Source organism: Nocardia rhizosphaerae (assembly GCF_042650365.1).
GTDB lineage: Bacteria > Actinomycetota > Actinomycetes > Mycobacteriales > Mycobacteriaceae > Nocardia > Nocardia rhizosphaerae.
Map to the genome: position 1 here is coordinate 720,465 of NZ_JBHSBA010000015.1, position 113,729 is coordinate 834,193.

Annotated in this window: 102 protein-coding genes and 1 pseudogene (1 of these 103 only partly in view); 51 read left to right on the forward strand and 52 right to left on the reverse strand. The window is 70.2% G+C overall.

Annotated elements, in window-relative coordinates; all coding sequences use genetic code 11:
- The 4 genes in view from ACFOW8_RS25560 to ACFOW8_RS25575 are tightly spaced (at most 12 nt apart) and all read left to right on the forward strand, a layout consistent with a single transcriptional unit that may run on beyond the window.
- Positions 1 to 155, forward strand: the 3' end of a protein-coding gene (locus ACFOW8_RS25560) for a ribulose bisphosphate carboxylase small subunit (protein WP_378554042.1). 268 nt of this gene lie to the left of the window's left edge; the window shows 155 of its 423 coding nt (coding positions 269-423); its start codon lies beyond the left edge, outside the window; its stop codon occupies positions 153 to 155.
- A complete protein-coding gene (locus ACFOW8_RS25565) occupies positions 145 to 1,158 on the forward strand; it encodes an AAA family ATPase (protein WP_378554043.1) in 1,014 nt (337 codons plus the stop codon). The genes ACFOW8_RS25560 and ACFOW8_RS25565 overlap by 11 nt, the downstream gene beginning before the upstream one ends.
- Complete coding sequence (locus ACFOW8_RS25570; protein ID WP_378554044.1) at positions 1,143 to 2,231, forward strand: class 1 fructose-bisphosphatase; 1,089 nt, start codon at positions 1,143 to 1,145, stop codon at positions 2,229 to 2,231. The genes ACFOW8_RS25565 and ACFOW8_RS25570 overlap by 16 nt, the downstream gene beginning before the upstream one ends.
- A 12-nt stretch (positions 2,232 to 2,243) precedes the next feature.
- Positions 2,244 to 3,122, forward strand: a complete 879-nt coding sequence (locus ACFOW8_RS25575) for a phosphoribulokinase (RefSeq protein ID WP_378554045.1) — start codon at positions 2,244 to 2,246, stop codon at positions 3,120 to 3,122.
- On the opposite strand, the gene ACFOW8_RS25580 is transcribed toward ACFOW8_RS25575, so the two are convergent.
- On the reverse strand, positions 3,123 to 3,479 hold the full coding sequence (locus tag ACFOW8_RS25580; RefSeq protein WP_378554047.1) for a PLDc N-terminal domain-containing protein: 357 nt from the start codon (positions 3,477 to 3,479) through the stop codon (positions 3,123 to 3,125).
- Between the two features lie 109 nt (positions 3,480 to 3,588).
- On the reverse strand, positions 3,589 to 4,824 hold the full coding sequence (dinB, locus tag ACFOW8_RS25585) for a DNA polymerase IV (RefSeq protein ID WP_378554048.1): 1,236 nt from the start codon (positions 4,822 to 4,824) through the stop codon (positions 3,589 to 3,591).
- Between the two features lie 77 nt (positions 4,825 to 4,901).
- Here dinB and ACFOW8_RS25590 point away from each other — a divergent pair, with 77 nt between their 5' ends.
- The 8 genes from ACFOW8_RS25590 to ACFOW8_RS25625 all read left to right on the forward strand — a co-directional run bounded on the left by ACFOW8_RS25590 (position 4,902) and on the right by ACFOW8_RS25625 (position 11,122).
- Positions 4,902 to 5,303 carry a BlaI/MecI/CopY family transcriptional regulator gene (locus ACFOW8_RS25590; RefSeq protein ID WP_378554049.1) on the forward strand — a complete coding sequence of 134 codons (402 nt, stop codon included), beginning with the start codon at positions 4,902 to 4,904 and terminating at the stop codon, positions 5,301 to 5,303.
- Between the two features lie 67 nt (positions 5,304 to 5,370).
- On the forward strand, positions 5,371 to 6,483 hold the full coding sequence (locus tag ACFOW8_RS25595) for a winged helix DNA-binding domain-containing protein (protein WP_378554050.1): 1,113 nt from the start codon (positions 5,371 to 5,373) through the stop codon (positions 6,481 to 6,483).
- Between the two features lie 31 nt (positions 6,484 to 6,514).
- Entirely contained in the window at positions 6,515 to 7,594 is a 1,080-nt protein-coding gene (locus ACFOW8_RS25600) for an NAD(P)H-dependent amine dehydrogenase family protein (RefSeq protein WP_378554051.1), read from the forward strand.
- Complete coding sequence (locus tag ACFOW8_RS25605) at positions 7,591 to 8,070, forward strand: carboxymuconolactone decarboxylase family protein (RefSeq protein ID WP_378554052.1); 480 nt, start codon at positions 7,591 to 7,593, stop codon at positions 8,068 to 8,070. Before ACFOW8_RS25600 ends, ACFOW8_RS25605 begins: the two co-directional genes overlap by 4 nt.
- A gap of 19 nt (positions 8,071 to 8,089) precedes the next feature.
- Entirely contained in the window at positions 8,090 to 8,503 is a 414-nt protein-coding gene (locus tag ACFOW8_RS25610; protein WP_378554053.1) for an NUDIX hydrolase, read from the forward strand.
- Positions 8,500 to 8,988, forward strand: coding sequence for a hypothetical protein (locus ACFOW8_RS25615; protein WP_378554054.1), 489 nt, complete (start codon positions 8,500 to 8,502; stop codon positions 8,986 to 8,988). The genes ACFOW8_RS25610 and ACFOW8_RS25615 overlap by 4 nt, the downstream gene beginning before the upstream one ends.
- Before the next feature lie 247 nt (positions 8,989 to 9,235).
- A complete protein-coding gene (locus tag ACFOW8_RS25620; protein ID WP_378554055.1) occupies positions 9,236 to 9,703 on the forward strand; it encodes a MarR family winged helix-turn-helix transcriptional regulator in 468 nt (155 codons plus the stop codon).
- A 378-nt stretch (positions 9,704 to 10,081) separates the two neighbouring features.
- The gene (locus ACFOW8_RS25625) at positions 10,082 to 11,122 is read left to right on the forward strand and encodes a fused (3R)-hydroxyacyl-ACP dehydratase subunits HadA/HadB (protein WP_378554057.1); all 1,041 of its coding nucleotides are present in this window, start codon (positions 10,082 to 10,084) and stop codon (positions 11,120 to 11,122) included.
- Here ACFOW8_RS25625 and ACFOW8_RS25630 read toward each other — a convergent pair.
- Both ACFOW8_RS25630 and ACFOW8_RS25635 read right to left on the reverse strand, forming a co-directional pair.
- Entirely contained in the window at positions 11,119 to 13,320 is a 2,202-nt protein-coding gene (locus ACFOW8_RS25630; protein WP_378554058.1) for a molybdopterin oxidoreductase family protein, read from the reverse strand. The two genes, ACFOW8_RS25625 and ACFOW8_RS25630, sit on opposite strands and share 4 nt — an antisense overlap.
- Positions 13,321 to 13,411: 91 nt before the next feature.
- Positions 13,412 to 29,554, reverse strand: a complete 16,143-nt coding sequence (locus ACFOW8_RS25635) for an amino acid adenylation domain-containing protein (RefSeq protein ID WP_378554059.1) — start codon at positions 29,552 to 29,554, stop codon at positions 13,412 to 13,414.
- 268 nt (positions 29,555 to 29,822) lie between these two features.
- Between ACFOW8_RS25635 and ACFOW8_RS25640 the strand changes: the two genes are divergently transcribed.
- Entirely contained in the window at positions 29,823 to 31,058 is a 1,236-nt protein-coding gene (locus ACFOW8_RS25640; RefSeq protein ID WP_378554060.1) for a PucR family transcriptional regulator, read from the forward strand.
- A gap of 178 nt (positions 31,059 to 31,236) precedes the next feature.
- Positions 31,237 to 31,689: a hypothetical protein gene (locus ACFOW8_RS25645; protein ID WP_378554061.1), complete on the forward strand. Its 453-nt coding sequence runs from the start codon at positions 31,237 to 31,239 to the stop codon at positions 31,687 to 31,689.
- Positions 31,690 to 31,785: 96 nt separating this feature from the next.
- Here ACFOW8_RS25645 and ACFOW8_RS25650 read toward each other — a convergent pair whose 3' ends face one another.
- A complete protein-coding gene (locus ACFOW8_RS25650) occupies positions 31,786 to 32,397 on the reverse strand; it encodes a TetR/AcrR family transcriptional regulator (protein ID WP_378554062.1) in 612 nt (203 codons plus the stop codon).
- Between the two features lie 82 nt (positions 32,398 to 32,479).
- On the opposite strand from ACFOW8_RS25650, the gene ACFOW8_RS25655 reads away from it, so the two are divergent.
- The 3 genes from ACFOW8_RS25655 to ACFOW8_RS25665 all read left to right on the forward strand — a co-directional run bounded on the left by ACFOW8_RS25655 (position 32,480) and on the right by ACFOW8_RS25665 (position 33,970).
- On the forward strand, positions 32,480 to 32,716 hold the full coding sequence (locus ACFOW8_RS25655; RefSeq protein ID WP_378554063.1) for a DUF1272 domain-containing protein: 237 nt from the start codon (positions 32,480 to 32,482) through the stop codon (positions 32,714 to 32,716).
- A 65-nt stretch (positions 32,717 to 32,781) separates the two neighbouring features.
- Positions 32,782 to 33,522, forward strand: a complete 741-nt coding sequence (locus ACFOW8_RS25660) for an alpha/beta fold hydrolase (RefSeq protein ID WP_378554065.1) — start codon at positions 32,782 to 32,784, stop codon at positions 33,520 to 33,522.
- A 91-nt stretch (positions 33,523 to 33,613) separates the two neighbouring features.
- Positions 33,614 to 33,970 carry a hypothetical protein gene (locus ACFOW8_RS25665; RefSeq protein ID WP_378554067.1) on the forward strand — a complete coding sequence of 119 codons (357 nt, stop codon included), beginning with the start codon at positions 33,614 to 33,616 and terminating at the stop codon, positions 33,968 to 33,970.
- 446 nt (positions 33,971 to 34,416) lie between these two features.
- On the opposite strand, the gene ACFOW8_RS25670 is transcribed toward ACFOW8_RS25665, so the two are convergent.
- A complete protein-coding gene (locus tag ACFOW8_RS25670; protein ID WP_378554068.1) occupies positions 34,417 to 35,793 on the reverse strand; it encodes an FAD-binding oxidoreductase in 1,377 nt (458 codons plus the stop codon).
- Positions 35,794 to 35,830: 37 nt separating this feature from the next.
- Positions 35,831 to 36,193: a hypothetical protein gene (locus ACFOW8_RS25675; RefSeq protein WP_378554069.1), complete on the reverse strand. Its 363-nt coding sequence runs from the start codon at positions 36,191 to 36,193 to the stop codon at positions 35,831 to 35,833.
- 144 nt (positions 36,194 to 36,337) lie between these two features.
- On the opposite strand from ACFOW8_RS25675, the gene ACFOW8_RS25680 reads away from it, so the two are divergent.
- The gene (locus ACFOW8_RS25680) at positions 36,338 to 39,220 is read left to right on the forward strand and encodes an ATP-binding protein (RefSeq protein ID WP_378554070.1); all 2,883 of its coding nucleotides are present in this window, start codon (positions 36,338 to 36,340) and stop codon (positions 39,218 to 39,220) included.
- Positions 39,221 to 39,230: 10 nt separating this feature from the next.
- Here the strand turns inward: ACFOW8_RS25680 and ACFOW8_RS25685 are convergent, their stop codons facing one another.
- Complete coding sequence (locus ACFOW8_RS25685) at positions 39,231 to 39,500, reverse strand: DUF4242 domain-containing protein (RefSeq protein WP_378554071.1); 270 nt, start codon at positions 39,498 to 39,500, stop codon at positions 39,231 to 39,233.
- A gap of 137 nt (positions 39,501 to 39,637) precedes the next feature.
- Between ACFOW8_RS25685 and ACFOW8_RS25690 the strand changes: the two genes are divergently transcribed.
- Positions 39,638 to 40,159 (forward strand): OsmC family protein, encoded by a 522-nt coding sequence (locus ACFOW8_RS25690; protein ID WP_378554072.1) that lies wholly within the window; start codon positions 39,638 to 39,640, stop codon positions 40,157 to 40,159.
- A gap of 158 nt (positions 40,160 to 40,317) precedes the next feature.
- Here ACFOW8_RS25690 and ACFOW8_RS25695 read toward each other — a convergent pair whose 3' ends face one another.
- The 5 genes from ACFOW8_RS25695 to ACFOW8_RS25715 form a co-directional block, all read right to left on the reverse strand.
- Complete coding sequence (locus tag ACFOW8_RS25695; protein ID WP_378554074.1) at positions 40,318 to 42,702, reverse strand: ATP-binding cassette domain-containing protein; 2,385 nt, start codon at positions 42,700 to 42,702, stop codon at positions 40,318 to 40,320.
- A 54-nt stretch (positions 42,703 to 42,756) separates the two neighbouring features.
- On the reverse strand, positions 42,757 to 43,167 hold the full coding sequence (locus tag ACFOW8_RS25700) for a VOC family protein (RefSeq protein WP_378554075.1): 411 nt from the start codon (positions 43,165 to 43,167) through the stop codon (positions 42,757 to 42,759).
- Positions 43,168 to 43,177: 10 nt separating this feature from the next.
- Positions 43,178 to 43,624, reverse strand: coding sequence for a helix-turn-helix transcriptional regulator (locus tag ACFOW8_RS25705; RefSeq protein WP_378554076.1), 447 nt, complete (start codon positions 43,622 to 43,624; stop codon positions 43,178 to 43,180).
- A 55-nt stretch (positions 43,625 to 43,679) separates the two neighbouring features.
- Complete coding sequence (locus tag ACFOW8_RS25710) at positions 43,680 to 44,465, reverse strand: N-acetylmuramoyl-L-alanine amidase-like domain-containing protein (RefSeq protein WP_378554077.1); 786 nt, start codon at positions 44,463 to 44,465, stop codon at positions 43,680 to 43,682.
- 391 nt (positions 44,466 to 44,856) lie between these two features.
- Entirely contained in the window at positions 44,857 to 45,570 is a 714-nt protein-coding gene (locus tag ACFOW8_RS25715; protein WP_378554079.1) for a DsbA family oxidoreductase, read from the reverse strand.
- 137 nt (positions 45,571 to 45,707) lie between these two features.
- On the opposite strand from ACFOW8_RS25715, the gene ACFOW8_RS25720 reads away from it, so the two are divergent.
- The 3 genes from ACFOW8_RS25720 (at position 45,708) to ACFOW8_RS25730 (ending at position 48,639) form a co-directional block, all read left to right on the forward strand.
- Positions 45,708 to 46,463, forward strand: coding sequence for a histidine phosphatase family protein (locus tag ACFOW8_RS25720; RefSeq protein WP_378554080.1), 756 nt, complete (start codon positions 45,708 to 45,710; stop codon positions 46,461 to 46,463).
- Between the two features lie 95 nt (positions 46,464 to 46,558).
- Entirely contained in the window at positions 46,559 to 46,810 is a 252-nt protein-coding gene (locus ACFOW8_RS25725; protein WP_378554081.1) for a hypothetical protein, read from the forward strand.
- The gene (locus tag ACFOW8_RS25730) at positions 46,792 to 48,639 is read left to right on the forward strand and encodes a Na+/H+ antiporter (RefSeq protein ID WP_449289780.1); all 1,848 of its coding nucleotides are present in this window, start codon (positions 46,792 to 46,794) and stop codon (positions 48,637 to 48,639) included. Before ACFOW8_RS25725 ends, ACFOW8_RS25730 begins: the two co-directional genes overlap by 19 nt.
- Here the strand turns inward: ACFOW8_RS25730 and ACFOW8_RS25735 are convergent.
- Entirely contained in the window at positions 48,615 to 49,181 is a 567-nt protein-coding gene (locus ACFOW8_RS25735; protein WP_378554083.1) for a TetR/AcrR family transcriptional regulator, read from the reverse strand. The two genes, ACFOW8_RS25730 and ACFOW8_RS25735, sit on opposite strands and share 25 nt — an antisense overlap.
- Before the next feature lie 214 nt (positions 49,182 to 49,395).
- Between ACFOW8_RS25735 and ACFOW8_RS25740 the strand changes: the two genes are divergently transcribed.
- Both ACFOW8_RS25740 and ACFOW8_RS25745 read left to right on the forward strand, forming a co-directional pair.
- Positions 49,396 to 50,004 (forward strand): TetR family transcriptional regulator, encoded by a 609-nt coding sequence (locus ACFOW8_RS25740; RefSeq protein WP_378554084.1) that lies wholly within the window; start codon positions 49,396 to 49,398, stop codon positions 50,002 to 50,004.
- A gap of 10 nt (positions 50,005 to 50,014) precedes the next feature.
- A complete protein-coding gene (locus ACFOW8_RS25745) occupies positions 50,015 to 50,671 on the forward strand; it encodes an enoyl-CoA hydratase-related protein (protein ID WP_378554085.1) in 657 nt (218 codons plus the stop codon).
- Between the two features lie 3 nt (positions 50,672 to 50,674).
- Here ACFOW8_RS25745 and ACFOW8_RS25750 read toward each other — a convergent pair whose 3' ends face one another.
- From ACFOW8_RS25750 to mshC, 5 genes are all read right to left on the reverse strand, one after another.
- Positions 50,675 to 51,517 carry an Abi-alpha family protein gene (locus ACFOW8_RS25750; protein ID WP_378554086.1) on the reverse strand — a complete coding sequence of 281 codons (843 nt, stop codon included), beginning with the start codon at positions 51,515 to 51,517 and terminating at the stop codon, positions 50,675 to 50,677.
- 2 nt (positions 51,518 to 51,519) lie between these two features.
- Entirely contained in the window at positions 51,520 to 52,938 is a 1,419-nt protein-coding gene (locus ACFOW8_RS25755; protein WP_378554087.1) for a hypothetical protein, read from the reverse strand.
- A gap of 117 nt (positions 52,939 to 53,055) precedes the next feature.
- Positions 53,056 to 53,841 (reverse strand): universal stress protein, encoded by a 786-nt coding sequence (locus ACFOW8_RS25760; protein WP_378554088.1) that lies wholly within the window; start codon positions 53,839 to 53,841, stop codon positions 53,056 to 53,058.
- Between the two features lie 142 nt (positions 53,842 to 53,983).
- Positions 53,984 to 56,425: a heavy metal translocating P-type ATPase gene (locus ACFOW8_RS25765; protein WP_378554089.1), complete on the reverse strand. Its 2,442-nt coding sequence runs from the start codon at positions 56,423 to 56,425 to the stop codon at positions 53,984 to 53,986.
- Positions 56,426 to 56,538: 113 nt separating this feature from the next.
- Positions 56,539 to 57,777: a cysteine--1-D-myo-inosityl 2-amino-2-deoxy-alpha-D-glucopyranoside ligase gene (mshC, locus tag ACFOW8_RS25770; protein ID WP_378554090.1), complete on the reverse strand. Its 1,239-nt coding sequence runs from the start codon at positions 57,775 to 57,777 to the stop codon at positions 56,539 to 56,541.
- Positions 57,778 to 58,031: 254 nt separating this feature from the next.
- Here mshC and ACFOW8_RS25775 point away from each other — a divergent pair, with 254 nt between their 5' ends.
- Together ACFOW8_RS25775 and ACFOW8_RS25780 are read left to right on the forward strand one after the other, a co-directional pair.
- Complete coding sequence (locus ACFOW8_RS25775) at positions 58,032 to 58,454, forward strand: helix-turn-helix domain-containing protein (RefSeq protein WP_378554091.1); 423 nt, start codon at positions 58,032 to 58,034, stop codon at positions 58,452 to 58,454.
- Complete coding sequence (locus tag ACFOW8_RS25780) at positions 58,451 to 59,299, forward strand: alpha/beta fold hydrolase (RefSeq protein ID WP_378554093.1); 849 nt, start codon at positions 58,451 to 58,453, stop codon at positions 59,297 to 59,299. Before ACFOW8_RS25775 ends, ACFOW8_RS25780 begins: the two co-directional genes overlap by 4 nt.
- A 45-nt stretch (positions 59,300 to 59,344) precedes the next feature.
- On the opposite strand, the gene ACFOW8_RS25785 is transcribed toward ACFOW8_RS25780, so the two are convergent.
- The 5 genes from ACFOW8_RS25785 to ACFOW8_RS25805 form a co-directional block, all read right to left on the reverse strand.
- Positions 59,345 to 59,611, reverse strand: a complete 267-nt coding sequence (locus tag ACFOW8_RS25785; protein WP_378554094.1) for a hypothetical protein — start codon at positions 59,609 to 59,611, stop codon at positions 59,345 to 59,347.
- 141 nt (positions 59,612 to 59,752) lie between these two features.
- Positions 59,753 to 60,550, reverse strand: coding sequence for an SCO1664 family protein (locus tag ACFOW8_RS25790; protein ID WP_378554095.1), 798 nt, complete (start codon positions 60,548 to 60,550; stop codon positions 59,753 to 59,755).
- Between the two features lie 4 nt (positions 60,551 to 60,554).
- Positions 60,555 to 61,142, reverse strand: coding sequence for a DUF3090 domain-containing protein (locus ACFOW8_RS25795; RefSeq protein WP_378554096.1), 588 nt, complete (start codon positions 61,140 to 61,142; stop codon positions 60,555 to 60,557).
- 50 nt (positions 61,143 to 61,192) lie between these two features.
- On the reverse strand, positions 61,193 to 61,897 hold the full coding sequence (locus tag ACFOW8_RS25800; RefSeq protein WP_378554097.1) for a histidine phosphatase family protein: 705 nt from the start codon (positions 61,895 to 61,897) through the stop codon (positions 61,193 to 61,195).
- Positions 61,898 to 61,927: 30 nt separating this feature from the next.
- Positions 61,928 to 62,869 carry an undecaprenyl-diphosphate phosphatase gene (locus tag ACFOW8_RS25805; protein WP_378554098.1) on the reverse strand — a complete coding sequence of 314 codons (942 nt, stop codon included), beginning with the start codon at positions 62,867 to 62,869 and terminating at the stop codon, positions 61,928 to 61,930.
- A gap of 220 nt (positions 62,870 to 63,089) precedes the next feature.
- On the opposite strand from ACFOW8_RS25805, the gene ACFOW8_RS25810 reads away from it, so the two are divergent.
- The 4 genes from ACFOW8_RS25810 (at position 63,090) to ACFOW8_RS25825 (ending at position 67,097) form a co-directional block, all read left to right on the forward strand.
- Positions 63,090 to 64,055: an aldo/keto reductase gene (locus tag ACFOW8_RS25810; RefSeq protein WP_378554099.1), complete on the forward strand. Its 966-nt coding sequence runs from the start codon at positions 63,090 to 63,092 to the stop codon at positions 64,053 to 64,055.
- 17 nt (positions 64,056 to 64,072) lie between these two features.
- Positions 64,073 to 65,083 (forward strand): heme/hemin ABC transporter substrate-binding protein, encoded by a 1,011-nt coding sequence (locus ACFOW8_RS25815; protein WP_378554100.1) that lies wholly within the window; start codon positions 64,073 to 64,075, stop codon positions 65,081 to 65,083.
- Between the two features lie 71 nt (positions 65,084 to 65,154).
- Positions 65,155 to 66,207 (forward strand): FecCD family ABC transporter permease, encoded by a 1,053-nt coding sequence (locus ACFOW8_RS25820; protein WP_378554675.1) that lies wholly within the window; start codon positions 65,155 to 65,157, stop codon positions 66,205 to 66,207.
- Complete coding sequence (locus ACFOW8_RS25825) at positions 66,204 to 67,097, forward strand: heme ABC transporter ATP-binding protein (RefSeq protein WP_378554101.1); 894 nt, start codon at positions 66,204 to 66,206, stop codon at positions 67,095 to 67,097. The genes ACFOW8_RS25820 and ACFOW8_RS25825 overlap by 4 nt, the downstream gene beginning before the upstream one ends.
- A 113-nt stretch (positions 67,098 to 67,210) precedes the next feature.
- Here the strand turns inward: ACFOW8_RS25825 and ACFOW8_RS25830 are convergent, their stop codons facing one another.
- The 3 genes from ACFOW8_RS25830 to ACFOW8_RS25840 are packed head-to-tail and all read right to left on the reverse strand — an operon-like array spanning position 67,211 to position 70,206.
- Entirely contained in the window at positions 67,211 to 69,307 is a 2,097-nt protein-coding gene (locus ACFOW8_RS25830; RefSeq protein WP_378554102.1) for an MMPL family transporter, read from the reverse strand.
- A gap of 2 nt (positions 69,308 to 69,309) precedes the next feature.
- Positions 69,310 to 69,843, reverse strand: coding sequence for a hypothetical protein (locus tag ACFOW8_RS25835; RefSeq protein WP_378554103.1), 534 nt, complete (start codon positions 69,841 to 69,843; stop codon positions 69,310 to 69,312).
- A 6-nt stretch (positions 69,844 to 69,849) separates the two neighbouring features.
- On the reverse strand, positions 69,850 to 70,206 hold the full coding sequence (locus tag ACFOW8_RS25840) for a hypothetical protein (protein WP_378554104.1): 357 nt from the start codon (positions 70,204 to 70,206) through the stop codon (positions 69,850 to 69,852).
- Positions 70,207 to 70,367: 161 nt separating this feature from the next.
- On the opposite strand from ACFOW8_RS25840, the gene ACFOW8_RS25845 reads away from it, so the two are divergent.
- The 3 genes from ACFOW8_RS25845 to ACFOW8_RS25855 are packed head-to-tail and all read left to right on the forward strand — an operon-like array spanning position 70,368 to position 72,690.
- Positions 70,368 to 71,375: a YncE family protein gene (locus ACFOW8_RS25845; RefSeq protein ID WP_378554105.1), complete on the forward strand. Its 1,008-nt coding sequence runs from the start codon at positions 70,368 to 70,370 to the stop codon at positions 71,373 to 71,375.
- Positions 71,375 to 71,602, forward strand: a complete 228-nt coding sequence (locus ACFOW8_RS25850) for a DUF5703 family protein (protein ID WP_378554106.1) — start codon at positions 71,375 to 71,377, stop codon at positions 71,600 to 71,602. Before ACFOW8_RS25845 ends, ACFOW8_RS25850 begins: the two co-directional genes overlap by 1 nt.
- 8 nt (positions 71,603 to 71,610) lie before the next feature.
- On the forward strand, positions 71,611 to 72,690 hold the full coding sequence (locus ACFOW8_RS25855; RefSeq protein WP_378554676.1) for a quinone-dependent dihydroorotate dehydrogenase: 1,080 nt from the start codon (positions 71,611 to 71,613) through the stop codon (positions 72,688 to 72,690).
- A 19-nt stretch (positions 72,691 to 72,709) separates the two neighbouring features.
- Here the strand turns inward: ACFOW8_RS25855 and ACFOW8_RS25860 are convergent, their stop codons facing one another.
- Positions 72,710 to 73,102, reverse strand: a complete 393-nt coding sequence (locus ACFOW8_RS25860; RefSeq protein ID WP_378554107.1) for a hypothetical protein — start codon at positions 73,100 to 73,102, stop codon at positions 72,710 to 72,712.
- A gap of 326 nt (positions 73,103 to 73,428) precedes the next feature.
- Here ACFOW8_RS25860 and ACFOW8_RS25865 point away from each other — a divergent pair, with 326 nt between their 5' ends.
- The 3 genes from ACFOW8_RS25865 to ACFOW8_RS25875 all read left to right on the forward strand — a co-directional run bounded on the left by ACFOW8_RS25865 (position 73,429) and on the right by ACFOW8_RS25875 (position 77,717).
- Positions 73,429 to 74,919 (forward strand): PfkB family carbohydrate kinase, encoded by a 1,491-nt coding sequence (locus ACFOW8_RS25865; protein WP_378554108.1) that lies wholly within the window; start codon positions 73,429 to 73,431, stop codon positions 74,917 to 74,919.
- A 101-nt stretch (positions 74,920 to 75,020) separates the two neighbouring features.
- A complete protein-coding gene (locus ACFOW8_RS25870; protein ID WP_378554109.1) occupies positions 75,021 to 75,758 on the forward strand; it encodes a GTP cyclohydrolase II in 738 nt (245 codons plus the stop codon).
- A 132-nt stretch (positions 75,759 to 75,890) separates the two neighbouring features.
- Entirely contained in the window at positions 75,891 to 77,717 is a 1,827-nt protein-coding gene (locus ACFOW8_RS25875; RefSeq protein ID WP_378554110.1) for an AMP-dependent synthetase/ligase, read from the forward strand.
- Between the two features lie 48 nt (positions 77,718 to 77,765).
- Here ACFOW8_RS25875 and ACFOW8_RS25880 read toward each other — a convergent pair whose 3' ends face one another.
- Positions 77,766 to 78,293: a YbhB/YbcL family Raf kinase inhibitor-like protein gene (locus ACFOW8_RS25880; RefSeq protein WP_378554111.1), complete on the reverse strand. Its 528-nt coding sequence runs from the start codon at positions 78,291 to 78,293 to the stop codon at positions 77,766 to 77,768.
- A 19-nt stretch (positions 78,294 to 78,312) separates the two neighbouring features.
- The gene (locus ACFOW8_RS25885) at positions 78,313 to 79,674 is read right to left on the reverse strand and encodes a M20/M25/M40 family metallo-hydrolase (protein WP_378554112.1); all 1,362 of its coding nucleotides are present in this window, start codon (positions 79,672 to 79,674) and stop codon (positions 78,313 to 78,315) included.
- A 107-nt stretch (positions 79,675 to 79,781) separates the two neighbouring features.
- Here ACFOW8_RS25885 and ACFOW8_RS25890 point away from each other — a divergent pair, with 107 nt between their 5' ends.
- Entirely contained in the window at positions 79,782 to 80,735 is a 954-nt protein-coding gene (locus ACFOW8_RS25890; protein WP_378554113.1) for an endonuclease/exonuclease/phosphatase family protein, read from the forward strand.
- A gap of 20 nt (positions 80,736 to 80,755) precedes the next feature.
- Here the strand turns inward: ACFOW8_RS25890 and ACFOW8_RS25895 are convergent, their stop codons facing one another.
- On the reverse strand, positions 80,756 to 81,364 hold the full coding sequence (locus ACFOW8_RS25895; RefSeq protein WP_378554114.1) for a TetR/AcrR family transcriptional regulator: 609 nt from the start codon (positions 81,362 to 81,364) through the stop codon (positions 80,756 to 80,758).
- Between the two features lie 58 nt (positions 81,365 to 81,422).
- Here ACFOW8_RS25895 and ACFOW8_RS25900 point away from each other — a divergent pair, with 58 nt between their 5' ends.
- Positions 81,423 to 82,277 (forward strand): alpha/beta fold hydrolase, encoded by an 855-nt coding sequence (locus tag ACFOW8_RS25900; protein ID WP_378554115.1) that lies wholly within the window; start codon positions 81,423 to 81,425, stop codon positions 82,275 to 82,277.
- Positions 82,278 to 82,301: 24 nt separating this feature from the next.
- Here ACFOW8_RS25900 and ACFOW8_RS25905 read toward each other — a convergent pair whose 3' ends face one another.
- From ACFOW8_RS25905 to ACFOW8_RS25915, 3 genes are all read right to left on the reverse strand, one after another.
- On the reverse strand, positions 82,302 to 82,913 hold the full coding sequence (locus tag ACFOW8_RS25905; RefSeq protein WP_378554116.1) for a class I SAM-dependent methyltransferase: 612 nt from the start codon (positions 82,911 to 82,913) through the stop codon (positions 82,302 to 82,304).
- 183 nt (positions 82,914 to 83,096) lie between these two features.
- Positions 83,097 to 84,182 carry a metallophosphoesterase gene (locus tag ACFOW8_RS25910; RefSeq protein WP_378554118.1) on the reverse strand — a complete coding sequence of 362 codons (1,086 nt, stop codon included), beginning with the start codon at positions 84,180 to 84,182 and terminating at the stop codon, positions 83,097 to 83,099.
- A 121-nt stretch (positions 84,183 to 84,303) separates the two neighbouring features.
- Positions 84,304 to 85,779 (reverse strand): sugar porter family MFS transporter, encoded by a 1,476-nt coding sequence (locus tag ACFOW8_RS25915; protein WP_378554119.1) that lies wholly within the window; start codon positions 85,777 to 85,779, stop codon positions 84,304 to 84,306.
- Positions 85,780 to 85,955: 176 nt separating this feature from the next.
- On the opposite strand from ACFOW8_RS25915, the gene ppk2 reads away from it, so the two are divergent.
- Complete coding sequence (gene ppk2 / locus ACFOW8_RS25920) at positions 85,956 to 86,891, forward strand: polyphosphate kinase 2 (RefSeq protein ID WP_378554121.1); 936 nt, start codon at positions 85,956 to 85,958, stop codon at positions 86,889 to 86,891.
- A 6-nt stretch (positions 86,892 to 86,897) separates the two neighbouring features.
- Here ppk2 and ACFOW8_RS25925 read toward each other — a convergent pair whose 3' ends face one another.
- Complete coding sequence (locus ACFOW8_RS25925) at positions 86,898 to 87,635, reverse strand: SCO6745 family protein (RefSeq protein WP_378554122.1); 738 nt, start codon at positions 87,633 to 87,635, stop codon at positions 86,898 to 86,900.
- An 87-nt stretch (positions 87,636 to 87,722) separates the two neighbouring features.
- On the opposite strand from ACFOW8_RS25925, the gene ACFOW8_RS25930 reads away from it, so the two are divergent.
- Positions 87,723 to 87,947, forward strand: a complete 225-nt coding sequence (locus ACFOW8_RS25930; RefSeq protein ID WP_378554123.1) for a Sir2 family NAD-dependent protein deacetylase — start codon at positions 87,723 to 87,725, stop codon at positions 87,945 to 87,947.
- 23 nt (positions 87,948 to 87,970) lie between these two features.
- Positions 87,971 to 88,627, forward strand: coding sequence for a CPBP family intramembrane glutamic endopeptidase (locus ACFOW8_RS25935; protein ID WP_378554124.1), 657 nt, complete (start codon positions 87,971 to 87,973; stop codon positions 88,625 to 88,627).
- 88 nt (positions 88,628 to 88,715) lie between these two features.
- Here the strand turns inward: ACFOW8_RS25935 and ACFOW8_RS25940 are convergent, their stop codons facing one another.
- From ACFOW8_RS25940 to ACFOW8_RS25955, 4 genes are all read right to left on the reverse strand, one after another.
- Positions 88,716 to 89,156 (reverse strand): DUF5990 family protein, encoded by a 441-nt coding sequence (locus ACFOW8_RS25940; RefSeq protein ID WP_378554125.1) that lies wholly within the window; start codon positions 89,154 to 89,156, stop codon positions 88,716 to 88,718.
- A gap of 27 nt (positions 89,157 to 89,183) precedes the next feature.
- A complete protein-coding gene (locus ACFOW8_RS25945) occupies positions 89,184 to 90,659 on the reverse strand; it encodes a hypothetical protein (RefSeq protein WP_378554126.1) in 1,476 nt (491 codons plus the stop codon).
- A gap of 95 nt (positions 90,660 to 90,754) precedes the next feature.
- Positions 90,755 to 90,937: a hypothetical protein gene (locus ACFOW8_RS25950; RefSeq protein ID WP_378554127.1), complete on the reverse strand. Its 183-nt coding sequence runs from the start codon at positions 90,935 to 90,937 to the stop codon at positions 90,755 to 90,757.
- 55 nt (positions 90,938 to 90,992) lie between these two features.
- Positions 90,993 to 91,367, reverse strand: coding sequence for a nitroreductase family deazaflavin-dependent oxidoreductase (locus ACFOW8_RS25955; RefSeq protein ID WP_378554129.1), 375 nt, complete (start codon positions 91,365 to 91,367; stop codon positions 90,993 to 90,995).
- A 90-nt stretch (positions 91,368 to 91,457) separates the two neighbouring features.
- Between ACFOW8_RS25955 and ACFOW8_RS25960 the strand changes: the two genes are divergently transcribed.
- Entirely contained in the window at positions 91,458 to 92,165 is a 708-nt protein-coding gene (locus ACFOW8_RS25960) for a TetR/AcrR family transcriptional regulator (RefSeq protein ID WP_378554130.1), read from the forward strand.
- On the opposite strand, the gene ACFOW8_RS25965 is transcribed toward ACFOW8_RS25960, so the two are convergent.
- The 4 genes from ACFOW8_RS25965 to ACFOW8_RS25980 all read right to left on the reverse strand — a co-directional run bounded on the left by ACFOW8_RS25965 (position 92,159) and on the right by ACFOW8_RS25980 (position 96,208).
- Positions 92,159 to 92,467, reverse strand: a complete 309-nt coding sequence (locus ACFOW8_RS25965; protein WP_378554132.1) for a hypothetical protein — start codon at positions 92,465 to 92,467, stop codon at positions 92,159 to 92,161. The two genes, ACFOW8_RS25960 and ACFOW8_RS25965, sit on opposite strands and share 7 nt — an antisense overlap.
- Positions 92,468 to 92,544: 77 nt before the next feature.
- Complete coding sequence (locus ACFOW8_RS25970) at positions 92,545 to 93,078, reverse strand: DUF4334 domain-containing protein (RefSeq protein ID WP_378554133.1); 534 nt, start codon at positions 93,076 to 93,078, stop codon at positions 92,545 to 92,547.
- Between the two features lie 20 nt (positions 93,079 to 93,098).
- Complete coding sequence (locus ACFOW8_RS25975) at positions 93,099 to 94,763, reverse strand: GMC oxidoreductase (protein WP_378554134.1); 1,665 nt, start codon at positions 94,761 to 94,763, stop codon at positions 93,099 to 93,101.
- A complete protein-coding gene (locus ACFOW8_RS25980) occupies positions 94,760 to 96,208 on the reverse strand; it encodes a flavin-containing monooxygenase (protein WP_378554135.1) in 1,449 nt (482 codons plus the stop codon). Before ACFOW8_RS25980 ends, ACFOW8_RS25975 begins: the two co-directional genes overlap by 4 nt.
- 123 nt (positions 96,209 to 96,331) lie before the next feature.
- Here ACFOW8_RS25980 and ACFOW8_RS25985 point away from each other — a divergent pair, with 123 nt between their 5' ends.
- The gene (locus tag ACFOW8_RS25985; RefSeq protein ID WP_378554136.1) at positions 96,332 to 96,988 is read left to right on the forward strand and encodes a TetR/AcrR family transcriptional regulator; all 657 of its coding nucleotides are present in this window, start codon (positions 96,332 to 96,334) and stop codon (positions 96,986 to 96,988) included.
- 7 nt (positions 96,989 to 96,995) lie between these two features.
- Here the strand turns inward: ACFOW8_RS25985 and ACFOW8_RS25990 are convergent, their stop codons facing one another.
- The 3 genes from ACFOW8_RS25990 to ACFOW8_RS26000 are packed head-to-tail and all read right to left on the reverse strand — an operon-like array spanning position 96,996 to position 99,221.
- A complete protein-coding gene (locus tag ACFOW8_RS25990) occupies positions 96,996 to 97,631 on the reverse strand; it encodes a TetR/AcrR family transcriptional regulator (protein WP_378554137.1) in 636 nt (211 codons plus the stop codon).
- 31 nt (positions 97,632 to 97,662) lie between these two features.
- On the reverse strand, positions 97,663 to 98,751 hold the full coding sequence (locus ACFOW8_RS25995) for an NAD(P)-dependent alcohol dehydrogenase (protein ID WP_378554138.1): 1,089 nt from the start codon (positions 98,749 to 98,751) through the stop codon (positions 97,663 to 97,665).
- Positions 98,751 to 99,221: a DUF4334 domain-containing protein gene (locus ACFOW8_RS26000; RefSeq protein ID WP_378554139.1), complete on the reverse strand. Its 471-nt coding sequence runs from the start codon at positions 99,219 to 99,221 to the stop codon at positions 98,751 to 98,753. The genes ACFOW8_RS25995 and ACFOW8_RS26000 overlap by 1 nt, the downstream gene beginning before the upstream one ends.
- Before the next feature lie 95 nt (positions 99,222 to 99,316).
- Here ACFOW8_RS26000 and ACFOW8_RS26005 point away from each other — a divergent pair, with 95 nt between their 5' ends.
- A complete protein-coding gene (locus ACFOW8_RS26005; protein ID WP_378554140.1) occupies positions 99,317 to 99,880 on the forward strand; it encodes a TetR family transcriptional regulator in 564 nt (187 codons plus the stop codon).
- Positions 99,881 to 99,975: 95 nt separating this feature from the next.
- Positions 99,976 to 101,436 carry an NAD(P)/FAD-dependent oxidoreductase gene (locus tag ACFOW8_RS26010; RefSeq protein WP_378554141.1) on the forward strand — a complete coding sequence of 487 codons (1,461 nt, stop codon included), beginning with the start codon at positions 99,976 to 99,978 and terminating at the stop codon, positions 101,434 to 101,436.
- On the opposite strand, the gene ACFOW8_RS26015 is transcribed toward ACFOW8_RS26010, so the two are convergent.
- A complete protein-coding gene (locus tag ACFOW8_RS26015) occupies positions 101,321 to 102,850 on the reverse strand; it encodes a carboxylesterase/lipase family protein (RefSeq protein WP_378554142.1) in 1,530 nt (509 codons plus the stop codon). The genes ACFOW8_RS26010 and ACFOW8_RS26015 overlap by 116 nt on opposite strands.
- 76 nt (positions 102,851 to 102,926) lie before the next feature.
- Here ACFOW8_RS26015 and ACFOW8_RS26020 point away from each other — a divergent pair, with 76 nt between their 5' ends.
- The 3 genes from ACFOW8_RS26020 (at position 102,927) to ACFOW8_RS26030 (ending at position 106,369) form a co-directional block, all read left to right on the forward strand.
- The gene (locus ACFOW8_RS26020) at positions 102,927 to 103,694 is read left to right on the forward strand and encodes a uracil-DNA glycosylase (RefSeq protein ID WP_378554143.1); all 768 of its coding nucleotides are present in this window, start codon (positions 102,927 to 102,929) and stop codon (positions 103,692 to 103,694) included.
- A gap of 412 nt (positions 103,695 to 104,106) precedes the next feature.
- A complete protein-coding gene (locus ACFOW8_RS26025) occupies positions 104,107 to 105,816 on the forward strand; it encodes a glycoside hydrolase domain-containing protein (protein WP_378554144.1) in 1,710 nt (569 codons plus the stop codon).
- A 76-nt stretch (positions 105,817 to 105,892) separates the two neighbouring features.
- Positions 105,893 to 106,369 (forward strand): hypothetical protein, encoded by a 477-nt coding sequence (locus ACFOW8_RS26030; protein WP_378554145.1) that lies wholly within the window; start codon positions 105,893 to 105,895, stop codon positions 106,367 to 106,369.
- Positions 106,370 to 106,387: 18 nt separating this feature from the next.
- Here ACFOW8_RS26030 and ACFOW8_RS26035 read toward each other — a convergent pair whose 3' ends face one another.
- On the reverse strand, positions 106,388 to 107,017 hold the full coding sequence (locus ACFOW8_RS26035) for a LysE family translocator (RefSeq protein ID WP_378554146.1): 630 nt from the start codon (positions 107,015 to 107,017) through the stop codon (positions 106,388 to 106,390).
- A gap of 52 nt (positions 107,018 to 107,069) precedes the next feature.
- Between ACFOW8_RS26035 and ACFOW8_RS26040 the strand changes: the two genes are divergently transcribed.
- Positions 107,070 to 107,858, forward strand: a complete 789-nt coding sequence (locus ACFOW8_RS26040; RefSeq protein WP_378554147.1) for a GTP pyrophosphokinase — start codon at positions 107,070 to 107,072, stop codon at positions 107,856 to 107,858.
- 8 nt (positions 107,859 to 107,866) lie between these two features.
- Here the strand turns inward: ACFOW8_RS26040 and ACFOW8_RS26045 are convergent, their stop codons facing one another.
- Entirely contained in the window at positions 107,867 to 108,475 is a 609-nt protein-coding gene (locus tag ACFOW8_RS26045; RefSeq protein ID WP_378554148.1) for a DUF1345 domain-containing protein, read from the reverse strand.
- 239 nt (positions 108,476 to 108,714) lie between these two features.
- On the opposite strand from ACFOW8_RS26045, the pseudogene ACFOW8_RS26050 reads away from it, so the two are divergent.
- A pseudogene (locus tag ACFOW8_RS26050) lies at positions 108,715 to 109,657 on the forward strand (LysR family transcriptional regulator).
- A 45-nt stretch (positions 109,658 to 109,702) separates the two neighbouring features.
- On the opposite strand, the gene ACFOW8_RS26055 reads toward ACFOW8_RS26050, so the two are convergent.
- A complete protein-coding gene (locus ACFOW8_RS26055) occupies positions 109,703 to 110,026 on the reverse strand; it encodes a hypothetical protein (RefSeq protein ID WP_378554150.1) in 324 nt (107 codons plus the stop codon).
- A gap of 359 nt (positions 110,027 to 110,385) precedes the next feature.
- On the opposite strand from ACFOW8_RS26055, the gene ACFOW8_RS26060 reads away from it, so the two are divergent.
- A complete protein-coding gene (locus ACFOW8_RS26060) occupies positions 110,386 to 111,954 on the forward strand; it encodes an FAD-binding oxidoreductase (RefSeq protein ID WP_378554151.1) in 1,569 nt (522 codons plus the stop codon).
- Here ACFOW8_RS26060 and ACFOW8_RS26065 read toward each other — a convergent pair.
- Both ACFOW8_RS26065 and ACFOW8_RS26070 read right to left on the reverse strand, forming a co-directional pair.
- The gene (locus ACFOW8_RS26065; protein WP_378554152.1) at positions 111,947 to 112,765 is read right to left on the reverse strand and encodes a cyclase family protein; all 819 of its coding nucleotides are present in this window, start codon (positions 112,763 to 112,765) and stop codon (positions 111,947 to 111,949) included. The two genes, ACFOW8_RS26060 and ACFOW8_RS26065, sit on opposite strands and share 8 nt — an antisense overlap.
- An 86-nt stretch (positions 112,766 to 112,851) precedes the next feature.
- Positions 112,852 to 113,664: a shikimate 5-dehydrogenase gene (locus ACFOW8_RS26070; protein WP_378554154.1), complete on the reverse strand. Its 813-nt coding sequence runs from the start codon at positions 113,662 to 113,664 to the stop codon at positions 112,852 to 112,854.
- Positions 113,665 to 113,729: the final 65 nt, after the last annotated feature.

The window sequence follows — 113,729 nt, forward strand, 5'->3', positions numbered from 1 at the left end:
CCAAACAGACGACGGCGCTGAGCTTCCTGGTGCAGCGGCCCGCCACCGAACCCGGTTTCGAACTGGGCCGTGCCGAGGGCGCGGATCGGCGCCAGACCTACAGCCTGCGCTCGTACGCGACCGCGCGCCCGCAGGGACAGCGGTATGGCGGCTGAGGGATCCGCGGGTGGATTCCGGTTGGCACGGCCGGGCGTCGGTGACGCCCGGCCGTCGGGCGCGCCACCGGAGGCCCCTGACGTCGAGGAACCGCTGGCCCCGGACGCGCGACTGGACCTGTCGCTGGATCTGGCTGGTCACGACGTGGATAGGACGCTGGCCGCACTCGATGCCGACCTGATCGGGCTGGCCAAGGTGAAGGAGCGGGTCCGCGAGATCGCGGCGCTGCTGCTGATCGATCGGGCACGGCGCCGTTTCGGGCTGGAGTCCTCGCGGCCGACCATGCACATGAGCTTCACCGGCGGCCCAGGCACCGGCAAGACCACGGTGGCATTGCGGATGGCGCAGATGCTGCACGCGCTCGGCTACATCCGCAAACCCAAGGTGCACACGGTGACTCGGGACGATCTGGTCGGCCAGTTCATCGGCCACACCGCACCCAAGACCAAGGAGGCGATCGCCAAGGCCGCCGGTGGCGTGCTGTTCATCGACGAGGCCTACTACCTGTTCCGGCCGGAGAACGAACGCGACTACGGGCAGGAGGTGATCGAGATCCTGCTGCAGGAAATGGAGAACGAACGGGCGAACCTGGTCGTGATCTTCGCGGGCTACCCCGACCGGATGGACCGCTTCTTCTCGGCCAATCCCGGCCTGTCGTCGCGGGTGGCCCATCATCTCGAGTTCGCCGACTACACCCACGACGAGCTGATGGGTATCGCGGAGACGATGGTGACCGTGGAGAACTTCCGGTTCGACCCGGCGGCGCGCACCGCCTTCGCCGAGTATCTGACCGCGCGGATGACGCGTCCGCGGTTCTCCAATGCCCGCAGCGTGCGCAATGCGATCGACCGGTGCCGGCTGCGGCAGGCCAAACGACTGGTGGAGGCGGGGCGGCCGCTGTCGAAGGCGGATCTGATCACGCTGTGCGACCGGGACGTGTACGGCAGCAGTGTCTTCGACGAACCGGCGGGGGAGGTGGTCGTGGCGTGCCGGATCGAATGAAGACCCTCACCAGATACACGATCGAGGAAGAACATCGGCATCCCGGTTCTTCCGGCGAGTTCTCGGCACTGGTGAACGTGGTGGCCACCGCGACGAAGATCATCGCCAATCAGGTGACCCGCGGCGCGATCGTCAGCTCGGGTGGCGACGACGAACCGGTCTCGGTGAGCAGGCGCCTCGACACGCTGACCGACGACATCATGGTGGCCCAGACCCAGTGGGCCGGGCAGCTGGCTGGGTTGCTGTCCGAGCAGCGGGCCGAGGTGGTGCCGGTGCCCGCCGCCCAGCGCCGCGGCAAGTACCTGCTGGCCTACGACGCACTGGACGGGTCGAGCAATATCGATGTGAACCTGCCGGTCGGTTCGATCTTCAGCATTCTGCGCGCGCCGCAGTCGGTGCTGGACGGGACAGCCGAGCCGGGTGCGGCGGACTTCCTGCAGCCGGGGGTGCGGCAGGTGTGCGCCGGTTTCACCCTGTACGGGCCTGCGACCATGCTGGTGCTCACCACCGGCAGTGGGGTCGACGGATTCACCCTGGATCGCGAGATCGGCGCTTTCGTGCTGACCCATCCGCGGATGCGGATCCCGGAGGACACCTCGGGTTTCGCGATCAACGCCGCCAACGAGCGGTTCTGGGAACGACCGGTGCGCCGGTATGTGCAGGAGTGTCTGGCGGGGGTCGACGGTCCGCGTGGCCGCGACTTCAACATGCGGTGGGTGGCGTCGCTGGTCGCCGACACATTCCACATTCTCACCAGGGGCGGGATGTATCTGTATCCGCGCGACACCAGGAATCCGGCGCGCCCTGGCCGGGTGTCGCTGCTGTACGGGGCCAATCCGATCGCGTTCATCGTCGAGCAGGCCGGTGGCGCCGCGAGTACCGGGCACGACCGGGTGATGTCGGTGACACCGGCCGAGGTGCATCAGCGGGTGCCGTTCGTCTTCGGTTCCCGCAACGAGGTCTTGCGCGTGGAGCGCTACCACTCGGAGCCGGACGCGGGCCCGAGTTTCGACAGTTCGTTGTTCGGGACGCGATCGCTGTTCCGTCCGGCCGAGCACGACCAGCGTAGGTAGAGGAGTGCCCCGATGTCGGTCAAGCATCCTGTTGTCGCGATCACCGGGTCCTCGGGTGCGGGCACCACGAGTGTCACCCGCACGTTCGAGGAGATCTTCCGCAGAGAGGGGATCAACGCGGTGGTGGTGGAGGGCGATTCGTTCCACCGCTACGACCGTGCGGAGATGAAGCTGGCGATGGCCGAGGCCGAGCAGCAACGCGATACGACGTTCTCCCATTTCGGGGAGGACGCGAATCTGCTGCCCGAATTGGAGACGCTGTTCCGGGAGTACGGCGAATCCGGGGTCGGGCAGGTGCGCAGATACCTGCACGACGAGGTGGAGGCGAAACCGTTCGGGCAGCCCGCCGGGACGTTCACGCCGTGGACCGATCTCGCGCCCGGCAGCGATCTGCTGTTCTACGAGGGGCTGCACGGTGCGGCGGTGACCGAGGCGGTGAACGTCGCCCGCTATACCGATCTGCTGGTGGGGGTGGTGCCGATCATCAACCTGGAGTGGATCCAGAAGGTGTACCGGGACAAGACCCATCGCGGCTATTCGAGTGAGGCGGTGATCGATACGATCCTGCGCCGGATGCCGGACTACGTGAAATACATCTGCCCGCAGTTCTCGCGGACGTACGTGAACTTTCAGCGGGTGCCGACGGTCGACACCTCGAATCCGTTCATCGCGCGCAGCATTCCGACCGCGGACGAGAGTTTCGTGGTGATCCGTTTCGCGGATCCGAAGGTGATCGATTTTCCCTATCTGCTGTCGATGCTGCACGACTCGTTCATGTCGCGCCCGAACTGCATCGTGGTGCCGGGCGGGAAGATGGACCTGGCGATGCAGTTGATCTTCACACCGCTCATTCTGCGGTTGATGGACAAGCGGCCCAAGCGGTTCGGCTGATCAGGCCCCGGTGTCCTCGTCGCGTTCGGCCTGCTGCCTGCGGGCCTCGCGGCGCTGCTGTTCGGCGCGTTCGCGCAGGCCGCGCAGGAAGGCTTCGTCGTCGTCAGGATTGGATGCCACGGCCCGGCCCGGCCGGTCGTACTCGCGATAGCGGGTGGTGGACACCGGCCGTTCGGTGCCGACGGGGCGCCCGGCGAACAGCCACAGCAGGGCGCCGACGGTAGGCACCAGCACGACCACCACGATCCAGCCCATCTTGGGCAGATGCCGGATTCCGGCGTCGGGGCTGGTGATGATGTCGACGAGGCAGTACACCCACAGGGCGAGGGTCAGGAAGCCGAGGACGGCGTAAGGCATTCGCCGACTATCCCATGCCGGGTGTTGCCCGCGCACCTCGCTCGCGGTGGGCGCGACCGTGCGGGGCTGCTGCGGCGGGAGGGTGGTTGCGCCGGTGGGCGGCGCGAGCTCAATCGGGCAGGAGCGGGACCGACAGTCCCGCACCCTTGTCGAGCAGAGCGGCGCGGGTGACGGCGGTGGAGCCGAAGCGGCGGCGCAGGTCGTCGAGCGTGGCGTCGAGCGTGTTGTCGGCGCGGGGTTGCAGCGGGAGTGTGAGCTGCATGGTGTCGGCGTCGTCGAGGTTGGTCAGGGCGAGGCCGATGAGGGTGATGCCGCGTTCGGTGATCAGCGGCTGGGCGGTGTCGAGCAGCAGCCTGGCCGCGTGTCGCAGCGCGGCGGTGGCGTCGGTTGCTTCGGCGAGGGTGTGGGAGCGGGTCGCGCGGGTGAAGTCGTCGAAGCGCAGGCGCAGGATCACGGTGCGGCAGACCCGGTCGGCGGCGCGTAGGCGGCGGCCGAGCCGGTCGGTGAGGCCGTCGAGGTAGGCGGCGAGTTCGTCGGGTTCGCGGTGGCGGCGGCCGAGCGCGCGCTGGGCACCGATCGAGCGTCTGCGTTTTCCGGTCTCCACCCGCCGCGGATCGCGGGCCGAGGCCAGGGCGAACAGGTGCCTGGCCGCGGCGGGGCCGAGGATCGCTCGCAGGTGCGGTTCGCCGAGTTCGGCCAGCTGACCGATCCGGGTGATGCCGTTGGCGTGCAGGGTGGCGGCGGTGACCTTGCCGACGCCCCATAGCCGCTCGACCGGCAGCGGGTGCAGGAACTCCAGCTCCGCACCCGGTTCCACCAGACGCAGGCCGTCGGGCTTGGCGACCGCCGAGGCCACCTTGGCCAGGAACTTGGTGCCTGCGATGCCGACCGAGATCGGCAGCCCTACCGAGCGCGCGACCTCGGCCCGTAACGTGCGGGCGATATCGATCGGCGCGCCGCGGATCCGGCGCAGCCCGCCGACGTCGAGGAACGCCTCGTCGATCGAGATCGGCTCCACGATCGGGGTGGTGTCGTGGAAGACCGCCAACACGGCCTTGCTCGCCGCGGCGTAGGCCGACATGCGCGGCGGCACCAGTACCGCGTGCGGGCACAGCCGAAGCACCTGTCCGATGTTCATCGGGGTGCGGATGCCGAAGGCCTTGGCCTCATAGCTGGCGGCCAGGACGACGCCTCCACCGACGATCACCGGTTTTCCGCGCAGCCAGGGCTGATCGCGCTGTTCGACCGAAGCGTAGAAGGAGTCGAGGTCGGCGTGCAGGATCGAGGCCTCGGTACGGGTTCGGATGCGGGGGCGGCGCCCAGCGACGGAATCGGACACGAACATATGTTCGCATCGGGGTACGACAGGTGGGTTGCCGTGCGATTGCGGTCACTGCGGGGCGTAGGGTGGGCCGGGTTCGGATGAGGACGAGGAGTTCGTGCACGGTGCGTGAGTTCGGTGAGCTCGAGGCGGTGTTGATGGACCGGCTCTGGGACCGCGATGTCGATGCCACGACGGTGCGCGAACTGTTCGAAGAGCTCGCCGCCGAACGCGATATCGCCTACACCACGGTGATGTCCACTATGGACAACCTGCATCGCAAGGGCTGGCTGGACCGGGCGCGGGAGGGCCGCGCCTACCGCTACTGGCCCACCATGACCCGCGAGCAGCACAGCGCCCGGCTCATGCACGAGGCGCTGGAGCTGGGTGGTCGCGCCGATCTGGTGCTGAGCCATTTCGTCGAGCGGATCGGCGACGACGCCTGCGACGGACTGCGCGCGGCCCTGCGGCAGGCGACCGTGCGCCGCGCCGATACCCGCTAGACCCGCGAACCTGTCGGGGCGCTCTGCTCTGATGGTGCTCCGGTCACAGCGAAAGGGGTTGCTGCGCATGTTGCGTGTCGGGTGGGATCAGGTGTTCGCGTGGCGGCTCGGGCGCCAGTTCGTCGCAGTACCGGCCGAGGGTTCGGCCACCGAGATCGCCGGGCGGCTGGCCGGCGTCCAGGCCCAGGTCGCCTCGGCGGCCGAGACCGCGGTCGCCGTGCGTACGGCCGCGCCGCGGTCCGGTGCGGTGGCCGACGCGCTGGCCGCGGGCACCCTGGTGAAGACGTGGGCGATGCGCGGCACGCTGCACGCGATGCCGCCCGCGCAGGCCGCGGCCGCGCTGTCGCTGATCGGTGCGGCGCGCACCTGGGAGAAACCGTCGTGGCAGAAGACCTTCGGTGCGACTCCCGATCAGGTCGCCGCACTCGTCGAGGTGGTCTCGGGGGTTCTCGCCGACCAGGTACTGACTCGCGACGAGCTGGTCGAGGCGGTGCTGGCCGAACCGGGCTTCGGCCATCTGGGCGAGCAGCTGCGCTCAGGCTGGGGCGCGGTGCTCAAACCGCTGGCCTGGCAGGGCGCGCTGTGCCATGGTCCGTCCCGCGGTACCAAGATCACCTTCACCCATCCCGCGCGGCTCATCCCCGGCTGGCCGGGGATCCCGGACCCGGACATCGCGGCACCGGAGTCGATCCGCGCCTACCTCGGTGCCTACGGTCCGGCCACGCCGGAGGCCTTCGACGCCTGGCTCAGCCGCAACAGCCTGCGCAAGACGCGGGTGCGTGGCTGGTTCGCCGAGCTCGGCGCCGAGCTCACCGAAGTCGACGTCGAGGGCAGAACCGGGTGGCTGCCCGCCGAACTCGCCGACGAACTCGCCGCCGCGAGACTCGACGGCGCGGTCCATCTGCTCGGGCCGTTCGACCAGTACGTGCTCGGACCCGGCACGGGCGATCCCGCGTTGCTGCCCGCGGCGCACCGCGGTCGGGTGAGCAGGGCGGCGGGGTGGATCTCGCCACTGGTACTGGTCGACGGGCGGATCTCGGGTACCTGGGAACGGATCGACGATGTCGTCGAGGTGTCGATGTTCGACTCGGGCGCCGTGCCGGAACGGGCGGTCGCGGCCGCGGTGGAGCGGGTGGCGGCGGCGCTGGGCGACACCGCGCTGACCCTGCGAATCGCCTGACACCGAACCAAGCACTTGTTAGGCTCGCGCGATGATCCCCACGATCGTCTGGGGCACCGGCAATGTCGGCCGCGCGGCCATCCGCGCCGTGTCCGCCCATCCGGCGCTGGAACTCACCGGGGTGCTGGTGCACAACCCCGACAAGGTCGGCCGTGACGCGGGCGCGCTCGCCGGACTCGACCACGACCTCGGCGTGGCCGCCACCGCCGACATCGATGCCGTCCTCGCGGCCGGACCGCGCGCAGTGGTGTACGCGGCCTCGGGCGATATCCGGCCCGGCGACGCACTCGCCGATATCGTGCGTGCGATCCGCGCTGGTGCCGTCGTCGTCACCCCTGCGCTCTACCCGCTCTACGATCCGGTCGGCGCGCCCGCTGAACTACGTGACCCGGTGCTCGCGGCGATCGCCGAAGGGGGCGGTTCGCTGTTCGTGTCCGGTGTCGATCCCGGGTGGGGCAACGATGTGCTCCCGCTGTTGCTGAGCGGGCTGGCGAGCACCCTCGACGTGGTGCGCTGCCAGGAGATCTTCGACTACTCCACCTACGACCAGCCCGACTCGGTGCGCTATCTGGTCGGGATGGGACAGCCGATGGACTACCAGCCGCCGATGTTGCTGCCCTCGGTGCCGACCATGGTGTGGGGCGGGCAGATCCGGCTCATGGCCAGGGCGCTGGGGGCCGAGCTCGATGAGATCCGCGAGACCGTTGACCGGTGCGCACTCGATGCGACTGTGCAGACCGTGCAGATGGGGGAGTTCGCCGCGGGCACCCAGGGCGCGGTGCGGTTCGAGGTGCAGGGCATCGTCGACGGGCGAGCGCGGATCGTCATCGAGCACGTCACCCGGATCCACCCGGACTGCGCACCACACTGGCCGACACCGCCCGACGGTGTCGGCGCGCACCGGGTGATCATCGAGGGCACTCCGCGGATCGAGGTGAGCGTGGAGGCCTCCGACGAGGGCGGCAACCGTTCCGCGGGCGGAAACGCCACGGCGGTGGGCCGTCTGGTGAACGCGATCGACTGGCTGGTCGCGGCCGATCCCGGACTCTACGACGCGCTCGATGTGCCGCTGCGGCCCGCGGTGGGCAAACTCGGAAGGACGACCCCATGATCATCGATATCCCGCAGGGCAAGGACCCGATCGGCTACGTGTGGGGCGAGATGGTGCCCGGCATCGGGGTCGCGGCGGCGGCGTTCTCGCTGTCGGTGTACGAGCATTCGACGCTGGGGCTGCGCGAGTTCGAGGCGGCCCGGCTGCGGATCGCCCAGCTCAACGGATGCCTGTTCTGCCAGGATTGGCGCACCGAACGCGACGGGCAGAAGGTGGAACCGGAGTTCGCCGAGGCCGTCACCGAGTGGCGCACCACCGACCGGTTCGACGAACGGGCCAGGCTCGCCGCCGAATACGCCGAGCGGTACGCCCTGGATCATCACGGCCTCGACGACGCGTTCTGGTCCAGGATGTTCGAGCACTACAGCCAGGCCGAGGTGGTGGAACTGAGCATGAGCATCGGGTCCTGGCTGGCGTTCGGCCGCCTCAACCGGGTGCTCGGCCTCGACACCGCCTGCGTCCTGCCGGGGCACTGACGGGCGTAGGCTGCCCACCGTGGTGGACTCTCCGGTACAGCAGCTGATCGACACCGTCGCCTGGGTACTGATCGAGGACGGGCGCATTCTGTGCGCGCGGCCCCGTGGCAAGGATGTGTTCTTCATTCCCGGCGGCAAGCGCGAAGGCGCCGAGACCGACCTGCAGACCCTGGTCCGTGAGGTCGCCGAGGAGCTGGCCGTGGAGCTGGAGGTGGCCACCGCCGATCATGTGGGCACCTACGAGGCGGCGGTGACCGACGGGCACCCCACGGTGGTGCGGATGGCCTGCTATACTGCGGCGTATCGGGGTGTGCTCACCGCGAGCAGTGAGATCGACGCGCTGGCCTGGTTCCGGTATCGCGACCGCGATCTGGTTCCGCCGGTGGATCAGCTGCTCTTCGACGATCTCGCCGCGGCAGGCGCGTTACGGTGAGCGGACCGCGGCGCAGCATCGCCTATGCCCTGCTCGCCGTGCCGCTGGCGGTGTCGCCGATCCGGACCCGGCTGCGGGTGCCGCGCCGGTTGCTGCACGAGCCGGTCGCCGCGCGCCGCGGCGGGACGGGACGTCTGCTGCTGCACTCGGTGCTGTCGGCCGGAGCCGGGTTGCTCGCGTGGTTCCTGCTGATGCTGACGGTGCTCGCGCTGGTGCGCGGCCTGCTGTATCCGCTGCTCGCCGCCAACGACTACCGGAATTCCTGGGGCGGACCGACATTGCTCGGCGCGTGGCTGGTGCACGCCGGGCTGAGCCTGCTGCTGGCGCCGGTGTTCCTCGGCATCGTCGCCGCGCTCGGACGGCTGCAACTGCGGCTGACGCGCGCTGTGTTCGGTGGCGGGGGTTCGTGGTGGGTGCTGCCCGCCGCGGTCGTGCTCACCGCGGCGGGGGCGGTGTTCTTCGTGGCGTGGATGCATCAGATCTGAGCGGTCAGCCCACGGTGGTGAAGAGGGTCACGCCAAAGGGGTTGGGCCACCGAGGTGGCCCATGCCCTGGCAATGCGGTCCGTGTTCGAGCTCCGCTAGTGCGTGGGTCCCGAGAAACCGTAGCCAGGGATCGAGAGGAGCCGGGCGAGGTCATTCGGCCGACAAATGTCGGTGCTGTAAATGTTTGTGCCACTAACGATATCAGCTGATCGTTTGCCGATCCAACGATTGGGGTTAGGCTCGGGCCATGGAGAACGCCGAAGGGCGGCAGGCGGCCTGGGAGTCGCTGCCCAGCCGGCTGCTCACCCAGACCGCGCAGCACGCACAGCGTTTGGCGGCTGACGGGTTCGCGGCCGTCGGAGCGCGCGGCTACCACTACCGGCTGCTGGCCACGCTGGCGGAGTCCGGTCCGGCCAGTCAGGCGGAGCTGGGGCGCCGCAGTGGAATCCACGTCAGCGACATGGTGGCCACCGTCAACGAACTCGCTGAACGAGGCCTGGCCGAACGCGCTCCCGACCCGGCCGATCGCCGCCGCAATGTCGTGACGATCACCGCCGCCGGACGCCGACGGTTACGCAGCCTGGAGAAACAGGCCGCCGCCTGCCAGGAGGAGTTGCTCGCCCCGCTCGACGCCGACGAGCGGGACCAGCTCACCGGGTTGCTGTCGAGGCTGCTGGCCCATCACAGTCGGCTCGCCGATACCGCGGGGCGCTGACGGACTCCGTCCACTCCGCCGATGCCGTCGACGCCGACAGCCGCAGGCCTGAGCAGGAATGGAGCCGAGATCGTGTGTAGTCCTGTGCGCTGCCGCACCTGCGGGAAGACGACCTGGTCCGGACGCGGTAGTCATGTCGCCCAGGTGAGAGCCGCCGTCCCGCCACACCAGTGGTGCCCCGGCCACGATGCGCCCGAGTCCGGGAGTGGCCGGCTGCGGCGATTCTTCCCGCCACGCTGACGGAGTTCGTGGCGGCCGCCCATACCACGTGGACAACGGACCCCGCCGCTGTGAAGTGGGGCAAGGTGTGCGCGGTCCGGCGGTGAGTCCGCTAGCCTGCCGGGTGTCCGTTCCCCCCGAACGAAGGTGATCCGCACAGTGACTTCCGTGATCGATGCCCCCGATATCGCGTCGAAGGTAGGGCATTACTACCGTCTGGACGACGTCTACGAGGTCGGTCGCGAGAAGGTCCGCGAATACGCGCGCGCGGTGCAGGACTTCCATCCCGCGCATTGGGAGGACGACGCAGCGGCCGCACTCGGCTACCGCGGCCTGGTCGCCCCGCTGACCTTCACCTCGATCCCGGCGATGGCCGCCAACCGGCCGCTGTTCGAATCGGTGGTGACCGGCTACAACATGTTCGTGCAGACCGAGCAGGTCTTCGAACAGCACAAGCCGATCGTCGCCGGTGACCGGCTCGTGGTCGACGTCGAGCTGTCCTCGGTGCGCCGGATCGCGGGCAAGGACCTGATCACCGTCACCAACACTTTCGCCGACGAGTCCGGCGAGACGGTGCACGTCATGCACACCACGGTCGTCGGCATCACCGGTGACGAGGTGGATCCCGAGATCAGCCGCGCGGTGGAGAACGTGATGGTGCACGGGGTCAAGGTGTTCGGCAACGGCGATGGCGCACCGGCCGAGCCGGTGGAAACCCCGCTGCGTCCCGAAGGTGAGCTGCGGTATTCGGCGGAAGGCGCCGCGCGGGTTCCGGCGACGACGCTCTCGTTCGAGGAACTGACCGTCGGCGCCGAACTGCCGTTGCGCGCCGCCCGGCTGTCCCGTGGCGACCTGGTGAACTACGCCGGGGTCTCCGGCGACGGCAACCCGATCCACTGGGACGCGACCATCGCCGCGCTGGCCGGGCTGCCCGATGTGATCGCGCACGGCATGCTGACCATGGGGCTCGGCGCCGGTTTCGTCTCGGCCTGGTCCGGTGATCCCGGTGCGGTCACCCGCTACGGGGTGCGGCTGTCGAATACGGTGGTCGTCGATACCGAGGCGGGCGGGGAGATCGAGTACACCGGGCGGGTGAAATCGATCGATCCCGAGACCCGCACGGCGGTGATCGCGATCGTCGCCAAGTCCGGTGGCCGCAAGATCTTCGGCCTGGCCACCACCACCTTGCGGTTCCGCTAGCCGGTCCGGCGCGGCGCGGCCACGGTGGCCGCGCCGTCGGCGGGTCGGCTCGGGTCGAGGACCGGGCCGACCCGCACCCAGGTGCTGTTGACCGCGGCGGTGCCCGACAGCGGATCGGTGCGGGTGGGATCGTGCAGCAGGTTGACATTGGCGCCGGGATGGGCGGCGGCCACCTGCCAGCCGAGACCGGGATCGTGGTGTCCCCACCCGTGCGGGATGGCGACCACGCCGGGACGGATGTCGGCGCTGACCTCCACCGGCACCACGATCTCGCCGACCGCCGAGGCGACGGTGGCCTGCGCGCCGTCGGCCAGCCCGCGGGCGGCGGCGTCGTCGGGATGCATCAGCACGGTGCAGCGGTCGCGGCCCTTGACCATCGACTCGATGTTGTGCAGCCAGGAATTGTTGCTGCGCAGGTGTCTGCGGCCGATGAGCTGCAGGTCGTAGCCGAAGGTCGCGGTGGCGCGGGACTCGTCGAGCACGGTGCGCACGGCGCGCAGGAAGTCCGGTGGTGCCAGCTGCACCTTGCGGTCGCCGGTCCCGATCAGTTCCCGCAGGCGCGGCCGCAGTGGACCGAGGTCGACGCCGCCGGGTGTGGCGCGAATCCCGTTCACGGTGAGGCCCTTTCGGCCGCGTCGCAGGATGCCGTAGGGGCCGGTGGCGAGGGCGGCCGCGGTCAGCCGCAGCGGGGTGAGCCGGTCGAAGACGGCGGTGACGGCGCGACCGGTGAACCGGCGCGCCGGCAGCGGCACCAGTTCGGTGATCAAGCGGGCCAGGATCTGCCAGTCCTCGAGCCCGTCGGTGGGCGGGGTGAACACGGCGGCGTCGAAGCGGGCGTTGTTGCGGACACTGAACACCGGGAACAGCAGGTTGAGTTCTTCGCGTTCGAGCGGGGACACCGGCGGCAGGATGATGTCGGCATGGCGGGTGGTCTCGGTGACGTACATGTCCACGGCGACATAGAAATCCAGCGTGTCCAAGGCGTCGCCGAGCCGCCCGCCCTGCGGGGTGGACAGCACCGGGTTACCCGCGTAGGTGATCATGGCGCGGATCCGGTCGGGACCGTCGGCGCTGATGTCGTCGGCGAGCGCGGCCACGGGCAGTTCGCTGCGGAAGGACTTGTAGCTGCCGGTGCGGTCGGTCCACGCACCGTGCCCCATCGGGAGGTGTTTGGCGTAGCGGGCGGCGTCGACGGGCGGAGTGGCGAACATCTGCCCGCCGGGCCGGTCGAGATTGCCGGTGACGGCGTTGACGGCGTTGACCAGCCAGTGCGTGAGCGTGCCGGTGACCTGCAGGCACACCCCGATCCGCGCGTACAGCACGGCCGAGGGGGCGGCGGCGTGCTCGCGGGCGAGCCGGACGATGGTGTCGGCGTCGACGCCCGCGTGCGGGGCCATCAGCTGCGGGGTGGTGGTGGCGACCAGCCGCGCGAGTTCGGCGAAGCCGGCGCTCTGGGTGGCGACGGCCCGCTGGTCGCACAGGTTCTCGGTGACGAGCACATGCAGCATGCCCAGCAGCAGGAATACGTCGCCGCCGGGGCGCACCGCGACGTGTTCGTCGGCCAGGCGCGCGGTTTCGGTGCGGCGCGGGTCGATGACGACGACGGTGCCGCCGCGTCGGCGCACGTCCCTGATCCGGTTCTTGGCGCCGGGCATGGTGGTGATCGAACCGTTGGACACCGCCGGGTTGGCGCCGAGGATCACCAGCCGCTGGGTGCGGTCGATATCGGTGACCGGCATGAGGACATTGGCGCCGAACATCCGCCAGGCGACGAATTCCTGCGGGAACTGGTCGATGGAGGAGGCGGTGAAGAAGTTGCGGGTGAGCAGCGCGGCCCGCAGGGCGACGCCGTAGAGCACCGAGGAGCTGTGCGCGGCAGGGTTGCCCATGTACATGCCGATGGCGCTGGGTCCGTGCGCGGCGCGCACCGCGCGCAGCCGGGTGCCGATCTCGGCGAACGCCGCGTCCCAGCCGATGGGGACGAACTGGTCGCCGACCCGGCGCACCGGGGTGCGCAGCCGGTCGGGGTCGTGGTGCAGGTCGCCCATGGCGGTGGCCTTGGGGCAGATGTAACCCTTCGACAGCACGTCGTCGGGATTGCCCTCGATCCGGGTGACCCGATCACCGGCCACCGTCACCAGAATCCCGCAGTGTGCTTCGCACAGTGTGCATTGCCGGGCGATTGTCGCGCTGTCCACGTTGACCCCACCTTCCGCCGAACCGCTCGTTCCACGCTAGCGCGTCGTGGCGGCGGGCAGATCCGTCCACGGGCGGAGATCTCGTCTCACCTCACAGCAGTTCCCGCAGGACGGCGGCGATGGTGCGCAGCGCGGTGTCGTCGGTCATCCGCCAGTGGGTGGCGTCGACCGGGTGGTTGGTGATCGGGCCGGTGACCGCGCCGGTCCAGCTCGCGGCACCGGCGGTGCCGTCCGGATCGTCCTGTGCGGCGGTGAAATAGGTGAGGGCACCGTCGAACGGGCGCGGCCGGTAGGCGGCGTCGATCGCCACCGAGGCCAGCGCGGCGTCGACGATGTGGTCCAGGCGGGCCGGGTCCAGCGCCAGCTGGGGCGCGGCGCGCTCGCACAGGTCGCGAGCCAGCCGGCGGGGATCGAGATCCGCGTCGGTGGCGTGATCACCGGCGAAGCCGCCGAGCAGGTCGGCGGCGGTGGCGTGCCGGCCGGAACTGCCGGTCGCGGCGGCGGTGAGCCGCGAGTCGAGCATGGCCAGCACGGCCACCTGTTCGCCCTCGTCCTGCAACTGGACGGCCATGGCGTGTGCGAGGACACCACCGAGCGACCAGCCGAGCAGATGATAAGGGCCCGCGGGCTGGACTTCCCTGATCTGTTTGACATACAGCCGGGCCCAGTTCTCGATCGAATCCGGTAGCGGCTCGGCCGAACTCAGGGCGGGTGACTGCAGGCCGTAGAGCGGCCGGTCGGGGTCGAGGTGGGCGGCCAAGCCGCCGAAGGACCAGGCGACACCGCCGATCGGGTGCACACAGAACAGCGGCTCGCGGGATCCGGTGGTGCGCAACGGCAGCAGCGGATCGAAGGCGGTGTCGGTGTGTTCGGCGGTCACGGCGGCGGCCAGGCCCGCGGGGGTCGGTGCGGTGAAGATCCAGGTGACCGGGACCGTCGTGGCCAGTGTCTCGCCGAGACGGGCGGCGAGCCTGGTCGCGAGCAGGGAGGTGCCGCCCAGTTCGAAGAAATGGTCGTCGAGCCCCACCCGGTCCACCCGCAGCACCTCGGCGACGAGGTCGCAGACGATGTCCTCGACCACGGTGGCCGGCGCACGGTAGGCGCGCACGGCGAGCTCGGGTGCGGGCAGTGCCGCCCGGTCGAGCTTGCCGACCGAGGTCAGCGGTAATTCGTCGAGCACGACGACGGTGGCGGGCACCATGTGCGCTGGCAGCGTGCGTGCCGCGTACTCGAGCAGTTCGACCGTGCCGATCGTGTGTCCGGGCGCGGGCAGCGCGTAGGTCACCAGCACGGTGACCCCGGCCTGGTTGGCGCGACCGACGGTGACCGCGAAGCCGACATCCGGGTGTTCGGCCATGACCGCGTCGATGTCGCCGAGTTCGACGCGGTAGCCGCGGATCTTGACCTGGAAGTCGGTGCGGCCCAAGTATTCCAGGGCGCCGTCGGCGGTCCAGGCGGCGAGGTCGCCGGTGCGGTAGAGGCGGGTACCCGTACGGAACGGGTTGGCCACGAACCGTTCCGCGGTGAGGTCGGGGCGTTCCAGGTAGCCGGTCGCCAACTGGGTGCCCGCCAGGTACAGCTCACCGGGCACCCCGGACGGCACCGGGCGCAGCCGCGCGTCCAGGACATACACCTGGCTGTTCCACACCGGCCGCCCGATCGGGACGGTGCCGGTGGCGGTGTCGTCGACCCGATGGTTGGTGATGGCGACCGCGGCTTCGGTGGGGCCGTACACGTTGTACAAGGCGGTGCCGGGTGCCGCGGCGGCGAGTCTGCGGGCCAGCGCCGGGGGCAGGGTGTCGCCGATGGCGAGGACGCGCCGCAGCGAGGCCGGGAACGGCACGGTGAGCAGGGCGTCGAGCATGGCGGGCACCGTGTGCAGGGTGGTGACCCCTTCGCCGCGGATCAGCTCGGCCAGGTAGGCCGGGTCACGGTGCCCCTCGGGCGCGGCCAGCACCAGCGTGGCGCCGCTGGCCGCGGCCGACCAGAACTCCCACACCGACAGGTCGAACGTCGCGGCCGTCTTCACCAGGACCGCGTCGTCGGTGGTGAGCCCGAATTCGGTGGTCTTCCACCGCAACTGGTTCACGATGGCGGCGTGGGACACCGCGACACCCTTGGGGCGTCCGGTGGAGCCGGAGGTGAAGATGACGTAGGCGGTGTTGCCGGGGCGCAGCGGCCGGTGCCGGTCACTGTCGGTGAGCGGTTCGGGCCGGTAGGGCGTCAGGTCGAGCCGGTCCAGCCGGTCGATCCGGTGTCCTGGCGCGGTGAATCCGGTGCTCGAGTCGGTGAGCACCAGCAGCGGGACCGCGGTGTCGAGGATGTGCGCGGTGCGGGCCACCGGCTGATCGGGGTCGATCGGCACGTACGCCCCGCCCGCCACACACACCGCGTACATGGCCACCACCAGGTCGGCGGATCGGCGCAGCGCCAACGCCACCCGGGTTTCCGGGCCGACGCCTGCGGCGACGAGGTAGCGGGCCAGCCGGTTCACCCTGTCGTCGAGGTCGGTGTAGCTCCATCGGGTCGCGGCCGCGACGAGCGCGGGCGCGTCCGGGTGCGCGGTCACGGTGTCGGCCAGCAGCGAGGCCAGAGTGGCCGAGGCGACCGGGTGGGTGGTGTGGTTCCAGGTGTCGAGGATCCTCGACCGTTCGGCCGGGGCGAGCAGGTCGACGGTGTGGATCGGGGCGGTCGGGTCGGCGGTGACCGCGGCGAGGAAGCGGGTGAACCGGTCGAGGAAGCCGCGCACGGTGGCAGAGTCGAACAGGTCGGTGGCAAAGGTGCAGTGGCCGCTGATCCCGGCCGGGGCGCCGTCGGTGTCGTACTGGTCGGCCAGGATCAGATGCAGGTCGAATTGCGAAAGGCCACGGTCTGTTTCGACGGAGTCCACGGTGACACCGGGCAGGTCCATCCGCACCGGCGCCAGGTTCTGGAACGACAGACCCACCTGGAACAGCGGGTGGCGGGCAGTGGAGCGGGCCGGGTTGAGGACCTCGACGAGCTGTTCGAACGGGATGTCGGCGTTGGCGAACGCGCGCAGATCGGTATCGCGCTGCCTGCTCAGGTGGGCGGCGAACCCGGCGTCGACCTCGACCCTGGTGCGGAAGACCAGGGTGTTGACGAACATGCCGATCAGGTCGTCGAGCGCGGCCTCCCCACGCCCGGCGACCGGGGTGCCGATAGCGATGTCGGCGGTGCCGCCGAGCCGGGCCAGCACGATCGCCAACGCGGTGTGCACGGTCATGAACAGCGTCGCGCCGTAGGCACGCGACAGCTCGGTGAGCGCGGCGTGGGTGGCGGCGTCGAGGGTCAACGGCACCCGCCCACCGGCATAGCTCTGGACCGCCGGTCGCGGCCGGTCCCTCGGCAGGTCGAGCTGATCGGGCAGTCCGGCCAGCTCGGCACGCCAGTAGGAGATCTGCTCGGCGGCGGTGGAGGCGGGGTCGGTGTCGTCGCCGAGCAGCCGCTGCTGCCACAGCGCGTAGTCGGCGTACTGCACCGGCAGCGGCGTCCAGCCGGGGGCGGTGCCCGCGGCACGGGCGGTGTAGGCGCGCACCAGATCGTGGGTGAGCGGTGCGCCGGAGAAGCCGTCACCGGCGATGTGGTGCACGGTCATCGCCAGTACGAACTCGCCCGGCGCGACCGCGCACAGGCACGCCAGCAACGGCACCTGCGTGGTCACGTCGAACACGGTCGAGACCACCTGTGCCACCGCCGATTCCGGATCGTCGACGGTGTCGACCCGCAGCCGCGGCACGGCGGGATGCTCGGGTGGCAGCACCAGCTGGACCGGTGCGTGCTCGACCATCGGGTAGACGGTGCGCAGGATCTCGTGGCGGGCGACGACATCGCTGAACGCGTGCCGCAGGGCTTCGACGTCGAGGGCACCGGTCAGGCGCAACACCACCGGGATGTTGTAGGCGGCGGTGCCGGTGTCGAAGCGGTTCAGGAACCACATGCGCTGCTGGGCCGGCGAGAGCGGGATCCGGTCGGGACGCCGGCCTGCGGTGAGGGCCGGCCTGCGCGCGGCGCGGGTCAGCCGCGTGACCTCGGCCGCGCAGCCGGCGACGGTGGGCGCGGCGAACAGCACCCGCACCGGCACCCGCAGGTCGAGCGCCGCGCCGAGGCGGGCGGTGAGCCGGGTGGCCAGCAGCGAATTGCCGCCGCGGTCGAAGAAGCTGTCGTCGGCACCGACCCGGTCGACACCGAGCACCTGCGCGAACACCTCGGCCACCGTGACTTCCAGTGGTGTCCGCGGCGCACGGTAGGGGCGGGCGGTGAACTCGGCGGGCGGCAGCGCCGCGCGGTCGAGTTTGCCCGCCGCCGACAGCGGCAGCCGGTCCAGCACCACGATCGCCGCCGGCACCAGATGCGCCGGCAGCGTGCCCGCCGCCCAACGGGTGAGGGTGCCCGGGTCGATGGCGCTGCCGGTCACATACGACACCAGCACGGTGTCTCCGGCCGGGTTGGCGGCACCGACGGTGACGGCCGAACTCACCTGCGGGTGCCGGGTGAGCACCGCGTCGATCTCGCCGGGCTCGATCCGGAAGCCGCGGATCTTGATCTGGAAATCGGTGCGGCCCAGATATTCCAGCTCGAACGAGGCACCGGTCACCGCCCGCACCCAGCGGACCCGGTCGCCGGTGCGATACATCCGGCCACCCACCTGCCATGGGTCGGCGACGAACCGGCCCGCGGTCGCGGCGGTGTGGTCGTGATAGCCGCGGGCGAGCGCGGGCCCGGCCAGATACAGCTCACCGACCACCCCGGTCGGCACCGGGCGCAGCCGGGAATCGAGGACGACGGCCCTGATCCCTGGTACCGGGCGGCCGATGGTGACGCGCTGTCCGGCGCGCAGACTGGCGTAGCTGGCGCCGATGGTGGCTTCGGTGGGGCCGTAGCCGTTGAGGAAGTAGCGGCCCGGCTGCCACGCGGCCAGCAGCTCAGCGGTGCTCGCCTCACCGCCCGCCGAGACACACACCAGGTCGGGCAGACCCGCCGGGTCGAGAGTGCTCAGCAGCGCGGGGGTGATGATGGTGTGGGTGACGCGTTCGGTGCGCAGCAGGTCGGCGAGTTCGGCGCCGCCGACGGTGTCGGGCGGGGCGATCACCAGGGTGGCGCCACGGTGGAACGCGGTGCCGAGCTCCTCGATCGACTGGTCGAAGCTGGGCGAGCACACGTGCAGCATGCGGTGGTCGTGCCGCAAGCCCATCAGGTTGGCCGAATGGGCGACGAGCGCGCCGAGTCCGGCGTGGGTCACCGTCACCCCCTTGGGCCGTCCGGTGGAGCCGGAGGTGTAGATGAGGTAGGCGGCGTGGTCGGGCCGGATCGAGGCCAGCCGGTCGCGGTTGCGGACGGGGGTCGCCGCCCTGCCCGCCGCGCTCGCCCGCACCGCGGGGTCATCGATGCCGAGCCAGTGCACCGTGGCGGCCAGGGTGGGGACCAGTTCGGCGAGGGTGAGCCCGAGAGTGGCGCCGGAGTCGTCGAGCATGTGCCGCACCCGGTCGGCGGGGTAGGCCGGGTCGACCGGCAGATACACGCCACCGGCCTTGGCGACGGCCCAGAACGCGAGAATCGACTCATACGACCGCGGAACCGCCGCCGCGACCACGATTTCCGGTCCGACACCGGCGGCGATGAGGACGCGGGCCAGCCGGGCCGATTCGGCGTCGAGGGTGCCGTAGGTGACGGAGCGGTCGCCCTCGCGTACGGCGATGCGCTGCTGGCCGTAGCCGGTGCCGCGGACCAGGATCTCGGGCAGCGTGCCGGTTACCGGTGGGGTGGCGCCGTCACCGAGCTGGAGCAGCGCGGCCGTTTCACCCCGGTCGGTCAGCGGCAGGTCACCGGCCGGGGTGCCGGGATGCTCGGCGGCGGCACCGAGCAGGTGCAGCAGGCGCCTGCCGAACGCGGCGGCCTCGTCATCGGTGTGTGCGCGGCAGGTGATCCCGATCCCGGATTCGTCGGTGGTCACGGCCAGTTCGGTGTCGGTGGCGGCAGGTCGGCTGGTCAGGCTCACCTGCTGGAGGTGGTCGGCGCCGACGAGGTCGGCCAGCTCGGCCGCCGGGATCGGGCCCGCGGCCCTGGCGGCGGCGTCGGCGCGTGCGGCGTCGGCGAGCAGCTGGCGGAACGGGGTGGCCGGGTCGACGACCGTGCGCGAGACCCGGTCGGTGTCCGGGGTGGCGATGACGATGTCGGCGGTGGCGGTGAGCCGCGCCAGCAGCACCGCGAGGCCGGTGCGGATCAGGACCGGCCAGGACACGGCGGTGGTGTCGGCGAGAGCGCGCAGCCGCCGGTGCAGGTCGACGGGCACGGGCAGGTGGGCCTGCCCGTGCGTTGGCGCGGCGGTGCCGTTCCGGTCGGTGGGCAGGGTCAGCGGTGCGGGCGGGTCGGCCAGGGTGCGGCGCCAGAACCGGGCGCGGCCGATCGGGTCGGCGGTGGCGGCCAGCTGCCGGATCAGGTCGCTGTCCGCACGGTCCGGGGTCGCGACGAGCAGGTCCAGAGCTCGCCGCAGCCGGTCGGTGACGGCCTCGGCGGTGGATTCGGCGACCAGGTCACGACGGAACTTGACCTGCACCGTGGTGCCGGCGCCCAGGAATACCAGTACCGTGATCGGATAGTGGGTGTGGTCGGCGCCGCGCAGGTCGTCGATATGGAGGTCGTCGATGCCACTGCCTGCCGCGCGCAGGCCCTCGGCGTCGACCGGATAGGACTCGAAGGCGAGCATGGTGTCGAACAGCTCGCCCGACCCGGCGATCCGCCCGATGGCGCCGAGACCGAGATGGTGGTGGTCCAGCAGCGAGGCCTGCTCGGCCTGCACCGCGCGCACCAGTTCGGCGGCCGAACCGCCGGTGCGGCGCACCCGCACCGGGACCGCGTCGACGAACAGACCGATCATGTCGGCGACCCCGTCCAGCTGCGGTGGGCGACCGGAGATGGTGGCACCGAACACGACATCGTCGCGGCCGGTGCTCGCGGCGACGACCAGTCCCCACGCCGCCTGGAACACCGAGTTCGGGGTCACCTCGGCGCCCGCCGCGAAGCCGGTCAGCGCCGTGGTCGCCGCGGAGTCGAGCGCGAACTCGCACAGCCCGAATCCGGTACCCACCGCGGGCGGCCAGGTGAGTTCCGGTGCCAGCAGGGTCGGCTCGACGCCGGAAAGAGCGCGGGCCCAAGCTTGTTCGGCGCTGTCACGGTCCTGACCGGCGAGCCAGGCGAGGTAGTCGCGGTAGGGGCGCACCGGCGGCAGCGCGGTGCCGTCACCGGTGGCGTAGCCAAGGAGCAGCTCCTTCATCAGCAGCGGCATCGACCAGCCGTCGAGCAGGATGTGATGGCCGGTGAGCACCAGGTGGCTGCGCCCGCAACCGGTGCGGTACACCGTGAATCGCAGCAGCGGCGCGATCGCCGGATCGAACACGGTGCGCTGGTCGCCGGCCAGCAGCGCGGGCAGCTCGGCGTCGTCGCCGACCTCGACGACGCGCAGCGGTGCGGTGACGTCGTCGTCCACCAGCTGCACCGGGGTGCCGTCGGCGGTGGTGACGAACGCGGCACGCAGATTGGCGTGCCGGTCGAGCACGGCCTGCGCGGCGCGGCGCAGCCGGTCGAGATCGAGCGTGCCGCGCAGTTCGGCGACGAGCTGGATCACATAGGCGTGCACCGATTCCGCGAGCAGCTCGCCCAGCGCCAGCAGCGACTGCTGCAACGGTGACAGCGGCAACACGTCGATCAGCCCCGGCCTGCTGCGGCGCCAGGAGTCGAGTTCGGCCTGGGTGACCTGGACCAGTGGGACATCCGACGGGGTCAGGCCACCCGCGGCCGGGTCCGCCGCGTGCGCGGCGAGGTCGGCAAGGGCGTCGGTCCACGCCACGGCCAGTTCCCGGACGGCCGATTCGTCGAGAATCCCGGTCGCGTACCGGAAATTGGCTTCCAGTTGCCTGCCCGCGTCGGTGCCGACGGTGATGGCGTTGATATCGATGACGGTGTGCGCGGGTAGCGCGGGGTCGTAGCCGACCTCGAGGTCGCCGAGATCGGCGGTGGGTAGCCAGGCGGTGTCCCCGGTAGCGGTAGCGGCACTGGCCCGCCCGAGATAGTTGAACCCGATCTGGCCGAGCGCACCGGACAGCGCGTCGCGGGTGCGCGGGTCGTGGCGCAGCAGGCCGAAGCCGATGCCCTGCGCGGGCACGGCGCGCAACTGTTCCTTGACGGCACGCATGGTGGCGGCGAGCGGATCCTCGGCGTCGGCGGCGACCGCGAGGGCGACAGGGTAGACGCTGGTGAACCAGCCGACGGTGCGGGTGAGGTCGGCGCCGGGAACAGCGTCGTCGCCGCGGCCGTGACCTTCGAGCCGGACCAGGACGGTGTCGGCGTCGCCGCCGCGGCGCGTCCGCCAGGCGCGCACGGCCAGCGCGAGTGCGGTCAGCAGGCCGTGGTCGGCGCCTGCCCGGTACAGCGCGGGCAATGCGGTCAAGACGGTCTCGGTGGTGCGCACCGGCACCCGCACGGTGAACGAGCGGGTCGTGGCCTCGGTGTCGCGGGCGGGATCGGGGCCACGGTCACCGAGCAGCGGATCCGGGGTGGCCATGACCCGGCGCCAGTAGTCGAGCTCGGCGCTGTGATCGGCCTCGGCCAGTCCGTGCGCCCAGCGCCGGAACGAGGTGCCGACCGGAGCCAGAGCGACCGGCTGCCCGCTGCTGCGCTGCGCCCAGGCGGTGACCAGGTCGGGGAGCAGGATCCGCCACGACACCCCGTCCACGGCGTAGTGGTGAACGGCGACGGCCAGCACGTCCGGGGCGCCGTCGCGACGCACCCACGTGCAGGCCAGCATCCGCCCGGACCCAGGGTCGAGCATCGAGAGCGCCGAATCCATGGCGGCACTGCCGATCCCGGCGAGTGCGGCCCCCACGGCAGGGCCCGCGTCGACTTCGGTGAGCAGCGTGTCGACGTCGACGGAGCCGGGGGCGAGCACCTCCCAGCGCCACCGGTCGGCGTCACGCGACAACCGCGAGCGCAGCATGTCGTGGTGGCCGACCACCGCGGCGAGGGTGGCAGCCACCCCGGCGTGGTCGATGCCCTCGGGCAGGGCGAGCACCATCGTCTGCGCGAAACGGTCGCGGGAGCCGTCGCGAAGGAACTCGGCAAGCACCGGGGTCAGCGGCACCTCTCCAACGCCGCCGCCGGGCAGCTCGGCCGGCACCGTCGGGGCACTCTCGCTGGTGGCGATCGCGGCGAGTTTCGCGACCGTGCGGTGCTCGAAGACATCGCGGGTGGTGAACACCAGACCGGCGGCGCGGGCAAGGGAGACCAGCTGGATCGACAGGATACTGTCGCCGCCGACGGCGAAGAACGAGGTGTCGGCACCGACCGCGGGCACGCCGAGCACCCGGGCGAACAGGTCGGCCAGCACGGTTTCGGCAGGTCCATGCGGTGCCCGGCCGATGGGGGACACCGTGACCGGGTCGGGCAGGGCGGCGCGGTCGAGCTTGCCGTTCGTCGTCATCGGCAGCGCGTCCAACGGCACGACCGCGGTGGGCACCAGCTGCGGCGGCAGCACCGCGGCCACCCGCTCGAGCAGCTGCCGCGGATCGACGGTATGCCCTGGTGCGGCAACGACATACGAGACCAGCGTGACAGTTCCCGCCGCGGTGCTACGACCGACCGTCGCGACCGCGGCGAGATCGCCTGCGGCGACGAGCGCCGCGTCCACCTCACCGGGTTCGATACGGAAGCCGCGCACCTTCAGCTGCGCGTCGGCGCGGCCCGCGTACTCGAGGGCACCGTGGCGCAACCGCACGAGGTCACCGGTGCGGTACATGCGGGCACCCGGTTCGCCCCACGGATCGGGCACGAACCGGACCGCCGTCGTCGCCGGCCGGCCACGGTAGCCGCGTGCCACCGCGGCACCGGTGAGATACAGCTCGCCGGTGACACCCGGCGGCACCGGCGCCAGCCGTGCGTCCAGGATCAGCGCGTGCGTGCCCGGCACCGGCGATCCGATCGTGATCGGCGCTCCCGCCGTCAGTTCCGCATAGGTGGAGATGATGGTGGTCTCGGTGGGGCCGTACCCGTTGAGGTAGCGGCGGCCCGGCTGCCAGCGCGCCAGCAGCTCCTGGCCGGTCACATCGCCACCCACCGACAGCACCCGCAGCGAATCCAGCCCCGCCGGATCGAGGGTGCCGAGCACGGCGGGGGTGATGATCGCGTGCGTGACCGCCGCACCGGCGATCACCTCGGCCAGTTCGGCGCCGCCGGTGATCTCGGCGGGCACCACCACCAGCGTCGCCCCGGTGGCCAGCGCGCACAGCCACTCCAGGACCGACGGGTCGAAACAGGGGGAGCAGATGTGCAGGAAACGGTGCTCGGCGGTGAGCTGATAGCGGCGCACCGCCTCGTCGAGCAGACCCGCCAGCCCGGCGTGGGTCACCACGACACCCTTGGGCAACCCGGTCGACCCGGAGGTGTAGATGAGGTAGGCGGGATGCTGCACCCGTAGCGGGGACCGGCGCTCGTCGTCGGTGACCGGCGCCGACGGATAGGCCGCGCACTCCCGCTCGACCACCGGATCGTCGAGCAGCAGCCAACCGGGCTCCGTGGGCAGCCGATCGCCCTGGCCCGACACCGAAATACCCAGTGCGGCCCCGGAATCGGCGATCAGATGCCGCAGCCGTTCGGCCGGGTAGGCAGGATCCATCGGCACGGGGAATCCGCCTGCCTTGGCCACGGCGACCGCGGCGACCACCATCGCGGCCGACCGCGGCAGGGCGAGCGCCACCGCCACCTCGGGTCCGACGCCGCGCGCGAGGAGCGCACGCGCCAGCCGGGAGGTGCGCTCGTCGAACTCGCCGTAGGTGAGCGTGTACTCGCCCTCGCGCAGTGCGATACGGTCGCGACCGACGGCGACACCACGAACCAGCAGATCCGGGAACAGCACAGCCGGGTCGGTGGTGCCCTCCCGCGCGGTGAGCGCCGCGAGTTCGCCCTCGCTGAGCACCGCGAGATCACCGACCGGTGTCCGCGGCGCGGCGAGCGCGGCGAGCAACAGCCGCAACAGCCGGTCGGCGAAGACCGACACCGTCGCGCGATCGAACAGGGCGGTGGCGAACCGGAATTCGGCGGCCACCGTGTCCTCGGTGGCATCGGCACACAGGCGCAGCACCAGGTCCGCGTGATCGAGGCCATCGACCGGCTCGGTGCGGATCATGGCCCGCGCCACCGGGACACCGGCCCCGGCGCACGCGACATCGTCGGTGGCGAGCCCCGGCTGCGCGAAACCACGCCGGGCGACGGCATCCGCGGCCGCGACCAGATCCTCGACCGCGACCGCGGCCGGCACTCGCAGGCGCAGCACCCGGATCCCGGCCTGCGCGGACGGCACCCCGATCGCGATGTCGTCGCCGCCCGACAGCCGGGCGAGCAGGACCGCGAACACCGTGTGCACCACCGTGAACACCGTGGTGTCGCGCTCGCGAGCGAAATCGCGGATCCGCCGGTACAGGTCGGCCTGGATGACGACGCGCACCCGATCGTCGGCGACCACCGGTGCCGCCGGGCGCGGCCGATCGGCCGGCAGCGCCAGCTCCGGCAGGTCCGTCAGCAGATCCCGCACGTACACGGCCGCCGCCAGCGCGTCGTCACCGTGCGCGAGCGGGTCGAGCAGCTCGGCGACCGGACGGCCGGATGCCGCGACGAACGCCTCGACCACCGACCGCAACCGATGCAGCAGCGCATCGGCCACGGCATCGGTGATCCGATCGCGCCGGTACTGCACCCCGATCCGGATGCCCGCACCGACCTCCACGCCGACCGCCACCGGATAGTGGGTGGCATTGGCGGCCTCGACGCCGACGATCTCGAGTCCATCGATCGCGCCGTGCGCGCGCCGCAAACCCTCGGTGTCGACCGGATACGACTCGTAGGCCAGCAGGGTGTCGAAGAGTTCACCGGACCCGGCCGCCCGCTGGATCTCGGCCAACCCCAGATGGTGACCGGCCAGCAGCGTCACCTGCTCGGCCTGCACCCGTGCCAGCAGCGTGCGCAGCGTGTCGCCGGGCGCGGGCCGCACCCGCACCGGAATGGTGTTCGCGAACAGGCCGACCATGGTGTCGACACCGTCGAGCTGCGGCGGCCGCCCCGACACCACCGCACCGAACACGACATCCTCGGCACCCACCACACCGGCCAGCACCAACCCCCACGCCACCTGGAACACGGTGTTCACCGTGACCTCGGCAGCCGCGGCGCACGCCGCCAGCTCCTCTGCCCACGCCGCCGACAGCTCCACACTCGCCGACGCATGACCGGTATCGGGCACCGACGGCACCGGCACCACCGCGGCCAGCATCGTCGGCTGCTGCCCCGACAGCGCCGCACCCCAGTTCCGCAGCGCCTCGGCCCGATCCTGCCCGGCCAGCCAGACCAGATAGTCACGGTAGGGCCGCACCGGCGGCAACGCGGCACCGTCGGCCGCGTAGGCGAGCAACAGCTCACGCATCAACACCGGCATGGACCAGCCGTCCACCAGCAGATGATGCACCGTCAGCACCAGGTGCAGCCCGCCATCGGCCCGCCGGAAAACGGTGAACCGCACCAGCGGCGGCACCGCGGGATCGAACCCGGTCCCGGCCTCGGCCGCCAGCAACGCCGCCGCCTCGGTCTCCGTGGTGTCCACCACCCGCCACGGCACCGCGACACCCTCGACGACGAAACCGGCTGCGGACCCGGCCGCCGTCGACCCGAACGAGGTCCGCAGAATCGCGTGCCGGTCCAGCACGACCTGCGCGGCCCGCCGAAGCCGGTCCGGATCGACCACACCGGCCAGCTCCACCGCCAGCTGCACCAGATACGGATCCCGCGGCGACAACTCCGCCAGGAACAGCAGCCCCAGCTGCAGCGGCGCCAGCGGCACGACATCGACAAGGCCCGGCCGCTCGCGGCGCCAGCCGTCCAGCTCCGCCTGTCCCACCCGCACCAGCGGCACATCCGACGGCGTCAGGCCACCCGCCGCCGGGTCGCCCAGATGCTCGGCGAGCACCGTCAGCGCCGCCGTCCAATGCTCGGCCAGCTCACGCACCGCGGCCTCGTCGACGAGCAGGGACGCGTAGGAGAACGACGCCCGCAGCTCGACACCCGCCCCGGACTCGGTGGCGATCGCGTTGATGTCCACCACCGCGCCCGCCGGCAGCTCCGGATCCTGCGCGGCCACCGGTTCACCCCACTCGCCGGTGGGCAGCCATCCGGCCTCGGCATCCGGGCCCGCCACCTCGCCCGCCGAGATCCGGCCCAGATAGTTGAACCCGACCTGGCCGAGCAGCCCGTCGAGCTGTCCGGCGGTGGCCTCGTCGAGATGACGCAACATCCCGAACCCGATCCCCGCGTCCGGCACCGCGCGCAGCTGCTCCTTGACCGCCCGCACCACCGCCGCGGTCTGCGCGCCCCCACGCCACGCGGCCTCGGCACCGATCCCGCTCAGGTCGAGCGCGACCGGATACATGCTGGTGAACCAGCCGACCGTGCGGGTCAGATCGGCACCGGGCACCGCCGACTCGACCCGGCCGTGCCCCTCCAACCGCACCAGCGTCGCGTCCGCGTCGACACCGCGACGCGCCCGCCACGTGCGCACCGCCATCGCCACACCGGCCAGCAGGCCATCCGCCGCGCCTGCCCGGTAGCGGGCAGGCAGCTCGGTGAGCAGCGCCGCGGTGACCTCGGCAGGCACCGTGACGGTGAACGTCGCCACGGTCGCGGTGATATCGAGCGCCGGATCGAAGGCCCGGTCACCCAGCGGCGGGTCGGGCACCGCGAGCACCGCACGCCAGTAGTCGAGTTCGTCGCGCCGGGTCGCCGCCGCCTCCGTCAGACCGTGCGCCCACCGGCGGAACGACGTGCCGACCGCGGGCAGCGCGACCGGGCGACCCGCCGCAAGCCGGCCCCACGCGGACACCAAGTCCGACACCAGGATTCGCCACGACACCCCGTCGATCACCGCGTGATGGGCGACCACGATCAACCCGTCTGGCCCGTCGGCCCGCCGCAGCCAGGCGAAAGCGACCATCCGCGCCGCCGGATCCAGGCAACCCAGCGCGGCATCCATGGCCGCCTCGGCGATCCGCGCCCGCTCGGCCTCCCCGCTTCCGGCCGGGACATCGACCTCGGCCAGCAGCTCGGCCACAGCCACACCGCCCGCCGGGACGGTGTCGAACACCCAGCCGCCCTCGACCCGACGCAACCGCGCCCGCAGCATGTCGTGCTGATCGAGCACCGCCGACAGCGTCGCCAGCAGACCCGCCCGATCGATGCCGTCGGGCAAGCCGAGCACCAGCTGCTGACTGAACCGGCCGAACGCACGGCCACCCGCCACCGACGCGGCCAGCACCGGCGTCAACGGCAGCACACCGACCCCGCCACCGGGCAACTCGGGCAGCGACGCCACCGGTTCACCGCCCAGCACCGCCACCCGCGCCAACCCGGCCACCGTGCGATGCTCGAACACCTGCTGCGGAGTGAACGAGATCCCCGCCGCCCGCGCCCGCGTCACCAGCTGGATCGACAGGATGCTGTCGCCACCGGCGGCGAAGAACGAATCCTCCGCACCGACCCGCTCCACCCCGAGCACCAGCGCGAACAACTCCGCCAGCGCGATCTCCACCGGACCCTCCGGCGCCCGCGAGGTCACCGCATCGAACACCGGCACCGGCAGCGCGGCCCGATCCAGCTTCCCGTTCGGCGTCAGCGGGATCTGCGTCAGCACCACGAACGCACCCGGCACCATGTGCCCCGGCAGCGACGCACCCGCGAATCGGGTGAGCTCCGCCTGCTCGACCACCGCACCCGCGCGCGGCAGCACATACGACACCAGCACCGTCGCGCCCGAATCGGCGGTCGCGCCGACGGTCACCGCGTACTCGAGATCGGGATGCGCGGTCAGCGCCGCATCGATCTCACCCAGCTCGATCCGGAACCCGCGCACCTTCACCTGGAAATCCGAGCGCCCCAGATACTCCAGCTCACCGTCGGTGCTGCGGCGCACCAGATCACCCGTCCGGTACATCCGCGCACCCGCCGAACCGGCCAGCGGCGAGGCGACGAACCGATCGGCGGTCAGCCCCGGCCTGCCCAGATAGCTTTGCGCCAGCGCCGGCCCGGACAGATACAGCTCACCGGCCACCCCGGCCGGCACCGGCCGCAACCGCGCATCCAGCACCACCGCGCCGACCCCGGCGAACGCCGACCCGATCGTGATCGGCTGCCCCGGCCGCAGCGCGCCGCTTCCGGTGGCCAGCACCGTCGCCTCGGTGGGGCCGTACCCGTTGAAGAACGACCGGCCCTGCACCGCCCACCGCTGCACCAGCGCGGGACCGAACGCGTCACCGGCCACCACGACCGCCCGCACCGAATCGAGCCCGCGCGGGTCCACCGACTCCAGCGCCGCGGGCGTGATCAGCAGGTGCGTCACCCGCTCCCGATGCACCAGCTCGGCCAGGTCAGGACCGCCGAACACCGTCGGCGGTGCCACCACCAGCCGCGCCCCCGCATGGAAGGTCAGCAGCAGCTCGAGGACCGACACATCGAAGTTCGGCGAGCACACGTGCAGCACGCGCGCCTCGGCATCCACCCCGTACCCCTCCCGCGCGGCCGCGACCAGACCGGCCAGCCCGGTATGGGTGACGACCACGCCCTTGGGCCGACCCGTCGACCCCGAGGTGTAGATGACATAGGCCGGATGCTGGTCGGTCAGCACGCGAACCCGGTCCACATACGACACCGGATGCGCCGCGCGCGCCGCGATCCGGGCCGCCACCGCAGGCTCGTCGACGACCAGCCAGTCCAGCGACGCACCCAGCTGCTCGAGGTGTGCGGAGGTGGTGACACCGAGCAGCGCACCGGAATCGGCGAGCAGATACGAAATCCGCTCCTCGGGCAGCCCCGGATCCACCGGGACGAACGCCGCACCGGTCTTGGCCACCGCCCACACCGCGAGCACCGACTCCACCGACCGGGTGACACCCAGCGCCACCACGTCACCTGGGCCGACCCCGCGCCCGATCAGCTCCCTGGCCAGTCGCGACGAACGCTCATCCAGTTCGGTATAGGTCAGCTCGCACCGGACGCCGCCCGCGGGGGAGTAGGTGAGCGCGACCGCGGCACCGGCGGAGTCGACCGCGGCGGTCAGCAGCTGCGCGAACAGCGGAGCGCCCGCCTTGCGATTGCCTCGACCTCGCGCCGCACGACGAACCTCACCCATCCGAGCACTACATCCTTCACCTGTCCGGCCCACAGCTGCACGATGACCCACGAACCCTGCCGGATTCTGGGCCTACCGGGGTGGACCAGTGTTCGAACAAGCTTGAAAGGAGTCGATCTCGGGGCGTTCGGCGACCATGACACCACACGTTTCGTGTCAAGACCACACCTCGGGTGGGGAAGCGCGACGTCAGGCAAGCCTTCACCCGAAATTTGTGCGCATGACACAATGCCGCGGACCGAATTTGTGCAAGGAACGGAGCGGCCAGGTGGCGGGATACGGAACACTGGTGTGGGTCGGGCAGGCCCTCGGCCCGCTCACCGACGCGATCACCGCCGACCTCATCCGCGTCACCGAACAACTCATCCCCGTCACCGACCTCGCCTTCGACCTCGCCGAGCTGCGCGCCGCCAGCATCGCCGAGAACGTCGCCCTCGTGCAGTACGTGCTGGCCAACAACATCGACCCCGCCACCGTCAGTCCACCAGCGGGCGCCGCCGCCTACGCCCAGCGCCTCGCCCGGCGCGGCGTACCGCTCACCGTCCTGCTGCGCGCCTACGGCCTCGGCCAATACCGGCTGCTCGATGCCGCCATCGGCATCGTGCTCGCGGTCCACGGACCCGACCAGGCTGCCCGCATCGCCGAACTGCTGAAATTCGCGGGCACCTACCTCGACCGGCTCAACTCCTCGATGGGCCGGATCTACGAGACCGAACGCGACCGCTGGCTCAGCAGCAGACAAGCCGCGCAGCAGCAGTGGATCGCCCAGCTGCTCGACAGCGACGACGTCGACCTGCCCGCCGCCGAAGCCGCCCTGGACTACCGGCTCGACCGGCATCACCTCGGCGCCGAGATCTGGACCACCACACCCGAGCCCGCCGGCACCGACACCGTGCGCGTCCTCGACCAGACCCGCCGCCTGCTCGCCGCCGAAACAGCGGCCGACGGTCCCGAACTGGTGGGCACCACCGGTGACCGGACGCTGCGGATCTGGTTTCCGGTCTCCGCCGATCGGCCCTGCGACACCGACCGGATCGCCTCCCGGCTCCACACCGCCGGACTACCCGCCCGGATCGCCCTCGGCCCCGTCGGCGCCGGGCTGCCCGGATTCCGGCGCACCGCCCGCTGCGCCGCCAGGGCGAAGACCCTGGCCACCGCGGCGGGCGCCGAGGCACCCGCGGTCCTCGACTTCGACGCCGTCGCCCCGTTCGCGCTGCTCGCCGACGAACCAGGCGAACTCGCCGCCCTGGCCGGGCGCGCCCTGGGGCCGCTGGCCGCCGACACCCCCAAGGCCGCCCTGCTGCGGCACACCCTCGAGGTGTTCCTCGCCGAAGGCTCCAGCTACTCCCGCACCGCCAGGGTGCTCGACGTGCACCGCAACACGGTGCAATACCGCATCCAGCAGCTCACCGGTCGCTACGGGATCGCCGTCGACGCCGACACCTTCGAGCTGCGGTTCGCCCTCGGTATCTGCCGCTGGTACGGCCACACCCGGACAATCTGAGTCCCGCCGGTTTGTGCGTTACGCACAGTTGCACATAGTTCGCTCGGACGCTCCCACTGCGAGATTCGCCACGCACCGGCCCCCGCTCCGCCGAGCCCACCCGCCCGAGAACACCGCGCCGACCGGCCGGAAACCAGCCCAACCGCACCCGTCACCCGCCCGACCACCACCTGCGGCGATGCGGGAAACACACAGGTCGCGCGCCTACCGTCGACACCCCCTGCGCCCGGCCGTCCGCGCGCCCTCCGTCCACAACTCCCAACCCTGGCGCTGGCACCTCGGCCACGACCGCCTCGACCTGTACGCCGACTTCGGCCGCCAGCTCACCGCCACCGACCCACGCGCCCGCGCCCTCATGGTCAGCTGCGGCGCCGCGCTGCACCACCTCGGCACCGCCCTCGCCATGCTCGGCCGCCACGCCACCATCCACCGCCTGCCCGACCCCACTCGACCCGACCACCTCGCCACCATCACCTGCACCCCACACACACCCACCGACCTCGACCGCGGACTCGCCGCCGCCATCACCACACGACGATCGGACCGGCGCCGCTATCCCGCCCCCGTTCCACCCGCCGACCTGCGCGCGATCACCACGCCGCGCCGCCCACTCGCCGAGGTCCTCGACTGACCGAAATCCGTTGACGCCCGCAGACACTCACCACTGAGCTCGTCCCGAATCGGGCACAGCCGCGGGGCCGGTTCGCGCTCGCCACCGAGACAGGCGTCAGTGCGTCTCGCTCCGCGCCGGGTGTGCGAACATACCGTCGAGAACCGCGTCGAGCTCCGTGTGGGCAGCCGTCAATGCCCGCTCGCGCGAACGGGACGCGGCGACGAACATCGCCAGCTCGTTGAGACCACCCAGCAGCAGATGCGCCAGCACCCGCGGATCGTGCCGGGGGAGCAGCTCGCCCTGCTCGTGCGCGGACACGAGCAGATCCTTGACCAGCCCGAGAGAACGGCCACCGTCGATCTCGCGCCAGCGCGCCCAACCCAGCGCGGCGGGAGCCTCCACGAACAGGATCTGCCGCACCGTCTCGTCGGCCAGCCGATCGACGAACGCGTGGGCGACAGCGCGCACCCGCTGTGCGGGCGGGCCGGGCCGGGCGTCGCGTGACAAGGCCTCGACCACGCCGTGATCGACGGCGGCGAAACACGCCTCCATCAAGCCGACCATGCTGCCGAAATGGTGGTACAGCGCGCCACGGGTGACACCGGCGGCTGCGCACACCTGCGCGGTCGTCACCTCGGCGAAGCCGTGTTCGGCGAACAGGGCGGTACCCACCGTGATCAGCCTGGCCCGCGTGCGCGCAGCCCCTTCCTCGCGAACCGTAACCACCGTGTCTCCCTTCCACCCGTGACATACATACTGTATCTGACATACAGTTTGTAGGTCGGACCGGAGTGAGGGAGCGGCACCAATGCTGAAAATGAAATCGACCTGCGAAACCTGCGCGCGCGAGCTGCGCGCCACCGACGAGGCGTTCATCTGCAGTTACGAATGCACCTACTGCCCGCCCTGCACAACGAACCACCAGGTGTGCCCGAACTGCGGAGGCGAACTGGTCCAGCGGCCACGGCGCACCACCGGCGCCGCGGAGATCGCGCGCCGGGCACCCGCCCGGCTGCGCCGCATGGTGCGGGGGACCGGGCGATGAACGCGGTGGCCCTACCCAGCGGGGCGGTCGCGCAGTGGTTTCCGGGTCGGCCAGGATCACCGACCTTGCTGGTTCTCCCCGCCATGGGCGTAGCAGCACGCCATTACCAGCGTTTCGCCGAGGCGGCCAGGACTCGGGGTTTCAGTGTGCTGACACTCGACTACCGAGGGCAGGGCGAAAGCCCGCTGACGATATCCCGAGGTGTGCGTTTCGGCTATACCGACCTGGCCGCGGGCGAGATCACCGAGGCCATCACGTGGGTGCGTGAACAGGGGAGCGGTCCGCTGCTGCTGGTCGGGCACAGCCTCGGCGGACAGTTGGTCACCGCGCTGGAATCGATATCACCGGGAACGTTCGACGGGCTCGTCCTCGTCGCCGCGGGCACACCGCACTGGCGGGCCTTCACCGGCCGCGCACGGCTGGCACCACTGCTGCTGCCCACCGCATTCGTCGGAATGGCGGCCGCGCAAGGCTGTTTCGACGGACGCAGGTTCGGGTTCGGCAGGCAATCGGCACAGCTGATCGGGGAGTGGGCCCGCATGGCCAGGACCGGTTCGTGGTCCCCGGATCCGATCGAACTGCCGCATCGGGAGTTCCCGCTCATCGCGCTGTCCTTCCGCGGAGATCGGCTGGCACCGGCATCCGCGGTCGACGCCTTGGTCGCAAGGTTCCCGAGTGCCACGACAACACGGACACATCTGGATGAACCGGCCGGGCATGCCGGGTGGTTGAAGCAGCCAGACAGCGCGATAGAGGCCCTGAGCGCTTGGGCGGCGGAGGCCTTCACCCCGGAGCGCAAGCGGTAACCGCCGACCGATAGGGGTGTACTCGATTCGTGCCCGAGCAGCAGGCGCCGGCAGGCGTAAAGTTGCTGTCCCGGAGCGAAAGGAGCAGACCATGTCCATGCGCGCCAGACCGATGACGGTTCGAATCGCCGCGGTGGCCGCGGCCGTGAGTGCCGCCACGCTCGTCGGGGCGACCGGTCGAGCGGTCGCCGAGGTCGAACCAGGCACCTACACATCCACGACGTGGTCGTCCGGCATCGTGCTGCTGCAGCGCGACGCGCGCGTCGAAGGCGGTGAGCTGGTTTTGATCGGGCGTTATCCCATTCATCCGACTCCCGACGGTGGTTACGTCGACCTGTTTCCCGGCCACCGCGTCGTCATGACCAGCGACGGACGGGGCGGGTACGAAGGCCCTGCTTTCTTCGGCGGGGTAGTGATCGGCTCCATCACGCTGACGCCGAAGCCCTGATGCCATACGGGGTCACTTGACATAATGTGCATTATCGGCGTTTGAACGCACCCGCTGGGCGCGGGCAATCTGCACGATTCCCGCCGTCCGTCGCTCGCCGGGTCGGCCGCTTCCGCGTCCGCCGCGCTGAGATCGATCGTTCAACGCAGTGCCGGTGGTTCCCGGACTGGCAGATTGTCGGTCGATCTCACCGATCCGGCGACGCGCGGGTCGGCGAGATCGACACAACGCGGGAACTCCGCCGGGCCGAACGACTTCCCTCGGCTTTGATCCGCATTGATCGCCCGCGTAGGGCCCCGCGGCCACGAACGGCGCCACTCCCCTTCACTCCCCCCGGCTGCGATAAATCGTCACTGTGACGTTTTCAAGAAAGGGATAATCCCCGCGGAGTTCCAGGTACTGGTGCGCCACAACGGTTTTCGAACTCGCGGTCGACGCGGTGGCTCCTACCCGGCCGGTGCGATGTTCTGGTTCAGATGGAACAGGTTGGCCGGGTCGTAGGTCTTCTTGATCGTGGCCAGGCGGTCGTAGTTCGCGCCGTAGTTGGCGCGGATGCGGCTCTGGTCGTCGGAGGCCATGAAGTTGATGTAGCCGCCCGCCGCGGTGTGCGGTTCGAGCGCTGCATGGTAGTCACGGACCCACCCGATGTTGGCTTCGTTGTCGACCGGATCCGGCCACATTCCGGCGATCACCGGGGCGAAGGTCGCGTTCCGGTAGGCGAACGCGGTGGCATCCGCCGCGATGTCGTGCACAGCGCCATCGATGGGATACAGGTGCATCGTGGACTGCATGGCGGGGACCCGGGGCCCGAATTCGAGATGGGCCGCGAGGGCGTCGTCGGTGAGCTCGAGCTGGAACGCCGCCTTCCAATAGTGCTGAAGTCCCGGCGGCAGCAGTGCGTCGAACGCGCTGTTGAGGGCCGGATAAGGCATTCGGCCGACGTGCTCGGCCACCGGTGTCGCCACCGCTCGCAGGTCCGCCAGCAGTGCCTCTGCTGCTTCGTCGCTGCCGTTGAAGCAGGACACGAGCAGCAGGAATGGTTCGCCGACCCGGCCCTCGGGGATGAACGGCAGTGGCGGCGCGATCTGAAAACCCGGGAAAGCACCCATCGCCCGTGGCGCCGCCGCGATCCAATCACGGTAGGTCCGCAGCAATGCTTCGGCGGCACCGAGTTCGAAGAACATGGGGCCTCCGTACACGGTGTCCACCGGGTGCAGGTCGAACTCCATCTCGGTCACCACACCGAAGTTGCCACCTCCACCGCGCAGGGCCCAGAAAAGCTCGGGATGCTCGGTCTGGTCGGCGGTCACGAACGTGCCGTCGGCAAGGACGACATCGGCGGATCGGAGGTTGTCGATGGAAAGCCCGTGGGCGCGGGCGAGGTAGCCGATGCCGCCGCCGAGCGTCAGTCCTGCCACACCGGTGGTCGAGATGATGCCACCGGTGGTGGCGAGGCCGAAGGTGTGCGCGGCGTGGTCGAAGTCGCCCCAGGTGCAGCCTGCCTGTACCCGGGCGATCCGCCGCGCGGGATCGATGCGAATGCCTTTCATCGCCCGAAGGTCCAAGACGATGCCGTCGTCGACTGTGCCGAACCCGGGAACGCTGTGCGCTCCGGCACGGATGGCGAGGTCAAGTCCGCTCTCGCGGGCGGCGTCGACGGTGGTGCGGACATCGGCCACATCGACCGCGCCGACAATCGCGAGAGGCTTTCGGTCGATCATCCCGTTGTAGACCGAGCGAGCCTCGTCGTAGCCGGGTGACTGCGCCGTGATCACCTCGCCGCGGGCCGCTTCGAGCATGGTCAGTGCTGGTGTGCCGTTCATTGCCGCTCCCTGAGGTCGGTTCGAGCCGGTGTGGCGATCAGCCGAAAAGGTGCAGTGCGTGGTCGTGGAACTGCCGCATCTGCGCGACGGGGCCGACTTCGAGGAAGACCGCGCCCTCGGTCGAGGTCGCGGTGTGCCCTGGGGGCCAGTAGTAGACCTCGCCGGCTTGCGCGGTCTCCACGGTGCCGTCGGCATGCTCGAGCCGTAGCGATCCTTCCAGCACGATTCCCCAGTGCGGGGAGGGGCACCGGTCCTCGGGGAGGCCACGCAGGACCGGACCGAAGTCTGTCCCGGCCGGGACGCTGGCGTGCCGGAGTGCCATGTCGCCCCACTCTATGTATCGGGTCACCAGCTCGCCTTGGGCGACTTCGATGGGCAGATCCTTGATCGGTGTGGCCATGATGCGGCTCCTCTGTCGGCGTTACCGGTGACGCTACGGAGTCGCGGCGCCCCGTACCTGACCTGATCTGATCGAATCGATGCGACGGTGAGGGGGTCAGATCGGACTATCTCGGTGGTCGCCGAATCCGGCTATGGTCGAGAGGTGACGGAATCGGCTCCGCCGAGAAGTGGCACGGCCTTTGTCGGTCGGCGCGCGGAAGTCGCGCGGCTCGAAGCTGTCTGGGCGGCGGTCGAGGACAACCGGCGACAGGTCGTTTTCGTGGGTGGCGAGCCCGGTGTCGGCAAGACCCGGCTGGTGAGCGAGGCCGCCGCCGCACTGCGTGCCCAAGGCGTCACGGTGCTGTGTGGCGCGTGCCGCGAAGACCTCGACATTCCGTACCGGCCGTTCGTCGCGATCCTCGAACAGGCGATCGAGCGGACTCCCCCGGACGTCTTGCGCGCCGTCGCCCCCGCGGCCGCGGCCCCGCTGCTACGGCTGACAGCGAGTGTGTCGCGGTGCTGGCCGACCGCGGAACAGCTTCTTGGCGGATACGATTCGCAGCCGGTCCTGTTCGATGCTCTGCTGCGGGTGTTGCTGGCGATCGCCGATCGTGGTCCCCTGGTGCTGGTACTGGAGGATCTGCACTGGGCCTCGGAGCCGACGTTGGCCATGTTGTCCCACCTGGTCGAGTCCACGGCCGGTGAACGGCTCCTGGTATTGGCCACCCTCCGCACGACTGCCCCGGACCGTACGGATGCGGTTGGTTTCGCCCTCGCCGATCTACATCGGCTCGACGGCGTCGCCCGGATCGACCTGGTCGGGCTCGGTACCGGGGAGGTGGCTGACTACCTCGTTCGGGCAGCCGGGGTGTCCCGGGTGGTCGCGCGGTCGGCCGCGCCGGTATTGCGTGACCACACCGGTGGGAATCCGTTCTTCCTCCAGGAGTACTTGCACGACCTGGTGAACCGGGGTGGTCTGTCCGCGATACGGTCAGGTATCGCGGCGCCGCGATCGGTCCAGGATGCGCTCGCCCGCCGTCTGGCGGCCTTCGACGCCGACCACGCGCGGGTGATCGAGCTGGCCGCGGTCGCCGGCGACGTCGTCGATCCCGAGATCCTGTCCGACGAGCTAGATGGCGTCCAGGTCCTGGCCGGGATGGATTTCGGGGTGCGCGCGGGTCTTCTCCTCTGCGATGGCGAGGACGGTGGATTTCGCTTCGCGCACGCGCTGGCTCGCCGGGCCGTGCTGGACCGGATGCCCGCGGGCGATCTCGCGGCCGCGCACGCCAGGGTCGCACGCGCGATCGAGAAGCGGGATCCGACGCTGGTAGCCGCGCTGGCACATCATTTCCACCAGGCTCGTGGGCTCGGATACGCGGACAAGGCGGTGCACTACCTGGTGCTCGCGGCCCGCCAGGCCGAGCGTGGCATCTCGCACCGCGAGGCGGCGGTCCTGTACGAACGTGCCGCGCGGGTGCAGTCCACGCGGGGGCCGACTCGGGTCGAGCTGCTCGCGGCAGCGGCGCGCTGTCATGTGCACGGTGGTGACTTCCCGACGGCCCGTCGCCTCTTCGAGGAGCTCGCCACCGACGACGACCCCCGAGTCCGGCTGGCTGCTGCGATCGGGCACGAGGACGCGTCGTGGCGTCCCTCCGCACCTGGTCAGCGCTCGCTGGCGTTGCTGAGTGAGTCGCTCGGCGCCGCCGGGCTCGATCAGGATGATCCGCTGTCGGTGCGAGCTCGGGCGAGCATGGGGCGGGCCGCTTCGTTCACCGGCGATTCGGAGCAGGCTCGCCGGATCGGTGAGGACGCGTTGGCGCGCGCCAGGCGCATCGGCGACGAGGAGCTCCTCGCGCATGCCTTGAGCACGACGCTGTGGCAGGGTATCCGGCCGGATCTGGCACCGGAGTTGCTGACCCGCGCGATCGAGCTGAACGAGATCGGGTCGCGTCTCGGCGATGACGATCACCGGGGCCCGGCGGCGTTCCATCGTGCGGTCTTTGCGTATCTGCTCGGCGACGAGCCGGAGTGGAGTGGTGCGCAGCGTGATCTGACCGAGCTGGCGCTGGCGCGCGGGCAACCGTTCTTCCGGTATGTCGCCGGCTGTTCGCGGTGCGCGCACCGGTTCGCGGTCGGCGACTTCGCGGGCGCGGAGCGGATCAGTGATTGGCTCGACGACCAATTCGCGCACGAGTTCGGCGGCGCTACCGAAGGATCGTGGGGTGTGCAGCAGTTCATGCTCCGGCGGGTCACCGGGAGTCTGGAACAGGTTCGCCCGCTGATCACCGGGCGCGAGAACTTCGACGATCACTGGTTGCCTGGGCTGTTGGCGTTGTACACGGCATTGGAGATGTGGCAGCAGGCCGCTCGCCTGTTGGTCTACCTGTGTGCTCGGCTCGATGACTATCGGCTCGGCGCGCAGTGGGCGGGGGTGCTGGCTTTCGCCACCGAGGCCGCGGTCCGGCTCGACGATCCGGCGGTGGCGGCGACGTTGCGCCCGTGGCTGGTCGAATACTCTGGGGCCAATCTGATGGCCGGAGCAAGTGTGGCGGTGTTCGGCAGTGCCGACCGCTACCTCGCCGAAGTCGATTCGGTACTCGGTGTGGACAGCGCCGACCAGCACTTCGAGCGCGCGCTCGCGATGGATCGCCGGATGGGCGCGGTCACTCACCAGGCCGAGACCTTGGCGGCGTGGAGCAGACACCGGCTCCGCCACCCTGATGCCGGGCCCGGACCTGCCGCCACCGATCTGGCGACCGAGGCACGCGCGCTGGCCCGGCGGATCGGGCACCGCCGCATTCTCCGTGAGCTGGATGCCGATCCGGCTCCGCGTACCGAACGCGCGCTGCTGCCCAAGGGGTTGACGGATCGGGAGGTGGAGGTGCTCCGCTTGGTAGCCGATGGTCTGTCCAATCGCGAGATCGGTGAGCGATTGTTCATCAGCGCGAATACGGCGGCCAATCATGTGCGCAGCATTCTGATCAAGACCGATGCGCCCAATCGCACCAGGGCGGCGATATTCGCCTCCGAGCACGGACTGCTCTAGCGCGGGGCGGTTACAGCGGAGCGAAAGAGCCGTCTGGGGTGAGGGTGCCGGACAATTCCATGATCGCGTCGGCGGGAATTCCGGCTCGGACCGCGGCGGCCCGGATCGCGTCGACGTTGTCGGCCTCGTAGAGGCAGAAGGTTTTGCGTTTGTCCAGCGACAGGAACGAGCTGAGCCAGCGCACACCGTATTCGTCGTTGATCCGGTTGATTTCCGCGGCGGTCTCCGGGGCCACCTCGAGCTGTTCGGCGAATTGCCGCTCCACCATGAATACCGGCATCGATGCGCCCCTTGGTTGTGTTCGGGTGGCGGCCCATGGTTCGCCGGTCCGAACGGCGGTCCCCGATTTCAAGGTACCAAGGTCGCGGTTCGCCGTTCAACGTGTTGTTGCGGTCGTTTCCGGACTACCGTCGATGGATGACCACCGCGGCGGAGTTGCGGGCCAAGCAGGCATCGGTGAAACAGCGCTACCGGGAAGATCCGGGTGCTGCGGTCACGCCACTGCGTGCCAGGGGTTCGTTCGCCGATCCCGGTGTCACCTGCACGGTGCAGACGTTCGCGGGACCGGCGCGTGCGGGCCTGCACCCCGCCACCGGCGGCGACGGCTCCGATGCCTGCTCTGGTGACATGTTGCTCGAGGCGTTGGCCGCCTGTGCCGGGGTGACCTGTCGTAGCGTCGCCACGGCGATGGAGCTGCCTATCGTCGGCGCCGAGGTCGAGGCGACCGGTTCCTTCGATGCCACCGGAACCCTCGGCATCGACCGGACCGTCGAGGTCGGGGTGTCACCGATCACGGTGACGATTACCGTCACGACGTCCGCCGAGGTGGAAGTGGCCGCGTTGGCCAAGCTCGCCGACCTGACCGAGCGCTACTGTGTGGTCGGCCGGAGCCTGAGGCATCCGCCGGTGATCCGGGTGGTGCGCGCGCCCGGATGTTGACCGGTGGTGATCGGCCTGTGCGCACCGGGTGGGCTCCTGCGCGGTCGCCTGAGCAGTACACGACGTACTGCCGGTCGCGTGGTGGTTCGCCGAGCCGGCGGGACGTGTTCGCGACCGTTCTCCCCCGGTGTCGAAATCCCAGGGGAGAACGGCTTCTTTCATGCTCCGACGTACTCGGCGAGGTGTTGGCCGGTAAGGGTGGAGCGGTCGGCGACGAGGTCGGCGGGGGTGCCTTGGAACACGATCTGGCCGCCGTCGTGGCCTGCGCCGGGGCCTAGGTCGATGATCCAGTCGGCGTGTGCCATGACGGCCTGGTGGTGTTCGACGACGATCACGGATTTGCCCGCGTCGACGAGGCGGTCGAGCAGGCCGAGGAGTTGTTCGACGTCGGCCAGGTGCAGTCCGGTGGTCGGTTCGTCGAGGATGTAGGTGCCGCCCTTGTCGGACATGTGGGTGGCCAGCTTGAGGCGCTGGCGTTCGCCGCCGGACAGGGTGGTCAGGGGCTGGCCGATGGTGAGGTAGCCGAGGCCGACCTCGGTGAGGTGGGTGAGGATCTTGTGTGCGGCGGGGGTGCGGGCCTCCCCCGCGCCGAAGAATTCGCGGGCTTCGTCGACGGGCATCGACAGGACTTCGCTGATGTTCTTGCCCGCGAAGGTGTAGTCGAGCACCTCGGCCATGAACCGCTTGCCCTCGCACACCTCGCACACGGTGGACACGCCGGCCATCATGGCGAGGTCGGTGTAGACGACGCCTGCGCCGTTGCAGTTGGGGCATGCGCCTTCGGAGTTCGCGCTGAACAGGGCCGGTTTGGCGCCGGTTGCCTTGGCGAAGGCTTTGCGGATGTGGTCGAGCAGGCCGGTGTAGGTGGCGGGATTGCTGCGGCGGGATCCCTTGATGGGTGCCTGGTCGATGGAGATGACGCCCTCGTCGATCGGGATGGATCCGTGCACGAGCGAGCTCTTGCCCGACCCGGCGACACCGGTGACGGCGACCAGGACACCGAGTGGGATGTCGACGTCGACGTCGCGCAGGTTGTTGGCGGTGGCGCCGCGGATCTGCAACGCGCCCTTGGGCTTTCGTACGGTGTCTTTGACAGTGGCGCGGTCGTCGAAGTGGCGGCCGGTGACGGTGCCGCTGGCGCGCAGTCCGTCGACGGTGCCTTCGAAGCAGATGGTGCCGCCCTTGGAGCCTGCGGCGGGGCCGAGGTCGACGATGTGGTCGGCGATGGCGATGGTTTCGGGTTTGTGTTCGACGACGAGGACGGTGTTGCCTTTGTCGCGCAGGCGCAGCAGCAGGTCGTTCATGCGCTGGATGTCGTGCGGGTGCAGTCCTGCGGTCGGCTCGTCGAAGACGTAGGTGACGTCGGTGAGGGAGGAACCGAGGTGGCGGATCATTTTGACGCGCTGGGCTTCACCGCCGGACAGGGTGCCGGAGGGGCGGGACAGCGACAGGTAGCCGAGGCCGATCTCGACGAAGGAGTCGAGGGTTTGGCGCAGCGATTCCAGCAGCGGTGCGACGGAGGGGTCGTCGACGGTTTTGACCCATTCGGCGAGGTCGGTGATCTGCATGGCGCAGGCGTCGGCGATGCTGACGCCGTCGATCTTGGACGAGCGGGCTTCGGCGGACAGGCGGGTGCCGTCGCAGTCGGGGCAGGTGCCGAAGGTGACGGCGCGTTCGACGAAGGCGCGCACGTGCGGCTGCAGGGCGTCGACGTCCTTGGACAGCATGGACTTGCGGATCTTGGGGATCAGGCCTTCGTAGGTGAGGTTGATGCCCTCGACCTTGATCTTGGTCGGCTCCTTGTAGAGCAGGTCGGCGAGCTGCTTCTTGGTGTATTTTTTGATCGGTTTGGCGGTGTCGAAGAAGCCGCTGCCCTTGAAGATCCGGCCCATCCATCCGTCCATGGTGTAGCCGGGGATCTTGAAGGGGCCTTCGTCGAGTGATTTGTTCTCGTCGTAGAGCTCGGTGAGGTCGATGTCGTTGACGGTGCCTTTGCCCTCGCAGGTGGGGCACATGCCGCCGGTGATGCTGAAGCTGCGGCGTTCTTTCACGGTGACGCCGTTCTTCTCGACGGCGACGGCGCCGGAGCCGCTGATCGAGGCGACGTTGAACGAGAACGCCTGGGACGACCCGATATGCGGGTCACCCAAGCGGCTGAACAGGATACGCAGCATGGCGTTGGCGTCGGTGACGGTGCCGACGGTGGAGCGCGGGTCGGCGCCGAGGCGGGACTGGTCGACGAGGATGGCGGTGGTGAGGCCTTCGAGGACGTCGACGTCGGGGCGGGACTGGCTGGGCATGAAGCCCTGGACGAAGGCGCTGTAGGTCTCGTTGATGAGGCGCTGTGATTCCGCGGCGATGGTGCCGAACACCAGCGAGCTCTTGCCGGAACCGGAGACGCCGGTGAACACGGTGAGCCTGCGCTTGGGGAGCTCGACGTCGATGTCGCGCAGGTTGTTCACGCGGGCGCCGTGGACCCGGATCAGGTCGTGGCTGTCGGCCGGTTCCACGGTGGGGGTAGCGGTTCTGGTGGCCGTGCTCATGGGTCTCCTAGGTCGGTCGGCGTCGCCGGGTCGATGGTAGTCGCGGGGTCCGACTCATTGGATTTGCTGAATGCGGATCAGGTTGCCCGCTGGGTCGCGGAAGGCGCAGTCGCGGACGCCGTAGGGCTGGTCGGTGGGTTCCTGGACGACCTCGATGTCGCCGGCTTGGAGCTTGGCGAACAGGCCGTCGAGGTCGTCGGTGGCGAGGTTGACGCCCGCGTAGGTGCCTTTGGCCATCATTTCGGTGATGACGCGGCGTTCGTCGTCGGTGATGCCGGGGTCGGCGGCGGGTGGGTGCAGCACGATGGCGGTGTCGGGCTGGCCTGCTGGGCCGACGGTGATCCAACGCATGCCGTTGTAGCCGACGTCGTTGCGGACTTCGAAGCCGAGGGCGTCGCGGTAGAAGGCGAGGGCGGCGTCGGGGTCGTCGTGGGGCAGGTAGGACTGGTGAATGGTGATGTTCATGACGACCACGCTAATGACCGGTGGCGGCGGGTGCTTCTCGATTCCTGATCGGTCTGGTCACCTTCTTGACCTCGCACGACGGCATTCCCGCTGTGGGCGCGGACTGGTGTCGCTGCCGGTAGACGCTGGGTGGGACGCCGACGAGTTCGGTGAAGCGGGTGCTGAAGGTGCCGAGTGAGGACGAGCCGACCGCGAAGCACACCTCGGTGACGCTGAGGTCGCCGCGGCGCAGCAGCGCCATGGCGCGTTCGATGCGGCGGGTCATCAGGTAGGAGTAGACCGATTCGCCGTAGGCGGCGCGGAAGCGGCGGCTGAGGTGGCCGGCGGACATGTGCACGCCGCGGGCGAGGGCTTCGACGTCGAGTGGCCGGGCGTATTCGCGGTCGATCCGGTCGCGGACGCGGCGGAGCAGGGCGAGGTCGCGCAGGTGCTGGGATCGCTCCGGCGTGCTGGGCATACGCCCGATTCTCGCATGCCCGCGATGTGGTTGCCGATGGTTAGCCGACGTGGTGTCAGCGGGGGCGCAGGACGACGATGCCGGGGACGGTGCGCAGGTAGTCGGCGAGCGGGGTGTCGACGACCCGGTGGTCGGCGAGCGAGGACGCGTTGCGGAACACGGCCCCGTCCGGGGTCCGCACGATGATGCCGACGTGGGTGACGTCGAGCCCGGCGTCGGTGGTGTAGGCGCCGAGGAAGTCGCCGGTGCGCAGGGCGGCCACCACTCCCCCGTCGACGGCGGCCGACGGGATATGGGTGATCGGCCGGTCGACGACGGGGATACCGGGCAGGTACATGCTGCCGTCGGCTTTGGCGTTGAGGTGTTTGGTGGTGGTGACAGCGGTGGGGCTCAGGGTCGCGGTGATGTCGGTGGCGAGCGGGCGGCCCGCACCTGCCCAGTCGGTGAAGAAGTGTTTGCGCTGGGTGAATTCGACGCGGCTGTCGAAGTAGCGGGTGGCGATCAGGTTGGCGGTGAATTCGTCGCGGTCGGCGGAGCGGGAGGCGGCTTCGACGTAGTCGAGCAGGGTGAAGCAGTCGACGCGGCGCAGGTCGATGACGAGTTGTTCGGGTTCGGTGGCCGACCCGATGAGCATGTCCGGCCCGTAGGGGGTGCCGAGCAGCCGGGCCGACAAGCGGGCGAGCAGGTCGCCTCGGTCGAGATCGCCAGCTTCGGCGCGGACGGCGAGCAGGTCGTCGATGATGCGGCCGGTGGTGTCGTCGACGGCGGGCGCGGCGGGCGCAGGTCCCGCGGCGCAGGTCAGCGCGGCGAGGACGAGCAGGATCCGGACGAGGGTGCGCAAGTCGCCTCCAGCGGTCGATCGGTGCGGCGGTGTCCACCGTAGCGCGGGTCGGGACGCGGGGAGTCCGCAAGCGGTTCGAGTCTTGTCGTTGCTGTGCGCCGGACCGATCGGGCTGCTCGGGGTGCAGCGCGGGCTGGAGGTCCACGTCCTGGACCGCACGGCCGATGGCCCGAAGCCGGCGCTGGTGGCCGATCTGGGGGCGACGTTCCATACGGGGTCGGCGCTGGTGTTCGGCTCGGTGAACGCGAATCGGCGGCACTACGAGCTGGCGACGGCCGATGCGGGGTGGCTCGGCCGGTTGATCACCCGGCGGCTGCCGTTGGAGCGGGCGCTGGAGGCGATCGGGTCCGGCGCGAACGCCGATATCAAAGTTGTTGTCGACCTGCAGGTTTCAGCTCGGGCAGCCGTCGGGTCCGCAGGCGGGGGCGTTGTCGCCGTCCACGGTGATCAGCGGTGCGGTGCGGTCGTTCCATGCGGTGGTCAGCGCCTGGGTGAACACCTCGGTGGGCTGGGCGCCGGAGACGGCGTACTTGTTGTCGAAGACGAAGTACGGGACGCCGGTCGCGCCGAGCTGGGCGGCGTCGCGTTCGTCGCGGCGCACGTCTGCCGCGTAGGCGTTGGGGTCGGCGAGCACTGCCCTGACCTGGTTCTCGTCGAGCCCGGCGCGGACCGCGATGGCGACGAGGCGTTCGCGGTCGCCGAACACGGGTTCCGGTTCGGCGAAGTTGCCGGCGTAGAGCGCGTCGAGCAGGGCGTCCTGGCGCCCCTTCTCGAGCGCGAAGTGCAGGAGGCGGTGCATATCGAAGCTGTTGCCGTAGTCGCGGCCGCTGCTGCGGTACGGCAGGCCGAGCTGGGCGGCCTGGGCGGCGATGGCACGTTCGTTGGCGGCGGCCTGGTCGACGCCGATGCCGTACTTGGCGGCGATGCGGGGGATGACGGGCCCTGTCTGGTCCGCGGGCAGAGCGGGGTCGAGTTCGAACGAGCGGTGCACGACCTCGACCTCGTCGCGGTGTTCGAATTCGGCGAGCGCGGCTTCGAAGCGGGCTTTGCCGAGGTAGCAGAACGGGCAGTTGATGTCGGTGAAGATCTCTACCCTGGTGGTCAAGCGGGCCTCCTCTCGGCGGCGGTTCCGCCGAACTGATCTGGACAGGCGTACAAGTTTCGGGGGGTGCAACATCGGCGGTATCGCCGCTATTCCCTGGCGCGTCCGGGCACGACAGGACGAGCGGGAAGGTGTTTCCGATGGTCATCGAACCGCGGAGAGGATGGGTGCAGGTGCCGGAGGGGTTGCCGGTCCCCCGTGCGCTCGGTGGGCTGTGGGCGGTCCGGCACGCGCAAAGCGTCGCCAACGCCTGGTACGCGGATCCGGCGACCGAGCAGCGCCCGATGCGCGGCACCGACGCGGAGGTCGAGCTCACCGAGTTCGGGCTGTGGCAGGCGGGATGTCTGGGCGAGTGGTTGGCGGGGCTGGCCGGGGCGCAGCGGCCGACGCTGGTGGTCTGTTCGCCCTACCTGCGGGCCCGGGTCACCTGGGCGGTGATGGCCGAGGCCGCGGCGACCCGCAACCGGCACCTGCGCCCGATCCGCACCCTGGTCGACGAGCGGTTGCGGGACCGCGAGATGGGCGTGTTCGAGCTGCACCCGTACCGGGCGATCCGGCGCCGCTCCCCCGCCGAGGCGACGCGCAGGCAGCAGGTGGGCAACTGGGTGTATCGCCCGCCCGGCGGTGAGTCGCTGGCGGATGTGGCGTTGCGGGTGCGCGGCTTCCTCGACGAGCTGGATGTGGTGGCCGCGGGCGAGCAGGTGCTGGTGGTGAGCCACGACGCGGTGGTGCTGACGATGCGCTATGTGCTGGACGGGCTCGGCGCTCCAGTACCCGATTCGGTCGAGCCGGTGCCGAACGCGTCGGTGTCACAGTGGCGGCGGGAGGGTCCGCGGCTGGCGCTGCGGGTCTGGGGCGCGGTCGGCCATCTGAGCGGCGACGAGCAGGTGGGCTGAGTACGTCGTTGTCGGCTCGGATTCGCCGCGCGATCGGCGGTGCCACGGCGTGGTCGCGGCCCTGCCCGCCAGGTGGCGGCCGTCGTGGGGATCGAGTGACCGGGTCAGCAACGGCGTGTGGGCACACCGCGCTGGCCAGGACGCTCGGCGCGGCGCTGATCATCAGCGGCAACGCGCTGTTCAACGTGGGCGGGCGGATCCTCGTGCTGCCCGCCGCGGTGTGTGTCGGGCTCGGGGTCGGGGCCAGCCTCGGCGGTGTACCTGTGGTCGGTGATCGCGCCGCGCACGGCGGCCACCTGAGACCGGTGGAAGAATGCCGACCGTGGACATGGCGATCGGTGTGGTGATTCTGGTCGGCTCCGCGGCCGCGCTCGCGGCACTGGCGCGGCGATTCGGGGTATCGGAGCCGCTGGTACTCACGGTGGCCGGGGTGGCAGCATCGTATCTGCCGATGGTGCCGCAGGTGCATCTCGAACCGGAGGTGGTGCTACTTGGCCTGCTGCCCCCGCTGCTCTACACCGCGGCGCTGCGCACCTCGCTGGTCGACTTCAAGGACAACGTGCGCACCATCGTGTCGCTGTCGGTGGGGTTGATCCTGTTCACCACCTTCGCGGTGGCCGTGGTGGCGTGGTGGCTGCTGCCCATCCCGTTCGCGGCCGCTGTCGCGCTCGGCGCGGTGGTCGCGCCGCCGGATGCGGTGGCGGCCACCGCGATCGCGCGGCGCACCGGGATGCCGCGCAGCATCGTGACCGTGCTCGAGGACGAGTCGCTGTTCAACGACGCCACGGCGCTGGTGTCGTTGCGCAGCGCGATCGCGGCGATGGCGGGTGCGGTGACGGTCGCGCAGATCGGCGGCGACTTCCTGATCGCCGCGGTCGGCGGTGCGGCGATCGGCGCCGCGGTGGCGGCCGCTCTCGCGCTACTGCGCACGCGGATCAACGATCCGGTGCTCGACACCTCGCTGTCGCTGCTGGCGCCGTTCGTGGCGTATCTGCCCGCCGAGCATGTGCACGCCTCCGGGGTGATCGCGGTGGTGACCTGCGGGATGATCCTCGGGCACGGGGCACAACGCTGGCAGGGCGCGGCGTCGCGGGTCGCGGAGTCGACCAACTGGCGCACCATCGGTTTCCTGTTGGAGAGCACGGTGTTCCTGGTCATCGGTCTGCAGGTGCGCTGGATCGTGGAGGGAGCGTGGCGCAGCGGGCTCGATCACACCACGCTGCTGCTGGCGGCCGCGGCGGTGCTGGCCGCGGTGTTGCTGGCACGCCCGATCTGGGTGTTCACGCCGGTGCTGCTCGCCCGGCTGCTCGGGCGCCCCACCGAACCGTTGAGTCATGCCGCGGTGGTGTCGTGGGCGGGGATGCGTGGTGTGGTGACATTGGCGGCGGTCCTGCTCCTGCCCGATTCCACTCCGCAGCTGCCGGTGCTGGAATTGCTGGCGCTGGTGGTGGTCGGCGGCACCCTGCTGGTGCAGGGCACGTCGCTGCCGTGGCTGGTGCGTCTGCTGCGGTTGCGCGGGCCGAGCCGCGCCGAAGACGCGCTGGCGAAAGCCGAACTGCTGCAGCAGGCCTCGACCGCGGGTCTGGCCGAGCTGGACCGGCGGATCGAACCGGACACGCCGGCACCGGTGATCGAATCGCTGCGGCAGCGGTTGCAGTGGCGCACCAACGCCGCGTGGGAACGTCTGGGTAGGCCGGAGGCCGAGGTGGCGACACCGACCGCGGAGTACCGGCGGCTGCGGCTGGCGATGCTCGACGCCGAACGGGCCGCGGTGCTGCGGGTCCGCGATGCGGGCACCGCCGACTACGAGGTGCTCCAGCACGTGCTGGCCCGCCTCGACCTCGAGGAATCGATGATCGACCGGTTCGACGAGGCCGATGACGAACCGCGCGTCGAACCGCTCACCGGGGCGACGGCCACGGGCTGCACGCATCTCGAACACGCGCCGCTGCTGCGTGAACCGGCCGGGGCGCTCGAATGCGCGCGGTGTGTCGAGGAGGGCCTGACCTGGGTGCACCTGCGGCTGTGCACCGACTGCGGCTACATCGGATGCTGTGAGTCCTCGCCGGGCAATCACGCCACCGCCCACTTCGCGGCGACCGCGCACCCGGTGATCCGCAGCATCGAACCCGGTGAGGTGTGGCGCTGGTGCTATGTGGACGAACTGCTGGGCTGACGGCGATGGGAGTAGATCAGGCGCGCGTACTCGCCGAGTAGTCGGTCGAGTTCGGTGGGTTCGCCGGTGGCGGCCAGCTGCTGGTAGCCGATCAGCATCGCGATGCCGAGCTCGGTGACCACGCCGGCGGTCTCGGTGTCGCCGACCACGCCGTCGATCACGCGCTGCGCGGTCCGGCGCCGGGACTCGTCGACCCGTTTGACCGTCACGTGCACCGAGTCGTCGTTGGCCGCCCAGGCCCGCAGGGCCGCTTCGGCGCCGTGCTGGAGCCCGCCTGCCAGCTCCGACATGGCGCGCACGTCGGCGTCGGGGTCGCCGTGGCCGACGTCGAGGGCCTGTAGTTCGCGCATCTGCCGGTGTTCCCAGTGTTCGAGCAGGGTGTCGACGAAGCCTTGCCAGGATCCGAAATGGTGGTAGAACGAGCCGCTGGTGACGCCGAGCCTGCGGCACAGCACCCCGATGTTGAGACCTTTGAAGCCGAATTCGGCCAGCACCGTCACGGCGGTGTCGTAGTACTGCTCCTTGGTGACCACTCGGGACATCGCGATGCCGATCTGTTCGTGCGGACAGGACCGAAGAATGCGAACAGTACCCGATCGTAACGAGGGTTCGTGCGGGCGTAACGAAGACTGTTCTATGCCCGAATCCCGCTAGCCGGTCACGAAATCCTCAGTGGCAGAACATAATTCATGCTCCACCTGCAGCCATGTACCTCCGGATGGAATAACAGAGCAGACGCTCTGTAAACTTTTGTTCATGCCGAGACCGCGCATCCACGACCCCGAGACCGTCCTCGACGCCGCCGAACGGCTCGCCGCCGAGTCCGGTCCGGCGGCGGTCACGGTGCGCGCGGTCGCCGCCGCGACCGGGGTCTCCAACGGCGCCTTCTACCACACCTACGCCTCCCGGCAGGAGGTCCTGGCACGCACCTGGGTGCGCGCGGCCCGCCGCTTCCTCGCCCTGCAGGCCGCCGCCGTGGACCGCGCCGTCACCGCCGCCGATGCCGCGACGCGCCTGGACGCGGTCGTCGACGCCGCCGAGACCCCGGCCCGGCTGGCCGACACCCATCCCGACTCCGCCCGGTTGCTGCTGCTCGTCGACCGCGACGAACTGCTGACCGGCCCGCTCCCCCCGGAACTCGCCGAGCAGATCACCGCCACCGAGCGGGCGCTGCGCACGGTGCTGATCCGGCTCGCGCGGGCCCTGTGGGGCCGGGCCGACCGGCGCCGGGTCGCCACCGTCACCACCTGCCTGGTCGACCTGCCGACAGCGCTGCTGCTGCGCCGCGACCAGCTCACCGATCCCCTGGCTCGCAAACATCTGCGGGCCGCTGTCCGTGCCGTCCTCGACGTCGGCCCCCGCTGAAAGGAAACCCATGCCCACCCTGCGCCACCACGACGCGATCGCGATCCTCGACCTCGGTGACGGGGAGAACCGCTTCTCCCCCGATTTCCTCACCGAGGTGCACGCCCACCTCGACACCGTGGTCGCCGACGGTGCGGCCGCGCTGGTGACCACCGCGTCCGGCAAGTTCTACTCCAACGGTCTCGATCTGGAGTGGCTCTCGGCCAACGGTGACCGGGCCACCGAGTATGTCGCCTCCGTGCACGCCCTGTTCGGCCGGGTGCTGACGCTGCCGATGCCGACCGCCGCCGCGATCGTCGGCCACGCCTTCGGCGCGGGCGCCATGCTGGCGATGGCGCACGACTACCGGATCATGCGCGCCGACCGCGGGTTCTTCTGCTTCCCCGAGGCCGATATCCGCATCCCGTTCACCAACGGCATGGCGGCCCTGATCCAGGCGAAGGTGCCGCCGAAGACCGCCGTGGCGGCCATGACCACCGGCCGCCGCTACGGTGGCGCCGACGCGGCGGCATGCGATCTGGTCGACGCCGCCGTGCCCGAGTCCGCGGTGCTCGACTCCGCGCTGGCCACCCTCACCCCGATCGGGGTCAAGGATCAGCCGACGATGACCGCGATCAAGTCGGTGATGTTCGGCGAGGTCATCGCGGCGTTGCGCGGCAAGGACTGACCGTCACGGCAGCCGGGGGCCCTTGCCCAGATAGACATCACCGCGATCGTCACTGGCCCAACCACCCCCGGTGTAGTCGCCGAGCACGAAACACGCGTCGCAGAACTGCTTTCCGAACACCGACAGATAGATGCTGCGATAGGAGCTGATGGCGCGCATCTTCACCGACTTGTAGGCGGCCTGCGCGCTCGGCTGCGCCTCGAGGAACGCGTACCTGCGGAAGTCGGCGACCGGTTCGGTGGAGAACCGCACCAGCCCGAGCCTGCTCAGGTTGCCCAGATAGTGGTGATCGCGGTCGGGTAGGGCGCAACCGGCCATGTAGGCGATCATGTTGATGCCGTCGGCCAGGCGCTGGGACCCGATCCCGAACGGGGTCTTGGTGCGGATGTCGATGGCCGGTTGCGGTCCGGCCACAGCGAGGAAGCGCAGGATGCGGGCCTCGTCGGGGGTCAGGTCGTGCAGGATCGGCACGAACGAGGGGTGCAGGTCACGCGGCTGCTGGGCCGAGTCCCAGCCCTCGGTGATCATCGCCCCGCCCATGGCCCGTAGATCCTCGGCGCCGATCGCCTGATCGCCGCTGCCGTACACGCCGGAGGCGGTGCTGGTCAGGCCGAGCGCCGACAGCGCGATCTTGCGCAATGCCTCGACCCGTTCGTCGACGATCTGCGAGATCGGTTCGCCCGCACGGATATCGTCGGCCAGGTCGGTGGCGGTGTGCAGCGCACCCTTGGTGACCGCGCCGACGATATGACGCAGCGACAGCCCGGCGATGCGCGCCAAGCCCACCAGGTCCGTGGGGATTCCGGGTTCGGGCGCCGGTTCGGGCAGGTGGTCGCGATCGTCCATGCTCACGCTCCGAAAACCAGCAGGTGCAGGGCGCCGACGAGGACACCGAGTACCCCACCGTGCAGGTAGAGCAGCCAGGCGTCCTGTTCGATGGCGGTGTACAGCATTTCGACGAACTCGTCGGGCGGCAGTTCGCGCAGCTTCTCGGTGGCGAGCCGGTCGACGCTGGCGGCCGTGGACTGCGAGAACTCCACGTCCTCGACCAGCCACGGCTTCATCTCCGTCGCCAGGCTCACCCCCGCGGTGGCCTGGATGGCGTCGAACTGGGCAGGCCCGACCGCGAGCCGGGTCACCGAACGCAACGGCCCGAGCACCCGGTCGATCTCCGCCTTCAGGAAGTGCGCGATGACCGCCCGGGTCTTGTCCCCGCTCGGCCCGTCGAGCAGCTGTTCGGTGACGACATCGAGGGTGACGATCTGGTAACCGATCGCGTGCCCGAGATCGGCGGCCGCCTGATGCTGACGTTTGGCGAACTTCGCGACCCGCCACGGGTATTTGTAGCGGGGCTGCGGAGTGGCAGGCTCGAACACGACCTTGATGGCGATGATATTGACGACCACGCCGACGATGGAGGCGCCGAGCAGCACCCACAGCCAGCCGGGCAGCAGATGCACGATGGTGTACAGCCAGCCGGGCAGCTGGATGTAGGCGGGAGTGTCGCCGTGCGGAGTGCTGTAATGCAACAGCGACAACCACAGCGCCACGATCACCCCGAACGGGAAGCCGAGCACGCCGCTGCGGGTCATGAACCGCAGCTCCGGCGCCCCGAGCCCGTAGATCACATCCTTGAGCAGTTCGGGACGGCGCCGCAGATACCCGACGACCATCAGTTTCACATCGAGCAGCTGATCGATGTTGGCGCCGATGAAGTCGAATGCGCGGTCGGTGATGGCAGGCAGCTCGGCCTCCACCCGTGAGTACACCACTTCCCTCGCGCGCGGCGGCATGTCGGCCCACAGCTGCGGATGCTCGGTGGTCATGATGTTGTCCACCATGGCGCGCACGTTCGGCAGCGCCACGTGCGCGACCTGCGCGGAGATCTTGCGCGGATCCATCTGGTCGAAGAAGTCTTTGGCGGTGCCGATCTTGGCGACCGCGTTGTCGACCATCAGGCTGGCCATCTTCTCCGCGCGGGCCGGGATGAAGCCCTGGAAACCGAGGATGCCGCCGGGGGCGAAGGTCGGCAGGATCTGCACCTTGCGCGGCAGCAGCGGGAAGATCGTCTTGAGGCCCGGCACGTAGAAGCCGGTGAACCGGACCGGCGCGAACAGCATGATCACCCCGGTCCAGTTGGTGATCAGCCCGGCCATGGCACTGAAGATCGGAATGCTGATCATGTCGACCCAGAACCTGCTCAGGCCGGTCATTTCCTCCCAGTCGAGCAGGCCGAAGAAGCCCGCCGCCTCGATCCCAGCATTCATCCGGCGTCCACTCCGTCGTGTTCCCAACCGCGCACGTTGCGGTCATCATAGGTGACCGAACTGCGAGTTCCGGGCGACTTCGGAAGTTCCGGGCAAAACCGGAGCAAACCGAAGCTGTCACGGATGGGTGGTGTTCACCAGGAGAAGGTTGGTGTCGATGTCGTGGGAGACCTTGTTGGCGACCGAACCGAGCAGGCGGGCGGGACCGCTCATGCCACGATTGCCGATGGCCACCAGGTCGTACTTCCAGGCGGCGTTGCAGATCGCTTCGGCTGCGGGCACTCCGGTCAGCACGTCGTGGCCGAACAGGCCGGGGTCGGCCACCTCGGCGGTGGCCGCCACCTCGGCCAGGGTGGCGGCGCCGTCGTCGTCGGTCTTGGCCGCGGTCACCAGGAACGGGCGGGCCCCCAGCGCGACGGCCAGGTCGTAGCCGCGGCGCACGGCGATGATCGAGCTCGCCGATCCGTCGGTGGTGAGCCCCACTGTGGTCCAGCGCTTGGGGACCTTGTGGGTGAACAACACATCCGTTTCGCTGTGGTGCGATACATGATTGGCGGTCGAACCGCGTAGCCGCGCCGCCGAGCTGCCCAATCCGCCGCCGCCGATCACCAGTAGCGTGCCGGGTTCGGCGACCGCGTAGTCCAGCAGCACCGGCCCGGCCGAACCGGGCAGCTCGGCGCGGCGCACCACCGGCGCTCCCCCGGCCAGCAGTACATCGGCGGCGGCCGCGGTGATCGCCGCCGCCCACGTGGCATCGGTGCCGCTCTTGCGGCCCGCGTCCTTCCACACGGCCAATGCGGTGACCGCGACATCGAGGCGCCCGGCCGATTCTGCGGCGACGGCGACCGCCGTCTGCGCCGATTCCGAACCGTTGGTCCCCACCACGATGCGCTGGTACCCCATGTGACGCTCTCCGATCGACGGCAGGTCAGCTGCGCTTGGCGTCAGTATAGACATCGCGCACTTCCAGCAACCGATGCCGACGAGCCACGGCCGACTGTCTGCGCCGCGTCCTCGACCACCGTGGCGCCGGTGTCGGCACAGGTCACCGAGCCGGTGGCGCGGGCAGCTTCAGCTGTTTCAGATGCAGCGCGTTGAGCGCCACGATCAGACTCGACCCCGACATGGCCATCGCCGCGATCTCCGGGCGCATCGTCAGCCCCCACGGTGCGAAGATTCCCGCCGCGATCGGCAGCGCGATCCCGTTGTAGCCGACCGCCCAGGCCAGATTCTGGCGTTCCTTGCCGACCGTGCCGCGGCCGATGCGCAGCGCGGTCGACACGGTGAACGGATCCGAGCGCATGAGGACCACGTCGGCGGTCTGGATCGCGACGTCGGTGCCCGCGCCGATCGCGATGCCGAGATCGGCCGTGGCCAGTGCGGGCGCGTCGTTGACACCGTCGCCGACCATCGCCACCGTGCGCCCGGCTCGCTGAAGCTCGGCGATCCGCTCGGCCTTGTCCGCGGGGAGAACCTCGGCGATCACGGTGTCGATGCCGAGGCCGTCGGCGATGCGCTGGGCCGTGGCGTGATTGTCGCCGGTGAGCATGACGACGTCGATGCCGAGTTCGTGCAGGGCGGCGACCGCGGCGGCGGAGGTCGCGCGCGGGGCGTCGGCCAGCGCGATCACCGCGGCCACGGTGCCGTCGATCGCGACGAGCACCGCGGTGTGCCCGGACGCGGCGAGCTCGTCGCGGTGCGCGGCCAGCTCGGCCACATCCACGTGCTCGGTGTCGAGCAATCCCCGATTGCCGACAAGGACTCGATGCCCGTCGACGGTCGCGATCGCGCCCCGCCCCGGCACGGTGGTGAAGTCCGTCGCCGACAGCGACAGCGCGTCATGCGCTTTCGCGTAGTCGACGATCGCCGTCGCCAGCGGATGCTCCGACTCGCGTTCCACCGCCGCGGCCAGTGCCAGCACCTGCCCGAGCTCGGTTCCCGGCGCGATCACCACATCGGTGACCTCCGGCGCACCCCTGGTGAGAGTTCCTGTCTTGTCCAGCACCACCACATCGATGCGGGCGGAGTCCTCCAGCGCGGTGGCGTTCTTGAACAGCACGCCGCGCCGGGCGCCGAGGCCGGTACCGACCATGATCGCGGTCGGTGTCGCGAGCCCGAGCGCGTCGGGGCAGGTCACGACCACCACGGTGATGGCGAAAAGCAAGGCCCGGCTCAGGGACGCGCCGGCCAGCAGCCACGCCGCGAGTGTGCCGAGACTGCCGACCAGCGCGACCAGGGTGAGCCAGAACGCGGCCCGATCGGCCAGCCGTTGACCTGGCGCTTTCGAATTCTGCGCCTGCTGCACCAGATCCACGATCTGGGCCAGGGCGGTGTCGGAGCCCACCTTCGTCGCCCGCACCCGCAGACTGCCGGTGGTGTTGATGGTCGCGCCGATCACCGGCGCTCCGGGTTCCTTGTGCACCGGCAGGCTCTCGCCGGTGACCATGGACTCGTCGACTTCGCTCGTGCCGTCGAGTACCGTGCCGTCCACGGCGATCTTCGCGCCCGGGCGCACCAGCAACACGTCACCGACGGCCACCTCGGCGGTGGGTACCTCCACCTCCGCACCGTCGCGTAGCACCACGGCTTTCGGTGGCGACAGGTCGAGCAGAGTGGTGACCGCGTCGTTCGCGCCGCCCCTGGCCCGCATCTCGAACCAGTGCCCGAGCAGCACGAACGCGGCGAGCATCGTCGCGGCCTCGTAGAACACCTCACCGCCGCCGGTGAGAGTCACCGCCAGCGAGTACAGCCATCCGGTGCCGATACCCACCGAGACCAGCACCATCATGTCGAGGGTGTGGGCGCGCAGCGCCTGCCATGCCCCGGTGAAGAACACGGTCGAGGAGTAGAAGATCACCGGCAGGCTCAGGATCAGCGCCCAGACATCGACCCGCAAGCCGAACGGAACCGGCAGGTGCAGGCCGAGCATGCCGGTGGCCATCGGCGACCACAGCATCACCAGGGTGGCGAAGACGACGGCGACGAGGAACCGGTTGCGCATGTCGCGGGCCATGTCGTCCATCGACATCGCGGCGGCACCGCCATGGTCGTGCCCACCGCCGGTGCCCGCGTGCTCGGTGGGCACCGCGGTGCTCGGTGGCGGCGCCGCGTCCCGGCCCGGCGGCTCGTCGACGGGTGCCGCCGGAACGAGCGCAGGCGCGGCCCGCTCGTGTCCTGCGGGCGGGGATGCCGGGACCGGGGCGCGCACGGTACCCGGTGACGGCTCACTCAGTGGATCGCACAGGTGGTTCGGCACCGAGCGGCCCGCGCAGTGATAGCCGCACTCGTTGACCCAGGTGCGCAGCTCGGCGACCGTCGTCCGGGTCGGGTCGTAGACGACCGTCGCGGTATGGGCGACCGGGTTCGTGTCGACCGCCAGGACGCCGGGCCGCCGGGTCAGCGTACGGGTGAGCACCGCCCGTGAACTCGCGCGCGGCACGCCCCCGACGTGCAGCACGACCGTCGCGGTGTGGTCGGTGTCCGGCATCGCCGCTCCCGTCCGTCGGTATACGCGACGCGACCGCGCCACGCGCCTGGCTCCGGTGTCGACGGTACCCGCGAGTTCGCGCGGCGACGCCCGATCGGGTCAGCCGCGACCGGTCAGAGCGTGATACCGAGCAGGGCGTCCACGGCCTCGCGGATCAGGGTGGGCGCGGTGGGGTCGGCACCGCCGTAGGTCACCGCCTGGGTGGCCCAGCTGTCGATGGCGTCCAGCGCTTTCGGCGTGTCCAGGTCGTCGGTCAAATGCTGACGCAGCCGCGCGACGGTGTCGGCGGCCGCGGGTCCGGTGGCCAGGCTGCCCGCTTCGCGCCAGCGTGCCAGGCGGGTCGTCGCCCTGGTGAGGACCTCCTCTGTCCACATCCGGTCCTGGCGGTAGTGCCCGGCGAGCAGGCCGAGGCGGATCGCGGCGGGGTCGACGCCGGAGCGGCGCAGTTTCGACACCAGCACCAGGTTGCCCTTGGACTTCGACATCTTCTCCCCGTCGAGCCCGATCAGCCCGGCGTGCACGTAGTGGCGGGCGAAGCGGCGGGTTCCGGTGATCGCCTCGGCGTGCGCGGCCGAGTACTCGTGGTGCGGGTAGATCAGGTCCGAGCCGCCGCCCTGGACGTCGAACTCGGTGCCGATCCGGTTCAACGCGATCGCGGCACACTCGATGTGCCAGCCGGGGCGGCCCGCGCCGAACGGCGCCTGCCAGGACGGTTCACCGGGACGTTCGGCCCGCCACAGCAGGGCGTCGATGGTGTCGCGTTTGCCGGGGCGGTCGGGGTCGCCACCGCGTTCGGCGAACAGCGTCTCCATGGTGGCGCGGTCGTAGCCGGACTCGTAGCCGAACTGTTCGGTGGCGTCGGTGCGGAAGTAGATGTCGGGGTATTCGGCGTCGTCGACGACGTAGGCGGCGCCGGCGGCGAGCAGTTTCTGCACCAGTTCCACCACCTCGTCGACCGACTCGATGGCACCGATGTAGTCGCGGGGCGGGAGCACCCGCAGCGCGGTCATGTCCTCGCGGAACAGCTCGATCTCGGAGGTGCCGAGGTCACGCCAGTCGACGCCGTCGCGGGCGGCGCGTTCGAACAGCGGGTCGTCGACGTCGGTGACGTTCTGCACGTAGTGCACGGCGTGGCCTGCGTCGCGCCACAGCCGGTTGATCAGGTCGAACGTCAGGTAGGTGGCGGCGTGGCCGAGGTGGGTGGCGTCGTAGGGGGTGATGCCGCAGACATACATCGTCGCGGTGGCACCGGGGGTGACCGGGCGGATCTGCCGGTCGGCGGTGTCGTACAACCGCAACGGCGGCCCTGCTCCGGGGACGGTCGGTAGGGCGATATCGGACCAGGACTGCATGATTCGAGGGTAGAGCCCCGGTCGGCGCGTCCGGCTCGCGGGCCGGTCGGACCGGTGTCGGCGAGGTCACAGCGGTGGCCCGCCACCTGCGCACGAGCCGTTCCCGTCGCCGCGTCAAGGGTTGCGCTCACCCAGATTCGCTCGCACCTGTCCCGAGACCGATCCGCCGCGAGGTGCGCACGACCGGCTCACTCAGCAATATTCCTCATACATACCTATTGTTCCGTATCAGTACATTCGTTTAACGTATCTTTATGACAGATCGCCTGTACTCGGTCGAGCAAGTCGCGGAACTGCTCGGACTGCATGTACGCACCGTCCGCAGTTACGTCCGTGACGGCAAACTGCCCGCGGCCCGTATCGGCAAGCAGTACCGAATCGCCCACGACGACCTCGAAGCCTTCACCGGGCTGCCGATCACCGCGCCCACCTCCCCCACGCACGCCGCGCACGCCGACGTGTCCTGCATCGTCGACCTCGACGGCATCGACCGCGCCACCGCCGACCGGATCACCACGCTGCTCACCGCCTCGGCCGCGACCCGCGGACCCGGCCGGTCGGTGCGGGTGCACACCGGCTACGACCCGGACCGCGCCCGGCTCGAGGTCGTCCTGCTCGGCGGTCTCGTCGAGACCGCGCGCCTGCTCGAATACATGGACGGAGTACTCACCTCATGACCGGCATCTACAAGACCGAAGACGGCCGCCTGGCCATCGCGCGCCGCTATCGGGCACAGCTGGACGCCTGGCCGGTCCCGCGCGAGGAAATGCGTGTACCCACCGCCGCGGGCGAAACGTTCGTCATCGCCTCAGGACCCACCGACGCGCCCGCCCTGGTCCTGCTGCACGGCTCCGGCGCCAACTCGGGGACCTGGCGAGGCGACATCGCGGACTGGTCGGCGATCTTCCGGGTGTACGCGGTCGATCTGCCCGGTGAACCGGGCGGCAGCGCGCCCACCCGGCTACCACTGGACACCGACGCCACCGCGTCCTGGTTCGACGAGGTGTGCGACGCGCTCGGGCTCGACTCGTTCGCCCTGGTCGGGATGTCACTGGGCGGCTGGACGGCGCTGGACTATGTGCTGCGCAGGCCCGGGCGAGTGAACACGCTGGTACTGCTGTGCCCCGGCGGACTGGGCAGGCTGCGATACGGCTGGCTGGTGCGCAGCGTGCTCGCGCGGCTGGTGGGCACGCACAGCGTGCGCGAACAGGCGCGCACCGTGCTCGGGCTCGGCGACGATCCGGCCGCCGAGGACATCCTCGACGAGGTGGAACTGGTCTTCACCCATTTCTCGGCACGTTCGGGCACGCTGCCCCGCTTCGGCGCCGAACGCTTGCAGGAGGTGGACATCCCTGTCCTCACCATTGTCGGCGAGCGCGACGCCCTGTTCGACGCGGCGCAGACCGCGGCGCTGGCCCGCGCCGGATTCCGGCGGGGCGAGGTCCGGCTGCTGCCCGGCATCGGTCACGCGGTGCTCGGGCACACCGCCGCGGTGCGCGAATTCGTGCGCGCCGCGGGCTGATCGTGGTGTCGCCGCGCGTCGGGAGCGGCGACACCACTCAGCGGGTCACTGCTGGTAGCACTGCACATTCATGGTGTCGGCCTCGGGACCGAAGTGCGGCAGCGCGTAGTAGGCGGCACCGACCTGGTCGGCGGCCTCCACGGTGACCTCGGGCAGCGGCGCACCGGTATTGCGGTCGGTGGCGGTGCACACGAAGGTCTTCTCGGTCCACCAGCTGCTGGGGAAGGCCTGCGCGGGCGCGGCGACCGCGGCGGCGGCACCGGTGACCAGCAGCGCGGTAGCGGTGGTGGTGACGAGGGATCGGGTCGACATGAACATCCTCTGCTCTGCGTTGTATGACGAAAGTGCTTGCAGCACACTAGCACCGGCCCCGACCCGGAAAAGCAGCATCACCGTACCGCACAGCGGCGTGCCGCGCCACGGAATCACCGGACCCGGTTCGGCGCCGACGGATCAGAATGCGGGCCACGGTATCGGGCGGGCCGAGTTCGGCAGCGGCATCACCGGATGCTCCAGCAGGTACTTGGTCCGTTCGACGAGGGCAGTGATCTCGGCGTCGGTGATGTGGTCCGCGAGCGAATCGGCCACGGCGCCGGGCAGATTCGTGGCGAACGCAGTGATGTCGCCGATCAGCGACTCGTGCACCGGACGCCCCGCCCACCCCCACAGCACCGTGCGCAGTTTCGGTTCGGTGTGCAGACAGATGCCGTGATCGACACCGTAGACCTGGCCGTCGACGCCCTCGAGCGCGTGGCCGCCCTTGCGGTCGGCGTTGTTGAGCAGCAGGTCCAGCACCGCCATCCGCTGCAGGCGCGGATCGTCGGCATGCACCAGCGACACCTCCCTGCCCTCGCCGTCCATCGCGCGCAGCACCTCGCAGAAACCGTCGGGCACGGTCCCCGGCCGCACCAGATCCACCAGGTCGAGGCGCTGCCCGCTGTCGGTGTGGTTGTCGACCGCTCGCACCCAGCGCTGCACCATGCCCGGCCCGAACGGGCCGTCGCGCAGCACGGTCTCCGGGATGACGCCCCAACCGAGCTGCTCGGAGATCAGATACGAGGCCACCTCGCGGCCGGCGAGAGTGCCGTCGGGGAAATCCCACAGCGGGCGCTCCCCGCGCACCGGCTTGTACACCACGCGCAGCGGGGCGCCGTCGGGTTCAGGTGCGGCGATCTCGCAGACCAGGGTCAGATTGCTGGCGATCCCGACCCGGCCGACGATCTCCAGCTCGCCCTCGGTGAGCACCGGCACGCGTTCACTCCTCGTCGAGCTCGGCCGCGCCGAAGATCTCGCCGCGCTTGTAGCCGTTGGTGCGCACGCACATGTGGCCGCGCGCCGACAGCGGTTCCCCGCACAGCGGGCACGGCGGCCTGCCCGCCGCGATCACCCGCGCCGACCGCAACGCGAACTCGCGCGCCTGGATCGGGGTGAGGAACACCCGCACCGCGTCGGGGCCCTCGTCGGTGTCGTCGAGCACCACCGATTCGTCGACCTCGGTCTCGGTGATCGCCAGCAGCTCCACCACCACGGCGCCCGCGTCGGCGTCCCAGCCCAGCCCCATGGTGCCGACCCGGAACTCGGTGTCGATGGGGGTCACCAGCGGGTCGACATCGCGCACGTCGTCGCCCTGCGGGGGCACATCGGCGCCGAACCGGCGCGCGACCTCGTCCAGCAGCAGCCCCATCCGGTCGGCGAGGACCTTCACCTGCTGCTTCTCCAACAGCACGCTGACCACGCGCGGTTCCTGCACGGCCTGCAGGTAGAACGAACGATCGCCCGGTTCACCGACGGTCCCGGCGACGAAACGATCGGGGGTGCGGAATACATGGATTGCGCGTGACACATGCACCTCCTGATACGTGACCCTGATCGACACTCACGACAGCATTCCCCCTACGGAGAATCGCGGTGTCCCGCATTCCCATTATCCGCGCCGTCGGGGACCTCTCCACCCGGAGCCGGTGCCGCGGTGACGGCGAGCGCGGACAGATCGGCCCCGGTGTCGTTGAACTTCCACACCGACGGCCCGGTCGGGCGGTAGCGCACCACACTGATCGAGGCGGGTTCCACCGCGATCCGCTGGAAACTGTCCAGGTGCAGGCCGAGGGCATCGGCCAGGATCGATTTGATGATGTCGCCGTGCGCGCACGCCACCCACAGCACGTCACGGCCCGCCCGCTCGGCGAGCCCGCGTTCGGTCTCCCTGATCGCGGCGACCGCCCGCTGCTGCACCTGGGCCAGGCCCTCCCCACCGGGGAAGACCGCACCGGAGGCGTGCCGCTGCACGACCTTCCACAGCGGTTCGGTGAGCAGTTCGGCCAGCGGCCTGCCGGTCCACTCGCCGTAGTCGACCTCGATGAGCCGTTCGTCGTGCTCGGGCTCGAGGCCGAGCTTCTCGGCCAGCGGCGCGACGGTGCGCTGGCAGCGCAGCAGCGGCGAGCTGGCGATGTGCTCGATCGGCAGCGCGGCGAGCCGGTCGGCGACCGCGGCCGCCTGCTCGGTACCGCGCTCGGTGAGCGCCACACCGGGGGTGCGCCCGGCCAGGGTGCCGCCGATGTTGGAGGTGGACACTCCGTGCCGGAGCAGGATCACCGTCATGGGACCAGCCTAACCATCGCCCGCCACCGCTCAGGTCGCCGAGATGACGCCCGCGGTGAGCAGACCCATCACCGCGAGGCCGACGATGATGCGGTAGCCGACGAACCAGTACAGCGAATGCTTGCCGACGAACTTCAGCAGCCAGGCCACCGACGCGTAGCCGACCACGAACGACACCACCGTCGCAACCAGCAGCTGCGGGCCACTGGCGTTGAGGCCCGCCCCGGCCGGCTCGAACGCGTCCGGCAGGCTGAACAGCCCCGACGCGGTCACCGCGGGAATGGCGAGCAGGAACGAGAACCGCACCGCCGCCTCGCGCTCCAGCCCGAGGAACAGGCCTGCGGTCGAGGTGGCGCCGGAGCGCGATACTCCGGGGATCAGCGCCAGGCACTGCGCGAAACCCATGACGATACCGTCGCGGGTGGTGAGCTGCTCGATCGAGCGTTCCTTCTTGCCGAAGTACTCACCGGCGGCGATCACCAGCGCGAAGGCCACCAGCATGAACGAGACGAGCCACAGGTTGCGGGCGCCGGTACGGATCTCGTCCTTGAACAGGAATCCGAGCACCCCGATCGGGATGGTGGCGATGATCACGTACCAGCCGACGCGGTAGTCGAGTTCGCGCTGGGCGTCACGTTCGTGGGCCTCGCGGGCGCTGCGGTCCATCACCGGCAGTTTGGTGGTGACCCGGTCACCCACGGCGACGGCCTGCTGCGAACGTTCCCGCCAGCGCATGGCCAGGGTGGTGAACCAGGCGACGACGATGCGCTGGATGTCCTTGGCGAAGTACACCAGCACCGCGGCCTCGGTCCCGAGCTGGGTGACGGCGGTGAACGACGCACCCGCGTCGCTGCCGAAGAACACCTCCGACACGATGCGCAGATGCCCGGAGGAGGAGATCGGCAGGAACTCCGTCACTCCCTGTACGAGCCCGAGTAGCAATGCCTGGAACCAGGTCATCGCTTCGCCCACCACGTCCTCCTGCTGCTTCGTGCCCGAAAGAGGTTGTCCTCGGCGGGCTTTTGCCACATCGGTCCGCGCGCGGGGCGCGACCTCGCAGCGACCCTACCCGGCGCGGTGCGCCGCTGTCGCCCGCCCACCACCCGAGATCCCGCCCGGCGCGGGTCGTCGCGGCGGTGCCCATGCCCGCGCCCATTACGCTGGACGCCGTGACGAAAACACGGGCGCGGTGATGGAACAGCGGACGGTGGGACGCAGCGGCCTTCGGGTGTCGCGGATCGGTCTGGCCACCCACACCTGGGGCACCCATACCGATGCCGACGAGGCTTCGGTGCAGCTGGCGGCGTTCACCGAGGCCGGTGGCACCCTGGTGGATCTGTCGCCCGGCTACGGTGGCGGCAAGGCGCAACGGATCCTGGCCGACCTGCTCGGCGACCTGGTCTCCCGTGACGAGCTCGTGCTCAGCGGGTGCGCGGGCGTGGTGTGGCACGGGCCGGGCACCGGGATCGGCGACACGGTGCCCGCGGCGCCCGTGGTCGACGGCTCGCGGCGCACGCTGCTCGCCCAGCTGGATCGGACGCTGCGCGAACTCGGCACCGATCATCTCGACATCTGGAGCATCGCGGCCTGGGACCCTTATACCCCGCTCGACGAGGTGGTCGCGACCGTCGAGCTCGCGATCAGCTCCGGCCGCACCCGCTACGCCGGCGTGCGCGGGTTCGCCGCCTGGCAGCTGGCCGGTCTGGCCGCGATCGCGCCGATCACCGCGATCCAGACCCCGTATTCACTGCTCGCGCGCGGCACCGAGACCGATATCGTGCCCGCCGCCCGGCATCACGGGGTGGGGGTGATCGCCTCGGCGCCGCTGGCCGGGGGCATCCTCACCGGCAAGTACCGCGACGGCGTGCCCGCCGATTCGCGCGGCGCCGACGAGGCGACGGCGGCGGAGATCCGGCGCAGGCTCGACGACGAGCGCGCGATCCGGGTGGTCGACGCGCTGGTCACCGCGGCCGACGGGCTCGGCACCTCGCCGCTGGCCGTGGCGCTGGCCTGGATCAGGGACCGCCCCGGCATCGCCAGCATGATCGTCGGTGCCCGCGATATCGGCCAGCTCACCGGCGTGCTCGCCGCGGAGACCCTCGAACTGCCGCGCGCGATCGCCGCGGCGCTGGACGATGTGAGCGCCCGCCCCGAATGATGGCTAGCCTTACCTTCATGACACTGCGTGGTGTGCTGACGACAACGGTCGCGGCCGTGCTGCTGACCGGTACCGTCGCCTGCACGGCGAGCGAACCCGCATCGACTGCCACGTCCGGCGGCCCGGTGACCGCCCGGATCGCCGAACTCGACCCGGTCCCGATCGGCGAGCCGCCCACCCCGGCGCTGCCGGCGACCGTGCGCTCCTTCGACGGCAGCGAGGTGACGGTCACCGACGCCTCCAGGATCATCGCCGTCGACCGGTACGGCACCCTCGCCCAGACCGTGTACGCGCTGGGACTCGGCGCCAACCTGGTCGGACGCAGCACCTCCGCCTCGTTCCCCGCCGTCGCCGACGTGCCGAACGTGGCGGCCGGCAACGGCAGCCTCAGCGTGGAAGCGGTCCTGGCGTTGCGGCCGTCGGTGTTCCTCACCGATACCACCAGCGCCGCCCCCGCGGTCCGCGAACAGCTGCGAGCGGCCGGGGTGAACGTCGTCTACTTCGACCCCGACCGCACCATGGCCGGAGTGGTCCCGCAGATCCAGGCCGTCGCCGACGCGCTCGGGGTTTCCGACGCAGGCGCACGGCTCGGTCAGCGCACCAGCGACGAGATCGCGATCGCGACCGCCGCGATCCCAGTGCAGAACCCGCGCCCGAAGATCGCGTTCCTGTACCTGCGCAGTACCGCCATCACCATGATCGCGGGCCCCGGCTCCGGCGCCGACTCGCTGATCACCGCGATCGGCGGGATCGACGCCGGGACCGCGGCCGGGGTGAGCGAGCCGTTCACCGCCATCACCAGCGAGGCGATGATCGCCGCCGCCCCCGATGTGCTGTTGGTGATGTCGGACGGCCTGACCTCGGTCGGGGGTGTCGACGGGCTGGTCCAGGTGCCGGGGATCGCGCAGACCCCCGCGGGCCGCGACCGGCGGGTGGTCGACATGGCCGACGCGGTCCTGCTCAGCTTCGGCCCCAACACCGGCCGGGTGATCTCCGCGCTGGCCGACGCCGTGTACGGGTCGGCGTGAGCGCGGGCGACGCGCGCATCGTCGACCTCACCGAGTCCGCGCCCCGCATCGACGACGCGACCCCAGACCCGTTGCCGCAGCCACGGCACCGCGCCACCCGGGTCACCGTCGTCTTCGTCGTCGCCCTGATCGCGCTGGTGGTGCTCGCGCTGGTGTCGGCGGTGCTGGGCCAGGTGCCGACGACCGCCGCCGAAGTCCTCGGCAGCGTGGCGCACCGGATCGGGCTCGACCTCGGGCCGCTGCCCGCGCACCCGGCAGGCGAGGTGACGCTGTGGGAGGTGCGTTTCCCGCGCGTGCTGCTCGCGGTGCTGGTCGGGGCCGCGCTCGCGACAGCGGGTGCGTTGTTGCAGGGTGTGTTCGCCAATCCGCTGGCCGAACCAGGGGTGATCGGTGTCTCGGCGGGCGCCGCGGTCGGGGCGGGCACGGTCATCGTGGTCGGCGGCGCGTTCGTCGCGTCCTGGTCGGTGGCGCTGGCCGCGTTCTGCGCGGGGCTGCTCACCACCGCGCTGGTGTATCTGCTGTCGCGCTCGGGTGGTCGCACCGAGGTGGTGACACTGATCCTGACCGGCGTCGCGATCAACGCGTTCGCGGGCGGGCTGATCGCGCTGCTGCTGTTCGTGGCCACGCCCGCCGCGCGCGATCAGATCGTGTTCTGGCAGCTGGGCAGTCTCAACGGGGCCACCTGGTCGGCGGTGGCGGTCGTCGCGACACTGGCGTCGGTGGGGGTGGTGGCGGCGGTCGTGGTCGCGGGGCGGCTGGATCTGCTCGCGCTGGGCGATTCCGCGGCACGGCACCTCGGCGTCGATGTGGAGCGGCTGCGCCGTGAGGTCATCGTGATCGTGGCGATCCTGACCGCGGCGGGGGTGGCCTTCAGCGGCATCATCCTGTTCGTCGGGCTGATCGTTCCGCATGTGGTGCGGATGCTGGTGGGGCCGGGGCATCGGGTGCTGGTGCCGTTGAGCGCGATCGTCGGCTCGGTGGTGCTGCTCGGCGCGGATGTCGTGGCGCGGACCCTGGTCCACAATGCCGACCTGCCGCTGGGCATGCTCACCTCGCTCATCGGCGGGCCGTTCTTCTTCTGGCTGCTGCGGCGGACCAGGGCACGCGCGGGAGGCTGGGGATGACCGGCGTTCAGGATCCGGACGTAACCGGCGCGCACAGGTCGTGGTCGATGCGCGCGCTGTTCGCCCGGCCCGCCGATGTGCCTGCCCGGCCCACACCGGGCACCGTCACCCTGCGCGCGACCGGTCTGACGGTCCGGCGCGGGCAGCGCACCGTCCTCGACGACGTGGATTTCCAGGTGGCCGCGGGCGAGATCGTCGCGTTGGTCGGCCCCAACGGTGCCGGCAAGTCGAGTCTGCTCGCCGCGCTCGCCGGGGAACTGCCCGCCGACGGCGGGTCGGTGCAGCTGGAAGGTCACGCCCTCACGCACTGGTCGCACGCGGAGATGGCGCGCCGCCGTGCCGTGCTGCCGCAGTCGCACACCGTCGGGTTCCCGTTCACCGCCCGCGAGGTCGTCGCGATGGGACGCGCCCCCTGGCTGCGCACCCCCGCCGCCGACCGCGACGACGAGCTGATCGCCGCGGCGCTGGCCGCCACCGATGTCACCCACCTCGCGGGCCGGGTGTTCCCGTCACTGTCCGGCGGTGAGCGCGCCCGCGTCGCCCTGGCACGGGTGCTGGCCCAGGACACCGCGACCGTGCTGCTCGACGAACCGACCGCCGCACTCGACCTCGGCCATCAGGAGGCCGTGCTCCGACTCGCCGCCGACCGGGCCGCGGCGGGCACCGCGGTGGTGGTCGTCGTCCACGATCTCGGCGTCGCCGCCGCCTACGCCGACCGCGTCACCGTTCTCGCCGACGGCCGGGTCGCCGCCGACGGCCCACCCCGCGAGGTGCTCACCCACGAGTTGCTCACCGCGGTCTACCGCCACCCGGTCGACGTCTTCGACCACCCCACCACCGGCGCCCAGCTGGTGCTGCCCGAACGCGGCCACGGCAGGGCCGGCTCGTGACGCCGAGCAGCGGCCGCGGTCGTCTTCTCGGTGGAGCGAACGTGCCGTGCCGCACCCCTGCACGCTGAACCCGGCACGGTGCCACCGCCGACTCGGCATCGATGCGATCGCGGTCAGCGCCAGATGATCTTCAGCAGGGCCGGGGTGAGGACCATCCGGATGACGGTGGCGTCGATGATCAGGGCCACGATCATGCCGTAGGCGATGTATTTCATCAGAACCAGGTCGGAGAAGCCGAACGCCCCGGTGACCACGATGAGAATGGCCGCGGCCGAGGTGATCACGCTGCCGGTGTGGGCGACGCCGTAGCGGATGGATTCGGCGGCGTCGGCGCCGGTGGCCCGTTTCTCCGCGATCCGGGACAGCAGGAACACCTCGTAGTCGGTGGACAGCCCGAAGATCACCGTGACGATCAGCGCGACCACCGCGAACATCAGTGGCCCCGGCGTGAACTGGAAGGTGCCGGAGCCGTGCCCTTCGACGAAGATCCACGTGAGCACCCCCAGCGTGGAGACCAGGCTCAGTGCGCTCATGGCCACCGCTTTCAGCGCGAGGACCACCGACCGGAACGCCACCACCATCATCGCCAGCGCCGCCGCCATCAAGATCGCCAGCAGCAACGGCAGCCCGTCGATGAGGCCGTTGATGCTGTCGCGTTCCAACGCGGGGATCCCCGCGACCATGATGTCCACGCCCGGTGGTTCCGGTAGTGCCCGCAGCGCGCCGATCACCGCGTCGGCGTCGCGTTTGTCCTGCAGGCCGGCCGAGAGCACGTTCACGTCGTTCTTCGTCGGAGCGGCGGGCTCGAACCGGCCGGTGAGCCCCGGAATCTGGTTGGCCGCGTACCGGATGTCGCCGAGCTCCTGCGGCGGCGCACCCACCACGACCAGCTTCACCGGTTCGGTGCGGAACCCGGGAAACAGCCGGTCGAAGTCCTCCTGCGCTACCCGCGCCGGATTGTCCTGGGCCAGATACTTCTCGCTGATCCCGCCGAACTCGATGTGGCGCAACGGGATACTCAACGCCAGCAGGGCGAGCACGATCGGGATCACCACCGCCAGCGGTCGCCGCATCGACCACAGCGCCAGCCTGGAGAAGAAGCCCGCGTCGATCTCGTCCTCGGTCTTGCTGCGGGAGAACCGTTTCCAGCCGAGCCAGTCGATGCGCCGTCCGGCGATGCTCAACGCGGCCGGCAGCGCCGTCACCGACAGCAGCGCGGCCAGCATGACCGCGGAGATACCGCCGTAGGGTACCGAACGCAGCACCCCGTTCGGGAAGATGAACAGCGCGCCGAGGCTGATCGCGATGATGGCCGCCGAGAACAGCACGGTGCGGCCCGCGGTCGCCACCGTGCGGGCGGTGGCGTCTTCCACGCTGCGCCCCGCGGCGAGTTCCTCCCGGAACCTGGTGACGGTGAACAGCCCGTAGTCGATCGCCAGCCCGAGGCTCACCAGTGTCATCACCGCGCTGGCGAACACGTTCACCTCGATGTGCGCGGTGAGCAAGCGCAGGATGCCCGAGGTGCCGAGCACGGTGAGCCCGCCGATCAGCACCGGCAGCAGCGCCCCGACCACCCCGCCGAACACGAAATACAGCAGCACGGCCACGATCGGCAACGCGATCAGTTCGGCGCGCCGGATATCGTGCTGCATCCCGATATTGATGCCCTCGACCACCGGTTGCAGCCCGGCCAGCTGCACGGTCGTGCCGCCTGGCCCGCCGCCGGGCACCCCGGCGTTCAGGTGTGGTTTCAGCGCCAGGTAGTTCTCGACGGTGGCGGTGCCGCCCCCGCCGGCCAGCCCGATGCTGGCGAAGGCGTGCTGTTTGGCCGGGTCGGCGGCGTCGGCCGAGAACGGGCTGTCCCAGTAGCTGTCGATCTTGTGGATGCGCTCGCCGTGGTCGGCTCGCAGCGCGTCGAGCGCGGCCACCACCGGCCCGCGCACCGCCGGGTCGTCGACGGTGGCACCCGAGGGCGCGGTGTAGATGACGATCAGGTCGCCGTCGGTGTCCCGGCCGAAGGTGTCGTCGGCCAGTTTCGACGCCGCCACCGACTCGCTGGACTCGTCGAACCAGCCTTCCTGGGTGTATCGGCCCGCCATGTCCCGTCCGAACCAGCCCGAGATCAGCACGGTCAGCACGAACAGGCCGAGCACCAGGAAGCGATGCCGGTGGACGAAACGGCCCCACCGCATCGAACGCGATTCCCGCATGGTCAGCCGCAGGCGGCGGTGCGATAGTCGGCCGAGCGCAGGATGCCGCACAGATCGGTGCGCGAGATCTTCCACTTCCCGTCGATCAGCACGAAGTGCACGATGGTGGTGCGCACATTGGTGCCCGTGCCGTCCTTGTCCAGGCGCATGGTGGCGGTGAGGGTGCCGTCGCGGTTGTCGAAGACCGGGTCGACCACTCCGTAGACGGCGTGCGGATTGTCGCGTAGCGCCTGATACATGTCGGGGATGGCGTCCTTGAACGCCTCACCGTCCTCGATCAGGTCGGTGCGTTCGGCGTCGGGCAGGTCGGGATCGAGCGCGCGTTTGATCTGCGCGTCGAGTTCGGCCGCCGTCGGCAGCGGCACGTTCGCCTTGCTCGACGAGGCCGCGATCGATGACGACAGGGAGGCGTTGGCCGCGGACCGCGCGGCCTCGACCGACGCCTCGTCGGCGCCGCCCCCGCACGCGGAGACAGCGAATACGGCCGTGAGGCAGAGGGCGGCCGCGGCGGCCCTGCCGGAAACTGTGGAAGACATCACCATCTACATACCATCAATGACCGCGCTGATCCGGCCCAAGATCGTCCGCACTCCGGTGACGTCGCGCGGTGCGACCGCGGCGACGGGGACCGCGGCGGGAATCAGATCGCGGACGAACGCGGCGACACTGCGCTCGTCCCCGAGGTCGATATCGGTGACCTGGGCCTGCGCGACCGCGACCACGTCATCGGCGGCAGGCACATCCTCGCCCAGATCGGCACGGTAGATGTGCAGGGTGAGGGTGGCGCGATGGGTGCGGAAGGAGAAGGCGCGGCCGTCGTCGGTGGTGCCGAAGCCGTGGGCGAAGGGACCGACGGAGAGGTCATCGATGCCGAATCCCGCTGCTGTCCGCTCGGTCATCGTGGAGATCTCCTGCCCCGTTCTGGCGATCAGTTGCCGACACGTCAACAGTAACGTGCGTCACCGACAGACCCGACGCGCGCCACCCGGTCGAAGCTACCGGTCGGTCATCGTGGTCAGATGGTGGACAGCGGTCACTCGTGAGATTAGGAGTTCGGTGCATGCGCCCTCGCGGCTCGGTCGCCTCAGCCCTGTTCGGCGTCGCGGCACTGGTGGTGCTGACCGGCTGCGGTGACGAGGCGGGCCCCGACGTCCCGACCAGGGAGCCCGCCACCGCCGCGGTCTCCCCCGCAGGCAGCGCGACGCCCGCCGGTCAGGTCGTGGCGCTGCCGGCGACCGGCCTGCTCCTCGCCGAACGCGAGTCGGGGCTGATCGCGGCGCTCGACACCGCGGGTACCACCCTGACCCTGGTCGATCCCGCCACCCCCGGCGCTACGCGCACCGTGTCGTTGCCCGGGACGGGCGCCGCGCTCGCGCAGGGCGCGCCGGGCGAAGTGCTCGTCGCCGCGCCGCAGCGTGTACTGCGGGTCGACGTGGCCGCGGGCACGGTCGCCGAGGTGGCCGTCGAGGGCGAGGTGCGCACGGTGCAATTCCGCACCGACGGCAACCTGCTGGTCGGTACCGCCGACGGCGCCGTGCGGGAGCTGCGGGCCGACGGCAGCGTCGTCCGCACCGTCACCGGCCTGGTCTCGGCCGACGCACTCGCCGTCACCGGCGATCAGGTCACCGTGCTCGACCGCAAGCAGACCGCGGTCGTCACCGTCGGCGCGGACGCGCTCGGGCTGATGCTGCGCGCCGGTGACGGCGCGACCAACGCCATCGCCGACCCGAGGGGCCGGATCCTGGTCACCGACACCGCGGGCGACGAACTGCTGGTGTACACGGCCGGTCCGCTCGTCCTGCGACAGCGTTTCCCGGTATCATCGTCGCCTTACGCGCTCGCCTACGACTCGCGGTCGGACACCGTGTGGGTGACCTGCACCGAGAGCAACGAAGTCGTCGGCTACGACCTGTCGACCGGGATCGGTGTCGAAGTCGGCCGCTTCCCCACCGTGCGCCAGCCCGACGCCGTGACCGTGGACGAACGCACCGGCGATCTGTTCGTCGCCTCCGCCGCGGGTGCGGGGCTGCAGCGGATCGGCGCGGACGAGCGGAAGCGAGGGCTCTGATGGCGGTACCGGCGAGCTGGGAAACCAGCAACGACGACTACGACTACGTGCCGCTGCGGCTGCCACCCGAGGTCACCCGGGTCACCGCCTCGATGCGGCTGGCCATCCAGGCCGAATTCGGTGGCTGGGAATTGTCGCGGGTGCGCGCCTACACCGACGGCAGCCGCCGGGTGTTGTTGCGCCGCCGCAAGAGTGCCGTCCTGCCTGTGCCCGAGCCCGGAGTGTGAACCGACCCATGTACGCCCTGCTACTACGCCTGATGTTCCTGCTCCCGCCGGAGCGGGTGCATCACCTGGTCTTCGGCGCCCTGCGGTTCGCCTCCTGGTTCCCGCCGACGCGATGGCTGGTCCGCAAGTTGACCGTGGTCGACGACCCGATCCTGGCCACCACCGCCTTCGGGGTCGAGTTCCCCGCTCCGCTCGGCCTTGCCGCCGGGTTCGACAAGAACGCCGACGGCGCGAACACCTGGGGGTCGCTCGGATTCGGTTTCGCCGAGATCGGCACCGTCACCGCGCACGCCCAGCCGGGCAACCCGGCGCCGCGGCTGTTCCGGCTGCCTGCCGACCACGGCCTGATCAACCGGATGGGTTTCAACAATCATGGCTCCGCTGCGGCGGCCGCCCGCCTGCACGGCGCTCACCCGGACGTGCCGATCGGCGCGAATATCGGCAAGACCAAGGTCACCGCGCCCGAGCACGCCGCCGACGACTACGCCACCAGCGCCCGGCTGCTCGGCCCGCTCGCGGACTTCGTCGTGGTGAACGTGTCCTCCCCCAACACGCCCGGCCTGCGTGACCTGCAGGCGGTGGCGTCGCTGCGCCCGATTCTGCAGGCCGTGCTCGACAGCGTCACGGTGCCGGTGCTGGTGAAGATCGCCCCCGACCTGTCCGACGAGGACATCGACGCCGTCGCCGATCTGGCCGTCGAGCTGGGGCTGGCCGGCATCGTCGCGACCAACACCACCATCCGCCGCGACGGCCTGGCCACCCCGGCCGCCGAGGTCGAGGCCATGGGCGCCGGTGGGCTGTCCGGCGCGCCGGTGGCCGAGCGCTCGCTCGAGGTGCTGCGCCGCCTCTATGCCCGCGTCGGCGACAAGCTGGTGCTGATCTCGGTGGGCGGGATCGAAACCCCGGAGCAGGCCTGGGCCAGGATCCTCGCCGGGGCCACCCTGCTGCAGGGCTACACCGGTTTCATCTACGGTGGCCTGTTCTGGACCACCCGCATTCACCGCGGGATCGCGGCCCGGCTGCGCGCGGAGGGCTTCGGTTCGCTGGCCGAGGCGGTCGGCGCCGAGCACCGCACGCACTCGGCCTGACCGGCGAGGGAGTTCGCCCCTATCCGAGGTAGACCCGGCGCGGACCGCCGTGGCCGAACAGGTGCGTGACGGTGCGGGGGCCGGTCAGCGGCGGGCGTGGGGCGCCCTCCTCGGACTCGTCGCCCGCGAAGCGTTCCAGCATCCGCTTGTAGAGCCGGATGATGGCCTGCTCCCAGACGATCCCGACGGCGTCGGCGAGCGCGTTGATCTGGGCGTGGGTGAGCCGGTCGTGTGCGGTGGTGAGGTCGCTGATCAGCTCGTCGAGTTCCATTCCCGCATAGGCCTGGTCCCGGTTGAGCTTGCGTTCGGGCAGCCAGCTCAACCGCCACACTTCGGGGTCGGTGCCGATCCGTTCGGCGTATTCGGGGCTGTGTGTGCTGCGCATGTCGTCCGGTGTGATGTGGATGGTCATCGAAAGACTCCGATTCCACGATGCGGAGCCCGCGGCTCCGTGGTTCCTGGGACGCCCGGCAGGCGTGGTCGCCGGGCGAGTGCGCCGGCGGCGCCGTCGCACCTGAGTTCGCCGGGTGCGCGGTGAACTCGTCACGCGGAAATCAGACGGGGTCCGGTCCCCTACCGGTCGGAGTGGAATACGTCTGCACCAGGCCTTCCGGGCTTCCTGGTGGGCGATTACGCCAATTCCAGTGTGGCATTTGCCGTTCGTGATGGTCAATTGCCGTTGTAGATTGGTAATTGCCGGACACGCCCGAACCTAAACCCACCGACCCTGGAGGGCCGATGATCCCGCAGGACGCACGAACCGACGTGGTACGAGGCATCCTCGCGCGGCTGGGCAAGTTCTCCGGGCTCAGTGCGGAACGCCTGCGCCACACCGAGATCGGTGCCGACCCGGTCCTGGAATTGCCCGTGGTCGCCGACCATGCCCGGCGCGCCGGGATCTCGCCGGAGGAGGCAGTGCTGCCGGTGCTGCGCGCTACCGCCGGGCAATTGCCCCCGACGCAGCGGCTCATCGCCGACGCCACCCTCGCGCTGGGCATGCTGCGCGATCTGTCCGCGGGCGAGATCGATCCGGATCGGCTGTACGCGGCGAACCTGGGCGCGCGCCGCGAGTACCTGGCCGAGCACTGGGCAGCATTGCACGCCGCGATCGGCGCGACGGACATCCCGGTGGCGCCCACGGTCAAGCGTCTGCGCACCAGTGCCGAGCGGGCGGCGCTCACCGCACTGGCCGGCGCACTCACCGACCCGGTCACCGTCGCGCTCCCGTCCGCGGCGCCGGTCCGGCCCGCGCCGCGGACGGGCCGTTCGGTGACCGTGCTCGGCGACGCGGTGATCGATCATCTGTACCGGGTCGACACCTTCCCCGGCCGCAACGCCCCCGTCGACGGCTCCTTCGCGGGCCAGCCCGGCGGCAAGGGCCTGAACCGGGCGATCGCGGCCGCGCTGCTCGGGCTCGACGTCCACCTGATCGCCGCCGTCGGCGACGACGAGAACGGCGCCCGGATCCTGGCCCGGCTCGACCACTTCGGCATCGGCCGCGACTTGGTCAAAGTCGTCCCTTCCGCGCCGACGCTGGTAACCGCGGTGATCATGAACCACAGCGGCGAGGTGCGGCTCATCGGCTGCCGCGACGCGCGGGTACGGTTGCTCAACGAGGATCTCGACCGGCCTGAAACCCGTGCCGCACTGGCGGATTCGGAGGTCATCGTCCTCACTTTCGAACAGCCCGCGCCGATTCTGGAGGCCGTGCTCGCGTTCCTGCGTGAGCTGCCGGAGCGGCCCCAGGTGATCGTCTGCGCCGCCCCGAGTCTCGCGGTGCCGCAACGGCTGTACCTGTACCTGGACGTGGTGGACTACCTGGTCGGCAGCTCGGCCGAGTTGAACGCCCTGCTGCCCGATGTCGAGACCGACTCGCAGGCCGACACCGCCCGCAGGTTGCGTGGTCTCGGCGTGTCGGTGGTGTGCGCGGTCGACGGTTTCGGCTGCACGGTGTACTCCGATCACGACGACATCGTCGTCGACCACTATCCGCGGGTGCTCAAGGCGGCGGTCGGGGCGGCGGCCGCGTTCGCCGCGGCGCTGGCGTTGCGGGTGGCCCGGTCGGAGGATTCGCTCACCGCCGCCGATTTCCGGTGGGCTACCGCCGCGATGTTCCCGACCCAGCAGCTCGGCGCGGTCTCGGCCGGTTTTCCCGATGTGGCCGCGATCGACCGGATCGTGTCGCTCTATCCCGGCGCGGGCCGTAACACCGGTGTGACCCCCGGTTGACGTGCGCGGCCCCACAGCCGGAGTAGAGTCGCGCCGTTGCCCCTGCCCCACCCCGTCCACGCAGCGGATTTCCCGATGCCGACACCGTCTCGGAGGAGCGCTTGACGATCATCGACGCCGCCCCGGTCCCGCCCGTCCCGGCGCCCGGCCCCGGCTCGGACGATCTACGACCGGAGCATCAGTTCAGCCGCGGCGGCACCCATCTGCGGGTGCGGGTGCATCAGATCGACGATCCCACCGACGGCGGGTATCTGCTGGTGTTCGGCGACCCGAGCCCGCAGCCGCTGGTGCGGGTGCATTCGCGCTGTCTCTACGGTGACGCGCTCGGATCCGACGACTGCGACTGCGGACCCGAGCTGGCGCTGTCGATGGACATGATCCAGGCCGAAGGCGCCGGAATCCTGGCCTATCTCGAGCAGGAGGGCCGTGGCGCGGGCTTGCTCGCGAAGGCGATCGGCTACCGCACCAGCGAGCGCTACGGTCTGGACACCTTCGACAGTTACACCAAGCTGGGTCTGGACCCCGACGCGCGCCGCTACGAGCCGGTGGCCAAGGCGCTGCTGAATCTGGGCGTGCACCGGTTGCGTTTGCTCACCAACAATCCCGACAAGCTGCGGGCGCTGGCCGACGCGGGGATCGAGGTGGAGGTGCTGCCGCTCGCGATCCGGCTGACCACCGAGCGCGGGCAGCGCTATCTCGACGCCAAAGTTCGTCATCGCGGGCACATGATCCCCCGCGGGATCGGCCCGTGGGCCCCGGAATACACGGTGCCGGAGCAGGTCGGCGAGCGGGATCGGCCACGAACCCGCAGGCGGTGGCTGTTCGGGCGTCGTCGCTAACCCGCGCCACAATCCCGTATGTCCGGTTACGATGAGTGAGCCACGCCACTGTGACGCCCATCGCTCGAGATGATGCGAGTGCAATTGCCTCATTGGCTCGGCGTCCAGGAATTGCCTCACGGGAACAGGGATATGACAGAGATCGGTTTCGCGCACGCTTCCGGCGTCACGGTGCACACCGTGCCCGCCGCTTTCCAGCAGACCGCCGCGTTGCGGCCCGACCAGATCGCGTTGCGCACGGTCGGCGGCACCCAGGAGATCACCTGGGCCGAATACGCCACCAGGGTCCGGGCATTGGCGGCGGGCCTGGCGAAACTCGGTGTCGGACACGGCGACGCGGTCGGCATCATGCTCACCAACCGGCCCGAGTTCAACCTCGTCGACACCGCCGCCCTGCACCTGGGCGCGACCCCGTTCTCGGTATACAACACCAGCTCCCCCGAGCAGATCGCGCACGTGTTCGCCAACGCGGGCAACAAGGTCGTCATCACCGAGCAGGCCTTCCTCGACCTGATCCGGTCCTCCGGTGCCGAGGTCGAGCACACCGTGCTCGTCGACGGCACCGCCGAGGGCACCATCGGGCTGGCCCAGCTGGAATCGGATCCGGCGCCGGACTTCGATTTCGACGCCGCGTGGCGGGCGGTGCAGCCGGGCGACCTGGCCACCCTCATCTACACCTCCGGCACCACCGGCCCGTCCAAGGGCGTCGAACTCACCCAGAGCAATGTAATCGCGCAGGTCGTCGGCCTGGTCTCGGGGCCGCTGCCGGTCGGCTTCGACGACCGCGCCGTGTCGTATCTGCCCGCCGCGCACGTGGCCGACCGGATCTCCGCGCATGCGATGAGCCTGCTCACCGGTATCCAGATCACCACCGTCCCCGATCCGCGCGAGATCGCTGCCGCCCTGCCCGATGCCAAGCCCACCGTGTTCTTCGGGGTGCCGAGGGTGTGGCAGAAGATCAAGACCGGCATCGAGAACAAGCTCGCGGTGGAGCCGAGCCCGGTGAAGAAATCGCTGGCCAACTGGGCGATCGGTGTCGGTGTCGCGCAGGCGAGGGCCAAACTGTCCGGTGACGGTTCCTCGCTGCTGCTCGGCATCCAGCACCGGGCCGCCGACGCGCTGGTGCTGTCGAAACTGCGCGAGGCGCTCGGTTTCGCCGAGCTGAAGGTCGCCGCGTCCGGCGCCGCCCCGGTCCCGGCGGAGACCCTCGAGTACTTCCTCGGGCTCGGGTTCGCGGTGAGCGAGGTGTGGGGTATGTCGGAGACCACCGGCGTCGGCACCTTCACCGAGATCGACAAGCCACGCCCCGGTTCGGTCGGCCGCGCCATGGACGGTGTCGAGCTGCGCCTCGACGCCGACGGCGAGGTCCTCATCCGCGGCCCGATCATCACCCCCGGCTACCGCAACATGCCCGACAAGACCGCCGAGGCCATCGACGACGCGGGCTGGCTGCACACCGGTGACATCGGCACCCTCGACGCCGACGGCTACCTGCGCATCGTCGACCGCAAGAAAGAACTCATCATCAGCGAGGCGGGCAAGAACATCGCCCCGTCCAACATCGAGAACTCCGTCAAGGCGGTCTCGTCGATGATCGGTCAGGCCGTCGCGATCGGCGACGCCCGCCCCTACATCACCGCGCTGATCATGCTCGACCCGGATGTGGTCGCGTTGCGCGCCAAGGAGTTCGGTGCCACCGAGGCCACTCACGCGGAGCTGACGCGACGGCCCGAGATCGTCGAAGAGGTCACCGCCGCCATCGCCGCGGGCAACCGCAAACTGTCACGGGTGGAGCAGATCAAGCGGTTCCGCATCGTGGAGACGCTGTGGGAGCCCGGTGGTGACGAGCTGACCCCGAAGATGTCGCTCAAGCGCACCCCGATCGCCACCAAGTACGCCTCCGACATCGAAGCGCTCTACGCCGCCACCCCGCCCGAGCACGTGATCGAGGTGAAGTAGTCCGGTGATATCGAGGGCCCCTGGGAGATCTCCCAGGGGCCCTCGATATCAGCGTTGCTCGTAGGTGCCGACCAGGGTGGCCCGGCCGAGCGTGTGCGAGAACAGGTTGAACCCGAGGAACGCGGGCGAGGCGTCGGGCCCGACCTCGAGCACCGGCACGTCCACCGCGTGCACGACCACGAAATAGCGGTGCGGGCCGTGGCCCGCGGGCGGGGCCGCGCCGACGAAACCGGGGAAACCGCCGTCGTTGCGCAACGTCACCGCGCCGATCGGCAGGCTGCCACCCGCGCTGCCTGCGCCGGTGTCGAGCGAGGTGATCGAGGCCGGGATGTTGGCCACGGCCCAGTGCCAGAAGCCCGACGCGGTCGGGGCGTCCGGATCGTAGACGGTGACCGCGAAGCTCTGCGTGGCCTCCGGGAAACCGGACCAGCTCAGCTGCGGTGAGAGATCTTTGCCGCCCGCCCCGAACACCCCGGACACCTGGTCGTTGCCCAGCGGCTGACCGTCGGTGATGTCGGCGGAGGTGAGGGTGAACGACGGGACCTGCGGCAAGGCGTCATAGGGGTTGTAGCTCATGGGTTCTCCGTTCCGTGGCTCAGCTGTGCAGGAGGAAGTGTTCCAGTACCCGGGTGCCGAATTCCAGTGACCGCACCGGCACCCGCTCGTCCACCCCGTGGAACAGGGCGGTGAAGTCCAGTTCGGGCGGCAGCTGCAGCGGGGCGAACCCGAAGCAGCGAATGCCGAGGCGCGCGAACGCTTTCGCGTCGGTACCGCCGGAGAGCATGTACGGCACGGTGCGCCCGTCGGCGTCGTTGGCCAGCACCGCGGCGTTCATCGCGTCGACGAGGTGACCGTCGAAGGTGGTCTCGTAGGAGTCGAGTTTGGTGATCCATTCGCGTTCGACATCGGGGCCGATCAGTTCGTCGACCTCGCGTTCGAACGCGGCCTGCCTGCCCGGCACCACCCGGCAGTCCACGACCGCCTCGGCGGTCTGCGGAATCACGTTGGCCTTGTAGCCCGCTTGCAGCATCGTCGGGTTGGCGGTGTCGCGCAGGGTGGCGCCGATGATGCGGGAGATGGTGCCCAGCTTGGCGAGCTGGCCTTCGATGTCGGGGCCGTGCGGGTCGAACCGCAGGCCACTTTCCTCGCTGACGGCGGCCAGGAACTCGGCGACCGAATCCGACAGCACCACCGGGAAGGTGTGCTTGCCGAGGCGCGCGACGGCCTCGGCAAGGATGGTCACCGCGTTGTCCTCGTGCAGGAACGAGCCGTGCCCGGCGCGGGCCTTGGCGCGCAACCGCATCCAGCCCAGCCCCTTCTCGGCCGTCTCCACCAGGTAGAGCCTGCGTTCGGTGCCATCGGGCCGCGGGACGGTGAGCGAGAATCCGCCGACTTCGCCGACCGCCTCGGTGATGCCGTCGAACAGGTCGGGCCGGTGCTCGACCAGCCACTGCGATCCCCACCGGCCGCCGTTCTCCTCGTCGGCGAGGAAGGCGAACACCAGATCACGCGGCGGCACGGTGCCCTCGGCCTTGAACTGGCGGGCCAGGGCCAGCGTCATCCCGACCATGTCCTTCATGTCCACGGCGCCACGTCCCCACACATAGCCGTCGCGGACCGCGCCGGAGAACGGGTGCACGCTCCAGTCCGCGGCCTCGGCGGGCACCACGTCGAGATGGCCGTGGATCATCAGTGCCCCGCGGCTCGGATCGGCGCCTTCGAGCCGGGCGAACACATTGCCGCGTCCAGGAGCACCCGATTCGACGTATTCGGTCTCGTAGCCGACCTCTCGCAGCTGCGCGGCGACCCAGTGCGCGCATTCCTGCTCGCCCTTGGTGGTCGCCAGCTCCCCGGTGTTGGAGGTATCGAAGCGGATCAGCGCGCTGACCAGCTCCACCACCTCGTCCACCGCACGGGACCGTCCGCTCGAACCAGTACTCTCGCCAGATGCCGACACGTCCCCTTCCTACCACCCCGGGTCCGCCGGGCGCCCGGTCCCCTGGTGGGTCGGCCCCGTCCGGCGGGAGTTCGCGTCCGGCGGCTTCGCGTGTTCGGGGTGAGGCGATGCGCATGCGGGTCGCCCGGATCGGGATCACCATGGTGGCCGGGGCCGCCACACTGGCCGGTGCGCTCGGCGTGGCACTGCACTTCACGGACGCGGCACTCGAGCCGGTGGTGCTCGCCGCCTCCGTGGCGCCGTATCTGATGACCGGCGCGGTGGCCGGTGCGCTCGGCTTCGCGGTGTGCAGGCGGTGGATCGCGACGGCGGTGGCAGTGGGGGTTGTCGCGGCCGGGGTGGTCACCCAGGCGCCGCTGTATGTGGCCGACGGTGCCGGTGCCGGGCCGGAACTCACTGTCATGCAGGCGAATCTGCTGTTCGACGGTGCCGACCCGGCAGCGGTGGTCGAGACGGTGCGCGCCGGGGCGGTCGACGTTCTCACCGTCAACGAGCTGACCCGCACCGCGGTCACCGAGCTGGGAGCGGCCGGGCTCGACACGCTGCTGCCGCACCGCTATCTCGCGCCGGGCCGCACGGCGAGCGGCACCGGGATCTGGAGCCGATATCCGTTGTCGGACACGGTCGAATACGACGGTTACGTACTCAACCAGATCTCGGCCACCGCTACGGTCCCCGAGCTCGGTCCCGTCTCGATCTACTCGGTGCACCCGGTCCCGCCGGTGTACGGCATCGCGGTATGGGCCGACGAGCTGTCCCGGCTCGGCTCCGTCGTGCGGGCCGCTCCCGCCGACCGCCCGGTGATCGTCGGCGGCGACTTCAACGCCACGCACGATCACATCCGCTTCCGGGCCATCGCTTCGGGACGCTTCGCCGATGCCACCGACCAGGCCGGCGCCGGGCATCTGGTCACCTACCCCACCGACAAGCGTCTGCCGCCGCTGGTCGGCATCGACCACATCCTGTTCGCCGGCGCGCACGCCACGACCGTCGAGACCGTGTCTCTGCCCGGCGCCGACCACAAGGCCCTCGTGGCCAGGGTGGTGCTGCACCGCCGTTGACCACCGGGCCTTTCGACGGCTCAGGCCGGCGCGGCGGGCTGTCGCGCCGTGAGTACCGCATCGATCCTGGCCGCCATCGCACGTCCCGCGGCCTCGAGTGGTTCCACCGAGCGCAGGGTGCGCGAGAGCACGAAGGCACCTTCGAGCGCCGACAGCAGCGCCAGCATCAGGTCGCGTGCCACCGTCTCGGCCAGCCCTCGTACCACGAAATACCCGGTGCCCTTGTCGATCCAGTCGGCGACGACCTCGGCCGCCACCGCACGCAACTCCGGTTCGCTGTCGGCGATCTCGCCGGCGACGGTGCCTACCGGGCACATGTTGATCCAGCCGGATTCGGCCATGGTGTGGGCGGCATCGGTGAAGGCGGCCGGGATGGCGGCGCGCAGGTCCTCGTGCGGGTCCATCAGCATCGGCAACAGCTGGATGTAGGCGGCACCGGAGTCGCGCAGGGCCTCGGCGGCGATCTGCACCTTGCCGTGTGGGAAGTGGTGATACAGCGATCCCATCGGGGCCTGCGCGGCCGCGGTGATCTGTTTGACGGTGATCGCGCTGTAGCCGTGCGTGCGCATCAGTTCGGCGACCGCGACGACAAGGCGTTCCCGGGTGGCCGTTGACATCTTCTCGCTCACCGTTCCAGACTAGAGCATACGCGCTAGAGCGAACGCTCTATTCCTGTGGAGGTATCTCATGCCGACCGTCGAACTCCCCGCGGGCCGCGTCCACTACCGGGAACGTGGCGACGGCCCGCCGGTCGTGCTGCTGCACGGCCCCCTGATGAACCACACCCTGTGGGACACGGTGCTGGACCTGCTGCCGGACGGTTTCCGGTATCTCACGCCCGATCTGCCCTTCGGCGCGCACCCCGAACCGCTGCGGCCGGGCACCGATCTGAGCATGCGCGGGCTCAACCAGCTCATCGCCGATTTCCTCAGCGAGCTCGACCTGCGCGAGGTGACGCTCGTGCACTCCGACTGGGGTGGCGGGCTGTTCCTCACCGCTTACGGCCTCGACGAGCGGGTCGGGCGCCTGATCGTGTTCCCGTGCGAGGCGTTCGACAACTTCCCGCCCGGTCTGCCCGGCAAGACCGCGATCCTCGCCTCCGTCGTGCCCGGCGGGATCGGGCTGGCGCTGCGGCAGCTGCGAGTGCGCTGGTTGCGCGGCAGTCCGCTGATGTTCGGCTGGATGGCCAAACGTCCACTGTCCGACGAGCTCGTTCACGGCTGGACCGAACCCGGCTTGCGCGATCCGGCCCTGCGCACGGACCTGCTCGCCTACTTCCGCGCCCCACGCGACCGCGCCGAGCTGATCGCGAACACCGAAGCGCTGCGCGGATTCCGCGGCGACACGCTGATCCTGTGGTCATCGGCAGGCAAGGTGATGCCCCGCACGCACGGCCACCGCCTCGCCGACCTCATCCCGCGCGGGCGGCTGGTCGAGATCGACGACGCCTACGTGCTGTCGATGCTCGACCAGCCCGCCGCCGTAGCCACCGCGGTCACCGAATTCCTCACCACCTCCACCGCACGACTGCCCGACCGCTGAGACGGCCGGCGCCCTCGCCGCCGGTCAGCGCACGACGCCCAGTGACAGCGCGGCCATCGCCTTGGGCGCGCCGGGAAGATAGAACCGGTCCAGTTCGACGGTGTCGAAGCCGGCCGCCGCCAGCCGGCCGGGGATGTCCCGGTCGAGGTGGCAGCCGCCCGCGATCCGGCGCTGGATCGGGGTGAGCCGGTGCTGCCAGGTGCGCACCGACGCGTCGGGGGCCAGCCCGTGTTCGACGAAATGCAGTGTGCCACCAGGTTTGAGGACCCGCCGGAGCTCGGTGAGCGCCGCGCCGACGTCGGGGATGGTGCACAGGGTGAAGGTCGACAGCGCGGTGTCGAACGTGGCGTCGGGGAAGGGCAGCGATTGGCCGTCGAGCCCGGCGCGCTCGATCGGAACCTCGCTGCGCGCCACCCGCTTCGCGGCGATCTTCCACGCCACGTCGGCCGGTTCCACCCCGCTGACCCGTTCCACCGCCGCCGGATAGAACCCGACATTGGTGCCGGACCCGAACCCTATCTCGACGACAGCGCCGTGCAGCCCGGCACACGCGCGGCGGCGCAGCGCGTCGTTGGCGGCGACCCCACAGACCTTGTCGGTCAGGTGCGGCAGGATCCGGTCGGTGTAGAAGCCCATGTCCCGATCATCCTCCCGCCTCCGTGCGCACGCACCGCGAACCCGCGTCCCGGCGCGCGATTCGGGACGCACACCGGGCACGCGCTCCCACAACATCGGCTCTGCGGGCTCCACATCGACGGCGGCGATACGGTGCTGACGTGGCGCCCGACATCTACAGCACCCCGGCCGCGATGGCGCCGCTCAGGCCAGGCGGCGGTCGAAGACCTCGGTGCCCGCGCCGGTGGCGGGATCGACGGTGACCACCCGCAGCCGCATCGTGCCTGCCGACGCGTCGAGCACCATGAAACCCAGTTCGTGCTGGGTCTCGTAGAGTGCGGCGTTCCGGCCCGGCGGGGCGGGCTGGCCCTTGGCGGTCTTGCCCGCCGCGCCGGAGACGATCTGGCGGGTGCCTTTCGAGGCGGCGGTCGGCTCCAGCACCTGCAGGGTGTGGTCGTGCCCCGACAGCAACAACGACACCTTGCCCAGCACGTGGTCTTCGAAGAAGCGCTTGGCGTGTACGCCGTTGAGCGGCTCCAGCGGCAGACCCTCGTAGTTGCCTGCGTCGCCGTGCGGGCCGTTGCTGAGGTACGGATGGTGGGTGCAGGCGATCTTCCACGGCGCGGTCGAGGCCGCCAGCGCGCCGTCGAGCCAGGCGCGCTGCTCGTTCATGTACGGGCCGTCGACCGCCCAGTAGGGGTCGAGCAGCGGTGGGATGTAGGCCGCGAGCGGGTTGACGTCGAGGACGAAGAACTCGACCACCGGGTTCTGCTCGGGCACCCGCACCGAGTAGTAACGGCTCGGCATCCACCAGCGCTGCGATCGCGCGTGGTATTCGACCTCGTGGTTTCCGCGGGCGAGCCAGCCGCCGTCGCCGGGGAACACCCCGGAGGTGTCGTGGTTGCCCAGCACCATGGCCCACGGGAAGTCCAGTCCCGCATTGGGATCCTCGAACTTGGCGGCGAACTGGACGTCGTCGGGACCGTTGGGGCCGGACTCGTAGATGTTGTCGCCGAGGCCGACCGCCATCGAGAACGGTTCGCGGGCGTGGAAGGCGCGGGCGGCGTCGGCGACGGTCCACTGAGTGCGGGTGCCGGTACCCGCGTCACCGGTGATCAGGACGCGGGCGGTGCGGCCCGTGCCCGGCGCGAACTTGGGCACCTGGGCGGGCACCGCGGCGGCGGGGGTCAGCCCGACGAGGGTGATCCCGGCGATGACACCCGCGGCGCCTGCCAGCATTTCCCTGCGCCCGATACCGGCAGGGTTCGAACCTGGGGTGGAGTGCGACAACGTGAAGCTCACCTTCTGGTCTGGGGTCGCAGGAAACCTACACCGCGCGCAGGGCCGAGCTCGCCGCGCACGCCGCACCCGCAGCATAACTTGGACAAGTGTTCAGATTTTGGTCACCGGATCACGTGGCGGGCGCCTGCTTCGCCACGCCGGTGTCACCGTGCATGTCCTCGAGGGACATGCCTTTGGTCTCCGGCACGAAACGCGACACGAACAGCAGCGACAGCAGCGCGAACGCCGCGTACATGCCGTAGGCGAAGCCGAGCGAGAACGTCTTCAGGCTCGGGAAGCTGACGGTGATGGCCCAGTTGGCGGCCCATTGCCCGGCCGCGGCCAGCGACAGCGCGGCACCGCGGATCCGGTTCGGGAACATCTCCCCCAGCAGCACCCACACCACCGGTCCCCAGCTCATCCCGAAAAAGATGACGAACAGGTTCGCGGCCACCAGCGCGATCGGCCCGCTGGCCCCGGTGAGCTGCGGCTGCAGCTCGCCATCGGCATCGGGCACCTGGGTGGCGCCGCCGAAACAGATCGCCATGGTCGCCAGGCTGATCGTCATGCCGATCGACCCGGTCAGCAGCAGTGGCCTGCGCCCGATCCGGTCGATCAGCAGAATAGCCACGATCGTGGTCGCGATATTGACCACCGAGGTGAACACGCTGATCTGGAACGACCGCGACTCCTCGAAACCGACTGCCTCCCACAGGATGTTGGAGTAGTAGAAGATCACGTTGATGCCGACGGCCTGCTGGAACACCGACAGGAACAACCCCACCCACACGATCGGGTAGATCCCGCCCGCCGGGCGCCGCAGATCCTTCCACGACGGCTTCTCCTCGCCCTCGAGGCTTTCCTGGATCCGGCCGATGGTCAGCGCCAGATTCTTCTCCCCGAACAGCATGGTCAGCACGCGCCTGGCCTCGGGAATCTGCTGGGAGGCCACCAGATAGCGCGGCGACTCCGGAATGGTGGAGGCCAGCACCCCGTACACCAGCGCCGGGATCGCCATCGACAGGAACATCCAGCGCCACGCCTCGAGCCCGAACCACAGCATCTCCCCGGCCCCGCCCGCGATCTCGGCAAGCACGTAGTCCACCAGCAGCGCCAGGAAGATACCGAGCACGATGGCGAGCTGCTGCAGCGATCCGAGCCTGCCGCGGATGCGGGCCGGTGAGGTCTCGGCGATGTAGGCGGGGGCGATCACCGAGGCGATCCCGACCCCGAGCCCGCCGACGATGCGGCCCGCCACCAGTACCCACACATCCGGGGCGAACGCGGTGACCAGCGCGCTGAGGAAGAACAGGGTGGCGGCGATCTTCATGACCTTGATCCGGCCGATCCGGTCGGCGATGCGGCCCGCGGTCATCGCGCCCGCCGCCGCACCGAGCAGCGCCGAGGCCACCGCGAAGCCGAGCACGGCGTCGTCGACCCCGAATTCGGCTTGGATGGCCGCGACCGCACCGTTGATGACGGCGCTGTCGAAGCCGAACAGCAGCCCGCCCAGCGCGGCCACCGAGGCGATCCGGATGACCGGTCCGGTGGTGTCGGCGTCGTCGGGAACGCCGCTTTGATCGGTGGTGGAGCCTCCGTCGTGCATCGACTTCGTCCTCTCCGCGGCGTGGCGCTGCCACACGGATCACTTCTCTGGTCGGCTCGCAGTATGCCCGCGCCGGCCCCCGTGGCCTGCCCGGACACGCGGCCGTCGTCGGTCCCGGTCAGGGCGCACACCGTTTGTTCACCTCGGCGACACGGCGGCCAGCTAGCGTGCCGGGGATGACCGATGTCGAGACTCGTCAGAACTCCGGTGAGCTCAGCGCGTTCGCCGATCTCGCCACCGCGGTGGATCTCGCCGACACCACCGCGTTCACCGTCGACGACAGTGACGACGACGACCCGCTGCTGCTCACCGCACCGGGCGGGCTGATCGTCGACACCTGGCGCGAGGGTTACCCGTACGACGAGCGACTTTCGCGCCCGCAGTACGAGTTCGACAAGCGCCTGCTCCAGATCGAGCTGCTGAAGCTGCAGAACTGGACCAAGGCGACCGGCAGGCGCCTGGTCGTCGTGTTCGAGGGCCGCGACGCCGCGGGCAAGGGCGGCACCATCAAACGGTTCATGGAGCATCTGAATCCGCGTGGGGCGCGGGTGGTCGCGCTGGAGAAGCCGTCGGCGCGGGAATCGACGCAGTGGTATTTCCAGCGCTACGTGCAGCATCTGCCCGCCGCAGGGGAGATCGTGCTGTTCGACCGCTCGTGGTACAACCGCGCGGGCGTGGAGCGGGTGATGGGGTTCTGCACGCCTGAGCAGCATCGCCGGTTCCTGGCGCAGGTGCCGTTGTTCGAGCGGATGCTCGTCGACGACGGCATCGACCTGGTGAAGTTCTGGTTCTCGGTGTCGCCGCTCGAGCAGCGCACCCGCTTCGCGATCCGCCAGGTGGACCCGGTACGGCAGTGGAAGCTCTCGCCGATGGATCTGGCCTCACTCGACAAGTGGGACCAGTACACCGCCGCCAAGGAGGAGAACTTCGAGCACACCGACACCGATCACGCGCCGTGGATCGTGGTCAAGAGCAACGACAAGAAACGCGCCAGGCTCAACGCGATGCGCTATGTGCTCAACCGGTTCGACTACGACAACAAGGACCACGCGATCGTCGGCACCGCGGACCCGCTGATCGTGGGCCGCGGCCGCGATGTGCTCGGTTCCTGAAATTCCTCAGCGCACCAGCGCGGTCCGGTGCGCCGCCTGCATGAGGGTGGACAGTTCGGACTGCTCGGCGGCGTCGAGGACCGCGAAACACGGGGCGATGAGGTCGTTGGTCGCCGCTTCGGCGGCCGCCCAGCGGGCCCGGTGCTCGTCGGTGATCTCCTCGAACGGTCCGGTCCAGCCGAGCAGGGCGGCGTGGGTTGGCCCGTCCGACATCGGCGAGCCCGCGATCAGGATCGCCTGTAGTGGGGTGAGCCCGTTGGCGAGCACGGCCAGCAGGTGCAGTCCGCCGCGCAGCTCGCGCAGTACATGCGTCAGCTGCGCCACCGCGGCGGGACCGTCGGCGGGCACCGGCATGGCTCGCCAGCCCGCGAACAGCGGCAGCCCGGCGGCGGGCGCGGCCGCGACCACGCGCCGCAGCAGGGCGGCGAGCCGGTCGGCGTCGGCGAAGCCGGTCAGCTTGCGTCGCCCGAACGCGTGGCAGGCTTCGAGGTATCCGGCGGCGGCCTCGGCGGCGGACAGCGGGACCGATTCCCAGGCGGTGCGCACGCAGCCGGGTTCGAAGAATCCGAACGCGGCCGTGACGACGTCGGCGTCGACCTCACCCAGCACACCGCCGCGCCCGCGGGTGTAGCCGCCGTGGAATCCCGGCACCCCGGTCGCGTCGCCGAACTGGCGTGCTTCGCGCGAGATCATGAACGCCCCGCCGAGTTCGAGAACCTGCTGTTTGACTGCTGTGGCCGTCATCTTCGACACCTTCCGCTCCGAAATCGCTTGCGCTCAGACTTTAGAACACTGAAGCCAGATCGGGAACCCCCGCAGTACGCTGATGCCATGACGAGCCGACCCCTCGTGGCGATCCTGTCCGGCGCCGGAATCTCCACCGACAGTGGTATTCCCGACTACCGCGGGCCGAACGGGCTCTGGCAGCGCGATCCCGAGGCCGAGAAACTGGTCACCAACGCCGGACCGACTCCGTACGACGACCTCGCCGACGAGGTGATCCGCGAGCCCATCGGCACCGCGCTGCCCGCCCTGCTGACCAGGCTCGCGCCGTGACCGTCGAGCCCTACGCTCGTGCCATGCCCGTCGAGACCGGCTCCGGCCGCCGGAAGTCCTGGCTCGCAGTCGAATTCGTCACCCTGTTCCTCGGCGTCATCGTGCTCTACGCCGCGTTCCTGCGTGGCGTGAGCCCCCTGCCGTTCCTGCTCGTCGTCGCGGTGGCGGTCGTGGTGTATCTGCGCAGGACCGGATTCGACCGGCGCAGCCTCTGGCGGGCCACCGTGTTGCGGGCGGCGCTGCCGAGCATGCTCGGCCTGTGGGCGGTCGCGGCGGTCGGGCTGGGAGTGGCCGTCGCGCTCACGCGCCCGGACTCGCTGTTCGAGCTGCCGCGCGAACGGCCGCTGATCTGGCTGCTCGTGCTGGCGTTCTATCCGCTGGTGAGCGTGTATCCGCAGGAGTTGTTGTTCCGCGCGTTCCTTTTCCACCGCTACGCTCCGCTGTTCGGCGACGGTACCCGGATGGTCGCCGCGAGCGCCGCCGCCTTCGGTGTCGCGCACCTGATCTTCGGCAGCTGGCTGTCGGTGGTGCTCAGCGCCGCGGCGGGCTGGCTGTTCGCGCAACGCTACCGCCGCACCCGCTCCCTGCTGACGGTCTCGGTCGAACACGCCCTCTACGGCTGTCTCGTCTTCACCATCGGCCTCGGCGACTTCTTCTACCACGGCGCCGCGACCGGCTGAGGACGCACTTCGATGGCGCTCGGCCTCGCGATCGGGGTGGCCGTGGGCAGTGCGCGTGGTAGGCCGCCGCGTGAACGAGAACTGACCGCTACGTCCCCGCGGTCCACCGGATCGCGGGTGGATTCACCCTGGCACACACCGGGTTTCCGGCAGCATCGGTGAGGCCGAGGGTGGCCTCGAGGACGCCCGAGGTGGCGGCGGCGGCGAGGATGCCCGCGGGGACATCGGAGAGCATCAGTTTGGCGCGCCGGAACATCGCGAACGTGCCCGATTCGTCGATACTGCCCCAGCTCAGATAGATGAACCTGCCGCCGGGGCCACCCTGGATGAACGGTCCGCGTATGTCGGTGCCGTCGACAGTGCAGTCCAGCGTCCAGGTGACGCGGGCGGCGTCGCCGGGCTGCGGGTCGAGCAGGTCGCCAGTGACCTTCTTGCGCTGCACACCGACATAGACGTTCCGGTATTCCCGCGCGTCGGCCGGATGGCAGGACGCGCCGGGCAGGTCGGTTCCGGTGATACGGATCAGCATCACCCCATCCTGACCCATCCCCGGCGGTCAGGCCGTGGCCGGGATGGCCACGATCCGCAGCAGCGACCACACCAGCAGCGCGCCGATGCCGATCGTGAAGAACCCGATCATCGGCAGCTCGCCGCCGTCGCGGTGCCCGGTGCGAAACTTCACGACCCCGCCCTCGACGAAGAAGCTCAGCGCGAGGATCGCGACGACGGCGACCGCCGCCCACAGCGCGCCGGGCTGGGCGGCGAAGTAGCTCAGAATCCAGCCGAGCAGCAAGGTCACCGGCAGCCCGAACACCATCCAGCCGAACCCGTGCAGCACCAGATTCTCGCCGTGCGCGGCCGGGTCGTACTCACTCGCCTCGTCCATCGAGGTCCCCGCGACCGGCCGGGACCGGCCGATCTGCACCACCGCGTGTCCCACGCAGGCCAGCGCGCAGGCGGCGACGAGGGTGAGGTAGGCAGTGGCGGGGTCGGGAGCCGGGCCGGTCCAGCGCACCGGCACCCATCCGGCGCACACCATCACCGTCACCGCGACCGCGATCCCGGCGCGGCCACGCAGCCGCGCCCGCACGTAGCCGGCGGGGAACAGCGCACCGTGGCGTCCGTAGAACCAGCCGAGCCACAGCGGCGCCGCCACCGCGACGACCACGCTCGCCCACCGGGACGGTCCACCGGTGCCGAACATCGACACGAAGGCCACCAGCCAGCTCGCCACGGCGAGGAGCACGGCGGGCCTGGCCAGCGCGGCCCATAACGTGTCGGCCCGCGCACGAGCCGCATCGAGCGGGTCGGGCACCGCGTCCACCCGGTCCGGTTCGGCGGCACCGTATTCCACGGCCCACCACGCCTCGATCGCGGCCTGATCGGGCGCGGACCAGGCACCGTCCGCGGTGGATCCGGGACACAGGACGGGGCTGTCGTCGGTGCGATGGTCGTAGTCCGCGTCGACCTCGTCTCCGAGATCGCGCATCGCCGCCATCCGCGCGGTGATCTTCAGCCCGTGCCATGGTTCGCCGCAATGCGGGTTCGGGCAGGGCGGATAGGCGGGGTCGCCATAGCCGAAGCCGAGGCGTGGCTCGCCGTCGCGCAGGCTGTCGTCGACGAGTTCATCGATCTCGTCGAGCAGCCGCTGCATTGATCGACCGGCCGCGACCGGTTCGGCGGGCAACTCGGCACGGGCAGGACCGTGGGCGAGGACCGCGACCCGCTCGCCGACGTCCTCCGTGCGCGCGCCAGGCGCACCGACCGTGTCCGGTCGCCCCGCCGCACCGAACCACCTGTGCCGCACCACGATCGCGTGCACGGTGCCGCCGAGCATCAGCAACGACCAGCACAGGTCGAACAGCGGCTCAGAGTCCCGGATCGACCACACTCCGAGCACGAACAGCCCCGCGTAACCGAGGGCGGCCGCCGCCAGCGTGCCCGATCTGGCCCGGATCGCCAGCACCGTGAACAGCGGCCAGGTCAGCACACCCAGCGACAGCAACGGCACGAACGATACGACCCAGCTCACAACCCGCAGTACGGCTGACACGCTTCTTCCCCCACTGGCCCGGAACACGATCCGCCGATCCTAGAGAGGCGCGGGCCGCCGGGTCCAGACGATCGCTAGTCGCCCGCGGGGTCCTTGACCCGCGCGCGCCGGTCCCGCAGGACGAGCACCGCCGCCGCGACCGCCCACACCCCGGCGAAGACGACAGCGCGCATCGGGCTCCAGTTGGTGAGCAGCAGCAGCACCGCGACGCCACCGAACAGGCCGAGCAGCCGCAGGCTGTGCGAGGAGAGCTTCACAGCGCCGATCATCGCACGCGCGTCCGGCCGAGGCGACGCCCTGCCGGTCCTCCGGTCAGCCGGGAACGCTGTCCATTCGCAGGAACTCGCTGATGCGCAACAGTTTCGGCGGTCGCGCGGCATCGGCGGCCATCGCCGCGAACGCCTCGGCCTCCCCGACCACGCGCGGCGCGGTGAGCGCCACCTCGGTGCCGTCGATCCGCAGCCGCGCCGATCCGGCGGCGAGGATATTGCGCACCCAGTCCGAGCGTGAGCCGTAGACGAGCACGAACAGGTAGCCGCCGTCGACAGGGAACGCGTCCAGCGGTGTGTGATAGGTCCGCCCCGAGGTGCGACCCACATGGGTGAGCACCGGCCATTTGCCCCCTTCGACGGCCCGCGGGTTGAACACCCGCTTGTTGATCTTGCCCCACCACAGTGGCATCGGCATGGGAATCTCCTTCAATACTCACTTACACGCGTAAGGCTGCCTTACAGATGTAAGCTTGTCAACGCTGTCCGCCGACCCCGAGGAGAATCCATGCCCGCGCGCCCACCACTGAGCCGGCAGCGTGTCCTCGACGCCGCCATCCGGGTGGCCGACCGCGGCGGCGTCGAGGCCATCACCATGCGCCGCGTCGCCCAGGAACTCGGCGTGGAGGCCATGTCGCTGTACCACCACGTCCCCAACAAGGACGCCATCCTCGACGGTGTCGTCGACACGGTGTTCACGGCGATCGACCTGCCACCCACCGACTCCCCCGACTGGCGTGCCGCGATCCGTGCCCGCGCCCGCTCCGCCCGGGCGGTCCTCGCCGAGCACACCTGGGCACTCGGCCTGCTCGATTCGCGCCGCACCCCCGGCCCGGCGACGCTGCGCCACCACGACGCGGTTCTCGGTGTGCTGCGCAGGGCCGGATTCGACCTTCCTACGGCCGCGCACGCGATCTCCCTCATCGACAGCTACGTACACGGCTACGTACTCCAGGAGGCGAGCCTGCCGATCACCACGCCCGAAGACCTCACCGAAGTCGCCGACGGCATCCTCGCCGACCTGCCGACCGCCGAACTGCCCTACCTCACCGAGATGATCGTCGAGCACGCCCTGCGCCCCGGCTACGACCACGCCGCCGAATTCAGCTACGGGCTCGACCTGATCCTCGACGCCCTCGACACCCGCCGGGGACGGACAGCAGCGAGCGCCGGGCGGGGGCACCGCGCCCGGCCGACCTCCCCGGCAGGTCAGTGACCGCCGGGATCGGTCAGATGTAGTCCCTCGTGCACCTTGATCCGCCGATGCTCGGCGAGCACGATCGTCACTCCCGACAGCAGGCACAGCCCGCAGATCACGCCGGCGAGCACGGCCCACCCGGCGAAACCGGAACCAGCGGCCGTGAGCGTCGCGGCGAGGAAGACGATGCCGACGCCGATGAGGAACAGTCCGGGCCAGTTGAGCGAGTCCAGGATGGACTCCCCCGCGTGGGATCGGAAGGTCCGCTCGGTATCGGGGAACTTGTGAACATGTGCATGCGGAACACTGCTGGCATCCATGGCGTAGCCGTCCTTTCGGATGAACGGTTCCTCTTCCAGGAGTACCCCTGTCGGCGCCGATGCACCAGTGGCAAACCTCAGTCCCGCGCCAGCACGAAGAAATACGGGTCGGGCCGGTCCCGGAAATCCATCACACCGAGCACCGTGTCGGCATCGACGCGGCGGAACACATCGATGATGGCAAGGTGGTCGTAGATCATCGCCGCGGTCACCACACCGCGATGCTCGAGCGCGCGCAGCCGGGCCCGGTACCCGGGAGCGCGCAGCACCGGCCGTGCCACACCGAGCAGGCCGCGACCCCGCGCCACCAGCGCCGGCGGCACCTTGTCGGCGATGCCGAGCGGCACCCGTTTCGGGTCGACGGCGAAGATCTCCCCCGCCGGATCGGTGAACAGCAGCGGGTGCACGCTGTCGGGACCGTCGAACTGTTTGCCGTACCAGCCCGAGGCCGCGAGCAGCCCGTCGAGCGGATGGCCGGTGGCCAGTTCCCTGCCGTGCCAGCGGCCGGTGAGATCCTCGGGCCGCACCGACTCGAGTGTGTCGAACAGGGCCAGCGCCGCCGCCCGGTCACAGGCGGGTTCGAGGGCGGCCAGCCGGTCGGTAGCGCTCATCATCGTCCTCTCGTCACACATCAGGCGGGCAGCCGCAGCGCACCGGGCGCGGTCGCGGGCACGGCAGGCGTGACCGGGACGACCGGACTGATGCGCTGATACGGCTCGCCGAGGGCCGGACGCGGGTCCGGTTCGCCCTTGTTCGGCCAGAACGCCATCGCCCGCTCGGCCTGCGCGGTGATCGTCAACGACGGGTTCACGCCCAGATTGGCGGTGATCGCGCTGCCGTCGGCGATGTGCAGGCCCGGATGGCCGTAGACCCGCTGGTAGGGGTCGATGACGCCGGTCTCGGCCGACTCGCCGATCGTGCAGCCGCCGATGTAGTGGGCGGTCGCGGGGATATTGAAGATGTCGGTGGCGATATTGCCCGGCAGTCCGTCGGCCTCGACGGCGTAGGCACGGGCGATGTCGTGCGCCAGCGGAATCCACACCGGATTCGGTTCGCCGCTGCCCTGCTTGGTGACCAGCCTGCGCCCCTTCAGATACGAGGTGAGCGAGTTGTCCAGCGACTGCATCACCAGCAGGATCACCGAACGGTCCGACGCGCCGTGCGCGTTCTGCGACCGCAGGAATTGCAGCGGATGCAACACCATCGACAGCAGCAGCCGCAGGAACCGGAACGCGCCACCGTCGATCATCGGCACGGTCTGCACGAACAGCGCGTTCTGCCCCGACCCGTAGGTGCACACCTCCACGTGAGTCTGCGCTTCCGGATGGATCGAGGACGTGATCGCCACACCCTGCGCGAAGTCCGTGCGCGACTTGCTGGTGACGCCGATGATCGCCTCGGAGTTGCTGCGGGTCAGCTCCCCCACCCGCGGCGACAGGCCGGGCAGGGTGCCGTCGGCGCGCAGCGTGTGCAACAGCTTCTGGGTGCCGAGCGCGGCCGCGGCGAACACCACCTGCTGCGCGGTGAAGGTGCGGCGTTGCTTGCGCACCCACCGGTCGGAGGCGACCGTCTCCACCCGGTACCCACCCGCACCGTCGGGCGCCACCCGGGTCACCGTGGTCAGCGGGTGCACCTGCGCACCCAGACTCTCGGCCAGGTGCAGGTAGTTGACCGTGGTGGTGTTCTTGGCGTTGTGCTTGCAGCCGGTGAAACATTCCGAACAGTGGATGCAACCAGCCCGGCGTGGTCCCGCCCCACCGAAGTAGGGGTCGTCGACCTCTTCGCCCTCGCTGCCCTCGTTGAAGAACACCCCGACCTGGGTGCGGTGGAAGGTGTCGGCGACATCCATTCCACGCGCGACCTGCAACAGCACCTCGTCCTTCGGACCGACCCGCGGATTCTCCACGACCCCGAGCATCCGCTTGGCCTGGTCGTAGTAGGGCGCCAGCTCGCTCTTCCAGTCGGTCAGGTGCGCCCACGCGCGGTCGGAGTAGAACTCCGGCAGCGGCTCGTAGAGCGTGTTGCCGTAGATCAGCGACCCGCCACCGACCCCGGACCCGCTGAACACCAGGCATTTGCCCAGCGCGCTGATCCGCTGCGGACCGGTCAGCCCGAGCCGGGGCGCCCAGATCGACTTGCGAATGTTCCAGTTGGTCTTCGGGAAGTCCTCGGCGTTCCAGCGCCGCCCGGATTCGAGCACACCGACCCGGTACCCCTTCTCGGTCAGCCGCAGCGCGGTGACACTGCCACCGAACCCGGATCCGACGACGATGACGTCGTAGTCGTAATCGCTCATACCGAGACCGCCTCGTAATCGGCCGCGTCGAAACGCGCCTGGTTCTTGTATTGGATGCCGAGCAGGGGCCAGTTGGTGGTGATCCGGCCGTCGGCCTGCCGGTACCACGACGAGCAGCGGCTCCACACACTGCCGGTGAGCTCGGCCTGGATCCTGGTGTCGTAGGCCCGCTCGACCTCCGGCCGTACGGTCAGCGCGGAACCGGTCGCCGCGAGGTGCCCGACATAGTCGGCCAGGTACTCGGCCTGTGCCTCGAGGAAGTAGATGATCGAGCCACCACCGGTATTGGTGTTCGGCCCGTACATGAGCACCAGATTCGGGAACCGCGGCACCGTCAGCCCGTAGTAGGCGTGCGCACCGGTGCGCCACTCCCGCTCCAGCGGATGTCCGCCCGTCCCGGTGATCCGCATCGGCGCCAGGAACTCGGTGGTGGCGAAGCCGGTGCCCCAGATGATCACGTCCACCTCGTGCTCACGGCCGTCGGCGGTGCGCACCCCGGCCGGGGTGATCGCGGCGATCCGGTCGGTGCAGACCTCGACGTTCGGCTCGGCCAGCGCGGGAAGATAGTTGTCGGAGAACAGGATGCGCTTGCAGCCGATCGCGTAGTCGGGCCAGATCTTGTCGAACAGGCCCGGCTTGGCCCTGGTCTGGCGGCGCATGTGGAACTTCGAGATCGCCTTGATCGCCGCGGCCAGCGGCTTGGCGTACACCCACGCCACACTGAGCCCCTCGGTCACCCCGTACCAGGTGCCGCGTTCGACCAGCTCGGTCACCGGCAGCTTCTCGAACACCCGGTGATGCAGTGCCGAGAACTCGCGGTCGGGACGCGGGATGATGTAGGGCGCGCTGCGCTGGAACACCGTGAGCGACCCGACCTCGGGCTGGATCTCGGGCACGAACTGGATCGCGCTGGCGCCGGTGCCGATCACCGCCACCCGCTTGCCCGCCAGATCGACGTCGTGATCCCATTGCGCGGAGTGGAAATTCGGGCCGGCGAAGCTGTCCCTGCCCTCGATCGACGGGAACGCGGGCCGTGAGAGCTGCCCGACCGCGGAGACGAGGACATCGACCACGACGGTGTCCCCGGTGCCCAACCGCACCGTCCACCTGCCGCTCGCGTCGTCGAAGGCCGCGCCGGTGACCTCGGTTCCGAAGCGGATGTGCCGACGCACGTCGTAGTCGCGCGCGATTCCGCGGATGTAGTCCAGGATCGCCGGCTGTCGGGAGAACCGGTGCGGCCAGCGTGGATTCGGCGCGAAGGAGAACGAGTAGAACGGCGAGGGCACATCGCAGGCGGCGCCGGGGTAGGTGTTCTCCCGCCACACACCACCGACCTCGTCGGCCTTCTCGAAGATGACGAGGTCGTCGAAACCTCGCTTCTTCAGCGCGATGGCGGCGGCGAGACCGCCGAAACCGCTGCCGATGATCGCGATCGAGGGTGCCATGTCGTCCTCTCGGGGGTCCGGCGACCAAGAAACAGTTACCGCGTACGGTTTCTTGATTGCACCAGGTTGTTGCCGCCGCGTCAATAGTCGCAGAACTTTTCGTCACCACGTACGATTTCTGGGATGACAGTGCCACCGCCGCGCCGCACGCAGGCCGAACGCCGCGCCGCCACCCGCGCGCTGATCCTGACGCACACCGCCGACTGCCTCCTCGAACGCGGCTACGCCCAGACCACCGTCACTGCCGTCCAGGAACGCGCCGGACTCGCCCGCGGCACCGTCCAGCACCACTTCCCCACCCGCACCGAACTCCTCGTCGCCGCCACCACCCACGTCGTCGACCTGCGCCTCGCCGAATTCACCCGCGCCGCCGAACTCCTGCCCACCGGCGAGGACCGGCTCCAAGCCATCGTCGACCTGGCCTGGCGCGACCTCAACAGCCCCGCCTTCTTCACCGCACTCGACCTGTGGGTCGCCGCGCGCACCGACCCAGAGCTGCGCGAACGCCTCATCCAGGAGGAACGCCGCGTCTTCACCGAGATGCGCGCGCGCTACCTCGAGATGGTCGGCGAACCCTACGCCGACGACCCACGCGCCGAACTCCTCGTCGAATTCACCATCGACCTGCTCACCGGCCTGTCCATGACCGCCATGCTCACCGGCTCCCTCGGGGAACGCGAACATGTCGTCGAACGCTGGAAACGCGCACTCACCGTCCTCGTCGGCAAGGCACCGAGCACCGAACTCCTCGACGCCGACCTGCACCCGATCCCGGACTGACCCCGGATCAGCCGATCCCGGACAACCCCTGCCAGCACAGCGCGACCGTGGTCGCCACGGCCTCCTGCTTGGGAATCGGGCGCCCCGCCTCCAGCCACTGTCGCGCCGCCAGATGACTGGCCCCCACCAGCCCGAACGCGCACAGATACGCCCGCGCGTCGTCCATCCCCGCCGCCCGCAACTCGGCACTCACCAGTACCGAGCACTCGCTGAAGGCCTGCCGCACCCGCCACCGCACACTCGGCTCACTCGGCACCGGCGAATCGAAGATCAGCACATGTCCGGCCGGATCCTCGTCGACGAAATCGAAATGCGCCAGCACCGCACGCCGCACCTTGGCCTCCTGTCCGGCCGCATCGGCGAGGGCGGACCGCAACCCGTCGACCATCCGGTCCAGATGATGCTGCAGCACAGCGAGATACAGATCCAGCTTGTTCGCGTACAGCGTGTACAGCACCGGCTTGCTCATCCCGGCGCGCAGCCCGATCTGATCCATGCTCGCACCGTGGTAGCCGTACGCGACGAACGCCGAGCGCGCCGCGTCCAACGCCGTCTGTAGCCGCTGCGCCCGGCTCGGACCGGCCGGGGCCGCCGGGGCAACGGCGGCCTCGACATCCATGATGTCGCTGTGCAGAAGAGTCATGTGTGCCTCGATGTTCTCCGGTCCATCCGGCTTACCAGGTAAGGACCGGTTTGACGATCCGACCGGCCCGCTGATCGGCGAGCGCGGTCTCGATCTCGGTGTGCCGATACCGGCCGATCAGCCGGTCGGCGGGAAATTGCCCCGCGGCGTACAGGTCGAGCAGCCGCGGGATGAACTCGGCCGGCACGCTGTCCCCCTCGAGACAGCCCCGGATCGTCTTGCCGTGCAAGACCAGATCACTCACATCGATCGGCGGGGTGCCACGACCGAGACCGACCGCAACCACCGTCGCCCCCGTGCCGAGCGTGGCCAGCGCATCGGCGAGCACCGACGGAATCCCTGTGGTGTCCAGCGCGTGCGTCGCCCCGCCGCCGGTCAGCTCACGCAGGCGCGCCACCGTCGGCCCTTCGGCCGGATCCACCGCGACCTCGGCACCGAGCGCGGTCGCCAATTCCCTGCGCACGGGCGAGGTCTCGACCACCGCCACCCGCACCTCGGGCATGGTCGCCGCGGCCAGCACCGCGGCCATGCCCACCGCGCCCGCGCCGTACACCACCAGCCACGCACCCGGGCCCGGCCGCAGGGCATTGAGCACCGCTCCTGCACCGGTCTGGAAACCACACCCGAACGGTGCGGCCACCGCCAGGTCGATCGACGGGTCGACGACGATCGTGTTGTCCGCGGTCGACAGCGCATACCCCGCGAAACTCGACTGGCCGAAGAAGCCGTCGAGCACCGGCCCGCCCGCGTGGCGCACCCGCGGCGCGGCATGAGCCCTGCGCCCGAACTGGTTGAGCACCACCGAGCGCGCGCAATAGGCGGGCCTGCCCGCGACGCAGTTCGCACACGCACCGCAGTGCCGGAAGGTCAGCACCACATGATCGCCGGGCCGCACACCACGCACCTGCGGCCCGACCGACTCGACCACCCCGGCGCCCTCGTGACCCAGCAGCACCGGCCGATCGGCACTGCCGGCGCGCCGGGTCACCAGATCGGTGTGGCAGATCCCGGCGGCCACGATCCGCACCAGGATCTCCCCGGCCAGTGGCTCATCGATGTCCACCGGCTCCACGGCGAAGCCCGCCGCCGGATCCCGCGAGAGCACCGCCGTCGTGCGCATCAGGACACCCGTTCCAGCAGGAAGTAGAAGTGCGCACCGCCGGCCAGCACGAGCTCGGCGCGTCCGTTCATGATGCCCATCAGGGTGCGTTCGTCGAGCCACTTGAAATGGTCGAATACCGCACGCCCGTCGTAGACCATCGTCGCGGTGACCTCACCGCGGAACTCGACGTTCCACAGCGTCGCCTCGCCCTGTCCCAGTTCGACATTCGAGAACAGCGATCCGTCCTCGGCGCGGCAGATCAGCGGCTTCGCGTCCTCGACCGTGTGGAAGGTCTTGCCGTACCAGCGGCTCGCGGGCAGTGCCCGGCACAGCGGATGCCCCGTCTGGAACGCCGCACCGCGCCATTCGCCCAGGATCTCGTCGTCGCGGGCCGGCCGCAGCCTGCTCCACAGCTCGTCCAGTTCCGCCGTGGACACCCCATCGGTCTGGTCCCGGAGTTGCTGCCAGCGTGGCTTGTCCTCGCCCATGTCGTCCTCGTCTCACCGATCCGCCGGAACCATCCGGTTTCCCCATCGGACGATAGTTCCGAACCAGATGGTTCGGCAAGAGGTAGGCTGCGGACATGCGAGCGGCGGGCGAGGCGACCAGGGAACGAATACTCACGGCCGCCAAGGCCGAATTCGCCGCCTACGGTGTCGCAGGCGCCAGGATCAACCGCATCGCCGACGCCGCCAACGCCAGCAAGGACCGGCTCTACGCCTACTTCCCCGGCAAGGCCGAGCTGTACGACGCGGTCACCGAACGCTGGACCGCCGAAACCGCCGCCGAGGCCGCCCTCGACACCGACGACATCCCCGGCTACATCGGCCGCCTGTTCGACCACTTTCTCGCCCATCCCGACAACGCCCGCCTGCAGGCCTGGGCCGAACTGGAACCCTCGGCCGAGCTCCGCGGCGAGGCCCTGCGCCGCGCGATCGACAGCAAGGTGGTGGAACTGCGGCGCGGCCAGGACGCAGGCACACTCACCCGCGAGATCCCCGCACCCATCCTGCTGCGCATGCTCACCGACCTCGCCCGCACGGCCGCCCTGCGGGCCCGCGCGGCCGCCCTGCATCTGGACGCCGACCTGCTCACCGCGTGGCGCGCGGCCACCGTCGTCGCGGCGACCCGCATGGTCACGCCCTGACTCCCGGTGCGGCGGAGCCTCGTTGACAGCTCAACCCGCCGACCGCATGATCAACTTGGACATACGTCCGAGACATGATGATGCAGGCGGTACCCATGCCAGACTCCCCCGTCACCGCGGCCGAATCGGCCGATGTCGTCATCGTCGGCGCCCGCTGCGCCGGCGCGGCGACCGCGGTGACACTCGCCCGCGCGGGCCACCACGTCATCGTCCTCGACGCCGCCACCCTCCCCTCGGACACCCTCTCGACCCACTTGCTCTGGCCCGCCGGACTCGCCGAACTGCACCGGCTCGGCGCCCGCACCGCCGTCGAAGCGCTCGGCGCACCCCGGCTCTCCCACGCCTACGCCGCGGGCGCCGGATACGGCATCACCTCGACCTTCCCCGCCGTCGACGGGATCGACTACGCGCTCTGTGTCCGGCGCACCGGACTCGACGACGTCCTGGTCCGCACCGCGATCACCGCAGGCGCCGACGTCCGGCAACGCTGTCGCGTCACCGACCTGCTCTGGTCGGGAAACCGGTGCGCCGGTGTCCGATACACCGACAGCACCGGCACCGTCACCGAGATCAGCACCGGCCTGGTGGTCGGCGCCGACGGCCGCCACAGCACCGTCGCCACACTCGCAGGCGCCGCCCAGCCGTACCACACCGTCCCCAGCGGACGGGACTGCTACTACGCGTACTGGCGCGACACCACCGGCCTGCCCCGCGACACCGCCGCCCAGTGGCGCGCCGGCGCCGACCTCGGCACCGCCTTCCCCTGCGACGACGGCCTCATCCTCAGCCTCGTCCAACCACCCACGGCGTCCGGGCGCACCGGCCCCACCGCGGCCGAACGCCGCTACACCGCGGCGATCGCTCGCATTCCCGAGCTCGCCGCCCGGCTCGACGGCTGCCACCGCATCGGCCGAGTCCGCGCCGCCACCGGCCTGGCCTCCTACTTCCGCCGCTCGACCGGCCCCGGCTGGGCCCTGCCCGGCGACGCAGGCCACTTCAAGGACCCCGTGACCGCGCAGGGTATCCGCGACGCTCTCCGCTATGGGCGACTACTCGGCGAGGCCGCCGCCGACCACCTCACCGACGCCGACGCGCTCGACCGCGCCCTACGGGCCTGGGAACGCCGCCGCGTCGTCGAATGCCGCGCCATCTTCCACTGGACCAACCGCCTCGCCCGCGGGGAAGCCATGCGCCCCATGGAGATCGAGCTCTACCGCCGCGCCGCCGCCGACCCCGCCCTCGCGCAGCTCGCCACCGGCATCTTCACCCGCACCAACGCACCCGGCGAACTCTACGCGCCGAGGCGGGCCGCCCAGCTGGCGTTCGGCGCGCTCCGACACCACCCCGACACGCCCGCGGCGCTCCGCGACATCGCCAGCGAGATCCGCACCGGCACCCGCGATGCCATCACGACCCACACGGTCCTGCGCGGCGCACCGCCTACGCACCCCGCTGCCCCTGCGCCGGACCGTCCGGCACCGCGATCCGAACTCCGTGCCACGCTAACCGTTTCGCCGAATCCGGATCGACGAGCACCCGCGGCGGATGATCGATGATCATGGTCGATCTCCGCTCGGCCGTGTAGGGCGGCCAGCTCGGCAGCGGCCGCCCGGTCCGCGCGAAATTCACCCAGTGCCGCTGGACCTGATCCTGCACCGCACGGAAGGCATGCCGCCCACCGGCCGCGGTCATCGCTCGCCCGACCGGACCGTCCACCCAGCCGAACACCGCGAGCAACTCGAGCGCGTGCGTCGCGCCGAAACCGGCCAGCCGCACCGCCCTCGGCGCGTGATCGAAACGGTAGGCGAAGGTCGGGGCACACCGGCTGTGCCCGTCGAGCACCGCCAATGTCGGTCGGAGGAAGACGAAATCCCCGCCCATCCGCACCGCCGTCCCGGCCCCCGGATAGCCGGGATAGCCGCGGATCACTCGCTGCTCGGTTCCCGGCTCGCACCGGTCGAAGACGGCGCCGAGCTGCCCGGCCGTATGCGGGATCGACTTCATGAAGCGCTGGAACAGCGTCGCCTCGTCCCGGTTCGTGCCGATGAGCAACGGCACCGCGTGGCCGCGCCCTTCGCCGATCACCGATAGCGGCGCCTCCGGCAGGAAGTCGCCGTCGACCACCGGGGCGTACGGGAAGCTACCCGGCCGCTCCCGCAGTGCCCGGCCGAGCGCGCGATCACCGGCCCTGGAGATCTCCGCCGCGGGCGCGGTGGTCAGCACGGTCGCGGCCGAGGCCGGATCCGCGCCGAGCCGGTCGAGGCAGGCGCGCGCGAACTCCCGTGCCTCGTCCGGGCTGACCGACCAGTCCGCCGGTGCGCTCTGGGCAATGGCCCGGTGGAACAGCCCGCGTGCCGCGGGCGTCGCCAACAGGGTGACCACCGCGTGCGCACCCGCCGACTCGCCGAACACCGTGACATTGCCGGGATCCCCACCGAAGGCCGCGATATTACGCTGCACCCAGGCCAGGGCCGCGACCTGATCACGCAGGCCGAGATTCGACTCGAACGGCCGGTCCGGCGTACCGAACTCACCGAAGTCCACATAGCCGAGCGCACCGAGCCGGTAGGTCACCGACACCACGATCACATCGCCACGGACGGCCAGCCGAGCACCCGAATACATGCTCGCTGCACCGAAGACGTATCCGCCACCGTGGATGAACACCAGCACCGGGCGCGCACCGGCGGCCGGCGTCACCGGAGCGGTCACATTCAGCGTCAGGCAATCCTCGCCAGTGGGCTGCCAGGTCCGCACCCCGGTGCGGGCGCCGTTCGGATGCTGCACCGCGGCAGGCCCGAACTCGGTCGCCGAGCGTACGCCCGGCCACGCCCGCACCGGCTGGGGTGCACGGAACCGCAGGTCGCCGACCGGCGGCGCCGCGTAGGGAATGGCACGCCAGCGGATGACGCGGCGGCCCGCTCGACCGCGCACGACTCCGTCGGCGGTCACGATCTCGGTGGACACCATGGCACCACAGTACGTGGTACCACCGGTACCGGTCGATGGTTCGGACGAGAGCAGACTCGACACCTAGACTCGATTGATGGCAGGCGCCGATCCGTACACCGCCCCGCTCGCCGCGAGCGAGGTCGACACCGTCCCCGCCCTCGACCGCCTCATCACCACCTGCCGGGCCTGCCCCCGCCTGGTCGCCTGGCGCGAGGAAGCCGCACGGGTGAAGCGCGCCGCCTTCCGCGACCAGGAGTACTGGGCACGACCGGTTCCCGGCTTCGGCCCGGTCGACGCCCGCATTCTCACCGTCGGCCTCGCTCCGGCCGCCAACGGCGGCAACCGGACCGGCCGCATGTTCACCGGCGACCCGAGCGGCGATGCGCTGTTCGCCGCGCTGCACGCGGTCGGCCTGGCGACCGGAGCGCACCCGGTCAGCGTCGACGACGGCATCGAACTCCGCGACCTCAGACTCACCGCCCCCGTGCACTGCGCGCCACCGCAGAACAAACCCACCGCCGAGGAACGCACGCGCTGCGGCGCGTACCTCACCCGCGAACTCGAACTGCTCGCCCCGACGGTGCGGGTGATCGTGGTCCTCGGCGGGTTCGGCTGGCAGGCTCTGTTCAGCGTGCTCGCGCAGGCCGGCTGGACCGTTCCGCGCCCACGCCCCCGCTTCGGCCATGGCACCCGGATCATCCTGCACCACCCCGACTCCCGCACCCTCACCATCCTCGGCTGCTACCACGTGAGCCCACACAACACGTTCACCGGCCGTCTCACCCCCACCATGCTCGAGGACATCTTCCGGACAGCGAAAACCCTTGCCGCCGCAGCCCCCGGCCAGCCCTCCCCGTCCTGAGCTTGTTTGTGGGGGTGACTGTTCGAGAGGAGTCCGATCGACTGAGGGACTTATATGTTTAGATGCGCATATCTATGTATCTGGATGTGAGATTGGGCCGTCACACCGTTCCCCGTGCCGGGATCACCCGCTCGGCGCCATCCGCGCAAACCCGCACATCGGACAGCCCCGGCTACCCCCAGCGGACGGGATCACCCGTCCCACTCCCCCATTCGCGCCCCATGGCGGCCGGTTCGCACCGAGCTGGTATGAAACTTCGTGCAGGGGTGCGCATTTCGCCTAGAATTGACGCCGGGTGAGATCCTCGGTCACCCGGCGCCGCGTTTTGGCGCCATTGCCGTCCCGCCGTCTCGCGGGGTGAGCGCGTGAGCCATGCCAACGGATACGTCGTCATGTAGGGGGTCAACAAACCATGTCCACAGCTGTCGATTTCGCTGCCCGTCTCATCGATCCAGCCGCTATCGTCGCGGCAGGTCATTCCGCCGTTCTCGGCTATGTGTCGCCGAGCAGGCCCGGCGCGAATTTCGGTGCCAAACCGATCACCGCCGAGTACGCTCGCGCGCTCACCGCCGCAGGCCTGGACATCGTGTCGATCTGGCAGTACGGCAAGCCCGGCGACCCCACCCCGTCGGACTGGACGACCGGGTTCGCGGGCGGCGTGCGGATGGCCGAGCAGGCGCTGACCACCCACCTGAGGATCGGCGGACCACGATACGCGCCGATCTTCTTCGCCGTCGACGAGGACATCTCGCTGCGCCAGTGGAACGACACCGCCGTCGAGTTCTTCCGCGGCGTCAACAGCGTCCTCGGCACGGCATGGACCGGGATCTACGGACATTCTCGGGTGTGCGCGTGGGCGATCGAGGACAATGTGGTCGGCAGACGTGGGGAGTTCAGCTGGGTGTGGCAGACACGAGCCTGGTCGGGCGCCGAACGAGAGCGGAGGGCGGTCCTCTATCAGCGGATCATCGACACCCCTGCCGATCCAGGTCCGCTCATCGACGGCACGCACGTCGATGTCGACGACATCCTCGCCCCCGACTTCGGGCAGTGGAGTCTCGACCGATCGGCCGCGGTGCCGCCCTTCACCGAACTCGACCGCCTCGGCGCCGCGCATTCCTCCCGGGACGGCGCCAGGATCACGAATTTCGTGCTGCACACACAGGAAGGCAACGGCACCGCCGAATCCCTCGCCGCGTACCTGAACAACCCGGCCAACGGAGTGTCCTACCACTACACGGTGCGGGACGGGATCGTGGTGCGCGTCGTCGACGAACACCGGGCCGCCTGGTCGGTGCTGTCGGCCAACCCGTTCACGGTGAATCTGTGTTTCGCGGGCAGCCGAGCCGCGTGGTCACGCGAACAGTGGCTGGCCATCGACGGCGATCTGCGCGTCGCCGCGTTTCTGGCGGTCCGCAGCGCACACCGGCACGGCTACGCGACGGAGGTGATCGCGCCCCCGTACCGGATCGGCGAGGGCATCACCGACCACCACTACGTCACCCAGGCGCTCGGGATCGGCACCCACACCGACGTCGGGCCGAACTTCCCCTGGGATGTCTTCGCGGCCCATGTCGCCGGCTTCGCGGGCCACGGAGTCAATGCCATCGATGCCCGTGCGGCGGCCGCGCCCTGGCTCGGTGCCCGGCGCACCGACGGCGAGGCCGTGACACCCGACGGCCAGGGTCGCTTCGCCGAGTTCGACCACGGCTACGTCTACTGGCACCCCGCGACCGGCGCGCACGCCATCCCCTCCCCCATCATGACGAAGTACGCCGAACTCGGCTGGGAGGCGGGCCCACTCGGCTATCCCACCGCCGAACACACCGAGTTGCCCGACGCGCGCGGCACCGGCCCCGGACAGGCGCAAGCCTTCCAGGGCGGCACGATCTACCGACGCGCAGGCCGACCGGCCCACTGGGTGCACGGCGCGATCGGCGCCCGCTGGGCGGCATCCGGTTTCGAGCACGGCGAGCTCGGCTGGCCCACCTCCGACGAGATCGCCCACGACGACGGCGCGTATCAGGAGTTCGAGTTCGGCCGCATCTATTGGGCACCGGAACAGATTGTGGCTCTACGGAATTCCGGCGATCCGGACACCCCACTCGCCCGTCCCGCCTGACCGACGGCCCGGCGAGCTAGGCTGGCGTTCCCGCGCGCGTCAGCGTGACAGTTCCGGCACGAAGGAGACCTGCGCCATGTGGCCGTCCGAATGGCCCGCACCCGCCCGCGCGATCGCGACCACCGTCGATGCCGCCGTCACCGCGGCACGCGCCACCGACGCACCCGCGTTCCACGCGACGCTCGGCGATCTCGCGGAACTCCCGGCGGATCAGGTGCGCGCGGTGCTGGGGGCGGCGGTGCGGGAACAGCTCGAGATCGCGCATCCGGACGGGCTCACCGCCGACGATATCCGCGCGGTGCTCGCGGCGGTGGTGGGCGCGGCGCTGCCGTGGCTGCCCGACCTGGACGCCACGGCCGTGGTCACCGTGCTCACCGGCGCGCTCGGCGTCACCGAGGCCGACGACGATCGGGATCAGCCACCGGCCGACCCGCAGCCCGCCGCGGTGCTGCTCATCGCCCACCTGGCCGAGCTGTCCCAGGTGCCTGCCACCGATTCGATCCGGCGCGCCATCGGGGAGATCGCCAGGGCCGAGACGGTCGAGATGCCGTGACCGCTCCGGGCGCCCTGCTCACTCGGTGGCCAGGCGCACCCCGAAACCGACCAGCACCACGCCGGTGACCGCATCGATGCGGCGGCGGATCCGGTCGGTCTGCATCCAGGTGGAGATCGAACCGGACGCGACGATCAGCGCCGCGCAGTACAGTGCGGTCAGCACGATGAAGATCGCGCCGAGTCCGAGCGTCGTCCAGGTCGCGGAGTAGCCCTCGGGCACGAACCCGGGCAGGAAGGTGACGAACAGCACGCCGATCTTCGGATTCAGGATGTCGGTGAGGAAGCCCGCGCCGAAATTGCCCATCCGATCCAGCGGCGCCACCGAGGATGTGTTCGGCGGCATTCCGGCCTCGGCGCCGGGCCTGCGCAAGGCACGCAGCGACTGCACCCCGATCCAGACCAGATAGCACGCGCCGATGATCTTCATCGCCTCGTAGCCGACCTCGCTGGCCCGCAACAGCGCCGACAGCCCGAGCACGGCGGCCACCACCCACACCGCCAGCCCGCACAGCACGCCCGCCGCGGTGCGGATGCCCGCTGTGCGCCCACCGCGCACGAGGCTGCGCACCACGACGAGCGTGTCGGGACCGGGCAGCACGACGATGAACACGGCGGCGAGGGTGAAGGACAGGAGCGCGGCGACCACCGGACCAGCATAGGTGGGCACCCGGGTCGCGCGAACAGGCACAATGGACTCGATGAAGCCATGGCACCCCGAGCACGCGCGCGATGACGGCCCCACCGACAACGGGCACGGCATCGCCGTCGACGATCTCAGGTTGATCCGGGATCAGTTCGTCGATTTCATGCTCGGCTACAAGTTCGCCATCGACGAGGTCACCACCAAGATCAATATCTTGCGCGAGGACTTCAACAACACCCACGAGTACAACCCGATCGAGCACGTGGGTTCGCGGCTCAAGTCGCCGGAGAGTGTGCTCGAGAAGGTGCGGCGCAAGAACTACGCGATGAACCTGACCTCCATCAGGGAGAACGTGCTCGATATCGCCGGGGTGCGGGTGGTGTGCAGTTTCATCTCCGATATCGCGACGATCAAGCAGATGCTGGCGAGCCAGGCCGACATCACGGTGCTGGAGGAACGCGACTACATCACCCACCGCAAGCCCAACGGGTATCAGAGCCTGCATCTGATCGTGTCGATCCCGGTGTTCCGGTCCGACCGCACCGAACGGATTCCGGTCGAGATCCAGATCCGCACGATCGCGATGGACTTCTGGGCCAGCCTCGAGCACAAGATCTACTACAAGTACCGGGGCGAGGTGCCGCCGAACCTGCGCAGCGATCTGGCCCAGGCGGCCGAGGTGGCGACCCAGCTCGACGAGCAGATGGAGGCGTTGCACCGGCAGGTCGATCGAGGCCCGCAGCCGAGCAGGCGGAGAGCGGATTCGCTCGACCTCGGGGTGCTCTATCGCAGTCTCACGGCCGATCATCCGGTCCAGCTGCGGCCCGGTGACCTGCCGCTGTGAGGCGGCGCTCAGCTCTTGAGCCAGTCGATCGCGATGGCGACAACGGCCGCGTTGAAGAAGAAGCTCAGCACACTGTGCGCGACGACGCGCCGCCGCATGGATCGGTCGACCACGTTCACATCCGATACCGCGAACGAGGTGCCGACGGTGAACGAGAAGTAGACGAATTCGGTGAGCTGCGGCCACCGGCACTCCGGGAAGGCCAGTCCCCCTTCGGCGAAGTAGGCGCGCGCGTAGATCTGCGCGAACGCGGTGTGCAGCAGTAGCCACGACATCAGTACGGTGAACGCCGCGACGCCCTGTGCCAGGGCGTCGGGACCGCCACCTTCGCGCGAGGCGATCATGATCATGCCCGCCGCCAGCCCGGAACTGCTGGCGACCAGCGCCATCGTGGTGGCATACCAGCTCGGCCCGATCCAGTCCGCGACCTGGGCGGACGGGTCGTCGGGCAGGTCCCGGTGCAGTAGCAGCCAGCCCGTCAGCACGTAGACCACCGCGAGAATGTTCCATGCCAGCAGCAGGCCGACCCCGTCGGCCGACCACGAGAACACCAGCAGCCAAGCCATGCCGAGGATGGTGAGCCCCAGCTCCATCGCACCGATGATCATTCGGCCCATGCCTGTCACACCTACCACGCGGCACGACCCGGATAGCGCAACCTCACCCCGTGTGCCCGGCCCCGCCGATCGGGACCGGGCATTCGGTCAGCGCCGGTAGCCGGCCACGTGGGGTGTGTCGATCACGAATGTCATGGTCTCTCCTCCTTCACCGCGCTGCGCAGCGCGGCCTGCTGGCGATCCTGCTGCGCGCGCAGCAATTCCGGTAGCGGCAACTGCGTTCGACCTAAGGTCTGCTTATGAGGTCAGCGCCGGGAACACCGGATATCGCGGTACTCGAACTCCTGGTGTCGGTGGCCGAGCTGGGCAGTCTCGGGGCGGCGGCACGGCCTCAGTCAGCCCGCGGTCGGGATGCGGATCAACGCGCTGGAGCGACGGCTGGGACTGCGGCTGGTGGACCGGGGGCCGACCGGGTCGGCGCTGACCGACGCGGGCCAGACGGTGGTCGAGCTCGGTCGTCCGGTCCTCGCGGCCTGGCACGCGCTGCGCGACGGCATCGTGGAGCTGCAGCGCGCGCAACGTCCCGGTGTGCGGGTGCTCGCGTCGAAGACGATCGGTGATCATCGGATTCCGCACTGGCTCTCCGCGCTGCGGAAACTCCGTCCCGAGGTGGCGGTCGAACTGGACGTGGCGAACTCCGAGCAGGTGCGCACCGCGGTCACGGCGCGCACGGTCGAACTCGGGTTCGTCGAAGGTCCGCACGCCCCCGCCGGTCTCGGGAGCCGGGTGCTCGTCGCCGACGAGCTCGCCGTGGTGGTGTCCCCGGACCATCCGTGGGCCGCTCGGCGGGATCCGGTGACGCTGGGCGAACTCGCCGCGACACCGCTGCTGTGGCGGGAGCGTGGCTCAGGAACGCGCGATACCGTCTGGGCGGCGCTGGCGATGCACGGCGCACCGGCCCCACCCGCCGCCGAACTCGGTTCGGCCGCAGCGATTCTGGCGACCGCCCGCAGCGGTGCCGCCCCGGCGGTGGTGAGCCGCTCGATCGTCGCGCACGAACTCGGCGCGGGCACGCTGCGCGAGGTGGGGCTGCCCGACGGTGTCGTCTTGGCCAGGAAGTTTCGCGCGATCTGGCACCGAAAGACCCCGCCGACCGGTCCGGCGGCCGACCTGGTCGAGCTGGCGGTCCGGATCGAAGCCGCACGGGTGCGGCGCGGGCGTGCGCACCACCGCACCCGGTGACCGGTCACCGCCGTGCCACCCGCACGGTCGCGCGGTCCGCGGATCTCAGGCGGTGGCCAGCGCCACCAGCATCAGGGTGGACACTCCGAAGAGCACCGGGACGACGAACTTGACCAGTGCGGTGCGGCGTGGTCCCGCGCTTACCACGAACGGCAGCGTCACCGCGACCACGCCCGCCGAGGGAAAGGCCAGCACGGTCGCGAAGAGCAGCGCGTAGCCGTGCGGGTCGGTGGCGGGATCGCTCGCCAGCCACGAACGGGCGGCAAGGAACACACAGTACAGCCAGAACAGGCCGGCGACGGCCGCGACGGTGCCGGCGAGCACGGCCTTCGGCAGCCGCCTACCGCCGGACCGGTCCCCGGCGCTCACCGGGCAGACTCCGTGCCGACGCGGGCCGCGGTGACACACCCAGGCATCACAGCTCTTCTCATTCGCTCGCGCATAGCTCCCTCCCACACAGATCACAACACATTCGGCACCGGCGCGCACGCCACGACCGAGGATCGCGGGCGGGGTGCCGTCTTCGGGCGAATCCGACCCGGTGCGGGTGTCATTCCTGCCGCGAACCTCGGCAGGCGGCCGACTCGAGAGGGTCCGTGACGAGGTCCGCCCGCGAAACAAGTGCGCGGCGAACGAGGCTCGCCGGGGGCAATGGCGTGCCATCGGCCACACCGGTGCGGCGAAGCGATTAGTGTCCGATCCGATGTCCCTGGCGGAAGGACTAATCCATGTCGATCACACGCCGCACCCTGATCTCCGGCGCGCTGGCCGGTGGTGTGGTCGCGGCACTCGGCGCGAGGGCCGCGCGGGCCGAGGCCCAGGGAATCGGACCGGATCATCCCGACTACCAGTCGCTGACACTGCGCGGTTACAACCGGCGGTTCCAGGCCGCGCCCGCCAGGTTCTACGTGCCTGCTACCGGTGGTGAGGTCGTCGATGCGGTGGCGGCGGCGGTGGGCGACGGCACGCCGATCGCGGTTCGCTCCGGCGGGCACTGCTTCGACGATTTCGTCGACGGCGCCGACACCGGGGCGATCATCGATCTCGGCAGGCTGACCGCGGTGTCCTGGGACGCCGAACACCGCGCGTTCTCCGTCGGCGCCGGCGCCGACATCGGGACGGTCTACGAGGCGCTGCATCGGTGGGGTGTCACCGTGCCGGGTGGGATCTGTCTCGGTGTCGGGATGGGCGGTCATGTCTGCGGCGGCGGCTACGGGCCGCTCTCACGCCGCCACGGGCTCGTCGCCGATCATCTGGCCGGAGTCGAGGTCGTCACGGTCGATGCCGGTGGCGCCGCGAAAGTCGTTGTCGCCCACCGTGACGGGCCGCACCGCGACCTGTGGTGGGCGCACACCGGTGGCGGGGGCGGCAATTTCGGGGTGGTGACCCGTTTCCTGCTGCGCTCCCCCGGCGCCGACGGCGACGATCCCGCTCGTGCCCTCCCCACACCACCGGCCCACATGCTCGACACCCGGCTCGTCCTGCCGTTCACCACCGAGGATTCCTTCGTCCGGTTCGTCGGCAACTATCTGCGGTTCTTCGAGCGATACCGCGCCCCTGGCAACGCGTTCGCCGGGCTGTACGCGCCGCTGATGATCAGGCCCACCGGCACCGGTGCCGCGGAACTGCTGATCCTGCTCGACGCCGACGCGCCGGACGCCCAGGCGCGCTGCGACGAGTTCGTCGCCGCGGTGAGCGAGGGCGTGTTCCCCCCACCGATCCGGCTGCCTGTCACCCGGCGGGCGTACCCGGACACCGTGCGACAGGTCTACTACGCCAAGGCTCCGAGCACGATCCGGGTCAAGGTGAAGGCCGCCTACCTGCGCCAGGCCTATACCGCCGAACAGCTGCGGGTCTGCTACCGATACCTCACCGATCTGCGCTTTCTCGGCGATTCCCAGCTGGAGTTCCTGCCGTTCGGCGGCGCGGTCAACGCGGTCGGCCCCGGTGCGACGGCCATGCCTGCCCGTGATTCGTTCATGACGATGCTGATCCACGCCGCCTGGCGAGACCCCGCCGACGACGACCGGTACCTGCGGTGGGCACGCGAGATGTATCGCGATGTCCACGCCGACACCGGCGGTGTCCCGGTCCCCGGCGAGCGGTACGGCGGCAGCTACATCAACTACCCCGACGGCGACCTCGCCGATCCCGTGTGGAACACCTCGGGGCTGCCGTGGCACGCCTTCTACTATCGCGACAACTACGCGCGACTGCGCCGGGTCAAAGCGGCATGGGATCCGGGAAACCGTTTCGCCCACCGGCTTTCCATCGGCAGAGCCGATGGGCTCAGGTGAGGGCGAGCACTCGGCACGGACCGCCGGTGCCGCCCGCGTGTTTCGGTGCGCCGACGACCACGGTGGCGCCGACGGCCGGTACCGCGGCCAACCCCGCGAGCATTTCCACACCGTAGCGGCCAGAGCCGAGCAGCGCGGTGTGCGCGCCGAAACCGGGATCGGCCCCGCTGTCGAGGCTGAGCGTGTCGACCCCGGCGCCGACGATGCCGTACTGCGCGACCAGGTACTCCACCGTTTCGGCGGCGAATCCCGGCGCGTGCGGTAGCCCGCGCTCGTCGAGATTCAGGAACGCCGACGGCGTCGCGAGGTGTCGCTCCCATCCGGAGTGCATCGCCACGAACGCGCCGCCGGGGATGTCACCGTGCCGGGCCCGCCACGAGTCCAGATCGGCGACGGTCACCATGGCGTCGGGATCGTCGGTGGCCTTGTCGCTGATATCGATCACCACGAGCGGAGCGACGAGGTCCTCGACCGCCAGCGCTTCGGTGCTCGCCCCGTCGGGTATCCGGTGTGCGGGCGCGTCGATGTGGGTGCCGGTGTGTTCCCAGTAGCCGAGCGCGTACTGGCCGAAGCCGCCCGCGGCGTGCCGGGCCACCGGCACCATCGCCATGGGTGGATTCCCCGGCCAGACGGGCAATCCGGGACGCAGGGTGTGCGTCAGGTCGAGGACGCCGCTGGTCCGTGGCGCGGCCGCCGCTGGTGCCGGTGCCACCGCGGCCACGGCCGTCAGCCCGGCCAGCCCGAGCAGTGCGCGCCGGGTCGGGCGTGGCACGGCGTCCCGGGCAAGACGAACGATCTCGGGCGTGCACATCGGATCACCATAGACCGGAACACGATGTGGACCAGGGATTTCCGCCCACGCTGGAGGCACCCGCCGGGGGCGCGGCCGGGACCGGATCAGGCGCGGGAGAATGCGGCGGCGCGCTGGATCTGGTCGGCGGTCAGCTCGACACCGGTGTAGCGGGTGAACTGTTCGGCGGCTTGCAGGGCGATCACCTCGGCGCCGGTGATCACCCGTTTCTTCCTGGCGCGGGCTGCGGTGATCAGCGGGGTTTCGGCGGGCATGGCGACGACATCGAAGACCACCTCGGCCCCCGCGATCGCCGCATCGGGGAAGGACTGCACGGCAGCATCGCAGCCGTGCATGCCCAGCGGAGTGACGTTCACCAGCACCTCGGCACCGGCGTCGGCGGGGTCGGGGATCCAGCGCGCGCCGTAGCGATCGGCGAGTGCGCGGCCTGCGGTCTCGTTGCGGGCGGCCACGGTCAGGTCACCGAATCCGGCGCCGGCGAACGCGGCGAGTACCGCCTTGGCCATGCCACCGCTGCCGCGCAGCAGCACACTCGCCGCCGGGTCGACCGCGTGCGTGCGCAGCAGCGATTCCACCGCGAGGTAGTCCGTGTTGTACGCGGTGAGCACGCCGTCGTCGTTGACGATGGTGTTCACCGAGTCGATCGCCGTCGCGCTGGCGTGCAGATGATCGACGAGCGGGATCACCGCCTCCTTGAACGGCATCGACACCGAGGCACCGCGAATCGGCAGACCGCGCACCCCGGCGACGGCCTGCGCGATATCGACCGGGGCGAATGCCTTGTACACGAAGTTCAGGCCGAGCTCGTCGTAGAGATAGTTGTGGAACCGGGTCCCGATATTGCTCGGCCGCGCCGCGAACGAGACGCACAACTGCATGTCCTTGTGCAGGATGGGCACGCGCTACTCCTTCCGGTCGTTGCGGCGAATCTACCGGAGCCCAGCGCGCTACCTCACGCTTCCCC

Coding starts and splice junctions, on each gene's coding strand:
- ACFOW8_RS25565 (WP_378554043.1), top strand. CDS start 145: ATGGCGGCTGAGGGATCCGCGGGTGGATTCCGGTTGGCACGGCCGGGC.
- ACFOW8_RS25575 (WP_378554045.1), top strand. CDS start 2,244: ATGTCGGTCAAGCATCCTGTTGTCGCGATCACCGGGTCCTCGGGTGCG.
- ACFOW8_RS25580 (WP_378554047.1), bottom strand. CDS start 3,479: ATGCCTTACGCCGTCCTCGGCTTCCTGACCCTCGCCCTGTGGGTGTAC.
- dinB (WP_378554048.1), bottom strand. CDS start 4,824: ATGTTCGTGTCCGATTCCGTCGCTGGGCGCCGCCCCCGCATCCGAACC.
- ACFOW8_RS25590 (WP_378554049.1), top strand. CDS start 4,902: ATGAGGACGAGGAGTTCGTGCACGGTGCGTGAGTTCGGTGAGCTCGAG.
- ACFOW8_RS25595 (WP_378554050.1), top strand. CDS start 5,371: ATGTTGCGTGTCGGGTGGGATCAGGTGTTCGCGTGGCGGCTCGGGCGC.
- ACFOW8_RS25600 (WP_378554051.1), top strand. CDS start 6,515: ATGATCCCCACGATCGTCTGGGGCACCGGCAATGTCGGCCGCGCGGCC.
- ACFOW8_RS25605 (WP_378554052.1), top strand. CDS start 7,591: ATGATCATCGATATCCCGCAGGGCAAGGACCCGATCGGCTACGTGTGG.
- ACFOW8_RS25620 (WP_378554055.1), top strand. CDS start 9,236: ATGGAGAACGCCGAAGGGCGGCAGGCGGCCTGGGAGTCGCTGCCCAGC.
- ACFOW8_RS25635 (WP_378554059.1), bottom strand. CDS start 29,554: ATGGGTGAGGTTCGTCGTGCGGCGCGAGGTCGAGGCAATCGCAAGGCG.
- ACFOW8_RS25645 (WP_378554061.1), top strand. CDS start 31,237: ATGCGGGAAACACACAGGTCGCGCGCCTACCGTCGACACCCCCTGCGC.
- ACFOW8_RS25655 (WP_378554063.1), top strand. CDS start 32,480: ATGCTGAAAATGAAATCGACCTGCGAAACCTGCGCGCGCGAGCTGCGC.
- ACFOW8_RS25665 (WP_378554067.1), top strand. CDS start 33,614: ATGTCCATGCGCGCCAGACCGATGACGGTTCGAATCGCCGCGGTGGCC.
- ACFOW8_RS25670 (WP_378554068.1), bottom strand. CDS start 35,793: ATGAACGGCACACCAGCACTGACCATGCTCGAAGCGGCCCGCGGCGAG.
- ACFOW8_RS25675 (WP_378554069.1), bottom strand. CDS start 36,193: ATGGCCACACCGATCAAGGATCTGCCCATCGAAGTCGCCCAAGGCGAG.
- ACFOW8_RS25685 (WP_378554071.1), bottom strand. CDS start 39,500: ATGCCGGTATTCATGGTGGAGCGGCAATTCGCCGAACAGCTCGAGGTG.
- ACFOW8_RS25690 (WP_378554072.1), top strand. CDS start 39,638: ATGACCACCGCGGCGGAGTTGCGGGCCAAGCAGGCATCGGTGAAACAG.
- ACFOW8_RS25695 (WP_378554074.1), bottom strand. CDS start 42,702: ATGAGCACGGCCACCAGAACCGCTACCCCCACCGTGGAACCGGCCGAC.
- ACFOW8_RS25700 (WP_378554075.1), bottom strand. CDS start 43,167: ATGAACATCACCATTCACCAGTCCTACCTGCCCCACGACGACCCCGAC.
- ACFOW8_RS25705 (WP_378554076.1), bottom strand. CDS start 43,624: ATGCCCAGCACGCCGGAGCGATCCCAGCACCTGCGCGACCTCGCCCTG.
- ACFOW8_RS25720 (WP_378554080.1), top strand. CDS start 45,708: ATGGTCATCGAACCGCGGAGAGGATGGGTGCAGGTGCCGGAGGGGTTG.
- ACFOW8_RS25730 (WP_449289780.1), top strand. CDS start 46,792: ATGGCGATCGGTGTGGTGATTCTGGTCGGCTCCGCGGCCGCGCTCGCG.
- ACFOW8_RS25735 (WP_378554083.1), bottom strand. CDS start 49,181: ATGTCCCGAGTGGTCACCAAGGAGCAGTACTACGACACCGCCGTGACG.
- ACFOW8_RS25740 (WP_378554084.1), top strand. CDS start 49,396: ATGCCGAGACCGCGCATCCACGACCCCGAGACCGTCCTCGACGCCGCC.
- ACFOW8_RS25745 (WP_378554085.1), top strand. CDS start 50,015: ATGCCCACCCTGCGCCACCACGACGCGATCGCGATCCTCGACCTCGGT.
- ACFOW8_RS25750 (WP_378554086.1), bottom strand. CDS start 51,517: ATGGACGATCGCGACCACCTGCCCGAACCGGCGCCCGAACCCGGAATC.
- ACFOW8_RS25755 (WP_378554087.1), bottom strand. CDS start 52,938: ATGAATGCTGGGATCGAGGCGGCGGGCTTCTTCGGCCTGCTCGACTGG.
- ACFOW8_RS25760 (WP_378554088.1), bottom strand. CDS start 53,841: ATGGGGTACCAGCGCATCGTGGTGGGGACCAACGGTTCGGAATCGGCG.
- ACFOW8_RS25765 (WP_378554089.1), bottom strand. CDS start 56,425: ATGCCGGACACCGACCACACCGCGACGGTCGTGCTGCACGTCGGGGGC.
- mshC (WP_378554090.1), bottom strand. CDS start 57,777: ATGCAGTCCTGGTCCGATATCGCCCTACCGACCGTCCCCGGAGCAGGG.
- ACFOW8_RS25775 (WP_378554091.1), top strand. CDS start 58,032: ATGACAGATCGCCTGTACTCGGTCGAGCAAGTCGCGGAACTGCTCGGA.
- ACFOW8_RS25780 (WP_378554093.1), top strand. CDS start 58,451: ATGACCGGCATCTACAAGACCGAAGACGGCCGCCTGGCCATCGCGCGC.
- ACFOW8_RS25785 (WP_378554094.1), bottom strand. CDS start 59,611: ATGTCGACCCGATCCCTCGTCACCACCACCGCTACCGCGCTGCTGGTC.
- ACFOW8_RS25800 (WP_378554097.1), bottom strand. CDS start 61,897: ATGACGGTGATCCTGCTCCGGCACGGAGTGTCCACCTCCAACATCGGC.
- ACFOW8_RS25810 (WP_378554099.1), top strand. CDS start 63,090: ATGGAACAGCGGACGGTGGGACGCAGCGGCCTTCGGGTGTCGCGGATC.
- ACFOW8_RS25815 (WP_378554100.1), top strand. CDS start 64,073: ATGACACTGCGTGGTGTGCTGACGACAACGGTCGCGGCCGTGCTGCTG.
- ACFOW8_RS25825 (WP_378554101.1), top strand. CDS start 66,204: ATGACCGGCGTTCAGGATCCGGACGTAACCGGCGCGCACAGGTCGTGG.
- ACFOW8_RS25830 (WP_378554102.1), bottom strand. CDS start 69,307: ATGCGGGAATCGCGTTCGATGCGGTGGGGCCGTTTCGTCCACCGGCAT.
- ACFOW8_RS25835 (WP_378554103.1), bottom strand. CDS start 69,843: ATGTCTTCCACAGTTTCCGGCAGGGCCGCCGCGGCCGCCCTCTGCCTC.
- ACFOW8_RS25840 (WP_378554104.1), bottom strand. CDS start 70,206: ATGACCGAGCGGACAGCAGCGGGATTCGGCATCGATGACCTCTCCGTC.
- ACFOW8_RS25845 (WP_378554105.1), top strand. CDS start 70,368: ATGCGCCCTCGCGGCTCGGTCGCCTCAGCCCTGTTCGGCGTCGCGGCA.
- ACFOW8_RS25850 (WP_378554106.1), top strand. CDS start 71,375: ATGGCGGTACCGGCGAGCTGGGAAACCAGCAACGACGACTACGACTAC.
- ACFOW8_RS25855 (WP_378554676.1), top strand. CDS start 71,611: ATGTACGCCCTGCTACTACGCCTGATGTTCCTGCTCCCGCCGGAGCGG.
- ACFOW8_RS25860 (WP_378554107.1), bottom strand. CDS start 73,102: ATGACCATCCACATCACACCGGACGACATGCGCAGCACACACAGCCCC.
- ACFOW8_RS25865 (WP_378554108.1), top strand. CDS start 73,429: ATGATCCCGCAGGACGCACGAACCGACGTGGTACGAGGCATCCTCGCG.
- ACFOW8_RS25875 (WP_378554110.1), top strand. CDS start 75,891: ATGACAGAGATCGGTTTCGCGCACGCTTCCGGCGTCACGGTGCACACC.
- ACFOW8_RS25880 (WP_378554111.1), bottom strand. CDS start 78,293: ATGAGCTACAACCCCTATGACGCCTTGCCGCAGGTCCCGTCGTTCACC.
- ACFOW8_RS25890 (WP_378554113.1), top strand. CDS start 79,782: ATGCGCATGCGGGTCGCCCGGATCGGGATCACCATGGTGGCCGGGGCC.
- ACFOW8_RS25900 (WP_378554115.1), top strand. CDS start 81,423: ATGCCGACCGTCGAACTCCCCGCGGGCCGCGTCCACTACCGGGAACGT.
- ACFOW8_RS25905 (WP_378554116.1), bottom strand. CDS start 82,913: ATGGGCTTCTACACCGACCGGATCCTGCCGCACCTGACCGACAAGGTC.
- ACFOW8_RS25915 (WP_378554119.1), bottom strand. CDS start 85,779: ATGCACGACGGAGGCTCCACCACCGATCAAAGCGGCGTTCCCGACGAC.
- ppk2 (WP_378554121.1), top strand. CDS start 85,956: ATGACCGATGTCGAGACTCGTCAGAACTCCGGTGAGCTCAGCGCGTTC.
- ACFOW8_RS25925 (WP_378554122.1), bottom strand. CDS start 87,635: ATGACGGCCACAGCAGTCAAACAGCAGGTTCTCGAACTCGGCGGGGCG.
- ACFOW8_RS25930 (WP_378554123.1), top strand. CDS start 87,723: ATGACGAGCCGACCCCTCGTGGCGATCCTGTCCGGCGCCGGAATCTCC.
- ACFOW8_RS25935 (WP_378554124.1), top strand. CDS start 87,971: ATGCCCGTCGAGACCGGCTCCGGCCGCCGGAAGTCCTGGCTCGCAGTC.
- ACFOW8_RS25940 (WP_378554125.1), bottom strand. CDS start 89,156: ATGCTGATCCGTATCACCGGAACCGACCTGCCCGGCGCGTCCTGCCAT.
- ACFOW8_RS25955 (WP_378554129.1), bottom strand. CDS start 91,367: ATGCCGATGCCACTGTGGTGGGGCAAGATCAACAAGCGGGTGTTCAAC.
- ACFOW8_RS25960 (WP_378554130.1), top strand. CDS start 91,458: ATGCCCGCGCGCCCACCACTGAGCCGGCAGCGTGTCCTCGACGCCGCC.
- ACFOW8_RS25965 (WP_378554132.1), bottom strand. CDS start 92,467: ATGGATGCCAGCAGTGTTCCGCATGCACATGTTCACAAGTTCCCCGAT.
- ACFOW8_RS25970 (WP_378554133.1), bottom strand. CDS start 93,078: ATGAGCGCTACCGACCGGCTGGCCGCCCTCGAACCCGCCTGTGACCGG.
- ACFOW8_RS25975 (WP_378554134.1), bottom strand. CDS start 94,763: ATGAGCGATTACGACTACGACGTCATCGTCGTCGGATCCGGGTTCGGT.
- ACFOW8_RS25980 (WP_378554135.1), bottom strand. CDS start 96,208: ATGGCACCCTCGATCGCGATCATCGGCAGCGGTTTCGGCGGTCTCGCC.
- ACFOW8_RS25985 (WP_378554136.1), top strand. CDS start 96,332: ATGACAGTGCCACCGCCGCGCCGCACGCAGGCCGAACGCCGCGCCGCC.
- ACFOW8_RS25990 (WP_378554137.1), bottom strand. CDS start 97,631: ATGACTCTTCTGCACAGCGACATCATGGATGTCGAGGCCGCCGTTGCC.
- ACFOW8_RS25995 (WP_378554138.1), bottom strand. CDS start 98,751: ATGCGCACGACGGCGGTGCTCTCGCGGGATCCGGCGGCGGGCTTCGCC.
- ACFOW8_RS26000 (WP_378554139.1), bottom strand. CDS start 99,221: ATGGGCGAGGACAAGCCACGCTGGCAGCAACTCCGGGACCAGACCGAT.
- ACFOW8_RS26005 (WP_378554140.1), top strand. CDS start 99,317: ATGCGAGCGGCGGGCGAGGCGACCAGGGAACGAATACTCACGGCCGCC.
- ACFOW8_RS26010 (WP_378554141.1), top strand. CDS start 99,976: ATGCCAGACTCCCCCGTCACCGCGGCCGAATCGGCCGATGTCGTCATC.
- ACFOW8_RS26015 (WP_378554142.1), bottom strand. CDS start 102,850: ATGGTGTCCACCGAGATCGTGACCGCCGACGGAGTCGTGCGCGGTCGA.
- ACFOW8_RS26020 (WP_378554143.1), top strand. CDS start 102,927: ATGGCAGGCGCCGATCCGTACACCGCCCCGCTCGCCGCGAGCGAGGTC.
- ACFOW8_RS26025 (WP_378554144.1), top strand. CDS start 104,107: ATGTCCACAGCTGTCGATTTCGCTGCCCGTCTCATCGATCCAGCCGCT.
- ACFOW8_RS26030 (WP_378554145.1), top strand. CDS start 105,893: ATGTGGCCGTCCGAATGGCCCGCACCCGCCCGCGCGATCGCGACCACC.
- ACFOW8_RS26040 (WP_378554147.1), top strand. CDS start 107,070: ATGAAGCCATGGCACCCCGAGCACGCGCGCGATGACGGCCCCACCGAC.
- ACFOW8_RS26045 (WP_378554148.1), bottom strand. CDS start 108,475: ATGGGCCGAATGATCATCGGTGCGATGGAGCTGGGGCTCACCATCCTC.
- ACFOW8_RS26060 (WP_378554151.1), top strand. CDS start 110,386: ATGTCGATCACACGCCGCACCCTGATCTCCGGCGCGCTGGCCGGTGGT.
- ACFOW8_RS26065 (WP_378554152.1), bottom strand. CDS start 112,765: ATGTGCACGCCCGAGATCGTTCGTCTTGCCCGGGACGCCGTGCCACGC.